The sequence below is a fragment of the Sinorhizobium sp. P24N7 genome (genome assembly GCF_042436655.1).
Classification (GTDB): domain Bacteria; phylum Pseudomonadota; class Alphaproteobacteria; order Rhizobiales; family Rhizobiaceae; genus Sinorhizobium; species Sinorhizobium meliloti_A.
The window spans coordinates 1-106,508 of sequence record NZ_JBHMIW010000023.1 but is presented as its reverse complement, the minus strand read 5'-3'; the positions used below and the strand labels follow the sequence as shown (position 1 = coordinate 106,508).

Sequence of the window (106,508 nt, the reverse complement as noted above, 5' to 3'; positions counted from 1 at the left end):
ACGTATCGCGGCAAACACCGTATCGACGGCAAAGCTCCGAAACGCTCCAGTTCCCGCTGTCATAATCCGAAAGCATCCGAACCCGCTCTTCCATCCGACAAGTCTCGTTAAACGGCATCAAAAGGTCTCCCTCAGATGCCAATCTAACCTGTCGACAATCATCCCGGTCTAATCTGTCGACAATCTACCCGGTCTGAACCAGGTCTGCCCCTCACCCTAGCCCTCTCCCCGCTTGCGGGGAGAGGAGACGAGTCCGTATTGACCCATCGAGGCTGAAGCGGAACACAGGGGTGTCCCCTCTCCCCGCGCGCGGAGAGGGCTAGGGTGAGGGGCAGATCAGGGTGGTTACCCTACTGGAGCAGACGCAAGGCCTCATTCACCGCGCAAGCGCGAGCAGCTTGCCGATCGCCTGCTGATCGAAGCCGCCGATGCCCTCGCGGATGTCGGCGGCGATGGCTTGCGCCACGGCGTCCTCGTCACGCCGTCTCAGGGCCTCGATGGCCTCACGGTGACGGTCGATGACATAGAATTCCGTGACGTGCTCCATGGCAATGCCGAGGATCGGCCCGAGCTGGAGCCAGAGGCTCTCTACGAACGGCATGACGACCTGATCGGGATTGGCCGTATAGATCCGCCGGTGAAATTCCTGATTGGCGATCAGCGCCTGCGCTTTCTGTCCGGCCAGGATCGCGGCCTCGATCGCGTCATCCAATGCGATGATGCGGTCTATCTGCCGGTCGGAGAGATGGGCGACGGCCCTGCGCGCGGCGTGGCTTTCAAGCGCGATACGAAGCGAGATCAGCTCCTCGAAACGCGCCGGCGTGATTCGCGGCACGACGATCCGCCGGTTCTCCAGAAATTGCAGGGCACCGATCGAGGTCAGCTGACGCAGTGCTTCGCGCACCGGCGTGGGGCTGCTCTCCAGCGCATTTGCGAGCCCGCGTATGGTGACGGAGGTTCCGGGCCGGAAGGCGCCCACCATGATCGCCTGCCTGAGACGCGCAAAGGCATAGTCGTGGGTCGTCATGCCTTCCGGCCGATCAAGGGCGGGCAGAGCAAGGGTCTTCAAGACGGCGATTCCTCCCGCACGCGGGCGTTGGAACGAGTCGATCCTACCGACCCGGGGCAGCTTGACTTCAAAACTGCAACTATGTCAATTTCCCGATAATGTGATCACAAAAAGAAATACGATATGTCAATCGATGCGGACGACCCGGAAGTGTTCCAGTCCTGGCTTGAGCAGAACGGCCCGATAGAAAGTATCCAGGCGGTGATTTGCGACCTGAACGGCATCATGCGCGGCAAGCGGGTGCCGGTGGAGCAGGCCAGGAAGGTGCTCGGCGGCGGCATCCGCATGCCGCTCTCGATCGTAGGCGTCGACGTCTGGGGTGAGGACATCATCGGCAGCGCGCAGGTCTTTGCGACCGGCGACCGCGACGGCATCTGCGGCGTCACGGGGCGAGGGGCCCTGCCGGTCAACTGGACGTCGCGGCCGAGCGCGCTGGTTCCGCTCTGGCTGTTCGTCGAGAACGGCAGGCCCTTTCTTGCCGATCCGCGCCAGGCGCTCGCGGCGATCATGCGCGAATATCGCGAACTGGGGCTGCGCCCGGTGGTGGCGACGGAGCTGGAATTCTATCTCATCGATCCCGAGCCGGACAGCGCCGTCCCGCCGATCTCGCCCTATACCGGCAAGCGGCTCGATTCCGACGCGATCCTTTCGATCGACGAGCTCGACGATTTCGGCGAGTTCTTCTCCGACGTCTACAGGGAGTGCGCGCGGCAGAACGTGCCGGCCGATGCGGCGATAGCCGAAAACGGCATCGGCCAGTTCGAGATCAATCTGCTGCACAGCGGCGATCCGCTGAAGGCGGCGGATGACGCGATCTTCTTCAAGCGCATCGTCAAGGGGGTCGCCCGCAAGCACGGGCTCGCGGCGACCTTCATGGCCAAACCCTACGGCACCCGTTCCGGCAACGGCATGCACATCCATTTCAGCCTGCTCGACGAGGAAGGCAACAACGTCTTCGACGACGGCAGCGACGAGGGATCGGCCGTGCTCAAGCATGCGGTGGCCGGCCTCCTGCGCGGCATGGCCGAGACGACGCTCATGTTCGCCCCGCACTTCAATTCCTACCGGCGGCTGCGGCCCGACACGCATGCGCCGACCTCGATTTCCTGGGGTTACGAGAACCGCACCTCGGCAATCCGCATTCCGGGCGGCAATCCGGCGGCGCGGCGGATCGAGCACCGCGTCGCGGGCGCCGACGCCAATCCCTATCTCGTCATCGCCGCGATCCTCGGCGCGGCGCTCGTAGGCATCCGCAACAAATGGAAGCCGCCGGCGCCCGTCGAGGGACGAGCCTATGCGACGGAGAAATTGCCCAAAATTCCTGCCGATTGGGGGCAGGCGGTCGACGCCTTCGAGGCCGGACCGATCGCCGCCGAGATCTTCGATCCCGTGCTTCGCTCCATGCTGATCGCCTGCAAGCGCCAGGAGATCGCCGGCTTCGCCGAGCAGGTCACGGATTACGAATTCAGCGCCTATCTGGAAATCGTCTGATGGCACGGAAGCAGAAATCCTACGCCGGGGACGGCAGCTACCCGACGAGCTATTACGCCGCCTCGCGCAACATCATCCGCAATCCGGTCATGCTGGAAGGCCGGATCGAAACCGACATCTGCATCGTCGGCGCGGGGTATTCGGGCCTGTCCACGGCCATTCATCTTGCCGAAAAGGGCTACAAGGTCACCGTGGTCGAGGGCGCGCAGGTGGGCTGGGGCGCCTCCGGACGCAACGGCGGCCAGATCGTCAACGGCCTCAATGCCGGCCTGGCGACGATCGAGCGCCGTTACGGCGAGGATGCCGCCCGCTTCATCGGCGGCCTTGTGCAGGAAGGCGGACGGATCATTCGCCGGCTCGTCAGCGAGTATCGGATCGAGTGCGATCTGAAGCCCGGCAATATCTATGCCGCCTATACCGGAGCCCACATGAAGGAGCTCGAGGCCAAGCAGGCGCTCTGGCGCAAACACGGAATGGACGATCATCAGCTTCTCGACCGCGAGGCGCTGCGCAAGCTCGTCGATTCCGAGGCCTATTGCGGCGGCATGCTCGACACCACCGGCGGCCATATGCATCCGCTCAATCTGGTGCTCGGCGAGGCACGCGCCCTGGAGAGCCTCGGCGGCGTGATCTACGAGATGTCACCGGTGACCCGTGTCGACCACGAATCGGCCCGGCCGACCGTCCATACCGAGAGGGGCGAGGTTTCCGCCCGGATCGTCGTGCTTTGCGGCAACGCCTATCTTGGCGATGCCGTGCCGAAGCTCGCCACCCGCGTCATGCCCGTTTCGACCCAGATGATCACCACCGCGCCGCTCGGCGAGGAGCTTGCCCATTCGCTGATCCCGAGCGACATGTGCGTGGAGGACGTTCGCTACATTCTCGACTATTTCCGGCTGTCCGCCGACAAGCGGATGATTTTCGGCGGCGGCACCGCCTATGGCGGTACCGACCCGGCGGATGTCGTGGCAAAGCTCAGGCCAAATCTCGAAAAGGTCTTTCCGCGGCTCAAGGGCGTGAAGATCGACTATGCCTGGAGCGGCAACTTCGCACTCTCCTTCACGCGCGTGCCGCAAATGGGGCGGATCGGCAGCAATACCTATTTCGCCCATGGCTATAGCGGTCATGGCGTGACGGGCTCCCACCTTTTCGGCCGCACTCTTGCCGAAGCGATCGACGGGGACGCGGCGCGCTTCGATGTCTTCGCGAAGCTGCCCTGGTATCCATTCCCCGGCGGACGGATGTTCCGCGCGCAGTATTCGACTGTCGGATCGTGGTGGTACATGCTCAAGGACGCCGTCGGCTGGTAGCCGGGGCGATCGCTTCTGGGCATCGGAGACCTCGAAAAAACCGTGTATTCCGCACTGCCCGGCAGGCCGGTTAAACGAATTTTTCATTTCTCGTTTGATCCGTGGGAAAAAATTATCTAGGAATTCGATCAAGAATATAGGAGAACAACGGCTACAGGCCACGCCCCAACAGCGGAGAGACATAATGAACGCGACCAAGGCGATGACCCAATCCCGCTATACCGTCTACCGGGCTCGACCAGCCCGTCGTCCGATTGCCAGACACTTTACCCAGGCCATCGCGGTGGCTGCAGCCTTCACTTTCATCTGCGCGCTCCTCATCGGCGCGTTCTGATTTCGCAACGGCTGCAGGTGCTCATGCATCTGCAGCCGTTCATCGGCCGGTGCCGTTTCCCGACACGCTCCCTTCCGCTTTTCCGCCCTTGTCCGCGTGCAGCCGCCGTCGTAGCCTTGCCGGCGGAAATCAGACGGGATGGAGGAGCGAATGCTCGACAAACGGAAATTCTACATCGACGGCAAATGGGTTGAGCCGGCCACGCAGAACGATCTTCTGGTGCTCAATCCGGCGACCGAGAAGCCGATAGCGGTTATCTCGCTCGGCACCGCTGCCGACGTCGACCGGGCGGTTGCAGCCGCCAAGAAGGCATTCGCAAGCTATAGCCGGACGAGCGTCGAGGAACGGCTGGCGCTGCTCGAAAAGCTGCTCGCGATCTACAAGCGGCGTTACGATGAAATGGCCGACACCATCACGGCCGAACTCGGTGCGCCGAGAACGATGAGCCGCGAGCAGCAGGCGGATGTGGGCGTCGGCCATCTTCAGGGCTTCATCGATGCCCTGAAGCGCCTGAAACTCAAGGAAAAGCTGCCGAACGGCGACACGCTCCTGCGTGAGCCGATCGGCGTCTGCGGTCTTATCACGCCGTGGAACTGGCCGGTCAACCAGATCGCGCTCAAGGTCGTCCCGGCGCTTGCGACCGGCTGCACCTGCGTCCTGAAACCCAGCGAATTCACGCCGCTGAACGCCATGCTCTACGCCGAGATGATCGAAGAGGCGGGCTTTCCGGCCGGCGTCTTCAACCTCGTCAATGGTGACGGCATTCATGCCGGGGCGGCGCTGTCGAAGCACAAGGACATCGACATGATGTCCTTCACCGGTTCGACGCGGGCGGGTATCGCCGTCAGCAAGGACGCCGCCGATACGGTCAAGCGCGTCACGCTCGAACTCGGCGGAAAGTCGCCGAACATCGTCTTTGCCGATGCCGATATCGAGGAGCGGGTGACCGCCAGCATTCTCGAATGCTTCAACAATTCCGGCCAGTCCTGTGATGCCCCGACACGTATGCTCGTCGAGCGCAGCGCCTATGACGAGGTCGTGGAAATCGCCAGGCGCGTCGGCATGGAGGCGAGGGTCGGCGATCCGACGAAGGATGGCTCCCATATCGGCCCGCTCGTCAGCCATATTCAGTTCGAGCGGGTGCAGGCGCTGATCGAAGCGGGCGTTGCCGAGGGCGCGACGCTCCTGGCCGGCGGCCCCGGCAAGCCGGAAGGCTTCGAGACCGGATATTTCGTCCAGCCGACGATCTTCGCCGATGTCGACAATTCCATGCGAATCGCGCGCGAGGAAGTGTTCGGACCGGTGCTTTCGATCATTCCCTTCGATACGGAAGAGGAGGCGATCGCGATCGCCAACGACACGAATTACGGCCTCGCGGCCTATGTCCAGACGCGCGACCGCGAAAGGGCGGAGCGGGTGGCATCGCGTCTCCGCGCCGGCATGGTGCACATCAACGGCGGTCCGCACCGCTACGGAAGCCCCTTCGGCGGCTACAAGCAGTCCGGCAACGGCCGGGAAGGCGGGATGTTCGGGCTCGAGGACTTCCTGGAGGTGAAAACGGTTCACCTGCCGGACGCAGCCTGACCGGTCGTTTCTCCCACGGCCGCACGTTTTCGCGTGTGGTCGTTTTTCGCCTATCGGGCGAATTCGGCTGTCGTTTGCGGCGGGATTCTGATAGCTGGCTTGCCGCGCGCCGGTTCTGCGCGCGCTTCCCAGCCATCGGACATCGCCGTGACCCAAGCCGCCAGTTCCGCCGCTCCCCGTAACAGACTTGCCATGGCCGCGCTCATCATCGGCGGTGCCGCCATCGGCGGATCGCCGATCTTCGTGCGGCTCTCGGAAGTGGGGCCGATGGCCACTGCCTTCTGGCGTGTCGCGCTGGCGCTGATTCCGCTGCTGGCCTGGTCACGGCTGCGCGGCGGCACAGCCGCGGACAAGCCCCCGCAGCGCCTGTCCGATTACGCTCAACTTGTCCTGCCGGGCGTATTTCTGGCCATCGATCTCGCAGCCTGGCACCTTGCGCTCACCATGACCTCGGTCGCCAATGCGACGCTGCTTGCCAATCTGGCGCCGGTCTTCGTGACGCTTGCCGGATGGGCTCTGTTCCGCTCGGCGGTCAGCGGCATCTTCCTGGGCGGCCTCGCCACGGCGATCGTCGGCGTGGTGGTCCTGAAAGGCGGTCCGGCGGCACTCGGCGGCGGCGATCTCGCCGGAGATGGGATCGCCATCGTCGCGGCCGCTTTCTATGCCGGCTACATTCTCGCGATCGGGCGTCTGCGAAGCCGCTTCAGCACCAACCGGATCATGATCTGGAGCACCGCATCGGCAGCCGTTTGCATGCTGCCGATGGCCCTGTTGGCCGAGCCGTCGCTTTTCCCGACGAGCGCCTTCGGCTGGGCCATGCTCTTCGGACTTGCCTTCGTGAGCCACGCCGGCGGACAGGTGGCGATCACCTATGCGCTCGCTTTTTTGCCGCCGGCCTTTTCTTCGCTGACGCTGCTCCTGCAGCCGGTCGTGGCTGCGCTGCTCGCCTGGGTTCTGCTGAGCGAGCCGGTGGGCGCCATGCAGGCGATCGGCGGCGCGATCGTGCTGATCGGCATCCTGATCGCCCGCCGCGGCTGAGCCACTCAGATACCCGGCAGCTCGAATCGCGCGAGGCGCTCTTCGAGCTTGAGGATCGTCGCCACGTCCGCATTGGCGAAGGCGAAGCGCAGGTAGTTCTCCTGACCCTCGCCGAAATAATCGCCGGGCAAGCAGAGGACGCCGGCGAGCTTCGCCAGCTTCTCGGCGACGAATTGCGACTCGATATCGGGGAAGGGGTGGCGGATATAGGCAAAATAGGCGCCCACTGCCTGAAGGTTCCATTGCGGCAGCCGGGTCATGATCGTCCTCAGCGCCTCGGCGCGGGCGGCGATTTCGGCGCGGTTGGCAAGCCGCCAGTCGGCAAGCGCCGGTATCGCTCTCGCGACGGCCGCCTGGGGGGAGCGCGGGGCGCAGATCTGGAGATTGTCCATGATCTTGGCGACCTGCTCGACCACCTGCGGCCCGGCGGTGATCGCGCCGAGACGATGGCCCGGAATGCAGAAGGACTTCGAGAAACTGTAAAGACCGATGAAACTGTCCTCCCAGCCCGGGGTTCGAAGCAGGCCGTGCGGCGCGGCGGCCGCATCCGGCAGGAAGTCGCGATAGGTTTCGTCCAGAATGAGCCAGGTTCCGTTCGCGCGGCAGAGCTCGTAGATCCGCTGCAGCAGTTCGGGCGGGTAGACCGCTCCCGTGGGATTGTTGGGCGAAACGAGCGCGAGTGCCCGGATGCCCGGCCGCAAGGCAGAGGCGATGGTCTCGACCTCGGGCAGGAACCCGGCGCCCGCATCGAGCGGCGCAAGCTCGACATCGATCCCCAGCATCGCCAGCGTCGTCTCCTGGTTGAAGTAATAGGGATTGGTCATCAGCACCGTATCGCCGGTCCCGGCAACGGCCATCGCGGCACAGATGAAGGCCTGGTTGCAGCCGGAGGTGATGTGGACGTTGCCGGCGGCGACCGCCGCGCCATAGAGCGATGCCACGTGCTCGGCATAGGCCTGGCGCAGTTCCGCTTCACCCTCGATCGCTCCGTAGCCCGTGTAGGCCGCCGACGCCGCGGCCTCGCCCAGCCATTTCAGCATGTCGGGATGAGCGGGATAGCCGGGCACGGCTTGGGAGAGGTCGATCAGGGGACCTTTTGCCCCGTCATAAGCCTTCGCCCACGCGAGCACCGAGGGTATCGGCGGCGGCGAGAGCTTTTCGACGAGGGGATTGAAATGCGGCATGGCGGATTTCCTGTTGTTGAAGCGGACGGGATTCTCAGCCCCGCATCATGATTTGATTTTGCGCCTCTGCGGACGTTCCGGACGCCGGTTGCGCGGCGGGGAACGGGGCTGAAGGCTCTTCGGTGTTGTCTTGCGGCCCGCATCTTCCGGCTTCGGCATGCGGCTGCGGATGATCGTGCGGGCGGACATCTGCAGTTCCGGCATCGGATCGCTTTCGAGAGCGGCAAACAGCCAGTCGATGAAAACGCGGACGATCGGCGCGGCGCGAACTTCATTACGGCAGGCGACGAAAAAGGCGTCGTTGGCCGGAACCGTCAGGTCGAAAGGGGCGATCAGCTCGCCGCGGGCGATCAGGCTGCCGGCGGTGATCGTATCGCCGAGCGCAACGCCCTGATTGTGCAGGGCCGCCTCGGTCGAAAGCCGCGCATCGCTCATGAAATGCTGGCGGCCGCGCTGGAAATCGATCGCGTCGGCTGCGGCGAGCCAGGTGTTCCACTCGCGGCCGTCGTCGCCATGCAGCATCACGTGGTCGCGGATGTCCCGGATGGAGCGCAGCGGCCGCATGTTGAGGAGCGTCGGGCTGACCACCGGGAAAAGCTCGAGCCGGCTCCAGAGCCTCGACCAGCAGTCCTGCCAGTTGCCGTCGCCATAGAGCAGGCAGACGTCGACGTCCGGGGAGTCGAGGTTCGCCTCGTCATTGGAGGCGATCAGCCGCAACTGGACATCGGGGAACTGCTCGGTAAAGAGGTGCAGGCGCGGAATCATCCAGAAGGAGAGCAATGCCGGGACGCAGGTGACGGTGAGTTCCCCGCTCGTCGCGGGGCGCGTCATCGCCGCCGTTGCCGCGGCGATCTCGGCGAAGGCATGCGTCACCGCAGGCAGGAGCAGCGCGCCCTGCGGCGTCAGCTTCAGCCGCTTGCCGCCCCGCTCGAAAAGGGGCGCGTTGAAGGAGAGTTCGAGCGCGCGGATCTGATGGCTTACTGCGCCGTGGGTGACGTTGAGCTCACGCGCCGCAGCGGAAACGGAGCCGCGCCGGGCGGTGGCCTCGAAGGCGCGCAGCGGATTCAGCGGAGGCAGGCGGCTCGACAAGAAGAAGCTCCGGAGAGGCGGCATCTATGTGAATTTTTCTCACATCAAACGCTATAACAATGTCAATTGCTTTTCCAGAAGAATTGTCTCCTAATATGCGCAACAAAGGCAAAAGCCGGGGAACCTGATTGCGCCGCTTCAGATCGGCACACCGCAAGTCGTGACTTGCGGTGCATCATGTGCCAGCCCCGGCCGAACGATACGGAGGTCCGGCGCATGGCTTGGGATGAACAGAAGCTCAACGCATTGAAGGCGAAATATGGCGAGAGCCATGGCGGCGAGCTCTTCGATCCGACCTTCCGCAAGGTCGCGGACAAGATTTTCACGAAGAGCGGCACGCGGCTGGCGCCCTATTCCGGCATTCCGACATTCCTGACCGCACCTCACATGCCGGTCGATGCCGATGAGCCCGATTTCGGCAATCTTCAGGTGGCGATGATCGGCGTTCCCATGGATCTCGGCGTCACCAATCGCCCGGGATCGCGCTTCGGGCCACGGGCGCTGCGCGCGATCGAGCGGATCGGGCCCTATAATCACGTGCTCGGCTGCGCACCGGTGCACGATCTCAGGGTCGCCGATATCGGCGATGTTCCCTTCCGCAGCCGCTATCGGCTCGAAATCAGCCACGAGGACATCGAGAAGCGGATCAACCAGATCGTCGATGCGGGCGTCGTGCCGCTCTCCGTCGGCGGCGACCATTCGATCACGCATCCGATCCTCAAGGCCGTGGGCAAGAAGCAGCCTGTCGGCATGATCCATATCGACGCGCATTGCGACACTGGCGGCGCCTTTGACCTGACCAAGTTCCACCATGGCGGCCCGTTCCGCAACGCCGTCCTCGACGGCGTGCTCGACCCGACCCGCGTCATCCAGATCGGCATCCGCGGCTCGGCAGAGTATCTGTGGGAGTTCTCCTACGAGTCCGGCATGACGGTCGTTCATGCGGAGGAGGTCACCGGACTGGGTATTCCGGCGATCATCGAAAAGGCGAAGAAGATCGTCGGCGACGGTCCGACCTATCTCTCCTTCGACGTCGACAGCCTCGACCCGAGCTTCGCGCCGGGCACCGGTACGCCGGAAGTCGGAGGCCTGACGACGCGTGAGGTGCTGGAGTTGATCCGCGGGCTGAAGGGCGTCAATCTCGTCGGCGGCGACGTCGTCGAGGTGGCGCCGCAATACGACACGACCACCAATACGGCCCATGCCGGCGCCCAGGTACTCTTCGAGATCCTGAGCCTGATGGTCTTCAGTCCGGCCGTTGCCGGCAAGGGCTGATGCGCGGATGAACGATCCGAAATCGATGCGCATGGCGGGCACGAGCGGATCACGATAATCTATTGCCAGATCATTTTCCTTGCTGAAGCGAAGCGGGGACAAAGGGCGCAGGGAATCAACTAGAACAAGGGAACGCGGCGCAATCCGCCAAAAACAAAGGAGACATGCGATGATCATCAATTCCATCAAGCGCCGCACGCTGCTCGGCGCGGGGCTTGCCGGCGCGTCGATGCTGGCAATGCCGGCGGTGCTGAGGGCGCAGGACAAGTCGCTGAAGGTCGGCGTCTACGGCGGCTACTTCAAGGACTCCTTCGACAAGAACATCTTCCCCGAATTCACCAAGGCGACCGGCATCGCGATCGAATCCGTCGCCGAGCCCACCGGCGAGGCATGGCTCGTCCAGCTCGAACAGGCCGCCCGCGCCGGCCAGGCGCCCGCCGACGTTTCCATGATGTCTCAGGTGGCGATGCTCAAAGGGCAGGCGACCGACCTCTGGACGCCGATCGACATGGCCAAGATCAAGAACGGCTCGAACCTGCTCGACCGCTTCGTCAACAAATATCCGGACGGCCGCATCGCCGGCATCGGCGCCGTCTCCTGGTACATCACGCTGGTGACCAACACCGACGTCTACAAGGAGGCGCCGACCTCGTGGCAGGCGTTCTGGGATCCGGCGAATGCCGACAAGCTCGGCCTTCTGGCGCTGGTCTCCAACTCCTTCCTGCTCGAAGTGACAGCCAAGACCTTCATGGGCGGCACCAATGCGCTCGACACGGAAGAGGGGATTCTCAAAGCGTTCGAAAAGCTCGCCGAAGTGAAGCCGAACGTCCGTCTCTGGTACCGCGACGAAGCGCAGTTCGAACAGGCGCTGAAGTCGGGCGAAATCCCGATGGGGCAATATTATCACGACGTGACGGGGCTTGCCGCGGCGGATGGTCATCCGGTGCGTTCCACCTTCCCCAAGGAGGGCGGCATCCAGGATTCCGGCTGCTGGGCGCTTTCGCGCGCGTCGCAGAAGGTCGAGGAAGCCCACATCTTCATCGACTACATGTGCCAGCCTGCGGTTCAGGCGACGCTCTCGCGCAAGGTCGGCACCTCGCCGACGGTCAAACGCGAGTCGACCGATCTGACGGATAAGGAATTCGCTGCCGTCTCCTCGGACATCGAGCCGATCGTTCCGCGCTACGATCTCTATCAGACGAAGTCGGATTGGCTGAACCAGAAGTGGACGGAACTGATCGTCGGCTGAGGCCGGCCATGAGCGGCCGCCTCGGTATCCCGGGGCGGCGCAGCGTATTGCGCGACCTTAAACCGGAAGCGGTTTGGGGATAAGCTGATTTGGAATTTTGAAAGTGTCACCGCGGCAGCGTCTGACGTGGCCGGTGACATCCGCGCATGAGGCGCGAAACGGGGAACATATGTCGGGACTTGCCCTTCAAAACGTCGTCAAGGAATTCGGGTCGTTCAGGGCCGTCAACGATGTCGACTTGATGGTGCCGCACGGCACATTCGTCTGCATGCTCGGGCCGTCGGGCTGCGGCAAGACCACGCTCTTGCGCATGATCGCAGGTCTGGACCTGCCGACCTCGGGCTCCATAGGGCTCGACGGCGAGGACATCACCCGGGTTCCGACGCATAAACGCAATCTCGGCATGGTGTTCCAGTCGCTGGCGCTGTTTCCCCACCTGACCGTCGGCGAGAATATCGCCTATCCGCTGCGCATCCGCGGCGCGCCCAAGGAAGACCAGAGGAAACGGGTCGACGAGCTGCTTTCGATGATTCACCTGTCGGGCTATGCCGACCGACCGGTCTCGAAGCTCTCCGGCGGCCAGCGCCAGCGCGTGGCGATAGCCCGGGCGCTGGCGATTTCGCCGAAGCTCTTTCTGCTCGACGAGCCCCTGTCGGCGCTCGACGCCAAGCTGCGCGAGGCGATGCAGGTCGAGCTCAGGCAGTTGCAGCAGAAGCTCGGCATCACCACCATCGTCGTCACCCACGACCAGCGCGAGGCGATGACCATGGCCGATACGGTCGTGGTCATGAACGGCGGCGAGATCCGGCAGGCTGCCTCGCCGATCGAGATCTACCGCCGGCCGGCCGACAGCTTCGTCGCCGATTTTATCGGGCAGACCAATCTGATCGAAGCGGAGGCGGACACTTCGGGCCGCGTGACGGTGCTCGGTCAGCCGGTGCCGGGCCTGCAGTTGCCGCCGGGCGCGGCGAAGGCGATGCTTTCGATCCGCCCGGAGGACGTGCACCTGACCGCGCCGGGTACCGGAGCGCTTTCCGGCACGGTGACCTTCGTGCGCGACCTCGGGGGCACGATCGAGACATTCGTCGATGTCGCCGGCCGGCAGATCGTCGCGGTCTCGACTCCGCGCGCCCGGCCGCAGGTGACGGTCGGCCAAGAGGTCGGCGTCGCTCTCACGCCCGATGTCTGTGTGGTGCTCGCCAGATGAGACGCGAACCGCCCCGAACCTTCGGTGATTACCTGCCGATCCTCTTCCCCGCGGGAATGCTGACGATCTTCTTCGTGGTGCCCTTCGGCACGATGATCGCAGTCAGTTTCTTTCAGCGCCAGCAGGGCGGCTTCTATACGCCGGCCTTCGTCTACGACAATTATGCCCGCTTCCTCTCGGCCTTCTTCGGCGGCGTGCTCGGCTTTTCCCTGATGCTGGCGATCGCGGTCGCCGCGTGCTGCGTGGTCTTGGCGCTGCCCTTCACCTATCTGCTCACGCGTATGGCGCGCCGGGTGCAGGTCGTGTGGCTCGTCGCTCTGCTCTCCGTGCTTTCTCTCTCCGAAGTCATCATCGGTTTTGCATGGTCCACCCTTTTCTCGCGCACGGCCGGCATTACCAACATCCTCGTGGCGCTCGGGCTCATGGGTGAGGCGAAGGCGCTCACGCCGAGTTTTGCCGCTGTGCTGACCGGCATGGTCTATCAGGCCTTTCCCTATACCGTGCTCGTGCTTTTCCCCGCGCTCGTGCGCCTCGACCCGACACTGACGGAAGCCGCCCGCACACTCGGTGCCTCGCCGCTCAGGGCCTTCTTCACCGTCGTCGTTCCGGCGCTGAGAAACACGATCACCGCGACGCTGATCATGGTCTTCATCTTCGCGCTCGGCTCCTATCTCCTGCCGCAACTCCTCGGCCGGCCGCAGCACTGGACGTTGTCGGTGCTCATCACCGATCAGGCGATCTATCAGTCCAACATGCCCTTCGCCGCGGCGATGGCGGTGTTTCTCGTCCTGGTGACGCTTGGGCTGGTGGCTCTAACGGTCATCGCGGGACGGAAGGGAGAGGCGGCATGAGCACCATTTTCCGCAAGGTCTACTTCTCCCTGATCGGGCTCTTTCTCGCTTTGCCGCTGATCGTCGTCGCCGGCGTCTCGGTCAACGCCAAGCAGACGCTCGCCTTTCCCCCCCAGGGTTTCTCCACATCCTGGTACGGGGAAATCTTCCTGAACCCCGAATGGCGCAGCGCGCTTTTTGCCTCGGTGACGCTGGCGCTCCTTTCCGCCGCCCTTGCGGTCGCGATCGCGCTGCCGCTTGCCTGGTTCCTCTGGCGGCGCGTCGCGCCATGGGCGAACGTCTTCCAGCTGCTGGGGGTCGCGCCCTTCACGCTGCCGCCGGTCATCACCGCGCTCGGCCTGCTCACTTTCTGGGCGACGGCCGGCTTTTACGGCCAGCCCTGGACCGCCGTCGTCAGCCACGCGATCTTCTTCGTGACGCTGCCGCTCGTCACGCTGTCTCTCGGCTTCACCTCGATCGACCGCTCGCTGATCGAGGCGGCCTCGACGATGGGCGCGGACGACCGCACGGTCTTCCGCACCGTCGTTCTGCCGTTGATCCTGCCCTATATCGTTTCCGGCTATGCCTTCGCCTTCGTGCTGTCGCTCAATGAGTATATCGTCGCCTACATGACCGTCGGCTTCACGATGGAGACGCTGCCGATCAAGATCTTCAACGCGCTTCGCTACGGCTATACGCCCACCATGGCTTCCGTGACGATCCTCTTCGTCACGACGGCCGCGGTCATCTTCAGCCTCGTCGCCCGCTTCGGAGACCTGCCGAAGCTGCTCGGCGCCATGTCGTCGGACGGAAAATGATGAAGTTCGCTGCCCTGCAGATGAAGAGCATTGGCGGCGACGTGGCCGCCAATCTCGCCCGCATCGAGCGGGCGGCGATCGCGGCTTGCGGGAAGGGGGCGAGCCTGCTCGTCGCCCCCGAGCTCGCAATCACCGGCTACGGCGCGGGGGAAGCCATCCGCAGGCTCGCGGAGCCGGCGGATGGGCCGATCGTTCGAGAATTGGGGCGCATCTCGCTGCAAACCGGCATCGCCATCGTTGCCGGATTCGCGGAGCAGGACGCGGGTGCCATCTACAACAGCGCCGTCCATGTCGACGGGGACGCCACCCCGATCGTCTATCGGAAGTCGCACCTCTATGGCGAATACGAGCGTTCACTCTTCACGCCGGCGGAGCCCTCGACGCGTCTGTTCAAACATCGCGGCGTCACTTGCGGCATGCTGATCTGCTACGACGTCGAATTCCCCGAAAACGTCCGTCGCCTGGCGCTTGCGGGTGCCGATGCGGTGCTGGTGCCGACGGCCCTCCCGGCCGGATGGTCCGGCACTTTCATCACCGACCATATGATCCGGACGCGGGCCTTCGAGAACCAGCTCTTCGTCGCCTATGTCAATCACTGCGGTTCGGATGACATGTTTTCCTTTGCGGGACTCTCGCTGATAGCGTCACCGGATGGCCAGGCACTGGCAAAGGCCGGTTCCGCGGATGAAACCCTGATCTTCGCCGAAATCGACCCGCAGGCATTTGCCATTTCCCGGGCGGAGAATACTTATCTCATGGACTTGAAACGCGGCTGATCTGCCAGATCGTTCTTACTCGGAGAACAATCTGTTCGCGTCGTCCCCCTTTTGGAAACGCTCGGTCGGATCGATATTGTGCTCAACCGAAATGCCCGCCCTGCAGCGCCGCGCAACTGACGCAAAAGGCGCTGCAGCATAGCGATAGGAGGCAATCATGAGCTTGCAACTGACTGGTATTCACCATCTGACCGCGATAACCGCCAATGCGCCGGAGAACCTGCGCTTCTACACGGGGACGCTGGGTCTCCGCCTGGTCAAGAAGACCGTCAACCAGGACGACACGACGGCCTATCATCTCTTCTATGCCGACGGGCAGGCGACCCCCGGCACGGATCTGACCTTCTTCGACTGGCCGGTCGGACCCGAAGGACGCGGCACGCACAGCATTTCGCGGACCGGGCTTCGGGTCGGCAGCGCAGAAACGGTGCGGTGGTGGAAGCGCCGTTTCGATGAGTTCGAGGTCGCTTCCGGCGAGGTCGCCGAAATCGACGGCCGTATCTCCCTCGATTTCGAGGACGGCGAGGGCCAGCGCTTCCGGCTCGTCGACGACGGTGGATTGGCGCGGTCCCACCCTTGGGAAAGGAGCCGGGTTCCGGCCGAGCACCAGATCAAGGGCCTTGGGCCGATCACCATCAGCGTGCCGGACCTCAGCAACACCACGCTCGTGCTGACGCGTGTCATGAACATGGCCGAACTGCGGAGCTATCCGTCGCCCGACGGTGTCGGAGAGGTGCATGTCTTCTCGATGGGCGAGGGTGGGCCGGCGGCGGAACTGCATGTAGCGGTCCAGCCCGATCTGCCGGCCGCTCGCCAGGGGGCGGGCGCCGTCCACCACGTCGCGTTCCGGGCACCGGATGTCGAAACGCTGCATCGATGGACGGAGCGGCTCGCCGAGTTCCGCCTGCCGTCGAGCGGCGAGGTCGAGCGCTTCTACTTCCGTTCGCTCTACTTCCGCGAGCCGAACGGCATCCTTTTCGAGATCGCCACAGACGGGCCCGGCTTTGCGGTCGACGAACCGATGGAAACCCTCGGCGAAAGCCTATCGCTGCCGCCGTTCCTCGAGCCGAAGAGGGCGCAGATCGAGGCGAGACTGAAGCCTCTGGAGTAACGGCTGCCGTTCTCGCCGGGCCGGGACATGAAGAGCCGGAAGCGATTCCGGCTTTCCTTTTGCCGCGAGCCCGCTAGTTTTTTGACTGACGCGGGATTTGCGCGGCATCGCGCCAGCGAAAGGAATTTGTCGTTCATGACCAAGCTTCTCGGCATATCGGGCAGTCTGCGGAAGGCCTCCTTCAACACTGCATTGCTCAAGGCCGCACAAGCGGTGGCGCCGGACGGGGTGGAATTCGAGACCGCGACCTTGCATGGCATTCCGCTGTATGACGGAGACGTGGAGGCCGAAAGCGGCGTTCCGGCCGCTGCGGAAGCGCTGAAGCAGAAGATCGTCGCGGCGGACGGCGTCATTTTCTTCACGCCGGAATACAACAATTCGGTCCCGGGTGTTTTCAAGAATGCGATCGACTGGCTGAGTCGCCCGCCAGCCGACATAAAGAAGGTCTTCGGCGGCCGGCCGTTCGCGCTCGCCGGCGCATCTTCGGGAAGCTTCGGGACCATTCTCAGCCAAAACGCCTGGCTGTCGGTGATGCGGACGCTCGGCGCCGAAATGTGGTCGGGCAAGCGGCTGATGGTGCCGAAAGCCGATACATTGTTCGACGGCGACGGACAGCTGAAGGACGATCAGACCCTGGAGAGGCTGCGCGGCTTCGTACAGGCCTTCGCCGATCACGTCGCCGGCAAGGCATGACGCTCAGAGGCCGGATTCCGCGAGCCAGGGCCGGATAACGGCGATGTCTTCGACGCCTATTCCGTGGCCGGTATCGAGGTCGACTTCCTCGAAATCGGCTCCGCTGGCCCTGAGCGCCCTCTTCAGTTCCGGCGCGTGCTTGCCGTAGGGGTCGTCCTTGCCGGTGAGCATCAGCACTTTGGTGCCGGCAAGGTCCGGTTCCGGCGCGCTTTCGAGCGCCGCCATCGCGCGCATCAGCACCGCGTTCCTGACAATGCCCGGGTGGAGATGCAGCACCGCGGCGAGCAGGTTGGCGCCGTTCGAGTAGCCGATGAACACGGTTTTCTCCGGGTCGAGGCCGTAGCTCTCGCGCGCGCCCTCGACGAAGGCGGCAAACGCTTCCGCTTCCGAGCGAATGTCCTGCTGGTCGAATTTCGTCATCGAAAAACGCCGGAACCAGCGCGGGAAGCCTTCCTCGGTGCTGCGGCCGCGCACGCCCAGGAGAGTCGCATGCGGATCGAGCTGACGGCCGAAGGGCAGCATATCGATTTCGTTGCCGCCGCTGCCGTGCAGCAGCACGAAGGTGCGATCGTTCGCGTTCTCCGGACGGTGGAACCGATGGATGAAGGGAAGCTCGCGCTGCGGCACCCTGGGTTCGCCGGGCAGCGCAAATTGCGGCAGCCTGACCAGCGTTGCCGTGGGATCGCTCGCCAGATGCGGGGGCAGGAACAGCGTCGTGCCGAGAGCATCCGGAGCTTCGTCGACGGTAAAGCCGGGCCCGTCCGTAGCGAGCTCGCAGAGCGCACCGCCGGGCTCGCGCACATAGAGCGAGAAGAAATATTTCCGGTCATGCGCATTGGTGGCGCCGGCGTGCTCCTGCTCGAGATCGGCTCTCACCGCAAGCACGGTCGCCTCATCGGGGGCGCGGAAGGCGATGTGGTCGATCGTGCCGGTACCAGGGGCGGCACTCCAGAAGCCGCCGGCATCGCGGACATCGATCACGTCCCCGGACGACGAGGTGAGGCGGCGGATGCTCTCCGTCGCTCCGGTCTCGGTGTAGCCGAAGTGGTTTTGAAGGAAGTGCGCCGTGTCTTTCGGTTTTTCCGTGAGCACCGTCGCGCCGCGTAAGCGGCGGATCGAGTCCGTTTCGGGGATGTCGCGTCCCGCCCAGGGCGCAGGCTCCGCAAGCGCGTTCGTTCCCACCAGCTTGACGATCACGCCGTCCGGGTCCTTCAGACGCAGGACCGGTTCGCCGAATTCCTGCGACGGGCCGGTTGCCTGGATGTTGAACTTCAGCGCTCGCGTCATCCAGTAGCCGATGCTGTCAGGCGGAATGGCGAAGGCGATCTCGCTCGGCTGGCCGTGACCGACCCGGCCCGGAGAGCCGTCCTCCCAGACCAGGAAACTCACGAGAGAGCCCGGCGAGCCCGCGGCGTCGCCATAGAAGAGATGCAACTGATTGGGATCTTCGTAGCCGCCGGTCCGCTTGACGAGGTGCAGCCCCAGGAAGCCGACATAGAAATCGACATTGGCCTGTACCTTGCGGGCGATCAGGGTGATGTGGTGAATGCCGCTCGTCACGGTTTTGTCCTCCCTGCCGTCGTCCCGGCGAGAAACGACTGGAAGGCTTCGCCATAATCCGGGTGCCAGCGTGAAAGCGGCGGCCGGTTTTCGACGATGTCTCCCGCTGCCCAAAGAATGCGCTTTTCATCCGTTGAACGCGCGACCTCGTTGTCGGGGCAAAGGATATAGAAGTCGCCGCGGGCAAGGCTCTCCATCATGAAGTCCACCGTCTGTTCCGGCGTCCAGGCGCCTGCCGGCTTCTCGGTGCGTCCCTGCGCGGTGAGGGACGTGTAGACGAAACCGGGGATCAGCAGATGCGCATTGACCTTGCAGTCCTCGGTATTGCGCAGTTCGTGCTGCAGGGCCTCGGTGAAGACCTTCACGCCCGCTTTCGAAAGGTTGTAGGCGGGATCGCCGGGCGGCGTGGTGATGCCTTGCTTGGACCCCGTGTTGATGATCAGCGCGGGTTCTCCATGGGCGACCATTGCCGGCGCGAAAATGCGCGAGCCGTTGATGACGCCCCAGAGATTTACGCCGATCACGGCCTCCCAGTTTTCCAGCGGGCCGAAGACAGAGCTGCCAGGCTGGATGCCGGCATTGTTCATCAGCACATGCACGTGTCCGAAGCGCTCTTGCGTGACACGCGCCAGAGCCACGAGGTCGTCCGCCCGCGACACGTCGGTTTCGACCGCGGCGACATCGCCGGAGCCGCCCGGAGCCGCCTTCGCTACCTCGGCTGCAGCTGCTTGCAGCTTTTCGCCGCCAAGATCCGCGAGCACGACTTTCATTCCGAGGCTCGCAAACCGCCGTGCCGAGGCAAGGCCGATGCCGGAGGCGGCGCCGGTCACGACGGCGACGTTGTTCTTGGCTATGGCGGAGTAGGACAACATGGGCTTCAATCCTGCTAGATGACGTTCATGAATTCGGGTCGGAGCGGGATAGGGGCGGAAACCGCGCCCATTTTCCTGCCCCGCTCCAGCGAAGGATAGAGGCAGACATAGGGTCTGGCCGCGGGCAAGTCCATGATCCGAGGCGGCGTTCACCAGCTTTCGTCTTCGGTCTTGTCGTTCTTTTGCGCCATGCTAGTGTGTCAAGTCTGCCCCATCCGCTCCGGTCCGCCGGGCCTCGAGATACCTCATGATAACCGAAGGCAAATTCAACAAAGGCACGCCCTGCAAAGAGTGTCCCTTGCGCCCGCTTCCGCTGTTTCGCCCCTTCAAGGCGGAAGAACTTGCATTCGTCTCCCACTTCAAGATCGGCGAGCTCGTCTTCGATGCGAGCGCGACGATACTCGCGGAGGGGGAGCAAAGCGAGCATCTGTTCACCGTGCTTTCCGGATGGGGCTTTCGCTACAAGATGCTCGATGACGGCCGGCGGCAGATCCTGAACTACGTGATGCCGGGCGATATCGTCGGGCTGCAAGGCACTCTCATGGGCGAGATGCAGCATTCGATCGAGGCGCTTTCGCCGGTCGTGCTCTGCGTCTTCCAGCGCGACAGGCTCGGCGAACTTTACAGGCAGCATCCCGACCTCGCCTACGACCTGACCTGGATCGCAGCGCGTGAGGAGCGGATGCTGGACGAGAATCTGCTGAGCATCGGCCGCCGTTCCGCTCTGGAGCGGGCAGCCTACCTCATCGCCTTTCTTTACCAGAGAGCCGCCACGCTGGAGCTCTTCCGCGGCGGCTGGACTGTTATTCCCGTCACGCAGCAACACGTTGCCGACACGCTCGGCCTCTCGATCGTCCACACCAACAAGACGCTGAAGAAGCTGGCTGCCAGGGGCCTCCTGCGCTGGGCCGAGAAGGGCTGCGCCGTCCACGATATCGACGGCTTGCTTGCGCTTGCGGGCTGGGACGGATTCAGCGAGCCGAAGCGGCCGCTGATTTGATGCGAATCGTTATGCGTCTAATTACGTACAACATGTCTTTTTTAAATGCGCCCGGCCTCCCGGGTGTTCTATTAGCCGCTTCTTTATGGTCTCGGAAAAACGAGAGGCCGAGGATGCAGATATAATGCCAGTCAGTCAGGTTCCGCCGGCCATCAAGTCAGTCCTCGTCCTCGAGGACAATTTCCTTATCGCTCTGGACATGGAAGAGATGCTCGTCGCTCTCGGGGTGACGAGCGTTCACGTCGCCACCACCAGAGCAAAGGCGATGGAACTCATCGCCGATCATACGTTCGATTTCGCAATTCTCGACATCAACCTGGGGGACGACACGAGCTTTGCCGTTGCCGATGCGCTGATGGCGCGGGGCATCAGCTTCGGCTTCACCAGTGGCTACGGGGAACTGTTGGCGCTGCCGAGCCATCTTCGCGATGTTCCGAGGATCGACAAACCCTTCAGCGAGGGAACGCTCAGCAGCCTCATCGCCACGGCCGCCTCTTCAAGAGACATGTGACTGCCGTTGCGGCCTACGCCCTGCCGCGCGAGATGAACCAGGGATTGGCGAAGTCGCTGTCATCCGGTTGATTGCGCTTGCCGTAGCCGAGCGGATTGCCCGCCATTGTCAGTGTCTGGCCACCTGCCGCCCTCAGGATCGCGTCGCCTGCCGCGGTGTCCCACTCCATCGTCCGGCTGAAGCGCGGATAGATGTCGGCAATGCCTTCCGCCAGCAGGCAAAACTTCAGCGACGAGCCGACGGCCTCATGGTCGCTGATGTCCTGATCGGTGAGGAAGGAGATCGTTTCGGGGCTGTTGTGCCAGCGGCTGGTCAGCGCCATCGGCCGGTCGCCGCAGCGGCGGCAGCCGATGGTGGTCCATTCGCCCGTTACCTGGCCATCCCCGACCACCGCCTTCTTCGCCATGCCCGCAGCCGCCGAATAGATGAGGCCGAGAGCCGGTGCATAGACGACGCCGGCGACGGGTGCGCCGCTTTCTATGAGGCCGATATTGACGGTGAAATGGCTGTTGCGCTCGACGAATTCCTTCGTGCCGTCCAGCGGGTCGACGAGGAAGAAGCGCGTTCCGGCGATATCGGCAACGTGGCCTGCGGCGACCTCCTCCTCCGCGACGACCGGTATATCCGGGAAGGCGGCCGCCAAATCGGCAAGGATGATCTGCTCGGCGCGGTGGTCCGCATCGGTCACGGGCGAGGCGTCAGCCTTGTAGGTGACGGCCGGCCCGGCCCGGTAAATTTCCAGGATTGCTTGTCCGGCGGCGAGCGCCGATGTCTCCAGTATGTCCAGCATTGCTTCCTGTTCTTGCGGTCGAGGCGATTCGCTTTGGAGCGCTTCGCCTCTTATCAGACGGGCAACGGCCACTGTAGCACTTGAATTGCTGCGCGGGTCATTTGCCGCGGCGGGATGGGGCTTCCGCCCACGGTAATGCGCCCCGCTTCATTGCCGCTTTCTGCCCTTTGCTGCCGAAGGAGGCTATTTCGCAAGCGAATGCTGCTGAAATTTTCATTTTTCCGGCTCGAAAAGTGTCAAATCGATTTTATCGCGGAACAATTTGGTGGTGGCGCATTTTTTAGCTTTCATTTTCAATTGAAAGCGGTATGAAATCGGGCCTAGCACATGCTCGAAAACGAGTATTAAAAAACAAGAGATCGGACCGACAGGATCCGGTCCAGGGGAAGATTGATGGAGTATTTTGTCCAGCAGCTCGTCAACGGGCTGACGCTTGGGTCTATTTATGGTATGATCGCGATCGGTTATACCATGGTCTACGGCATCATCGGCATGATCAACTTCGCCCACGGCGATATCTTCATGCTTGGCGGCTTTGCCGCATTGATCGTCTTCTTGCTTCTCACGACTTTCATTGCCGGCGTGCCGGTTGTACTGGCGCTTTTGATCATGATGGTCGTCGGTATGCTGACGGCTGCGCTTTGGAACTGGACCATCGAACGCGTGGCCTATCGCCCGCTTCGCGGTTCCTTCCGTCTGGCGCCGCTGATCACGGCGATCGGCATGTCGATCGTGCTGTCGAACTTCATCCAGGTGACGCAGGGCCCGCGGAACAAGCCTATCCCGCCTCTGGTCTCCTCGGTCTATGACCTGTTCGGCATCTCGGTTTCTCTGAAGCAGATCATCATCGTCGTCATCACGGCAATCCTGCTCTCGGTCTTCTGGTACATCGTCAACCGAACTCCGCTCGGCCGGGCCCAGCGTGCGACCGAACAGGACCGCAAGATGGCGGCGCTGCTCGGTGTCGATGTCGACCGCACGATCTCGGTGACCTTCATCATGGGCGCCGCCCTCGCCGCCGTCGCCGGGACCATGTATCTGATGTATTACGGCGTGGTCGTCTTCACCGACGGTTTCGCCCCGGGAGTCAAGGCGTTTACCGCTGCCGTTCTCGGTGGGATCGGGTCGCTGCCCGGCGCCGTGCTCGGCGGCTTGCTGATAGGCCTCATCGAGTCGCTGTGGTCCGCCTACTTCACCATCGACTACAAGGATGTCGCGACCTTCTCTATTCTCGCGATCGTCCTGATCTTCAAGCCGTCGGGTATTCTCGGACGACCGGAAGTCGAGAAGGTATAGTTCCATGGCAAATGTCGCATCCACAACCGCAAGCGCCGGCAGCGAGCTGACGGCGCGGGCGCTCCGCGAGGCTGTCTTTGCGGGCCTCATCACGCTCGGAATGTTCGTGCTCTTCGTCGGCCTCAAGACCGACCAGAACATCCGCAACGAGCTCATCCTCACGCCGCGATTTGGCCTGCTTGCGACCTTCGTGGCCATCGCCATGGTCGGCCGCTTTCTCATGGTCGCCTATGTCCAGCCGCGGCTGGCGCAGCGCAAGGCGGCAAAGGCGGCCGCGCCCGATGTGGTGAAGGAGGAGACCTTCTTCAGCCGCAACTGGTCGAAGATCGCGGTCATCCTGCTGCTGTTCTACCCACCGGTGATCGTCGCGCTCGTGGGCGTCCAGGGATCGCTGAAATGGGTCGACAATTTCGGCATTCAGATCCTCATCTACGTGATGCTTGCCTGGGGCCTCAACATCGTCGTCGGTCTCGCCGGGCTGCTCGATCTCGGCTATGTGGCCTTCTATGCCGTCGGTGCCTATTCCTACGCGCTGCTCTCCAGCTATTTCGGCCTGTCCTTCTGGGTGCTGCTGCCGATTGCCGGCCTTCTCGCCGCCTGCTGGGGCGTCGTTCTCGGCTTTCCGGTGCTGCGCCTCAGGGGTGATTACCTCGCGATCGTGACCCTCGCCTTCGGTGAGATCATCCGCCTCGTGCTGATCAATTGGACGGAAGTCACCAAAGGCACGTTCGGCGTTTCCGGCATCGCCAAGGCGACGCTCTTCGGTATCAAGTTCGATGCCACGAAGGACGGCTTCGCGGCAATGATGGGCCTGCCGATGTCTTCGGCCTATTACAAGATCTTCCTGTTCTATCTGATCCTCGGTCTTGCCCTGCTGACGGCGTTCGTCACGATCCGGCTGCGCCGGATGCCCATCGGCCGCGCCTGGGAGGCATTGCGTGAAGACGAGATCGCCTGCCGTTCCCTCGGCATCAACACCGTCACCACCAAGCTGACGGCGTTTGCGACGGGCGCGATGTTCGGCGGCTTTGCCGGTTCGTTCTTCGCGGTGCGCCAGGGATTCGTCTCGCCGGAATCCTTCGTCTTCCTGGAATCGGCCGTTATCCTCGCCATCGTGGTTCTCGGCGGCATGGGCTCGCTGACGGGTATCGCCATTGCCGCCGTCGTCATGATCGGCGGCACGGAAATCCTGCGTGAACTGACCTTCCTCAAGATGATCTTCGGACCGACCTTCACGCCGGAACTCTATCGCATGCTGATCTTCGGCCTCGCCATGGTCGTCGTCATGGTCTGGAAGCCGCGCGGCTTCGTCGGATCACGCGAGCCGACCGCGTTCCTGCGCGAACGCAGGGCAATCTCCGGCAGCTTCACCAAAGAGGGGCACGGCTGATGGCCTTTGGGACCGACACCATGACAAAAGATCCCATCCTCAAGGTTGAACGCCTGTCGATGCGCTTCGGCGGTCTCATGGCCATCAACGACTTCTCCTTCGAGGCGGAGCGTGGCGAGATCACAGCGCTGATCGGTCCGAACGGAGCGGGCAAGACGACGGTGTTCAACTGCATCACCGGTTTCTACAAACCGACGATGGGCATGATCACCATGCGGCAGAAGTCGGGTGCCGAATTCCTTCTGGAACGGCTGCCGGATTTTGAAATCACCAAAAAGGCCAAGGTGGCTCGGACCTTCCAGAACATCCGCATGTTCTCGGGTCTGACGGTGCTCGAAAACCTGCTCGTTGCCCAGCACAACAAGCTGATGCGGGCGTCCGGCTATACCATTCTCGGCCTGTTCGGCTTCCCGGCCTATCGCGAAGCATCCAGGGAATCGATCGAGCTCGCCAGGCACTGGCTCGAAAAGGCATCGCTGACCGAGCGAGCCGACGATCCGGCCGGCGACCTGCCCTATGGTGCCCAGCGGCGGCTCGAGATCGCCCGCGCAATGTGTACCGGGCCGGAGCTTCTCTGCCTGGACGAGCCCGCGGCGGGTCTCAATCCGCGCGAATCGCTCGCCCTCAATGAACTGCTCCAAGAGATCCGGCGCGATACCGGCACCTCCATCCTGTTGATCGAGCACGATATGTCCGTTGTGATGGAAATATCGGATCACGTCGTCGTGCTCGAATACGGTCAGAAGATTTCCGACGGCACCCCGGACTTCGTGAAGAACGATCCAAAGGTCATTGCGGCCTATCTGGGTGTCGAGGACGAAGAGGTTGAAGAGGTGATCGGAGAAATCGAGGAAATCGAAGGCGAGCGTGGGGGGCCCGGACAATGACTGCGCCCCTGCTGCATGTGAGAGGCGTCGAGACCTATTACGGCAATATCCGCGCGCTGAGCGGCGTGGACATGGAGGTCCATCGTGGCGAGATCGTCGCGCTGATCGGCGCCAACGGCGCCGGGAAATCGACGCTCATGATGACGATCTGCGGCAGCCCGCAGGCGCGCACCGGCTCGGTTCACTTCGACGGCCAGGACATCACGCGTCTGCCCACGCATGAGATCGCGCGTCTGAGGATTGCCCAGTCGCCGGAAGGGCGCCGGATTTTCCCACGCATGACGGTGCTCGAAAACCTCCAGATGGGTGCGAGCCTCGACAATCTGAAGCACTTCAAGGAAGACGTGGAGAAGGTCTTCACGCTTTTCCCGCGGCTCAAGGAGCGGCAGGCGCAGCGTGGGGGGACGCTTTCGGGAGGCGAGCAGCAGATGTTGTCGATCGGCCGTGCTCTGATGGCCCGTCCGAAGCTCCTGCTGCTCGACGAGCCGTCGCTCGGGCTTGCGCCATTGATCGTCAAAGGTATCTTCGAAGCGATCAAGGTGCTCAACAAGACCGAGGGCCTCACCGTGTTCCTCGTCGAACAGAACGCCTTCGGAGCGCTCAAGCTTTCCGATCGAGGCTATGTAATGGTCAACGGCCGTGTGACGATGAGCGGGTCAGGCAAGGACCTCCTCGCCAATCCGGAGGTTCGCGCGGCCTATCTCGAAGGCGGCCGCCATTGATCCGCCGGGTGTGGAGTTGAGTGAGATGCACGGAATTCTCTACGAAGAAGCCTCGATCTGGCAGTTTGTTTTCATCACCTGCGTTCTCGGGGGCTGGACCGCGTGGCGGACCGGCAAGAGCGTCGCGGAAAGCTGGGGTGACGTTCCGCGGCTCGTGATTTATGTCGCACTTTTGGGCTGGGGCATCCGGTTCATCCACCATGCGCTTTTCAACGGAACGATGTTCACCCTGCAATACTATGTAGTGGACACGGTCGTCCTTTTATTGTTTGCTGCCGCTGGTTTCCGTTACTATCGGACCAAGCAAATGGCCAGCATGTACTATTGGCTTTATGAAAAAACTTCGCCTTTCTCCTGGAAGGCAAAATAAGGGAACGGCGCGTGCCGGTCCGCGGCCGGTGCGAAAGAACACCGGCGCAATGATGGTGGGCATTGCGCAGGCTTATGAAACGAGACCCGCTCGAATATTTGGGAGTAACAAGATGAAAAAGTCTCTTCTGTCGGCCGTTGCGCTGACAGCAATGGTCGCCTTCAGCGGCACCGCGTGGGCTGACATCCTGGTCGGTGTCGGAGCTCCGTTGACTGGTCCGAACGCCGCCTTCGGCGCGCAGATCCAGAAAGGTGCAGAGCAGGCGGCCGAGGACATCAATGCTGCAGGCGGCATCAATGGGGAACAGATCAAGGTCGTACTCGGCGACGACGTTTCGGATCCCAAGCAGGGTGTTTCCGTCGCCCAGAAATTCGTGGCCGATGGCGTGAAATTCGTCGTTGGTCACTTCAACTCGGGCGTCTCGATTCCCGCATCGGAAATCTATGCGGAAAACGGCATCCTGCAGGTGACGCCGGCCTCGACCAACCCGCAATATACCGAACGTGGCCTGTGGAACACCTTCCGCACCTGTGGCCGTGACGACCAGCAGGGCGCCGTTGCGGGCGCTTATATCGCGGCCAATTTCAAGGACGCAAAAGTCGCCGTCATTCACGACAAGACCCCCTATGGTCAGGGCCTTGCCGACGAGACCAAGAAGTCGATGAACGAAGCCGGCGTCACCGAGGCGCTCTATGAAGGCATCAACACCGGCGACAAGGACTTCTCCGCACTTATCGCCAAGATGAAACAGGCTGGTGTCTCGATCGTCTATTACGGCGGTCTGCACACGGAAGCCGGCCTGATCATGCGCCAGATGAAGGACCAGGGCCTGAACGCGACGATGATGTCGGGCGACGGCATCGTCTCGAACGAACTGGCCTCGATTGCCGGCGATGCGGTCGACGGCACGCTGATGACCTTCGCACCGGACCCGCGCAAGAGCCCGGCTGCCAAGGACCTCGTCGAGAAGTTCCGCGCCGCCGGCTTCGAGCCTGAAGCCTACACGCTCTATGCCTATGCGGCCCTTCAGGTGATCGCAGAAGGCGCCAAGGCCGCCGGCAACACCGATCCGCAGGCGGTCGCCGAAGCCATCAAGGCCAAAGGCCCGTTCAAGACGGCAATCGGCGAGCTCGGCTTCGACGAAAAGGGCGACATCACCCGCCCGGACTACGTCATGTACACCTGGAAGAAGGGTGACGACGGAAAGTTCAGCTACTTCCAGAACGAATAGTTCTTCTTACAGGCGATCTGGAAGGCCCGGCGGCAAACGCCGGGCCTTCTGCCGTTGTGCGCCCGGCATGGGCGCACTCTTGTCGCGGCTGACGCGATCCAGCGCCTCGGCAAGCACCATATCGAAGCGGCCGCGCACGGAATCCATGACCAGCGCCTGGAGGCCGGGCCGCTGGATCATGCTGGAGCAGGAGATGGAATGGTCGGCCCGTAGCCGGCACTTGCGGAGCTGGTCGGCGATCGAGGCCTTGCGCTGCTGGTCCGAGGAATAGCGGGCGTAAACGGCAACCTTCACTGAGATTCGCTCCGAAGCATCAGGTAGTGCGCTTCCTCCGTCGCTTCGTCATCTGTATTCTTGAGCATAGCATTCCCTTGCCAACTGCCGTGCCAGGAAATCGACCACGCGCAGCCAGCGCGGGTCCGGATTGCCGCGGGGGGGGCGGCCACCGCGCTATCGCGCACTGTGGTATAGCACGATGACCTATGGGATTCCCGCCTTGGCATCGCCATATCCCGCTCCGTCCCGCCTCTCGCCGACAACTTCGGCCATTGAATTGACCATCTCGTATTGCAGTATGCGATACAAACCCCTATATTCCCCCGAAGGAGACGAATGATGGCCAGCACAGCGGAACGCAAGGAATATCCCATCTCGATGCGCCTGCCCGAAGCAGACGTGGCGATGATTGATCGCGCTGCCAGCCTGCGGGGACGCTCGCGCACCGAATTCGTGCGCGATGCGGCGGTGCGCGCGGCCGAGGAAGTGGTCATGGAGCAAAGCCCGATCCGGATGAGCCCCGACAGTTTTGCCGCCTTCATGGAGGCCCTGTCCGCTCCGGCCGAACCTGTTCCCGAGATGGTCGAGCTGGCCAAACGGCCTGCTCCATGGGAGCCTGGCTACGTTCCGAGACGGTAATACCCGGTGCTATCCGTTCCCGAGCCGCTCTCCGCAGCGCATGATGTCTCGCAATTCTCGTGTGGCAAGCCGTCGCTCGATCACTGGCTGAAAACGCGCGCCCTGACCAATCAGGAGAGGGGGTTCACTGCCGTTCTCGTGGTGCATGAGGAAGGCCGTGCCGTCGGCTACTACGGTCTGGCGCCCACGGCGGTCGTGCCGTCGGTCCTTCCGCGTTCGATCCGCACTGGCCAGCCACCTGATCCCGTTCCCTGCCTCCTTCTCGGCCAACTCGCCACCGACACTCAGTGGGCAGGCTTGGGTATCGGGACGGGTCTGGCGAAGCACGCGCTACAACGCTGCGTCCGGGCGGCCAGCCTTATCGGCGGCCGCGCTGTGATGGTTAATGCGATTGACGTCGAGGCTTCGCTGTTCTGGCAGAGGCGTGGTTTCACGCCCTCGAAGGAAGATCCCTTCGTCCTGTTCCGATCCATCAGCGCCATCGCCGCCTCCTTCGCCGAGCGGTGACTATTCGGTCTTGGTGTTATCGGCTTAGCGCTGGTGTTCGAGCGCCGACGCTTCCTGTTCAATGATGCACTTTATCGCAGCAGCGATGCCCGGAGAGCCGCGATCTCTTGTTTCAGCCGGGCGACCTCTGCCGGCTCCATCCCCGTCGCATCGGCAATGCCGATCGGGACGCGGCTTGCTTTTTCCCGGAGCGCGCGGCCCGTCTCGGCCAGGCGCACGCGCACTTGCCGCTCATCGGCCTTGTCGCGGGTGCGCAAAATGTAGCCCATGGCTTCCAGCCGCTTCAGCATGGGAGTGAGCGTGCTCGACTCCAGGAACAGCTTCTCGCCCAGACTGCCGACGGTCTGGTCGTCCTTTTCCCAAAGAGCCACCATCACGAGGTATTGCGGGTAGGTCAGGTCGAGCTCGTCGAGGAGCGGCTTGTAGACACGCGTGAAGGCGTGATTTGCGGAGTAGATCGCGAAGCACAGGAAGTTGTCGAGCTTCATGAGTTCCTCCGAAGGAGGGAGGTTTGCCTTTGCCATCGCTTCGGTCCCGATTGTCTTTCCGACTATAATAAATCGTTCGCGATATAATCGCAAGGTATTGACGTCTGCCGCAGTCCGCGATAAATATCGTGCACGATTTAATTGTTGCCTATTTAACGGCCGCGGCGATGATCGGATCGTGTGAATTTTGATCGGATTTCAGGGAAAGGAGCATTTCCAATGACCAAGGCTCAGGCGAAGACAACCACGAACGACGTCTCCCGCAGAGAAATTCTGGCAGGCGCAATCGGCGCCGCTACCGCCGCGGCCGCACTCTCGGCCACCAGCCCGGCCGTCGCCGGTGGCGCCGAGCCGCAAGCCGGTGCGGCGGCCACGAGAGTAACCGGCAGCAGGATCAACACGCGTGATGGCGTCGAGATCTACTACAAGGACTGGGGTCCGAAGGACGGACCGGTGGTCGTCCTCAGTCACGGCTGGCCGCTTTCGTCGGACAGCTGGGAGGCACAGGCCTTCTATCTCGCCAGTAACGGCTTTCGGGTCGTCACCCATGACCGCCGCGGCCACGGCCGCTCGAGCCAGCCATGGGACGGCAACGACATGGACCATTACGCCGACGATCTCGCCGATCTGATCGAAACGCTGGACCTCAAGGACATCTTCCTTGCCGGCTTCTCGACCGGCGGCGGCGAAGTCGCCCGCTATATCGGACGCCACGGGACCGCCCGCGTCGCCAAGGCAGGACTGATCTCGGCAGTGCCGCCCTTGATGGTCAAGACCGACGACAACCCCGGCGGTCTGCCGAAGGAGGTCTTCGATGGCCTGCAGGCCGCCAGCCTCGCCGATCGCTCGCAGCTTTACCGGGACATCGCCTCGGGCCCGTTCTTCGGCTTCAACCGGCCCGGCGCGAAACCTTCACAGGGCATGATCGACAGCTTCTGGCTGCAGGGCATGACGGCCGGTCACAAGAACGCCTATGACTCCATCGTCGCCTTTTCGCAGACGGATTTCACGGAAGACTTGAAGAAATTCGACGTGCCGACGCTCATCATACACGGCGACGACGACCAGGTCGTGCCGATCGATGCTGCCGCCCGTGCCTCCAAGAAGCTGGTGCCTCAAGCCGAGTTGAAGGTCTATCCGGGTGCGCCGCACGGCATCACGGATACCCACAAGGACCAGCTCAACAAGGACCTGCTCGACTTCGCAAGGTCCTGAGCCAGCGGGAATGCAAAGCAGCTGAAAAGGGCACCCTCGGGTGCCCTTTTTGTATCCGACCGGCTACCCATCGGCTCGATTTCATGCACTATCCGGAAGGATTCCGGGAGACATATGATGACCGCCAAGCCGCGCATTCTTATCACTCGCCGCTGGCCGCAGGCCGTGGAGCGGGTTTTAGACGTGTCGGCCTCCTCGCTTTTGCGAGGCTTCGGCTCTTCCTGTGAAACAATGGTTTGACTTCTGCAACGCGGTTCGGGCGAAAACCCGTCCCAAGGGGAGCTTCGGCGAACGTCCATGGAAACGGCAGCGATCATCGCACCGCAGCGGGCGAGAGGAGAGGGGCGGCTCGTCGCCAAGGCCGAAGGCGGACGCACGCGCATCGCCGAGCTCTACCAGGAAGGCTGTGCGAAGATCCGTCTGCCCAGAACCTTCGATGCCTCGATGGAGGCCGTGCTCATCAATTCGTCGGGCGGCGTGACGGGCGGTGACCGGCTTTCCTGGGAATTCAGGGCGGGAGAAGGCACGAAACTCACGCTGACGACGCAGGCCTGCGAGAAGATCTACAAGGCAAGCGCCGGCACGGCCGAGATTGCGACGCGCATAGCGGTCGCCGCCGGCGCTCACGTCGACTGGCTGCCGCAGGAGACGATTCTGTTCGATCGGTCGGCCCTGTCGCGGAGCCTGGAGGTCGACCTCGCCGCCGACGCATCCTTTCTCGCGGTGGAGGCAGTTCTGATCGGCCGCAAGGCCATGGGCGAGGAGGTGCGCGCCGGCCTCTTCCGCGACAATTGGCGAATTCGAAGCGGCGGCAGGCTGATTCACGCAGAGAACCTCGCCTTGGCCGGAGACGTCGCGGCGCTTGCGTCGCGGCGAGCGGTCCTCGACGGCGCTTCCGCCTTCGCGACCCTCGTCTATGCCGCGCCGGATTGCGAGTCGCAGCTTTCCAGAATGCGTCTGGCGCTCGCGGGACATGCCCTGTCCGGCGTCAGCCATTACCAAGTCGGCGGTCGGGACAAGATCGTCGCCCGCCTTGCTGCGGCCGATGGGTTCGCGCTCAGAAAAATCCTGATCCCGCTCATTTCGCACTTGCGTAAAGACGCGTCTGTGCCGAAAGTCTGGACTCTCTGATCCCTGCAATCGATCTGGACGGCGACGCATGAATCTCACTCCGCGCGAAAAAGACAAGCTGTTGATTTCCATGGCGGCGATGGTCGCGCGGCGGCGGCTCGAGCGGGGCGTGAAGCTCAATCATCCCGAGGCTATCGCCCTCATCACCGACTTCGTCGTGGAAGGCGCGAGAGACGGCCGTTCCGTCGCCGATCTGATGGAGGCAGGCGCCCATGTTCTTACCCGCGATCAGGTGATGGAGGGCATTGCGGAGATGATCCACGACATCCAGGTCGAGGCGACTTTTCCCGACGGGACGAAGCTCGTCACCGTCCACGAGCCTATCCGCTAGCGAGGAGGCACCATGCTCAGCCTGCGTCCAAACTGCGAATGCTGCAATCGAGACCTGCCACCCGATAGCGACCATGCGATGATCTGCACCTTCGAGTGTACTTTTTGCGCCGGCTGTGCGGAAACGAAGCTTGGCGGGACTTGCCCGAATTGCGGAGGCGAACTGGTCCGGCGCCCGGTGCGGCCTGTGGCAATGCTGAAGAAATATCCGGCATCGACGGAGCGCGTCCTGAAGCCCGAAGGCTGTGCGCCCGAACGAGCCGTCTGAGGGGAACGAGCATGATTCCAGGTGAGATTATCGCCGCCGCCGGTGAGATCGAGTTGAATGCGGGCCTCGAAACCGTCAGCATCGAGGTTGCCAACTCCGGGGACCGACCGGTGCAGGTCGGCAGCCATTATCATTTCGCCGAGACTAATCCGGGCCTGATCTTCGACCGTGACGCCGCGCGCGGCAAGCGGCTCGACATCCCTGCGGGTACGGCCGTCCGCTTCGAGCCTGGACAGACACGGCAGGTGACGCTCATCCCGCTTTCGGGAAAGCGCGAGGTTTTCGGCTTCCGCCAGCAGGTCATGGGGAAGCTATGAGAGGGGCCGCTCCTGCTTTGAGCCTGTTGTTGTGCTGCACGGCTTCCGCCTATGCGCAACAGCCCGAGCCGGATTGCGGGAAGGCCGTGACCCAGATGGATCTCAACATATGCGCCGATCAGGACTACCGGGCGGCGGATGCGGAGCTGAACAAGACCTACCGCCTTGCGGTCGCGGCCATGCAGGCGACCGACAAGGAGCTTGGCGGCATCGACGCGGCTTACGTCGGAGCGCTCGAGGCACTGAAAAAAGCCCAGCGCGCCTGGATCGGCTATCGCGACGGCCAATGCGAACTCGCCGGGTTCGAGGCGAGGGGGGGCTCGATGGAGCCCATGCTGGTCTCCGGTTGCCTCGCAGAGCTGACACGCAAGCGCACGGCCGAGCTCAAGAAACTCATGGAATCTTCGGAGAATTGATCATTGCAAAGCGGCCGCGTCATCATGATCGTTGGCAATGGTGACGTGCCCGAGGGCGCTGCCGCGACGATCGATGCAGCCGATCTGGTGATCCGTTTCAACGATTGCCGCTCGGTCGGGAAGGGCGGCAGCAGGACCGATATCATCGCCGTCTGCAACACCGGCCGCCCGGCACTGTCAATGCTTGCCGGCGGGCGCTGGAAGACGAGCGAGCCGGTCCGGCAGGCACGCGAGCTATGGAGCGTCCGCGCCGGAGCCAGGTTCGCCGCGATGCGGGCAGCACTTGCCGAGACACATCCGGATCTCGACGATTTCTGCGACGACTATACGGCCGGCTTCGAGAGCTTCGCGCGGGCTACGGCACGCAAGCACCGGGTCATCGCGGCCGAGACGCATGACCGGCTTGAGCGCGATCTCGCCCGCTTCGCGCCGTCGCCTTATGTCGCGCCGTCGAGCGGCTTGGTGGTCATTTCCGACATCGTGTCGAGCTTTGCCGCAGCCGGCGACGATGTGGTGCTTGCCGGCTTCGGCCATATCGGCTGGCAGTGGCACCCGTTTGCCGCCGAGCGCCGCTATGTCGATGCGCTCGCAGCGCAAGGGCGGCTTCGCAGGCTTCATCCATTTGTCTCTTCAGATTTGCCTCAGGGAGCCTGAACCATGTCCTACAGAATGTCGCGCGCGGCCTATGCCAACATGTTCGGTCCGACCGTAGGCGACAAGGTGCGCCTCGCCGACACCGAGCTCTTCATCGAGGTCGAAAAGGACTTCACCACGCATGGCGAGGAGGTGAAGTTCGGGGGCGGCAAGGTCATCCGCGACGGCATGGGCCAGAGCCAGGTGACGCGCGAAGGCGGCGCGGTCGACACGGTGATCACCAATGCGCTGATCCTCGATCATTGGGGAATCGTGAAGGCGGATATCGGGCTGAAGGACGGGCGGATCGCGGCAATCGGCAAGGCCGGCAATCCGGACACGCAGCCGGGCGTCACCATTATCGTCGGTCCGGGTACGGAGGTTATCGCCGGCGAGGGCAAGATCGTCACGGCCGGGGGCATGGATAGCCATATACACTTCATCTGCCCGCAGCAGATCGAAGAGGCGCTGATGAGCGGCCTGACATGCATGCTCGGCGGCGGGACGGGACCGGCGCACGGTACGCTCGCCACGACCTGCACGCCCGGACCCTGGCACATCGCCCGCATGATCGAAGCGGCCGATGCGTTTCCGATGAATCTCGCCTTTGCGGGCAAGGGCAACGCGTCGCTGCCTGGAGCGCTCGTTGAAATGGTACTCGGCGGCGCGACTTCGCTGAAGCTGCACGAGGATTGGGGCACGACGCCGGCCGCCATCGACTGCTGCCTCTCCGTGGCCGATGAATACGACGTGCAGGTTATGATCCACACCGACACCCTCAACGAAAGCGGATTCGTCGAGGATACGATTGCGGCGATCAAGGGCCGGACGATCCATGCCTATCACACGGAAGGCGCCGGCGGTGGGCATGCGCCCGATATCATCAGGATCTGCGGCCAGCCGAACGTCATCCCGTCCTCCACCAATCCGACGCGGCCCTATACGGTGAACACGCTTGCGGAACATCTCGACATGCTGATGGTCTGCCATCACCTGTCGCCCACCATTCCGGAAGACATCGCCTTCGCCGAAAGCCGTATCCGCAAGGAGACGATCGCAGCGGAGGATATCCTCCACGATATCGGCGCCTTCTCGATCATTTCCTCCGACAGCCAGGCGATGGGGCGCGTCGGCGAGGTGGCGATCCGCACCTGGCAGACCGCCGACAAGATGAAGCGCCAGCGCGGACGGCTCCAGGAGGAGACCGGCGACAACGACAATTTCCGCGTCAAGCGCTATATCGCCAAATACACGATCAACCCGGCGATCGCCCACGGTCTCAGCCACGAGATCGGCTCGCTCGAGGTCGGCAAGCGCGCCGATCTGGTCCTCTGGAATCCGGCCTTCTTCGGCGTGAAACCCGACATGGTGCTCCTCGGCGGCACGATCGCAGCAGCCCCCATGGGCGACCCGAACGCCTCCATCCCCACGCCGCAGCCGGTCCACTACCGGCCGATGTTCGGCGCCTATGGAAAGAGCCGGACCAACTCCTCGGTCACCTTCGTCTCGCAGGCGTCGCTCGATGCCGGGCTTGCCGGCAGGCTCGGCGTCGCCAAGGAGCTGGTCGCCGTCCAGAACACCCGCGGCGGCATCGGCAAGGCGTCGATGATCCACAACAGCCTGACGCCGCATATCGAGGTAGACCCGGAAACCTACGAGGTCCGCGCCGACGGCGAGCTCCTGACCTGCGAGCCGGCGACGGTGCTGCCGATGGCGCAGCGCTATTTCCTGTTCTGAGCCGAACAGCCATGCATCGGCCGCATGGCTGCCATGCGGGAGGCCTCGAACCGTCGCTTTGATGCTGCACTGCAGCGGAAATTTCGTTAGGAAGGGCACTCGATTTCGCCGGTGCGTCTGTCCTCCCAAGACTGCGCCGCCGGCAGCCAGTTCTTAGGAGATGATGATGCTCGGCAGAAAAGTTCCCGCTGTAACCTTCCGCACCCGCGTCCGCGACGAGTCCGTCGGCGGTTCCAATCCGTTCCGCTGGCAGGACGTTACCTCGGACGACTACTTCGCCGGCAAGCGCGTCGTGCTGTTTTCGCTGCCGGGTGCTTTCACCCCGACCTGCTCGACCTACCAGTTGCCGGACTTCGAAAAGCTCACCTCCGAATTCCGGGGTCTCGGGATCGACGAGATCTACTGCGTCTCCGTCAACGACGCCTTCGTGATGAACGCCTGGGGCAAATCGCAGGGCCTCGAGAACGTCAAGCTCATTCCGGACGGTTCGGGCGAGTTCACCCGCAAGATGGGCATGCTCGTCGCCAAGGACAATCTCGGCTTCGGAATGCGCTCCTGGCGCTATGCCGCCGTCGTCAACAACGGCGTTGTCGAGCAGTGGTTCGAAGAGGAAGGCTACTCCGACAATTGCGACAGCGATCCCTACGGTGTCTCCTCGCCGCAGAACATTCTCGCGGCGCTGAAATCCAAGAAGCTCGCCGCCTGATCCCGATTCTACCGAATCGATAAAGCCCCGGCTGCCGCAAGCAGGTTCCTGAAAATCCACGCGATTTTCTCCTTCTTGCTGGTGCCGGGGCTTTTTCTTGCTACAGTGAAGACTTCCAAGAGGAAGCGGATGTGGGGGCGAGAACCGTTCACGTTTCCTCTTTCACCGGCAACGGGAATGCAGAAATTCATGGTTTACATCATTGCATATCTGACGGCGCATGCGGGCAAGGGCGACGAGATCGTGGCGCTGACGAAGCCGCTGATCCAGGCGACGCTGAAAGAGGCCGGTTGCGTCAGCTATGAGCTCTATCGCAAGCCCACGGATCCCGATGCGCTGGTGTTCGTGGAAACATGGAAGGACAGGGCCGCTATCGATGCCCATTTCGCCGAACCACATCTGAAGGCCTTTCAGACGGCGGCGGCAAGCCTGCTGGCGAGCGCCCGCGTCGAGATCGTGCATCCGGAAAAGATCGAGGTGGTCTGACGTGCCCTATCGCTCGACCGAAGTTCGTTCGCCCGGTCCGGGCGAGAGGACGCCGCTCCATCGCCTGACCCTGACGCATGAGCAGCGCCATCTGCGCCGCAAGCTCCTGCACCTCGAAAACGACGATGTGGTGATGCTGGATCTCAAGGAGCCCGTGATGCTCGCCGATGGCGATCTCCTGGTGCTCGAGGGAGGCGGCCATATAGAGGTGAAGGCGGCAGCGGAGGCGCTTTACGACATCCGCGCGCGAAACGCGCTGCATCTGATAGAGCTTGCCTGGCATCTCGGCAACCGGCACCTGCCGGCGGCGGTGGAAGAGGGGCGGATTCTGATAGCCCGCGACCCGGTCATTCGCGCCATGCTTGAGGGCCTGGGCGCCACCGTCGATGACGTGATCGAACCGTTCCATCCCCTGCACGGCGCCTATCACCAGCACGGTCACGGCGATCACCACCGTCATGGCTGAGAATGCCGATACGCAGTCGCTCCTGCGTCTCGTCACCTGGCTCTCGCCCGCCTTTCCGGTCGGCTCCTTCTCCTATTCCGGCGGTCTGGAGCAAGCGATTCATGACGGGCTTGTCACCGGTGCGGACGATTTGCGGCTCTGGTGCGAAACGCTCCTGGATCACGGCACGACGTGGAACGACGCGCTGCTTCTGGCGGAAGGTTACCGTGCATTTGACGATGCCGCGCGGTTGATTGCGGCATCGGAACTGGCCGAGGCGCTTGCCGGATCGCGCGAGCGGCACATGGAAACCATGCTCCTCGGCGAGGCGTTCCTGGCCGCCGCCGGCCACTGGCCGCACGCGGCGCTTAAATTCCCCGGCGGGAGAGCCGCCTATCCGGTGGCGGTCGGCGCGGTCGCCGGAGCGCACTGTACCGGCCTCGAAGCGGCGCTCGCCGCCTTCCTCAACGCCATCATATCGAACGCGGTGTCGGTGGCCATCCGCTGCGGCGTTACCGGCCAGCGCGACGGGGTCGGCATGCTTGCGCGTATGGAGGAGACGATAGGGGCGGCGGCAGCGCGCGCCGCGCGCTCCTCGCTCGATGATCTTGGCGCCGCGACGATCATCGCCGACATTGCCTCGCTGCGACACGAGATCTTGCATTCACGATTGTTCCGCACTTAACGGAACGACGGACGGACTTCGAAAGGATAGAAGAGATGCCATCGAAAAACGGTCCTCTGCGCATCGGTATCGGCGGCCCGGTCGGGTCCGGAAAGACGGCACTAACCGACAAGCTCTGCAAGGCCATGCGGGAGAAATATTCCGTCGCGGTGGTCACTAACGACATCTACACCAAGGAAGATGCCGAAGCGCTGGTGCGTATGCAGGCCTTGCCTTCGGAGCGGATCGTCGGGGTCGAGACGGGCGGATGCCCCCATACGGCGATCCGCGAGGATGCGTCGATCAATCTTCAGGCGATTGCCGATCTCAACCGCCGCATTCCCGATCTCGATGTCGTCTTCATCGAGTCGGGAGGGGACAATCTGGCAGCGACCTTCTCGCCCGATCTCGCTGATCTTACGATCTATGTGATCTCGGTCTGCCAGGGCGAGGAAATTCCGCGCAAGGGCGGGCCGGGGATCACCAGGTCCGATCTGCTGGTGATCAACAAGAAGGATCTCGCCCCTTACGTCGGTGCCGACCTCAGGGTCATGGAACGCGATGCGGCACGGATGCGAGCCGAAAAGCCGTTCGTGTTTTCGGATATGAAACGCGGCGACGGGGTGGAGCGGATCGTCGAATTCCTGACGGTGCACGGGGGACTCTGAGGAGAGCACCCCCGCGCAGCTCTCGTCCTATTCCGCGGCCAGCGCCGGATGGCTGATGACCTTGCCGTCGGACTTGCGGCGCTTCTCGTCTTCCAGCGCCTTGATGCGCTCTTCGAGGCTCTCGATCGTGCTGCCCTGTTCGGCGGCAAGCTTGCTCAGCGCCTCCTGGTCGAGCGGCGGTTCTTCCTCGTCCTTCTTGCCGATGAAGCGGCCGAAAGCCCAGGCGAGGAGACGCGACAGGTCGTCCATGATCAGGAAGAAGGACGGAACCACGACGAGGCTCAGGACCGTCGAGACGATAATGCCGCCGATGACGGCGATCGCCATCGGTGCACGGAAGGAACCGCCTTCGCCGACGCCCAGCGCCGAGGGCAGCATGCCCGCGGACATGGCGATCGAGGTCATGACGATCGGACGGGCGCGCTTCCGTCCCGCCTCGATCATGGCAAGCGTCCGGTCCATGCCGTGATGCATCATCTCGATACCGAAGTCGACGAGCAGGATGGCGTTCTTGGTGACGATGCCCATCAGCATCAGGATACCGATCAGCACCGGCATGGACAGCGCGTTCTGGGTGAGGATCAAGGCGGCTGCCACGCCGCCGATCGCGAGCGGCAGCGAGAACAGGATGGTGAAAGGCTGTATCACATCCTTGAACAGGAGGATGAGCACGACCAGAACCATCATCAGACCCAGCAGCATGGCGTTGCCGAAGCTCTCCTGCATCTCGGCCTGCACCTCGGCGTCGCCGCTTTCGAGGAACTGGACCGTCGCAGGCAGATCGGCGTCGGCGGCGATTTCCCTGAAGCGGGCCGATGCCGTGTCGAGCGCCACGCCGGCGGGCAGATCGGCGCCGAGCTTGACGACGCGGTAGCGGTCGTAGCGCTTGATCGAACTCGGCCCTTCCGCATAGTTGATGTCCGCGACGCTCGACAGCGGCACGGTCGCTCCGGATGCCGTCTGGACCTTCAGGTTGCGGATCGCCGCCAGGTCTGTGCGAAAATCACGGTCGAGCTGCACCCGGATCGGGATCAGGCGCCCATCGAGCGCGATCTTCGCCAACTGCGCGTCGATATCGCCGATCGTGGCGATGCGGATCACCTCGGAGATCTGCGCCGTCGTAATGCCAAGGCGCGACATCTGGTCGTCGCGGGGCCGGATCTGCAGTTCCGGTCGGGGCAGCGCCCCCTCGGGGCTGACGTTGGCAAGCAGCGGGTCTCGGCGCAGATCCGCTTCCAGGGTGGCGACCGCCTTGTCGAGATCCTCCTCGTTGTTGGAAAGCAGGTTGAACGACAGGTCACGTTCGCCGCGATCGTTGAGCTTGGTGACGCGGACATCGGGAATCGATCGCAATCGGGCGAAGATTTCCCTCTCGATCTCGGATTGCGGCTTGATCCGCCCGGCCGGGGGCAGCTTCGGCAGGTATTCGCCGATCAGCGGAGTGCGGCCGATCACGTCGTTGACGACCTTGTTGATCAGCGAATGATCGAGCTTCTCGAGCAGCACCGTGACGGCAGCGCGTCGCAGCTCGAGGTCGCCCTTGGGCGAGGCGCCGCCGAGCACGAAGACGTTTTCCACGCCGTCGATATCCTTGACGCGATTGTAGATCTCGGTGGTGGTCCGGTCCGTATCCGCGAGCATTGCGTCCGGCGGCAGTTCGATCGACAGGCTTACGCGCGAGCTGTCTTCCGGCGGCAGGAAGCTGCCCGGGACGAAGACGAGCAGCGCGACCACCGAACCGACCGAGAGCAGGATGGCGACGAGCAGCGTGGAGTAGCGCGTGTACCAGCGTTTCGTGGTGAAGCGTACGAGGCGCGTGTACTGGCGCATCATGAAGCCTTCATCATCATGATGCCCGCCGGCATCCGAAGGCTTCATCAGATAGGCCGCCATGACCGGCGTAATCAGGCGGGCGACCAGGAGCGAGAAGAACACCGAGACGGCGACCGTCAGGCCGAACTGGATGAAGTACTGTCCCGGAATGCCCGGCATGAAGGATACGGGCACGAAGACGGCGATGATCGTGAAGGTGGTGGCGATCACCGCAAGGCCGATCTCGTCCGCAGCCTCGATCGCTGCCCGGTAAGGCGACTTGCCCATCCGGATATGACGCTCGATGTTCTCGATCTCCACGATCGCATCGTCGACGAGAATACCCGTCGCGAGCGTCATCGCCAGGAAGCTGACGAGGTTCAGCGAGAAACCGAGCAGTTCCATCACCCAGAAGGTGGGGATCGCCGAGAGCGGCAGTGCGACCGCTGAAATCAAGGTCGCTCGCCAATTGCGCAGGAACAGCATCACGACGATGACGGCGAGCAGCGCGCCCTCGATCAGCGTATGAATCGCCGCCTCGTAATTGCCGTAGGTGAAGTAGACCGAATCGTCCACCATCTCGATGGAGACGTCCGGGTGCTTTGCCCGGATTTCATCGAGCGTCTTGCCGACGGTTTCCGCGACCGAGACTTCGCTCGCCCCCTTGGCGCGGAACACGGCGAAGGTGACGCCCGGCTGCCCGTTGAAGCGGGAGAACGACTTCGGCTCCTCATAGGTGTCGATAACATTGCCGAGTTCCGACAGACGGACGAAGCGGCCGTTCGGCAGCGAGATCATCGTACTCGCCAGCGCCGTTACGTCGCGCGTGTCGCCCAATGTGCGGATCGCCTGTTCGCTGCCGCCCACCTGGCCGCGGCCGGAACCGAGGTCCATGTTCATCCGGCGAAGCTGGGCGTTGACGTCGGCGGCGCTGATGCCAAAGGAATTCAGGCGGTCCTCGTCGAGCTCGACCCGGACTTCGCGGTCGGAGCCGCCGTAACGGTCGACACGGCCGATGCCGGTCTGGCCCTGGATGGCGCGCTTGATCGTGTCGTCGACGAACCAGGAGAGCTCTTCCAGCGTCATGCCCGGCGACGAGACAGAAAATGTCTGGATCGCCTGGCCTTCCACGTCGACCTTGGAAACGATCGGCTCTTCGATCGAGGTCGGCAGATCGCTGCGGATGCGGTCGATGGCATCCTTGACATCCTGCACGGCCTGCGTCGTCGGGACTTCCATGCGGAAGATGACGGCGGTCGTCGAAATGCCGTCGGTGATCGTCGACTCGATATGGTCGACGCCGGAGACGCCGGCGACCGCGTCCTCGATCTCCTTGGTGACCTGGGTTTCCAGTTCGGCGGGCGCCGCACCGCTCTGCGTGACGGCGATCGAAACGATCGGCACGTCGATGTTCGGGAAGCGGGTGATGGGCAGCGAATTGAACGACTGCCACCCGAGCACCACGAGCACGAAAAACGCCAGGATGGGCGCGACCGGATTGCGGATAGACCAGGCGGAGAAATTCATGGTCTCATATTCCCGTCAGTTGGTTGCCGGCTCGGCGGATTCGACCGGATTGATGCGGTCGCCATCGCGCACATAGGCACCGGCCTTCGCCACCGCCTGTTCACCCGGTTCGATGCCGGAGAGTATCTCGATGAATTGTCCGTCCTGGATGCCCGTTTCGACAGGTACCAGGCGCACGACGCCGTCTGCTACCTTGCGGACGATGGACTTGCCGTCTTCCGATGTAACGGCCGTTTGCGGCAAAACCACCGTCTCCTTCTGCTCCGCCACGATCACGGCGCTGGCATACATGCCCGCGCGCGCCTTGGATGCGTCGGTCAGGCTGATACGCACCGTGCCGAGGCGCGTCTGCGGGTCGACCGTAGGGGCGATCAGGCGGATCTTCCCCTCGATCGTGGTGGTGCTGCCGGCAAGCTTGACTGTTGCGGTCTGCCCCACGGCAAGCTTGATCACATCGGACTCGGCGACATCGGCCCACATCTCGATTTCGCCGTCGCGAATGATCGCGAACAGCGGCTCGCCGCTGCCGCTGGCGATCGCACCGATCTTGGCGTTCTTTCGCGAGACGACGCCGCTGACCGGCGCCTTCACGGCGGTCCGTGCAAGACGCAGGTCGACGTCGTCTATCTGGGCCTGCACTACCTTGATATCTGCCGTTGCGACGCTCACCGACTGCTCCGCCGAGCGGACGCGTGCGCGGCCCGCTGCGGCAAGCGCTTTCAAGCGGTCGGCCTCGGCAGTCGAGACCGTACCGTTTTCCGACAGCTGCACAGCACGGTTCGCGACGCGCGTCGCCTCTTCCGAATTGGCCGTCACTTCGGCAAGCTGGGCGTGCAACTGGGCGAGCGATGCCTCGGTCTTTGCGAGGTTGGCTTCGAGCTGACTTCTTTGCAGAAGCAGGGCGTCCTCGTTGAGGGTGGCCAGCGTGCTGCCTTTTTCCACCCGGTCACCGACGTCGACATTGAGCGACCGTATGGCGAGGCCATCCACCAGGGGAGAGACATAGATCTCCTCCACCGCCTCGATGGAACCGGTGGCGATGACGCGGTCGGTGATCGCACGCTTCGTCGCTTCGGTCACGACGATGGATGGCGGCGCCTGTTTTTGCGGCGGCTTGACGGCCTCTTCGGCCGAAGCGCTCACAAGCGCGGACAGGAGCATCGCTGCACAAGCGCCGATGAGAGGCAGGAGTTTCTGAGCCATAGGCCTGTTTTCCCGAAGCTGAAGCACACATGCCCGATCACGCCCGCGCAGGGGCGAATATCCGGCCGCATTCACGCTATTTCACCTACAGCGCCGCGCGTCTCTTTTCGGACGCGCAAGGACCGCTGCAGCATTTTGAATCGCTGCCCGGGCAGCGGTTTCAAGCCACAGGCACCGGATGGGAAGAAAATTCCCTGATGGGCAATCCTAAAGAAATAAAGATTCCTCCATTCGCTTGCCCTCCAGTCAAACGTTCCGGCCTATGTAGTCGCCGGAGCAAATGCTTACAAGAGCGGCGAAGCAATGGTGCCTCACTATTTCTACTGTCATGCGTCTTCGGATGCAATACGGGTGCAACCTGAAGGTAGTCTTAACAACCACAGCGTGGTGAGCGATTTTCGCCGTTCGACAGCGGACCCGCCACGCTAAGCCATTGGAATCGAGCCTTTGTGGCGCGGGCGGGCGCTGGTCGGTGCGCTTCTCCGAGGAGTAACGCTGCGACCTTTGACCACGGGTGCGAGTTCGCGGCAAGCGGCACACCTCCGCATAAGGAGCGCGCGGTGAGACCCACGCGCTCCTGAACGTCATGCGGCGCCTTATTTCAGCGCCGCGTCCGTGATCTCGTGGGTCCAGGCGCCTTCCGGCTCTTTGGAAATGACCGGGTCGGAGCCGCCGGCCAGCAGCGACTGGACGGTGCGCTTGTAATCCGCCTCGTCGAGCGCCCCGCTGGATCCTGCAGTCAGCTTGGCGACTTCGCCCATCATGCGCTTCTGGTGCTTTTCCGTCTGCGCGCCGGTCGAGTCGTTCTCGAGCACGATATCGGCCGCCTCGTCCGGATTCTCCTCGGCATATTTCCAGCCCTTCATCGAGGCGCGGACGAACTTCACCATCTTGTCCTTGAAGGCCTCGTCCTTGAGCTTGTCCTCGAGCACGTAGAGGCCGTCTTCGAGCGTGGCGACGCCCTGGTCCTCGTATTTGAAGGTGACCAGATCCTCCGGCTTGATGCCGGCATCGATGACCTGCCAGTACTCGTTGTAGGTCATGGTGGAGATGCAGGCGGCCTGCTTCTGAATCAGCGGATCGACGTTGAACCCCTGCTTCAGCACGGTCACGCCGTCCGGCCCGCCATCCGTCGGGATCTTCAGATGCGACATCCAGGAGAGGAACGGATATTCGTTGCCGAAGAACCAAACGCCGAGGGTCTTGCCCTTGAAGTCTTCGGGACCCTTCACTCCGGATTCCTTCAGACAGGTGAGCATCATCCCCGATGTCTTGAAGGGCTGGGCGATATTGACGAGCGGCACGCCCTTTTCGCGCGTGGCGAGGGCGGATGGCATCCAGTCGACGATGACGTCGGCGCCGCCGCCGGCGATCACCTGCGCCGGAGCAATATCCGGTCCGCCGGGCTTGATTTCGACGTCGAGGCCCTCTTCCTCGTAAAAGCCCTTGTCCTTCGCCACGTAGTAGCCGGCGAACTGCGCCTGGGTCACCCACTTCAGCTGCAGCGTGACCTTTTCGGCGGCATTGGCGTGGAAAGCGGCAAGCGAAAAGACGCTCGCTGCCAGCAGAATTCCAAGTTTCTTGTTCATTTCAGTTCCCTCTTATCGTTGCCTTGTCGTTCTAACACTTTGAAACTACGCATTTCGGCCGGGAAGGCCATTACGCATTTTCCCGGAAGTGCCCTGGAGCATTTCAATGTTCATGAAACACTGAAATGCTCCAAACCTTTGGTCCAACGCACTTCCGGACGGAAAACCGTTACACACTTTTCCTGGAAGTGCTCTAGGCTCGCCCACTGCGGATGGACGGATGCCAGAACGTGACCGCGCGCTCGATGAGCGCGACCACCCCGTAGAAGACGGAGCCAGCCACCGCCGCTACGGCGATTTCGGCCCAGACCATGTCGACGTTCATGCGGCCCACTTCCGTGGAGATCCGGAAACCCATGCCGACAATGGGCGTTCCGAAGAATTCGGCCACGATCGCGCCGATCAGCGCCAGCGTGGAGTTAATCTTGAGAGCGTTGAAAATAAAAGGCCAGGCGGCCGGCAAGCGGAGCTTGACGAGTGTCTGCCACCAGGATGCGGCATAGGTGCGCATCAGATCGCGCTCCATGTGGCTGGCGGCTGCAAGGCCCGAAACCGTGTTCACCAGCATCGGGAAGAAGGTCATGATGACGACGACCGCCACTTTCGACTGCCAGTCGAAGCCGAACCACATGACCATGATCGGGGCCACGCCGATGACGGGGAGGGCGGAGACGAAATTGCCGAGCGGCAGCAGCCCTTTCTGCAGGAAGGGCGAACGGTCGATGAGGATTGCGACGACGAAGCCGAGGCCGCAGCCGAGCGCGTAGCCGGTCAGCACGGACTTCAGGAAGGTCTGCCGGAAATCGGCCGCGAGTGTCGGCAGCGAGTTGATCAGCCGCTGCCAGATCATCGACGGCGCCGGCAACAGCACCGATGGGACGGCGAAGCCGCGGACTATGCCTTCCCAGAGGACGAGTATGGTGATGCCGAAGAGGAGAGGCACGGCAAGTCGTGCCGCGTTGTTTGCGGCGTCGCTTGCGAACTGCTGCCGGACCAGCCATTCGTTGAAGGCCCAGGCGGCGAGCCAGAAGAGGACGGCGCCGGCGAGAGCGGCAATACTCATGGTTTTGCCCCCATGCGCTTCAGGACGGCCGTATGCGCCAGGCCGACGATCATGACGAGGACCGCGGCGAGGGCCGCAGCCATGAACAGCGCCGCCCAGATCTGCACGGTCTGTCCGTAATAGGACCCGGCGAGCAGGCGTGCGCCGAGCCCGGCAACTGCGCCGGTCGGCAGCTCGCCGACGATGGCGCCGACGAGCGAGATCGCGACGGCAACCTTCAGCGAGGTGAAGAGATAGGGCATGGACGAGGGCCAGCGCAGCTTCCAGAAGGTCTGGGCGGGCGAGGCGTTATAGGTGTGCATCAGGTCGAGCTGGATCGTTTCGGGGCTGCGCAGTCCCTTGACCATGCCGACGACCACCGGGAAGAACGAAAGATAGGTGGAAATCAGCGCCTTCGGAAGCAGGCCGGAAATCCCGATGGCGTTGAGCACGACGATGATCATCGGCGCGATCGCCAGGATCGGGATCGTCTGACTGGCGATCACCCAGGGCATGAGCGATCGGTCCATTGCGCGGTTGTGGACGATACCGACAGCCAGCAGCACGCCGAGCACCGTGCCGATGCCGAAGCCGAGCAAAGTGGCCGAAAGCGTGATCCAGGCATGATAGACGAGGCTGCGCTTCGAGGTGATGGCCTTATTGGCAGTCGTATCCCAGATTTCGGCGATCACCTGATGCGGAGCGGGCAGCACCGGGCGTTCCTGGGCCATGGTATTGCGGAGGATTTCGGAAAAGCCGATTTCGGTGCCGGCACGCGCGGCGGTATCTCTTTCGAAAGGTGCGTTCAGGAAAACCGCTGCGACGTACCAGCCGGCGATCAACAGGAAAACGACCGTGGAGACGGGAAGCAGTTTGTCCTTAAGGAAGCTCTCCTTGCGCATGGTCACGCCCTCCCGCCAGTCGTCGGACGCAGGTCGCGCAGCATGTTCCGCATCGCCGCTTCGGCTTTGGTCATTTCCGTGCGCAGCTTCTTCGCGCGTTGTCTGGTCTTCGGGTCGATGTTCGAATGTGCCGAAAACCCCTCCCGGTTCGCTTCGCTGACCACCCACCCCACAAGGGGGAAGGACGACCCTGCCGCACCGGTTGCGGCACACGCCGCTGAGCCTCTCCCCCTTGTGGGGAGGGGTTGGGGAGGGGTCATCTCCGCCCGGCGGCTACTCGTCATAGCTGTGCCCCGCTCTCAAGCCCTCGCGCACGCGATGCGCGATCTCGAGGAATTCCGGCGTTTCCCGAATGCCGAGCGGCCGTTCCCTCGGCAGCGTCGATTCGATCACGTCCGTGACGCGGCCCGGGCGGGGGCTCATGACGATGATCTTGGTCGAGAGGTAGACCGCCTCCGGAATGGAGTGGGTGACGAAACAGATGGTCTTGTTGGTGCGCGCCCAGAGTTTGAGGAGTTGTTCGTTCAAATGGTCGCGGACGATCTCGTCGAGCGCCCCGAAGGGCTCGTCCATCAGCAGGAGATCGGCATCGAAGGCCAGCGCCCGGGCAATCGACGCGCGCTGCTGCATGCCGCCGGAAAGCTGCCAGGGATATTTCTTTCCGAAGCCCGAGAGGTTGACGAGTTCCAGCGTCCGCTCGATCCGCGCCTTCCGGTCCTCGCTGGAGTAGCCCATGATCTCCAGCGGCAGCGCGATGTTTTTTTCGATCGTACGCCAGGGATAAAGGGCGGCCGCCTGGAAGACATAGCCATAGGCGCGCTGCCGGCGGGCCTCCTCCGGCGTCATGCCGTTGACGGAAATGGTGCCGGCCGTCGCCTTTTCGAGATCGGCGATGACGCGCAGAAACGTCGTCTTGCCGCAGCCGGATGGGCCGATGAAGGAGACGAAGTCGCCCTTGACCACGTCGAGATTCACGCCGGTGAGTGCATTGACCGGACCGTCGCTGGTCTCGAACGTCAAACCGAGGTTCCGGGCCGAGACCACGGAGGCGGGATTGGGTGTCATGGACGGATTCTCATTATCGACTGCCTGTGTCAGACTGCTATCCGGACCCGCAACATGCAATGGCGGATTTGCCGGCGAGGTCGCCTGCTGCTGGTTTTTCAGCGTATTCTGGAGGACGGTCATGTCTCGATCACCCAATCCTGGCTGTCGCGTGGTTCGCCCGGGCGGTGCCTTTGCCGGCAAGCAGGGGCTCGATTATTTCGAGGGTATCGCCGCGGAAACGGTCGGCTCCACCGGCATCTGCATGCATCTCGTGACCATGCCGCCCGGTGCGCGCGCCAAGGCGCATCTTCACGAGACCCATGAAACGGCGATCTACGTGCTCTCCGGCGAAGCGCATACCTGGTTCGGCGAGCGGCTCGAAGAACACGTGATCACCAGGGCCGGAGATATGCTCTACATTCCCGCCGGCGTGCCGCACCTGCCGGCGAACCTCTCGCACGCCCCTTGCACGGCGGTGATCGCCCGGACGGATCCGAAAGGAAACGAGAGCGTCGTGCTGCTGCCCGAGCTCGACGGGCTCGTGCCCGCCTAGATCAATTCCGGGAAAAGTCATCAGCGCGATCGCCGTTTCTCGCATGCGATAAGGTTGCGGCATCTCTCAGACGCCGCTTGCGGGAATGCCGCTGCGCTGCACCGCCCGTGGCGCCGTCACTTCCTTCCAGGTGGAAAGCGCGGTGCTGACCGCCGGGAAGGGATCACGCCGGACGAATTCGCCGTGGCCCTCCCGGGTCTTCACGGTTCCGTCCTCGATCGAAACCACGCCGCGCGTCAGCGTGAAACGCGGAAGACCGGTGACCGTCTTGCCCTCGAAGACGTTGTAATCGATCGCCGATTGCTGCGTCTTCGCCGAAATCGTCTTGGAGCGCTTGGGGTCCCAGACGACGAGGTCCGCATCGGCGCCGACGAGGATCGCGCCCTTCCTGGGATAGATATTCAGGATCTTGGCGATATTGGTGGAGGTTACCGCCACGAATTCGTTCATGGTGATGCGGCCGGTCGCAACACCATAGGTCCAGAGCATCGGCATGCGGTCTTCCAGTCCGCCGGTGCCGTTCGGGATTCTGGTGAAATCGCCGACGCCGAAGCGCTTCTGCTCGGTCGTGAAGGCGCAATGGTCGGTCGCGACCACCTGGAGCGAACCGGAGGCAAGCCCCGCCCAGAGGCTGTCCTGGTGAAGCTTGTTGCGGAAAGGCGGCGACATAACCCGGCGGGCGGCGTGGTCCCAGTCCTTGTCGAAATATTCGCTCTCATCGAGCGTCAGGTGCTGGATCAAGGGCTCGCCGAAGACACGCATGCCCTTGGCGCGGGCGCGCCGGATCGCTTCATGCGCCTGTTCGCACGAAGTATGAACGATGTAGACGGGACAGCCGGCCATGTCGGCGATCATGATCGCGCGGTTGGTGGCCTCTCCCTCGACCTCCGCCGGCCGCGAATAGGCATGTGCCTCCGGGCCGCTATTGCCTTCCGCCAGCAGCTTCGCCTGCAGTTGCGCCACCACGTCGCCGTTTTCGGCGTGGACCAGCGGCAGCGCGCCGAGCGCCGCACAGCGCTGGAAGGAGGAAAACATCTCGTCGTCGTCCACCATCAGCGCGCCCTTGTAGGCCATGAAGTGCTTGAAGGTGTTGATGCCCTTTTCCTTTACGATCGTCTCCATCTCGTCGAAGACCTGCTCGCCCCACCAGGTGATCGCCATGTGGAAGGAATAATCGCAGTTGGCGCGCGTCGACTTGTTGTCCCACATGGTGAGCGCCTCAAGCAGCGACTGGCCGGGCGAGGGGAGCGCGAAATCGACGACCATCGTGGTGCCGCCGGCGAGTGCCGCGCGGGTCCCGCTTTCGAAATCGTCGGAGGAATAGGTGCCCATGAAAGGCATTTCGAGATGCGTATGCGGGTCGATGCCGCCCGGCATCACGTAGCAGCCGGTGGCGTCGAGCGTCTCGGCGCCGGAGAGATTCGGTCCGATTTCGACGATCTTGCCGCCTTCCACCTTTAAATCGGCCTTGTAGGTCAGGTCGGCCGTGACGATGGTTCCACCCTTGATGACAGTGCTCATTGGTTCGTTTCCCTGGAAGGTGCCTTCGGCGGCTCAGGCCACCACGAAAAAGGGCGGAACCACCGTCCCGCCCGCAAAACTCATTCCACGATCTCCGCCGTCTCGAGCACGGCGTGGAACAGGACGTCCGCGCCGGCCGCGGCCCATTCCCTGGAGATGTCCTCCGCCTCGTTATGGCTGAGCCCGCCGACGCAGGGGCACATGATCATCGTGGTCGGCGCGACCTTTGCCGCCCAGCAGGCATCGTGTCCGGCGCCGGAAACGAGATTCATGTGGCTGTAGCCGAGCTTCTCGGCGGCGCCGCGTACTGCCTCGACCAGCTTGGGGTCGAAGGTGACGGGATCGAAATGCCCGACCGCCTCGATGGAACAGCCGACGCCGAGCCGCTCGCAGATTTTTGGCGCTTCGGCTTCGATCCGGGCGCGCATGCCGTCCAGTTTGGCCTGATCGGGCGAGCGGATGTCGACGGTGAACACCACTTGGCCCGGCAGGACGTTGCGCGAATTGGGCGAAAAGAACATCTGGCCGACGCCGCCGACGGCGCCCGGCTGGTTTTCCATGGCGACGGTCTGGACCATTTCGAGGATCCGCGCCATTGCGAGGCCCGCATTGACGCGCATGTCCATCGGCGTCGAGCCGGTATGTGCTTCCCTGCCGGTCAGCGTGAACTCCAGCCACCAAAGACCCTGACAGTGCGTGACGACGCCGATCTGCCTGTTCTCGGCCTCGAGGATAGGTCCCTGCTCGATGTGGTATTCGAAATAGGCGTGCATCTTGCGCGCGCCGACCTCTTCGTCGCCAAGCCAGCCGATGCGCTTCAGTTCGTCGCCGAAGCTCTTTCCTTCGGGATCCTTGCGGGCATAGGCGTATTCGAGGGTGTGGACCCCGGCAAAGACGCCGGATGCGAGCATGGCAGGCGCAAAGCGCGCGCCTTCCTCATTGGTCCAGTTGGTCACGACGATCGGGTGCTTCGTCTTGATGCCGAGATCGTTCATCGTACGTACGGCCTCGAGGCCGCTCAGGACGCCGAGGACCCCGTCGAACTTGCCGCCGGTCGGCTGTGTGTCGAGATGCGAGCCGATATGGACGGGCAGCGCATCCGGATCCGTACCGGCTCGGGTCAGGAACATGGTGCCCATCTTGTCGACACCCATGGAGAGCCCCGCCTCTTCGCACCAGGACTGGAAAAGCCGGCGACCTTCGCCGTCCGCATCCGTCAAGGTCTGGCGGTTGTTGCCGCCGGCAACGCCGGGGCCGATCTTCGCCATTTCCATCAACGAATCCCATAGACGGTCGGCATTGACGCGCCTATTCTCGCCAGGTGCTGCCATGGCGTTCTCCTCTATTGTCGGCCAGTCCCTCCCCGGGATAGCCCTCATGTTCCCGTCGGCCGAATCGGGGCCTTGTTGTGATGCCCTTCGATCAGGCGTTGCCTTTGTCGGCAATCTGACTGATAATTTGACCGGTTGGTAAACATTACAACTTCCGTGGCGGCACTCAAGCCGGAAAAAGAAAAAAACAGGAGTTACTGCTCAAGAAATCGGCGCGTCCGAATATTGGGCAAATTGTGCCGACGTCTTTCGCTGGGGGCTTAGACAGGGGACGAGATGGTACTTCCGAGAGCGGCTAGAACCCAGAGGCGCACGCGCATTCAGGAGGAGAAGGAGGAGCAGATCCTCGAGGCGGCGCTGGAGGTGTTTTCCGCAAACGGCTTTCGCGGGTCGACGATCGATCAGATCGCTGACGTGGCGGGCATGTCGAAGCCGAACCTGCTCTATTATTTCCGCACCAAAGAGGCGATGCATCGCGCGCTGATAGACCGCGTTCTCGACACCTGGCTCGATCCTCTGCGCGCGTTCGATGCCGAGGGCAACCCGGTCGCCGAGATCCGCAGCTATATCCGGCGCAAGCTCGAAATGGCGCGCGACTTCCCGCGCGAAAGCCGGCTGTTCGCCAACGAGGTCCTGCAGGGCGCCCCGCGTATCGTGGACGAGCTCAAGGGTCCTCTGAAGCAATTGGTGGACGAGAAGGCCGAGGTTATCCGCAGCTGGGCCAAGGCTGGCAAGATCGCAAAATGCGACCCTTATCACCTCATCTTCGCCATCTGGTCGACGACGCAGCATTATGCCGACTTCGACGTTCAGGTGCGCGCCGTGCTCGGCCAGGAGAATGCCGGCGAAGGGCGCTTCGAGGACGCCGCGCGCTTTCTCGAGCGGCTGTTCGTCGACGGGCTGCAGGTGCGGGAGTAGCCTACCCGGCTGTGGGCAGGGATCGGGAGAGCTGCGCGGCGTCACCGACGATCCAGGTTTCCAGCGTTGCCTTGCGGCCCCGCAGGCTGATTTCGAGCCGTCTGTGGCCCTCGAAGCTTAAACCCGCGCGCTCGACCAGTTCGGCCGAAACGGCAAGCTCGACGTCGTGCTCCTTCGCGAGGCCTTCCAGTCGGCTCGCGGTGTTGATCGTGTCGCCGACGACCGTGAGCGAGGTTGCCTGGCCGTAGCCCATTTCGCCGATGATCGCCGGCCCCGCGTGGAGGCCGATGGCGAGCCTCAGCGGCTGCTCGAGCTCCCCTTCGAAAGTCTGGTTGAGCGCCCGGATTCCTTGCGACAACCGGGCGGCGGCCGACAGTGCCTGGCGGCAGGCTTCCGGCAGAGGGGCCTTCAGTCCGAAGATCGCGAGCGCCCCGTCGCCGATGAACTTGTCGACGACGCCACCGGAACTTTCGACGGCTTCGCCGACGACCTCGAAGTAGCGGTTGAGCAGAAAGACCGTGTCGTAGGGCAGCCGGTGTTCGGCGATGCGGGTGAAATCACGCAGGTCGCAGAAGAGCACTGCGACGCGGCGCTCGCGTCCGCCGGCGTTCTGGCGGGCAAGCTGCGTCTTGATCCCGATGCTGTCGGTGTCGAGGATGGGCACGACGCTCACATTGTGCACGGGTCGGAACTGGCAGGCGAGGCGTACGTTCTCGGGAGCGCCGATGCGGGTCAGCGTCGCGAGTTCTGCGGCTTCCGGCGTCGGTTGGCCTTCGAGCCCCTGCGTTATCCGCACGCGACAGGTCGAGCAGCGGCCGCGTCCGCCGCAGACGGACACATGCGGGATTCCAGCCGCCCGACTCGCCTCCAGAACGCTGAAGCCGAGGCTGACGGCAGCGACCCGGCCGTCCGGATAACGAATGCGAATACGGCCGCGCGCCGGCAGGGCGCGCAGAACGAGGGTGCCGCCGATCAGGCTTGCGAAGCCGCCATAGAATGCCAGCCTGATCCTATCGAGGAGGGCAGGGTCGACGCGAGGTGCCTGGCTGGCATAGGCCCTGTCGCCATAACCGCCATGTTCGGCGTAGTCGCGCTCCAGCGATCGGGCGCCGTTGACGAAGCCGAGCAGTGCGAAGATCGGCACCAGCAGGGCGACGGTATAGAGCAGCGTTTCGTACTTCGGAAACCAGGCGCGGCCGCGCATCCAGAACCAGGCGCCAAGGCAGGCGTGACCCCAGACGACGATGAGTGCAAGCGACTGGCGATAGGTGTTGAACGAGCTTGACCAGAGCGTGCGCAGGATTGCGGGGTAGTCGGGGTAAACACCTGAAAGAAGCGGCTCCACGCGGGCGGCGACAACGTGAGGAATGAGCAGAAAGGGCAGGCTCAGGCCGAAGATGATCTTCAGGGCTTCGCCGACAGGCATCCTGAAGGTTTGCCGCCGGTAGAGACTGTCGAGCGCCATCAGAAAATGCAGCAACAACGCGCCGTAGAGGAGGGCCGTTCCGGGGATGCTCTGCCAGACCGAGGTGAAGATCCGCCGGCCCGTTTCCATGGCTCCGATCGACACCAGGCCGAGCGCATGGTTCGAGAAATGGAGGAGCACAAAGACGCCGAGCACAGCCCCTGAAATCAGGTGCATCTTCTTGCGCGTGCTGGCGGATAGGATCGTCAAACAAATCTTGCCTGGGTCTGGCGGCCTCGAAACAGGCTCGCGTCAATGTCCTCCTTATTAACCAGATCACCGATGCCGGCAACTTACGTTTTCTAAACGAATTGTTTCGCTTTTCGGGTCTTGCGCGGAGCGCATGTCCCATGCCGTGCTACTCCATGATGCGCGGCAATCCTGCGGCGAGCTTGTCGATCACCACCCGCAGTTTCGGCAGCATGTGCTGCGTTCGCGGCCAGACCGCATGCGCCTTGAAGATCAGCCCGGGACGGGCGGTGAGGACGCGGACAAGCTCGCCTTTCTGCACGCGCTCGCGCACAAGCCAGCAAGGCAGCCAGGCAAGGCCGTGGCCGGCGGAAGCCGCATCGGCGATCGCGGCGAGATCATCGAGCCTCAGCCGCGTTTGCGGCAGCACGATTTCCGCCGCTTTGCCGTCGGACGGAAAGGACCAGGATAGCGGCTCGCCTCCACGGGCGTAGACGATGCCTTCATGTGCTGCGAGTTCGGCCACCGTTCTCGGCGTGCCGTGCGTTTCAAGATAGGCAGGGGAGGCGCAGACGGTCATCCGCTGTTCCGCCACCGTTCGCATCATCAGGCCGGCGCCGTTGCCGAGCGGGCTGTTGCGGATGGCGAGATCGAAGCCGTCGTCGAGAAGGTCCACGACCCGGTCGTTGAAGGAGAGATCGAATTCCAGACGGGGATGCGCCCGCAACAGGTCGCGAAGCAGCGGCGCCACGCATTGGCGGCCGAAGAGGACCGGCATCGAGATGCGCAGGCGGCCGCGAATCTCCCGCTTCCCGGATTCGAGGAGGTCTTCGGCCGTTCTGATTTCGCCCAGCGCTTTTTGGCAGCTCTCGTAAAAGAGCTGCCCTTCTTCGGTAAGACTCTGCGTCCGTGTGGTGCGATGGAAGAGGCGCACGCCGAGCCGTCGTTCGAGCCGGGATACCGTCTTGCCCACGGCCGAGCGCGAAAGGTTGAGCCGCGCGGCGGCGGCGGAAAAGCCGCCGGCATCGGCAACTTCCACGAAAACTGAAATGCCGTTGAAGCGCTCCACGAATTGCGTCCTCCTGGGAACCAATGATGGGAAATCATATCGCAACCGAAGACGAATGTTCAACAGTATGCTCGCTTCACCGCAACGGATGAAAAGGAACGAGCATGTCCAAATGGATGCAGGAATGGAGCACGCAGACGGTGGGCCCCCACAATCTCAAGCGTGCCGAACGGCCGGTGCCGGAGGTCGGCGAGCACGATATACTCGTGCGAACGCTTGCCGTATCGCTCAACTATCGCGACAAGCTGGTACTGGAGACCGGCATGGGGCTCGATCTCGCTTTCCCCTTCGTGCCGGCCTCGGATATGAGCGGAGTGGTCGAGGCCGTCGGCAAGAGCGTGACGCGTTTCCAGCCGGGCGATCGCGTGATCTCCACCTTCGCCCCCGGTTGGCTTGACGGCTTACGACCCGGCACCGGCCGGACGCCTGCCTATCAGACGCTCGGGGGGGCGCATCCGGGCGTCCTGTCGGAATATGTGGTTTTCCCTGAAGGCTGGTTCGTCGCGGCGCCGAAGAGCCTCGACGCGGCGGAGGCGAGTACCTTGCCCTGTGCGGGGCTGACCGCCTGGTTCGCTCTTGTCGAAAAGGGTCATTTGCGGGCGGGCGACCGTGTCGTCGTGCAGGGCACCGGCGGCGTTGCGCTGTTCGGGCTGCAAATCGCCAAGGCGACCGGGGCCGAGGTCATCGTCACCTCGAGCAGTCGCGAAAAGCTCGATCGGGCTTTTGCGCTCGGTGCCGATCACGGCATAAATCGCCTGGAGGAGGACTGGGTGGAGCGCGTCTATGCGCTGACCGGGGACCATGGGGCCGACCACATTCTGGAGATCGCCGGCGGCGCCGGGCTCGGCCAGTCCCTGAAGGCAGTCGCGCCGGACGGGCGCATCTCGGTGATCGGCGTGCTCGAGGGCTTCGAGGTCTCAGGTCCGGTCGGGCCGCTTCTCCTGAAGTCTCCCGTCGTGCAGGGTGTCAGCGTCGGTCACCGCAGAGCACTCGAAGATCTGGTCGGGGCCGTCGATCGCCTTGGACTGAAGCCCGTCATCGACAGCCGTTACAAGTTCACCGAGGTCCCCGAGGCCCTCGCGCATCTCGACCGCGGCCCGTTCGGCAAGGTGGTGATAGAGTTTTGACGCGATAGAAACGCGGGAGGGCCGCCGGCGATGCCGGCGGCCCTCCGTCTCACTCGTATGTCTTCACTCGGCGGCCTGGCGGGCCATCGGGTTGTTCGGATGGGTCGTCCAGTTGGCGTAGTTCGGGTCGACCGGTTTCCCGGTGCGCCGGTCGAGCGTGCCGGCCGCGAGCGGCTCCATGGTGATGCAGTTCTCCACCGGGCAGACATTGACGCAGAGGTTGCAGCCGACGCATTCCTCCTCGATCACCTCGAAATGACGCACGCCATTGACGAATTGGGTGATCGCCTGATGCGAAGTGTCCTCGCAGGCGATATGACAGCGGCCGCATTTGATGCAGGCGTCCTGATCGATCTTCGCCTTGGCGATATAGTTGAGGTTGAGATATTGCCAGTCGGTGACGTTCGGGACGGCACGGCCGCTGATGTCGTCGAGCGAGCGATGGCCCTTGGCGTCCATCCAGTCGGAGAGGCCCGTAATCATCTCCTGGACGATCTTGAAGCCATAGGTCATCGCCGCCGTGCAGACCTGCACGTTGCCGGCCCCGAGCACCATGAATTCCGCCGCATCCCGCCAGGTGGTCACGCCACCGATGCCGGAAATCGGCAGGCCGTGGGTCTCCGGATCACGGGCGATCTCGGCCACCATGTTGAGCGCGATCGGCTTCACCGCCGGGCCGCAATAACCGCCATGGCTGCCGCGGCCGTCGATCGAGGGCTCCGGCGAGAAAGTGTCGAGGTTGACCCCGGTAATCGAGTTGATCGTGTTGATCAGCGATACCGCGTCGGTGCCGCCGGCCTTGGCAGCGCGGGCGGGCTTGCGGATGTCCGTGATGTTCGGCGTCAGCTTGGTGATGACCGGCATGCGCGTATATTGCTTGCACCAGCGCACCACCATCTCGATATATTCCGGCACCTGGCCGACCGCCGAGCCCATGCCGCGCTCGGACATGCCGTGCGGACAGCCGAAATTGAGCTCGATGCCGTCGGCGCCTGTCTCCTCGACCAGCGGCAGGATCGCCTTCCAGGCGTTCTCCTCGCAAGGCACCATGATCGAGGCGATCAGGGCGCGGTCCGGCCAGTTCATCTTCACCTGCTTCATTTCGCGCAGGTTCACATAGAGATCGCGGTCGGTAATGAGTTCGATATTGTTGAAACCCAGCAGCCGCCGGTCGGCGCCCCAGATCGCGCCGTAGCGCGGGCCGTTGACATTGACAACGGGCGGTCCTTCCTCACCCAGGGTCTTCCAGACGACGCCGCCCCAGCCTGCCTTGAAGGCGCGCTCGACGTTGTAGGCCTTGTCCGTCGGCGGCGCCGAGGCGAGCCAGAACGGGTTCGGGGATTTGATGCCGACAAAATTGTTGCGAAGATCAGCCATTGTTCTCGTCCTCTCGATCCTGTTCTGCTTTTCAAGCAACGGCGCTCGCCAGCGGCTGAGCCGCGGCGAAAGCCCGGTCGATCGATCCGGCGGCATCGCGTCCCATCGCGACGGCGGAAACGGTGAGGTCCTCGCCCCCGAGCACGCAGTCACCGCCGGCCCAGACCTTGTCGAGCGAGGTGCGCCCTTCCGCATCGACGACGATGCGTCCGCTTTCCATGCGTAGCGCACCGAGGCCGGAGGCCTCGAAGGTCTGGCCGATGGCCTTGAAGATCTGGTCGGCGGCAATGATTCCGGTCTCGCCGGTCGTCGTCAGCCTACCGTTCTCTAGCGTGGTGTAGTCGAGTTCGATGCCGGCGACCTTGCCGTCCTTGACGGCGATGCGCTTCGGCTGCAGCCAGTGGCGGATGGTGACGCCCTTGGAAGCCGCGAGATCCTGTTCGAATTCCGAGGCGTTCATGTGCTCCTTGCCGCGGCGGTAGCAGATCGTCACTTCCTCGGCGCCGAGCAGCTTCGCCTGGACGGCCGCGTCGATCGCAGTCATGCCGCCGCCGAGAACCACGACGCGCCGGCCGACCGGAATGTCGGCCTTTGTCTTCGACTGGCGAAGTGCGGCAATGAAGTCGACGGCATCCTCGACGCCTTCGGCATTCTCGCCTTCGATCCGCAGTGCATTGACACCGGCAAGACCGAGGCCGAGAAAGACGGCATCGAATTCTTCCGCCAGATCGGCAAGGGAGAAGTCGCGGCCGAGCGCCTTGCCGTGGCTGACCTCGATGCCGCCGACCGAAAGCACGTATTCGACCTCTTTCTGGGCGAAGTCGTCGACCGCCTTATAGGCGGCGATGCCGTATTCGTTGAGGCCGCCGGATTTTTCGCGCGCGTCGTAGATCACCACGTCGTGGCCTTTTATGGCCAGCCGATGCGCGCAGGCGAGCCCCGCCGGCCCGGCGCCGACGACGGCGACCCTGCGGCCGGAACGAGCGGCGCGCGTATAGAATTGCTTGTTCTCCCGCATTGCGATGTCGGTCGCGTAGCGCTGCAGGCGGCCGATTTCGACCGGCCGCTCCTCGGCCGTGTTGCGTACGCAGGCCTCTTCGCAGAGCGTTTCGGTGGGACAGACGCGGGCGCACATGCCACCAAGTATGTTCTGGTCGAAGATCGTTTTCGCCGAGCCGATCGGATTGCCCGTCGCGATCTGGCGAATGAAGAGCGGGATGTCGATGGAGGTGGGACAGGCAGTCATGCAGGGCGCGTCATGACAGAAATAACAGCGGTCCGCGGCGACCAGCGCCTCGTGCCTGTCGAGTGGCGCATGAAGGTCGGAGAAATTGGCTTCGTACTCGGCAAGCGGCAGCCGCCCGCCGAGAATCCCAGATTGCGTCGTTCCCATTTTTGGCTCCCAATGTTTTCTCAGGATGACGGAACGGTAACACGCTTTATTTTTTTATCAAACGGTAAAATTTGCTTCCAAACCGCTGCAAAAGCCTGGAAAAGCGGACCTTGCCGGTGCCAAGGCGCGCCGCATATCGCCCCCCGTTTGACAGCGCATGGAAAATAGTGGCAGCAAATCAAGGGGAAGGGAGGCAATCGATGGCACGCAAGGCGGAAAGCAGCAACAGGCTGGACGATGCAGCCCGCGCAGGCTGGCTCTATTATGTCGCCGGCCGGACGCAGGACGAGATTGCGTCGGTCATGGGAATTTCGCGGCAATCGGCGCAACGTCTCGTGTCGCTTGCCATGGCCGAGCGGCTGATCAAGGTGCGCCTAGACCATCCGATCGCCGCCTGCCTCGAAATGGCGGCGCGTCTCAAGGAGAAATACGACCTCAAGCATGTCGACGTCGTTCCGAGCGACCCCGGTTCCCAATCCACGACCGTCGGCATCGCCGAGGCCGGAGCGGCGGAAATCGAGCGCTGGCTGAAGTCGGCCGAGCCCGTGGTGCTCGCGATCGGCACGGGCCGGACGCTGAAGGCGACCATCGACCAGCTGCCGTCGATGGAATGCCCGCAGCACCGTATCGTTTCGCTCACCGGCAATATCCGGCTCGACGGGTCGGCTGCCTATTACAACGTCATCTTCAGCATGGCGGACACGATCAAGGCGCGGCATTTTCCCATGCCCTTGCCGGTTCTCGTCTCCTCGCCGGAAGAGCGCGAAGTCCTGCACAAGCAGAGCCTGGTGCAGATCGCCCTGGAACTCGGCGCCGAGGCCGACGCCGCCTTCGTGGGCGTCGGCGAACTGGGGCCCGACGCGCCGCTTTGCGAAGACGGGTTCCTGGCTCGCGATGAAATGGCACGGCTGATGGCCGCGGGCGCTGCCGGCGAGATCTGCGGTTGGATGTTCGACCATGAAGGCGTGCTCCTGCCCGACAGCATCAATGAGCGCGTCGCCTCGGTTCCGCTGCCGCCGCGCGACCGCGCGTCGGTCATCGGGATCGCCAAGGGCAGGCGCAAATACGAGGCGCTGCGCGCCGCACTCAAGGGCAGGATCATCAACGGTCTCGTCACCGATGAGGCTACGGCCGACTATCTGCTCCGCGTCTAGATCGGGCAGCCGGCCGCGGGGCCGCGGCATCGGCGTCGTTCTCGTGAAATCCCTGTAAAAAATCCAAAGCTAAAACATCTTCTTAGCTGCTCTGCCGCACCGGAACGACAAATGCGGATTGACATTTCGTCTCAATCGGTGAGTAATTGCTCACGAGCAAGGCAAATGCTCAATTTCTTCTGGGAGGAAGTCGATGAATTTGAGAACTTTCCTGCTGGGCACGTGCTCGGCAGTCGCTCTGGCGGGTCTGGCCCAAGCGGAGACGCTGACCATTGCCACCGTGAACAATGGCGACATGATCCGGATGCAGAAGCTGACGGACGATTTCACGTCGAAAAATCCCGACATCCAGCTTGAGTGGGTCACTCTCGAGGAAAACGTGCTGCGCCAGCGGGTCACGACCGACATCGCGACCAAGGGCGGTCAGTACGACATCATGACGATCGGCACGTATGAAGTGCCGATCTGGGCGAAGCAGGGCTGGCTCCTGCCGCTCGACAATCTCGGTCCCGAATACGACGTCGACGACCTTCTGCCGGCGATCCGCAGCGGCCTGACGATCGACGGTAAGCTCTATGCAGCACCGTTCTACGGCGAGAGCTCGATGGTCATGTACCGCAAGGACCTGTTCGAGAAGGCCGGGCTTAGCATGCCCGATGCGCCGACCTGGGATTTCATCGCCGATGCGGCCCGCAAGATCACCGACAAGGGCAACGAGATCTACGGTATCTGCCTGCGCGGCAAGGCCGGCTGGGGCGAGAACATGGCTTTCCTGACGGCCACGGCAAACGCCTTCGGCGCCCGCTGGTTCGACGAGAACTGGAAGCCGCAGTTCGACCAGCCGGAATGGAAGAACACACTCGACTTCTACGTCAAGCTGATGAATGACGCTGGCCCGCCCGGCGCCTCGTCCAACGGCTTCAACGAGAACCTGTCGCTGTTCCAGACCGGCAAGTGCGGCATGTGGATCGACGCGACCGTCGCCGCCTCCTTCGTGACCAATCCGAAGGAGTCGACCGTTGCCGACAAGGTCGGTTTCGCGCTCGCTCCCGACACCGGCCTCGGCAAGCGCGGCAACTGGCTCTGGGCCTGGAACCTCGCCATTCCGGCGGGATCGCAGAAGGCCGAGTCGGCGCAGAAGTTCATCGCCTGGGCCACGGGCAAGGATTATCTGAAGCTCGTTGCCGAAAAGGAAGGCTGGGCGAACGTTCCTCCCGGTACCCGCACCTCCCTCTATGAGAACCCGGAGTACCAGAAGGCGGCCCCCTTCGCGAAGATGACCCTGGACTCGATCAATGCCGCCGACCCGAAGAACCCGGCGGTGAAGCCGGTGCCATATGTCGGCGTCCAGTTCGTCGCGATCCCGGAATTCCAGGGTCTCGGCACGGCGGTCGGGCAGGTGTTCTCGGCGGCGCTGGCCGGTCAGATGAGCGTGGATCAGGCGCTTGCCAGCGCGCAGCAGCTGTCGACCCGCGAAATGACCAAAGCCGGCTACATCAAGTGAGCTCCCAAGGAGCCGGAGCGTCTGCTGGAAACAGCGAACGCCCCGGCTACCTCCAGAGCGGGACGGGGAAAGGGGCAACCCGCCTTCGATCCGCGTTCCGCTCTGACTTTTCCAATTCATGGCGCGCGTTCGGATGGCGATACGCTTGCCGTTTTTGAAGAACCGCGTCGACTTCACACGGGGGACGCCATGGCGACCTTGCACACCCGCTCCGCCGCGCGATTGATGATCGCGCCCTCGGTGCTCCTGCTTCTGGCCTGGATGATCGTGCCGCTGGCCATGACGGTCTATTTCTCGCTGCTGCGCTACAACCTGCTGATGCCGGGGATGGAGGAGTTCGCCGGGCTTACGAATTACACCTATTTCCTCACCGACCCGGCCTTCTTCCAGGCGATATTCAACACGCTCGCCATCGTTCTCGGCGTGCTCTTCATCACCGTAGTCGGCGGCATCGGGCTGGCGCTTCTTCTCGACCAGCCGATGTTCGGGCAGGGGATCGTGCGCATCCTGGTGATCGCGCCCTTCCTCATCATGCCGACGGTGGCGGCGCTGGTCTGGAAGAACATGTTCATGAATCCCGTGAACGGACTTTTCGCCTGGCTTGCCAAGCTGCTCGGATTGCAGCCGTTCGACTTTCTCGCCAACGCGCCGCTTCTCTCGATCATTCTGATCGTCGCCTGGCAGTGGCTGCCCTTCGCCACGCTCATCCTGCTGACGGCGCTGCAGTCGCTCGACGAGGAGCAGAAGGAAGCCGCACAGATGGACGGCGCAGGCGCGGTAAGCCGCTTCATCTATCTCGTCCTGCCGCATCTCTCGCGTGCGATCACGGTGGTCATCCTGATCCAGACGATCTTCCTGCTGTCGGTCTTCGCCGAGATCCTCGTCACCACCAATGGCGGTCCGGGTACGCAGAGCACGAACCTCACATTCCTCGTCTACGCCCAAGCCCTTCTGCAGTTCGATGTGGGCGGCGCCTCGGCGGGCGGGATCATCGCGGTCATCCTCGCCAATATCGTCGCATTCTTCCTGATGCGCATGATCGGCAAGACGCTGGAGGCTTGAGACCATGGCACGCAATGTCTCTACCGGGCGCAAGCTCATCACGACCGTGGTGGCCTGGACGATCGGAATCCTGATCTTCTTTCCGATCCTCTGGACCTTCCTGACGAGCTTCAAGACGGAAGCCCAGGCGATCGCCTCTCCGCCGGTCTTCCTCTTCTTCGACTGGACGACAGAAAACTATTCCGAGGTGCAGAGCCGGTCGGATTACCTGAAGCACTTCATGAATTCGGTGGTCGTTTCCTTCGGCTCGACCCTGCTCGGCCTGTTGATCGCGATCCCGTCAGCCTGGGCGATGGCGTTTTCGCCGACGAAGCGCACCAAGGACGTGCTGATGTGGATGCTTTCCACCAAGATGATGCCGCCGGTCGGCGTGCTGGTGCCGATGTATCTGATATTCCGCAACTGGGGACTGCTCGACACGCGCACAGGGCTCGTGATCGTGCTGACGCTGATCAACCTGCCGATCATCATCTGGATGCTCTACACCTATTTCAAGGAGATCCCCGGCGAGATCCTCGAAGCGGCGCGCATGGACGGCGCCTCGCTCTCCAAGGAAATCATCTATGTGCTGACGCCGATGGCGATCCCCGGCATCGCCTCGACGCTGCTGCTCAACATCATCCTTGCCTGGAACGAAGCGTTCTGGACCTTGAACCTGAGCGCCGCGAAGGCCGCGCCGCTCACCGCGTTCATCGCCTCCTATTCGAGCCCGGAGGGCCTCTTCTACGCCAAGCTGTCGGCGGCCTCGACGATGGCGATCGCCCCTATCCTCATCCTCGGCTGGTTCTCGCAAAAACAGCTCGTGCGCGGCCTCACTTTCGGCGCAGTCAAGTAAGGGCGACGCGGTTCAAACAAGGGTAAAACCATGGGAAGCATCACTCTCAAGAACGTATCGAAGGTCTTCGGCGCCCACGCCGTCATTCCCTCGATAGACCTCGATATCACCGACGGCGAATTCGTCGTCTTCGTCGGCCCCTCGGGTTGCGGCAAGTCGACGCTTCTGAGGCTGATCGCCGGACTGGAGGACGTCAGCGACGGCGAGATCGTCATCGACGGTCGCAACGCCACCGAGCTGCCGCCGGCAAAGCGCGGCCTTTCGATGGTGTTCCAGTCCTACGCTCTCTATCCGCATATGAGCGTGCGCTCCAACATCGCCTTTCCGCTGAAGATGGCAGGCGAGGACAAGGCCACGATCGACAAGAAGGTCGAGGACGCGGCCCGCGTCCTCAACCTCACCGACTATCTCGACCGCAAGCCCCGCCAGCTTTCCGGCGGCCAGCGCCAGCGCGTCGCGATCGGCCGGGCGATCGTCCGCCAGCCGGAAGCCTTTCTTTTCGACGAGCCGCTGTCGAATCTCGACGCCGCGCTGCGGGTCAACATGCGACTGGAGATCAGCCAGCTTCACCAGCAACTGAAGACGACGATGGTCTACGTGACGCACGACCAGGTGGAGGCCATGACCATGGCCGACAAGATCGTCGTGCTCAACCGCGGCCGCATCGAGCAGGTGGGCTCGCCCCTCGACCTCTACCGCAGGCCGGACAATCTATTCGTCGCCGGTTTCATCGGGTCGCCGAAGATGAACTTCGTCACCGGTGCGCCTGCCGCGGCCCATCAGGCCCACACGATCGGCATCCGCCCGGAGCATATTGCCCTTTCGAAGGAACAGGGCACGTGGCGGGGCACGGTGGGAGTGGCCGAGCATCTAGGCTCGGACACCTTCCTGCACGTGCATGCAGACGGCATCGGCACTTTGACGGCGCGCGTCGGCGGCGACTTCGCGGTGACCCATGGCGATCAGGTCTATTTGACGCCGGATCCCGAGCGCCTTCACAGGTTCGATGAAAAGGGAATGGCAATTCGATGAAACGTCTTGAAGGAAAGAGCGCGTTGATCACCGGATCGGCGCGGGGTATCGGCCGCGCTTTCGCCGAAGCCTACGTGCGCGAGGGCGCCACGGTCGCCATCGCCGACATCGATATCGAGGGGGCGAGACGGGCGGCGGCGGAGATCGGGTCCGCGGCCTATGCGGTCGAAATGGACGTGACCCGGCAGGACTCGATCGACGCTGCGATCGCCGCGACCGTCGAACATGCCGGCGGGCTCGACATCCTCGTCAACAATGCCGCGCTCTTCGACCTCGCGCCGATCGTCGAGATCACCCGCGAGAGCTATGAGAAACTGTTTGCGATCAACGTCGCCGGCACGCTCTTCACCTTGCAGGCGGCCGCCAGGCAGATGATCGCGCAGGGCAGGGGCGGCAAGATCATCAACATGGCGAGCCAGGCGGGCAGGCGTGGGGAAGCTCTGGTGGCGATCTATTGCGCCACCAAGGCTGCGGTCATCAGCCTTACCCAGTCGGCCGGTCTCGACCTCATCAAACACCGCATCAACGTCAACGCCATCGCTCCCGGCGTCGTCGACGGTGAGCACTGGGAGGGCGTCGACGCGCTTTTCGCCAAATACGAGAACCGTCCGCGCGGCGAGAAAAAACGGTTGGTCGGGGAGGCCGTTCCCTTCGGACGCATGGGCACCGCAGAGGACCTGACCGGCATGGCGATCTTCCTCGCCTCGGCGGAAAGCGACTACATCGTCTCGCAGACCTATAACGTCGATGGCGGCAACTGGATGAGCTGAGGCTCGTTCGCGAAAGGATTGAAAGGATGGCGACCAAACTCTCCCTTGCCACGCTCGACGCGGTCAAAGCCAGGGCCGGCGTCCCGAACTACGGCCGGCATGACCTTCGGGCCGGCATCGTGCATTTCGGCGTCGGCAATTTCCACCGTGCGCATCAGGCGGTCTATCTCGATGACCTTTTCAACCTGGGGCGCGATCGCGATTGGGCGATTATCGGCGCGGGTGTCCTGCCATCGGACAAGGTCATGCGCGACAAGCTCGAAGCGCAGGATTTCCTGACGACGGTGGTCGAGCAGGACAACAACCGCACGGGCGCGCATGTCACGGGCGCCATGATCGCCTATCTCGAGCCTGGCGACACGCCCGCGATCGTGGCGCAGCTCGCAAGCCCGCTCATCCGCATCGTTTCCCTGACGATCACCGAAGGCGGCTATTTCATCGATCCGGCATCCGGCGTCTTCGACCCGGCGCATCCGGCGATCGTCGAGGATGCGCGCGATCCGACGGCTCCAAAAACCGTCTTCGGCCTCATCCTGGCGGGGCTCGCCGAACGCCGCGCCAAGGGCATTCCGCCGTTCACGATCATGTCCTGCGACAATATTCCTGGAAACGGAGAGGTCACCCACGCTGCCGTCTCCGGTCTGGCGCGCCTTTCCGATCCGGGCTTTGCGGACTGGATCGATGCCAATGTCGCCTTTCCGAACGGCATGGTCGACCGCATCACGCCGGCAACCGGTGCCCGCGAGATCGGCATCGTCGCCTCGCAATACGGAATCGACGATGCCTGGCCGGTCTTTTGCGAGGAATTCAAGCAATGGGTGCTGGAGGACCGTTTCCCGCAAGGCCGCCCGGCGCTCGAAGAGGTGGGCGTGCAGTTCGTGCCGGACGTCGCGCCATACGAGCATATGAAGATCCGTATCCTCAACGGCGGCCATGCGGCGATCGCCTATCCGGCGGCACTGCTCGACATCCATTTCGTTCATGAGGCGATGGAGGAGCCGTTGATCCGCGCCTTCCTGTCAAAGCTGGAGCACGACGAGATCATCCCGGTGATACCGCCGGTTCCGGACACGGATCTGAAGGATTATTACAAGCTCATCGAGACGCGTTTCTCCAATCCGAAGATCGGCGACACGGTCGCGCGGCTGGCGCAGGACGGCTCCAACCGACAGCCGAAATTCATCCTGCCGTCGACGGCCGACCGCCTGCGCCGCGGCGAAGACGTCGTCGGGTTGTCGCTCGTTTCGGCGCTGTGGTGCCGCTATTTCGCCGGCAAGTCGGACAGCGGCAAGGAGATCGTTTTCAACGACGCCAACGCCGACCGGCTGCAGGCCGCCGCAGTTGCAGCGAAGGACGATCCAATGGCGTTCCTTGCGCTTGCCGACATCTTCGGCGATGTCGCGCAATCCGATCTCTTCCGCCGCCGTTTCGCTCACGCGTTGAAAGTGCTTTGGGAAAAGGGTACGCGTGCCACGCTCCAGCTTTATCTGGACGGAAACCTCGGGGAATGACGATGGTGGGGCACGCCTCCAGGCTGGTGATTTTCGATTGTGACGGCGTATTGGTGGACAGCGAACCGATTTCGCTCGGGGTCCTCGTCGACGCGCTCGCGGCTGCCGGCGTTTCGATGACGACCGAGGAGGCGAGCGAGCGCTTCCTCGGCCGCAGCTTGAAGACGATGTCGACGATCCTGCACGAAGAACACGGACTTGCGACCGACGAGGTTTTTCTCGAAGGCATGCGGACACGGCTCTATGCACGATTTCGCGAGGAACTGAGGCCAATCGCCGGCATACGCGAGGCGGTGGAAGGGCTGGGCACCGCCCATTGCGTGGCTTCGTCGAGCCAGCCGGAGCGCATCCGCCTCTCGCTGGCCGTGACGGGGCTCATCGATCTCTTCGAGCCGAACATCTTCAGCGCCAGCATGGTGGCGCGCGGCAAGCCGGCGCCTGACCTTTTCCTGCATGCAAGCGCTAAGATGGGCTATCACCCGTCCGATTGCATCGTCATCGAGGACAGCCCGGCCGGCATCGAGGCGGCAAAGTCCGCCGGCATGCGCGTCTTCGCCTTCGCGGGGGGCAGCCACGCACGAAACGACCGCCACCGGCGGACGCTCGCCAGCCTCGAACCCGACGTGCTGTTTGACGACATGGGCGAATTGATACAGTTTGTCCGTCAATAGGGAGAGCAGGACGGGGCGGTTTTGCTGCCGCGTCGTCCGGCTCGGCGAACATCCATCATTTTTTCGGGACGGGGGCATCCATTGATGCGCGAATATGTCGTGGCGGTCGATATTGGAACCGGCAGCGCCCGTGCCGGCGTCTTCGACCGGCAAGGTAGGCTCCTGGCGCGGGCCGATCGGACGATTGCGATGAACCGTCCGGAGGAAAACCACGCCGAACACGATTCCGAGGACATCTGGGCTGCGGTCTGCGGGGCGGTCGGATCGGCGCGCGAGAAGGCGGCTGTGCCGGCGGAAAGCATTGCGGCGATCGGCTTCGACGCCACCTGTTCGCTCGTCGTGCGCGATCGCGACGGCCTCCCGCTCTCGGTCAATCGTCAGGGGGAGGCACGCTGGGACACCATCGTCTGGCTGGACCACCGGGCGTTGGCGGAAGCGGATTTCTGTACGGCGACGAAACATCCCGTTCTCGATCATTCGGGGCGGGTGATGTCGCCCGAGATGGAAATGCCGAAGCTGATGTGGCTGAAGCGCAACCTCCCGCAGCAATGGGAACGGGCGGGGTATTTCTTCGACCTCGCGGACTACATGTCCTGGCGGGCGACCGGAAGTCCGGCCCGCTCGCGCTGTACGCTGACGGCAAAATGGAACTATCTCGCCCACGAGAAACGCGGGTGGCAGCAGGACTATCTGGACCAGATCGGTCTTGAGGACCTCCTCGAACGTGGTGGCTTGCCCGAGGAGACGCTGCCGGTGGAGCGAGCCGTCGGGCGTCTGAGCGCGAGCGCGGCGGAGGAGCTCGGGCTCGACACCGCATGCCAGGTCGCGCCGGGGCTGATCGATGCCTATGCCGGGGCGCTCGGCGTGCTCGGCGGCTTCGCGGACGCGCCGGCGAAGCTGGAGCGCCAGCTGGCACTGATCGGCGGAACCTCGAGCTGCATTGTTGCCTTTTCCAAGGACATGAAGCCGGGTTTCGGCATGTGGGGGCCTTATTTCGAAGCGGTCTTGCCCGGGCTCTGGCTCATCGAGGGCGGTCAGTCGGCGACCGGAGCGCTGCTCGATCATATCGTGCGGCTGCACGGAGGCGGACTGCCGCCGACGACCGAAACCCATGCGAGGATCATCGAGCGGGTGCAGGAAATGCGCGCGCTTCATGGCGCGGACTTTGCCCAGCGCCTTCACGTGCTTCCGGATTTCCACGGCAACCGGTCGCCGCTTGCCGATCCGCATGCGCTCGGCGTCATCAGCGGACTGCCGCTCGACTCCTCCTTCGATGCGCTGTGCCGGCTCTATTGGCGGACCTGCGTCGCGATAGCGCTCGGGATTCGCCACATCCTGGAGATGATGAAGGAAGCGGGCTACGAACTCGACACGCTGCACGTGACCGGCGGGCATGTGCGCAACCCCCTGCTAATGGAGCTTTATTGCGACGTCACCGGCTGCCGGGTCGTCGCACCGCAGGCGCCCGACGCCGTTCTCCTCGGCACGGCAATGACGGCGGCCGTCGCGGGCGAGCTCTATCCGGACCTCGCCAGCGCCGGACCGGCGATGTCGTCGGCTGGAACGGAACGGCTCCCCGACCCGGCGCTGCGCCGCATCTACGACCGGGATTATCGGCGCTTCCTCGCGCTCTATCGGCATCGCGAGGAGCTGGAGTCGATGGAGTGAATCGACATGCGAGGGGTGCAGATTTTCATCTGCAGATCTTGCCGATTATCCGCGGAACCTTTTTTCGCCTCGTGCATTATGGCGATAACCGGACGGTGACGCACATCGCCCCCAATGTGACGTCGGAGGCATACCGCCGGTTGCCAACTCACATCCCCCCTCAGTGAGTTGCCAAAGCTCAGCCAGTGCCCTTCCCTCGGCACTGGCTGTTTTGCTTCGGGAGCATCGGGGCGATCCGACCGAGTTCCTTATGGGCGTTTGCTATGGTGATCATCTTAGGCGCGGCGTTCCTGTGCTTGTCACAGGAATCCAGTCAGCCCAAGTTTTCGGGCTGAAAGAAACGTCTGCGCCGCCGACGCGGCGCCCTCATCTTGTGACGAGCATTGGGATGGGGGGCACCGATACTGTAAAAGCAATGCCGCCGGGGCCCCTGTGGTGAGGGCAAATCTCGACTCAGGCCGCAGCCTTCGTCGTCTCGTTGAAGAACAGCGCCTGGCTGATCAGGGCCTTCACCATTTCCGGATTGAAAGGCTTGGTGACGAGGAACGTGGGTTCGGGACGTTCACCGGTCAGGAGACGCTCCGGGAACGCCGTGATGAAAATCACCGGAACGGCAGCCGTTTTCAGGATTTCGTTGACGGCATCGATTCCCGAGCTGCCGTCGGCGAGCTGGATGTCTGCGAGCACCATGTTCGGCTTCGTCGTCTCATAGAGGGCGATCGCTTCATCCTTGGTGCGTGCAATCCCGGTCACGCTGTGGCCGAGGCTTTCGACCATCTGCTCGATGTCGATCGCGATCAGCGGCTCGTCCTCGATAATCATGATCTCGGTTGCAACCTGACGGGAAATTTCCTGGGATGCGCGGTCGAGAAGTGCGGCCAGCTTGGCGGCGTCTACATCGAGTACTTCGGCGGCTTCCTGTGGGGTGAAGGCTTCGACCGATACGAGCAGGAACGCCTGGCGTGCGAGCGGCGAGACGGCCGCAAGGTTGACGGATGCGCGCTGTTCCCAGGCAAAGGGCGACACCGGCTCCGGCACGAGGACGGAAGACGATCCGAACATGGACGTGAAAAGACGGAACAACGCTACCCTGTCGCTGCTTGCTTCCGGAAAGATCGACGTATCCGCGATAAGTGCCTCAAGCACGGCCGCGACATAGGCATCTCCAGAGGTCTGCGACCCGGTCAGGGCACGCGAATAGCGGCGCAGATAAGGAAGAAATGGAGCAATACGGGTGGACAATGTCATTCAGGGACTCCCTCAATCCATGGGCGTAATATCGTTGCGAAAACGTTTCGCCGAAAAAATGGTTCCGCTTCGGAACATTTCATTTTTCCGCTGCGTTATGGAGCAGGCGAACTTTCAAGGGCGAAATTGCAACAATGAGATATACGACAGGGGCAGGGCGGATGAGCGGTAAAAGTCCGTCCTCCGACGATCCGAATGCGCAGATTGCGGTGAAGCTGAAGGCCCTCTATCAGTCGGTGCAGGAGGAAGCGATACCGGCACGCTTTCTCGATCTACTGGAAAAGCTGGAAGCTGCGGAACAGCAATCGGCTCTGCAGGGCAAGGAGTAAGCGCCGGATGTCATCCGAAAATCAAGAGTTCAAGCGTGAGATGCTTGCCGCGCTGCCGAGCCTGCGCGCCTTCGCGATGTCACTGATCGGGCGACATGACCGGGCCGACGATCTCGTGCAGGACACGATCATGAAGGCCTGGGCCAAGCAGGATCATTTCGAGATCGGTACCAATATGAAGGCCTGGCTTTTCACGATCCTGCGCAACGAGCTTTACAGTCAGATGCGCAAGCGTGGGCGCGAGGTGCAGGACAGCGACGGCCATTTGACGGAGACGCTCGCCCATCACCCGGAACAATACGGCTCGCTCGATCTGCAGGATTTCCGCCGGGCGCTCGAACAGTTGCCGCCCGATCAACGCGAAGCGATCATCCTTGTGGGGGCCTCCGGCTTTTCCTACGAGGAGGCCGCCACGATTTGCGGCTGTGCGCTCGGAACGATCAAGAGCCGTGTCAACAGAGCGCGTCAACGGCTGCAGGAAATTCTCCAGGTTAGGGGAGAAAACGACTACGGGCCCGACGAGACCTCCGCACCCATCACCTCGCGTGCCTTCGTTTCCTGATGCGATCCCGCAGCGTCCTGTCGGCCGCGCGAAGTCGCTGTAGCACCTCGATCTGCTGCATGTTTTGTCCTTGAATCGATAGCGGTTCAAGGACATATGCATACACCGGTGCCGGATTGAAGTTCGTGCGGCGCTCGAAAGAGGGCATTCGGAGGGCTGCGTTCGACCGAGGGAGCGTGGTCGCCATATTGCTCCAATTTGCTGTATGTTTTCCTCCCTAGACCGGCTCCGGTCGAAGGCAACATTCAGCGGAGCTGAAATTCAGGTGCCTGCGCGAGTTTGGAGTTCAGGCCGAATGCGTGAAAAGACAGAGGCGATGCTTCCAGCGGTAGCGCAGGTGCTCGACGCGCCGGAGCGGCTCGGCGTCCTTCAGGCCGCCGTGCCGGACATGTCGATTCCCGACGAGGATTTCGACGGGCTGGCGCGGCTTGCCGCGAGCCTTTTCGACGCGCCTATCGCTCTCGTCAGCCTGGTCGACCGCGAGTGGCAATGGTTCAAGGCGTGCATAGGCACGGCTGAAACGCGGTCGCACGTTCGCGAGTCCTTCTGCGTCCATACGATTGCGGCAGGCGACGGCGGCCCCTTCCTCGTGCTTGATGCCTCCCGTCATCCGGCGTTCCGCCACCGCCGGGCGGTCGCCAGCCCGCCATTCCTGCGCTTTTATGCGGGCGCGCCGATTATTCTGGACGGTCAGGCGATCGGAACCGTCGCGGTTCTCGATGTCGAGCCCCGGTCCGAGGTCTCGGCCAAACGGCAAAGCGAGCTGCAGCGCATCGCAGGTGTCGCCGCCTCGCTGTTCAAGCTCAAGGACGAGACGCGCCGGCGTGCGCTCAAGGAGGCCGCGCTTTCCCGCGAGGAGCAGCGGCTCGCCATGGCGCTCGACGCCGCCAATGTCGGCAGCTGGCTCTGGGACATTCGCGCCGGCACGGTCTCCGGCAATGGCGCGATGATGCGCATGTTCGGTCTTCCGCCGGAGCGCACCGTCGGCGCCAAGGCGATCTTTTCCGCCATTCATCCCGAGGATCGCATCCCGACCTTCTCGAAGCTCCGTCAGGCGATGGCTGCCAACGAGGAATATGACGGCATGTTTCGCATCGGCACGAACGGGCGATGGCTTCTGGGCCGCGGCCGCGTGCACGACCGCGACAGCAAGGGCGCGCCCCTGAGCTTTCTCGGCATGACGATCGACGTCTCGGACCAGCAGGCGTCGGTGAACCGCACGCGGCTGTTGCTGAAAGAGCTGAACCATCGGGTCAAGAACACGCTTGCAATGCTCCAGTCGCTCGCCCGCCAGACGCTCCGGCAAACGAGTGACCCGGCCGAGTTCATGACCGCCTTTGCCGGCCGCCTTCAGGCGATTTCCGAGGCGCACGGGCTCCTTTCCGACTACGAATGGGGCACGATCCACCTGTCCGAACTGATTTCGAAACAGTTGCTGCCCTATGTCAGCGATTATTCCCAACAGGTCGAGCTGCACAAGGACGAGATCCTGCTGGGTCCCGACCAGGCCGTTGGGCTTGGACTGGTGCTGCACGAATTGGCGACCAATGCGGTAAAATACGGCGCGCTCTCTGTTCCGACGGGGAAAATCGTGCTGACGGCGCGCCGCGTGGTCGAGGACGGCGAGACCGTCCTGCATCTGACCTGGACCGAAGTGGGCGGACCGCCTATTCGCGAGCCGCGTCGCCGCGGTTTCGGCTCGATCCTGATCGAGCGCAGCCTGGACAAGATCATCGGGAGCTCGGTGAAGGTGGAATATCTGCCTGCGGGGGTCACGGCATTGATCCGACTGCCGCTTTGAGTGCAGTCTGAGGGACCGCGCCTCGGCGCACGGAAAAGGCCCCGCCGGCGCCTTTTCCGTGCGATATCAACTATCGATCGTCGCTGCGTTTGCGGCCCCGGCTCAGTCCGAGCAGCGCCGCAACGGCAATCCCGGTCGCGGCCCCCAGAAGCGGCTGTTTGCGCAGGATGCTTGTGACCGCAACGAGCGCAAGATTCGTCCGCATCGCCGAGCGGCGACGGCGTTCGTCGGCAAGCCGGCGGTCGCGGGCGTTCAGCCCGGCCATGACGCCGATGACCACCAGCGCGGTCACGATCAGGGCGGCGGTGACCGTCAGCGCTGCGGCGACCGGCGAATAGCGCGCCGAGAGAAGCAGGGCGATTGCTATCAGGGCGAAGACGTAGGCGCTGCCGAGAAGCACGGCGATGATGGCCCAGAGGACCACATTGCGCTTATAGCGCGACGCCGCAGCGGCGGCGTCGAACGCAAGCAGGGCCGACAGGACAGTTCCGAGTGTCCCCATAAGGTAGCTCCCCTTCATACTCGGTCAACGCGATGCCTGACAGGTCCTCATCGGCGCAGCAAAGCGGCTGCGATGAGGCCGATCACGGCTGCGGTGCCGAGCGTCGCAAGAGGATGCTCGCGTATCGTTCGACGAACCTCCCTTTCCGTATCCGCATAGCGGCCGCGCAAGTCGGAAAGCATCTGCTCGCCGCTCTCCAACAAGGCGTGCAGATCGGTTTCGGCCTGGTCACGGGCGCCGCGCGCCTTGGCCTTTGCATCACGCGAAGCCGCAGCCCCGCGGTCGGCAATCAGCGTCATGAGCTGCGCGATGTCTTCGCGTATTTCGTTGAGCTGATCCTCCATCGACGGGTCGATCGCGCTACCGTTGCGCTTGCGGCTGCCCGAGCCCGAGAACATGCCTGTCGCCATTGTCTTTTCCCTCGCTGCTGTGCCGGCGCGAAAACGGCCGGCATGTGGTCGGTTCATGCGAATCGGCCGGCGAAGGCACGCTTCCCGGCTCTTTGTGCGCCCGATAGGACACGCGGCACTCCAAGCGGGCGCGCGGTCTACACGCCGGCATTGTAGATCAACGCATGAGGGAGGAATTTGTTTCGGTAATCCTGACGTTGCCGGTGTGAGCCCGGCTTCACATCGTGGCGGACTGCGGCAATACGAACGGGATATCCTGTGCCGGAGCGACGCTGACCCGCATGCGGCAGCCGAAGACCGCTTCCATGGTCTCGTCGGTCAGCACGTCTTTCGGCGCTCCGCGCGCCCGGATGCGGCCGGCTTTCATCATCACGATCTGATCGGCAAACATCGATGTAAGGTTGAGATCGTGCATGACTGCGACGACACCGCCGCCGTCGGCACAGAATTGGCGCGCAAGCCGCATGATCGTGAGCTGGTGGCGGATGTCGAGGCTCGATACCGGCTCATCGAGCAGGAGATAGCGCGGTTCGCCGTCTGCGACCGGCGCCGAGATCTGGCAGAGGACGCGTGCGAGCTGGACCCGCTGCTGTTCGCCGCCCGAAAGTTCCTGGTAGAAGCGGCCGGAGAAGCCGGCGAGATCGACGGCCTCCAGAGCTTCATCGGCTGTCCGGTCGCCGGCGGCCGATTTGCCGGTTCCGTTTGCCTCGAGGCCGAGGCGAACGATTTCCCTGACGGTGAAGGGAAAGGAGATGACCGTCGATTGCGGCAACACGCCGCGCTTCAGTGCGAGCTCCCATGGTTTCAGGCTTGCGATGTCGCGACCGTTGATGGTGACCTTACCGGCCGAAGGCGTGAGCTCGCCCGAGATCGCCTTCAAGGTCGTGGTCTTGCCCGATCCGTTCGGGCCGACGATTGCAGTCATCGCACCGGGAGCGGCGTCGAGGGAGATGCCGTGCAGCACCTGTCTTCCGGCAAGGCGGACGGAAATGTCGGATGCTCTGATCATGTTCGCAATCAAAGTCCCAAGTTCGACCGGCCCCTGAGCAGGACCCAGAGAAAGAAGGGCGCACCAACGAAGGCGGTGATGATGCCGATCGGCAGTTCGGCCGGCGACACGATGGTGCGGGCCAGCATGTCGGCGAAGATCAGCAGCGTGCCGCCAAGGAGGGCGGAGGCGGGCAGCAGGTAGCGGTGATCCGGGCCTATGATCAGCCGCAGGAGATGCGGAACGACGATGCCGACGAATCCGATGCCGCCGCTGACGGCCACCGACGCGCCGGTGGCGCCGGCGACGCTGAAGATAGCGATGTTTTTCAACCGCTGAACCGGGACGCCCATGTGATAGGCGGCGGCTTCGCCGAGCGTGATGGCGTTGAGCCCGCGCGCCAGGAAGGGGACGACTGCAAGTGACAGGAGGATGATCGGTCCGGCGGCGGCGATCTTGGTCCAGTTGGCGCCGGCGAGCGATCCGAGGCCCCAGAAAGTGAGATCGCGAAGTTGTTTGTCGTCCGCGATGAAGACGAGTACGCCCGTCACTGCACCGGCAAGCGCGCCCAGCGCAATGCCCGCCAGCAGCATCGTCGCGACCGAGGTCTGGCCGCCGCGGGTAGCGATCCGGTAGAGCAGCAGCGTGGTGGCGAGGCCGCCGAGAAAGGCGCCGAAGGGGAGGGCATAGAAGCCGAAGACCGCGAACAGCGGGCCAAAGGCAACGTCACCGAGCACGATCAGCAGCACCGCGCCGAGGCTTGCGCCGGAGGAAACTCCGACAAGGCCGGGATCGGCCAACGGATTGCGGAAGAGGCCCTGCATCACGACGCCGGAAACGGCAAGCGACGCGCCGACGAGCATGCCGAGCACGGCACGCGGCAGACGGATATCGAGGATGATGATTCGGTCGCGGGCGCTCATGGCCTGATCGGCCTCGCCGAAAAACCACCGAAGGATATTGCCGAGCGAAGCGTCGGCCGCGCCGGTGGTGATGGAGGTCATGAACGTCACGGCCACCAGTATCGCTAGAACGAGGATCAGGCCACGCGCCAGGCCCGCCCGGTCTCCGTTGCGCCAGTCGCGGACGATCCGGGCGGCAAGTGCCGGCCTGCGCATCGTGCCTTCCATGGCCTCACTGCGAGGCATTGGTCTTCTTTCCGTAAATTGCGGCGTTAAGTTCGCGGATAGCGCTTGCCGTGCGAGGACCGAAGCCGAGCAGATGCAGCCCGTCCATGCGGATCAGCGCCTTGGTCTTTGCCGCCGGGGTGAGGCTGAGGGCCGGAAGCGCGAAGAGTTCGTCGGGGCCTGCAGCATGGTTATCGCCGCGGTTCATCATCAGGACCACATCGGGCTTGGCCTCGATGATCGCCTCCTCCGTCAATGCCTTGTAACCGGGCGAGGTGCCGACGGCGTTGACCGCGCCGGCAAGCTCGATGATGCCGGCGGCGGCGGTGCCGGTACCGGAGGCGAGGATTCTGCCGCCCTGGGTGCTCAGAACGAAGAGGACACGCTTGCGCTCGGCTTGCGGGCGAGCGGCACTGTCGGCCACGGCGGCGGCGAGATCTCTCTCCACGGATTGCGCGAGCGTTTCGGCCTTTTCCTTCACGCCGAGGAAAGCTCCGACCGCGCGGATCTTGTTGACGATGCCGTCCTTGTCATAGGTCTCGGGGATGCTGGTGAAGGGAATGTTCGCCTCTTGGAGCACGGCGAGCGTTTCCGGCGGGCCGCTGCCCTCGACGGCCACGATCGCCGTCGGGTTGACGGCAAGAACGCCTTCGGGCGCCAATCGCCGCATGTAGCCGACATCCGGCAGCTTGGTCGCCCCCTCCGGGTAAATGCTGGTGGAATCGCGGCCGACGAGGCGGTTCTCCTCGCCGAGCGCATAGATGATTTCGGTGATCGCGCCGCCCACCGAGACGACGCGGGAGGTGTCCGGCTGCTCGAGCACCTCGGCCATCGCCGGGCGCAGGAACGGAGGAGTTCCCGGCGCAAGCAGGGGCAGAACGAAAGGCGCCGACAGCGCGAAGGCCGCGAGGGCCATTTCCCAACGCCGAAGACGGCGGATACCGAAGCCGTTCATCATCACTTCCTTTGATCTGTGCGTGTCGTCCCAAATCGCCGCCCGGTTGGGCGGCGCCATCAGGCCGCGACGACGGCTTCCAGGCGGGGCAGCGCCTCGACCAGGCTGCGCCATTCGGCCCTCTCCGAGGAACCTTCCTTCCGCTTTCCGAAAAACTGGATGATCATCTCGCCCTTGGCGTCGAGCGCTTCGAGGGAGGTCACGTGTCCGTCGGCGGTCGGCTTACGCACGGCCCAGAGTTCGGCGATGTGATCGGTGCGCAGATGCAGATGGAAGGTTTCGTCCATCACGTTCAGCCACGGCCCCATGGTACCGATCTTGACGACCGGACCGGAATGAATCTGGATGACGCCGCGGTTGCCGACGAAGCACATGATCGGCAGGGCCGTCTCTGCAGCATTGCGCATCATCATCTCGATGCAGGCCGTGTCGAGCCGCCAGGCAAAGTCGTCGCCGATCGCGTGCAGCGCCCGGCGCCGTCCGATATTGAGCTTGCGCAACATGCCGGGGAACTGATGCGTGTCCGTGAGCTTCGACCAGCGGTCGCGCAGCTCCGCCGTATCGACTGCAGCATCGGCCGAATCGTCGTCCGTGGGCGCGCCGGGATCGGCGATGAAGTCCTGCGACTGATCGTCCAGGCGAAGGTCTTCGACGATCGTCTCATAGGCGGCCAGGTTCGAGAGAGGACGCAGGTGAACCTTGTGGACGGCATTGCCCCACTTGTCGAAGAACTGCAGGCTGCGGCGAACCTCCCCTGTCGCATCCGTCTTGGTCACGGCGAAACCATGTGCCCAGGCGCCGGGAAAGATACGCAGGTCGATTTCGGGACCAAGCACCAGAGCCGCGCCGTGCCCTTGCTTGATGTTCTCGTAGACGCCGACCTTTTCGTGGACGGCGCTTTCGTTGCGGGTAAGCGCAAGGACTTCGCCTAGCTCCTCGACGCGCTCGAGGAAGCGGCTGGCGCTGCAGTCGATCCGGACGGCGGTGAGGCCGCATTCGGCAGCGACGAGCGCTGCCTCGGAAATGCCGAGCTTCGCGGCGATGTCGCGTTCGCGCAGCTTCGGATTCTCGGTGCGATAGGCCCGGATATCGGATGGGGTGGGGTGAGCGCTCTCAGTCATCGTCATCTCGCTACTTGTTCAAAATCAGCTTGCCCTGGCGGGTGATCTTCATCCGGTAGATCGCCCCGTCGTGGGAAATGAGAATCTCGTTGTGGCCGCGGAATAGGTCGTGGCTCTCCACGATCGGTTGCGGCCGGTTAAGCGGCGTCCCGGTCTGCGGGGATCGTGGATTATCGTTGTCGTTCGGTGTCACGGTTTTGCCGGTTCGCGAGTAGGAGACGAGACGAGTGCGTCATCCATTGATCCCGCCCATTCCAGTTAGTATCTTGACTTCACTACTCATATTTCATTAAGGACGCAATACCGGAATGTTGCGGTCAAGTTAAAAGGAACGCGTGCGGGAACCGAAAGGACCGCCGCGGACAGCGAGTGGTGCCAGGATGACTTATTTTTCCCGTTTTGCCTTTGCGGCCTTTGCAGCTCTCTTCACGGCAGGGGCAGCCGGAGCGCAGGATGCTGCCGCGCCAGCCGGCCTTTCGATCGAGCTCAACGAGATCGCGTCGTCGGAAAAGGGATGCAAGTTGACCTTCGTCGCCAGTAGCGCGCTCGCTCTTTCGAAGGTCTCGTTCGAATTCGTGCTCTTCGATCAGAAAGGTCTGGTCGAGCGCATGGCCGTGCTCGATTTCAGGGATCTTCCCGCGGGCAAGACGAAAGTCAGGCAATTCGATCTGCCGGGTACGAAGTGCGAGGCGGTGAAAAGCCTGCTGATCAACGATGCGCCGACCTGCGTCGGCGAAGGCATCGACAAGGGTGCATGTATGACGGGCCTGAAGACCGGCTCGAAATCGGCCGTGGAGCTCAAGGGCTGAGGTTCGCGTTCGCGAAATTGCCGGCGGAAGGCAAGACAGAATGAAACACATGGTGAAATGGGCGGCGGCGATCGGCCTTTCCCTGCTGGCGCACGCCGGCGGGGCGATGTTGCTTGCTCCTGATGAGGAAAAGGAGCTGGCGCTCATCGCCGGCGGCTCCACCGTGGAAGTGTCGCTGATGGGCAACGCCTTCGAAGATGCCGTTCAGGCGGGAGACCCATCCGAAGTGGTGGAGCCGACGGAAGAGACGCCCGAGGAACTGAAGCCGACCGAGATCGAACCGACGGAAGAGGTGGTCGAAGCCGTAGAGCCGGTGCCGACCGAACCCGTTGCCCAGGAGCCGTCCGAGATGACGCCGACGGAGGCGGACGTCATACTTCCCGCGGAAGAAATGCCGGCGAGCCAGGTCGAAGAAGCAGACGTGATCGCAAGCATCGCTCCGGCCGAGACCGTCATTCCGCAGGAGAGACCGGACCCTGAGGAAGTCTTGAAGCCCGAGGTCGAGAAGGTCGAGCCGAAGAAGGAGCCGGCGAAGAAAAAGAAGGTCGTCCGAAAAAAGGCAGGTGAGGGCGGCGCCCAGGCGAAATCGCAGAAAAAGGGCAAGACCGACGGCGTGGAGAATGCCACGGCGGCTGCCGCCACCGGAGAAAGCCGCGGTGCATCGCGGGAAATCGGCAATGCCGCGGTGTCGAACTATCCCGGCAAGGTCAGAAGAAAGCTGACCCGCGCTATTCGCTACCCGGCCGAGGCCAGACGGCAGGGGCTGCGCGGTGTTGCCCATGTCAGCTTTACCGTAACTTCCGGTGGTGGGGTGGCAAGGGTCGGCATAACGAAAAGCGCCGGTTCACCCGTCCTCGATCAGGCGGCGTTGGAAACCGTGCGCCGGGCGGCACCTTTCCCGGCCATTCCCGCCGGTGCGGGCCGCGACAGATGGGAATTCAACATACCGGTGTCCTTCACCCGGTGAATTCAGGCTGTGGAATCTGCTTCCGCGAGCGAGGAAAATGTCGCGAAGGCGAGCATCGAATATATGATAAAAACACTCATGTTTATACTTTACTCCTGCTATCAAGTTTTATAGGTTGCCTCCGTCACGCAACCGATCGGTGTGTGCGAAATCTGATTGGCGATGGGTCGCAGGGCCGGCGTCGCGGAGCAAGACGGAGACGACGGATGGGTGGCAAGCGGCACCAGAATGCAGGCAAGGGCGGCAAAGGCAGGGCAAAGGATGCGCAGAGCGAGCCGCAATCCAATGCCGGAAAGGCGACGCTCGAGGGCCGCAGCTTCCTCTATGTCGGCGGACGCGACTGCCAGGTTGCACATCTGCGCCAGATCGCCAGTTCCTACGGCGCGGAACTCATCCACCATGACGGCGGTTTACGGGAGGCGGTATCGCGCATCGATCGCGTCCTGCCCTCGGTCGACTGCGTCTTCTGCCCGATCGACTGCATCAGCCACGATGCGTGTCTTCGCGTGAAGACCGGCTGCAAGAAGTGGGGCAAGGCCTTCGTGCCGTTGCGCAACGGCTCGAAGTCGAGTCTCGAGCGAGCGCTTCAGGATCTGACCGGAAACGGCAGCGAGAACTGAATCTTTTACGAGCGGTCAGACGAGATTCGCCGGCCGCATGGAGCTTCCAATGCATGACGAACGTCCCGATCAGATGACGATGATCGGTCTCCACAAACTCGCTTCGCAATTCGGTGACGGACTGGTTCCCGAGCTCTACGAGCTTCTCACGCGCCGAGCACGGATGCTCGAGGAAAACGAAAACGTGACCGAGTTTCCGACCTGGCAAGCGCGCCCGCCGGCGAGGGATCCTCTCGGCCTTGCGCCGCCGAGCGGGGGAGCTGTCCTGCCGTTTCCGTCAACGATCGCGCAGCCCGTCTCGCAAAAGAAGGCCTAGATCGCTTCCAGGAAACGTGTGTAACCGCTTCCGTCCGGAAGTGCGTTGGACCAAGGGTTAGGGCATTCCAGTGTTTCCATGAAACATTGGGATGCGCTAATAGTTGAGGCGCGGGATGCGGGCGAAAAACCGCACACACTTTCCTCATCCCGCTACAGGAGAGCTAGCCATGTTTTTCGCCATGAACCGTTTCCGTGTCGCAGCCGGCCAGGAGGAGGCCTTCGAGGCGGTCTGGAAGGCGCGGGACTCTTCTCTCTCGGAGATGCCGGGTTTCATCGAATTCCATCTGCTGCGCGGCGACAGCGTGCCGGAGGAAGGCTACACGCCTTTTATTTCGAAATCGGCCTGGGAGACCAAGGACGCCTTCATCGCCTGGACCAAGTCCGATAATTTCCGGGCGGCGCACCGAAGCGCCGGCGAAAACAAGGCAATGTATCTCGGTCCCCCGAAGTTCGAGGGCTTTACCGTCGTCGAGGGTGCCTGATCTGCCGCGCCGTCATGCTTGGCGAACCCGCGGCGGCTTGTTTGATTTCCTCATTCCTGTGCTTGTCACAGGAATCCAGCCAGACCAAGTCCTTGGGCTGAAAAAACGCTTTCCGCGCCGCAGACGCGGCGCTGCTGGATCCCTGTGACAAGCACAGGGATGAGGATGAGAGAGATTGCGGTCCTCCGATAAGTTACCTACGACGTCGCGCGTCTTATGAGACGCGCAAAGGTCGCTGTAGCACTTTGAGCTGCTGCATGTTTTTGTCCTTTGATCGGCTACGATCAATGGACAAACAGGCAGTGGCGCACGGTCGGTACTCAAGGAATTCAAGCGTATCACCATGCGTGCCGACCGAACCGACCAGAGCTTCAACCTCGCAGAAGCCCTCATAAACTCAAAATGAATCTCAACAGGTTCGGTTCACTTTCATCCGGAAGGCCAGTCTGCCTCCGAAAATGTGCGACTGCATACTGAAACTCCCCTCTTACTGGAATTCCTGTACTTCGGGCTTGTCCTCCTCACGCTTCCGGGCGCAGGAATGCCCCGATCGCGACGGCAAGCCAGCCGGCCATCATCGTCAGGCCCCCGAGCGGCGCCGACATTGGGAAGAGGCCGTGGCCCGAGAAATGGCGCATGGTGAGGTCTCCGGCAAAGAGTGCCGTGCCTGCCGCCAGCAGCAAGGCGGCGAGGGCGGCGGTGCGGAAGTGCGCCCATCCGGCATGAAGCGCGACGAGCGCCGGTGCGTGGGCGAGGCACATGGCCGATGCGCCGCCGAGAAGACGCGGGTCGCCATGCGAAGCGGCGGCGGCACTCGCGACGCCGAAGAGGCCCATGAGGCCGGCGACGAAAAGCATGGTCGAGCGCAGTCCGCTGTTCGGCATCCTGGCTATTCCTTGTTCTGCATATGATGGGCGAGCCGGGTGATCGGCTCCAGAATGATCTCCCTCAGCTTCGGGTGGGAGACGGTTTCTTCGAGTGCGCGCGTGAAGCAGAGAAGCCATTCGTCGCGCTCGACAGGCCCGATCCCGGCAATGAAGTGCCGGCGGCGCAGCATGGGGTGGCCGCGTTTCTGCACATAGATCGGCGGTCCACCGAGCCATCCGGTCAGATATTCGTAGAACTTTTCCTCGCTGCCGGTCAGATCCGGCGGGTGGATGGCGCGGCAGTTCGCCGCCTCGGGCAGGCTGTCCATCAGTTCGTAGAAGCGCCGCGTCAGGGCGCGCACGGTGGCGTCGCCACCGATCGCCTCGTAAAGCGTCGTCGTTTGCGGTTCCGTCATCGTCACATTCCTCGCCGGGATTGGTACAGCGCGCGACCCGTGCGGGCAATGGCTTGCCATTCCTTCGCTTGCGGCTTTTCGGCGCGGCAGACATCGTCGACTGCCTTCCCGCGCGACGAACATCGCCCCGAGGAAAGCCACTTGACAAACCGTCCAGACGGTATGTTTATGAGCTATGACAAACGCGCCTTCAAGAAAGAAGCAGCCGCAACGCGTCCGCCGGCAATTGCTGGAGGTCGCGGGACGCCTGTCGCTGGAGCAGGGCATCGCCGCGGTCACCCTCGACGCCGTATCGCAGGCGGCGGGTGTCAGCAAAGGCGGGCTGTTGCACCATTTCCCGAACAAGCTGGCTCTGCTCGACGCCCTCTTCGATGACCTCGTCGTGCGTTTCGACAGCGCCCTCGACGAGGCGATGGCCGGAGATGACGTCGAGAAGGGACGCTTTACGCGTGCTTATCTCGGCGTCTGTTTCGCGCTCGATGCGGAGGCGCAAGGTTGGCAGATGCTGACCATTGCGCTCCTGGCCGAGCCGCACCTCAAGGAGCGTTGGCGCGAATGGGTGGCGCGCCGGTCCGCGCAATTCGCCGCGACGGACAGTTCGCCAAATTGCCTGCTCGCCCGCTTCGCCGCCGATGGCGTCTGGCTGTCGGATCTGATGCGCAGCCACGACATCGAAGCGTCGACCAGGGCGATCCTGCTTCAGAAGCTCAACGCGCTTTCGCTGGAATAGAGGGCAGACCCGTGCCGCTTTCCCATACTTCGATCGGAGACGTTCCGTGAATCCCGCCACGCTCTACACCGTTCTGGTGATCGCCATCGTCTTCGAAGTGCTCGGCACGTCCGCCATGCAGGCGGCGCAGCACTTCACGCGGCTGACGCCCACCGTGCTCATGGTTCTGTGCTACGCGGTCGCCTTCTTCTTCCTCTCCTATGCGCTCCGCTACATCCCGGTCGGCATCGCCTATGCGCTCTGGAGCGGCCTCGGCATCGTGCTGATCTCGATCGCCGGCTACGTGGTTTTCGGTCAGAAGCTCGATCTGCCGGCCATTCTCGGGCTGGGGCTCATCATCGCCGGCGTGCTGGTTCTCAACCTCTTCTCGAAATCCACCTTCCATTGATCGCGGGGACGATCGCGGCCGGCTTCCTGCAAGTTTTCGCTACAGCCTATCCACTGAAATTCCCGGATATTCATTGAAATGCGCAATCCGTTTCAATAGCATCGCCTTTCGTCTCCGTCCGGACGCGCGGTGGCGATGTCCCATCCGATCCCCCTGATATAACGAAGGAAATTTGGGAATGCAGGCGGTTTTCGACGGCCATAACGATGTGCTTTTGCGCCTTTGGCAACATGCACGCGGCGGTGCCGACCCGGTGGCCGAGTTTTCGGAAGGCACCGATAAGGGCCACATCGATGCGGCGCGCGCCAAGGCAGGCGGTCTCGCAGGCGGCCTCTGTGCGATTTACGTCCCGTCCGGCGATCTGGTGCTCAAGACGCCGGATGAGAATGGCCATTACGCGACGCCCATGGCGGCGCCGCTCGACCACTTGCCGTCGCTCGCGACCGCCATGGAGCTCGCAGACATCGCGTTCAAGCTCGACCGCGCGGGCGCCTGGCGGCTTTGCCGTTCGGTTGAAGAGATACGCGCGGCAATGGCTGACGAAGTGTTTGCTGCCGTCCTGCATATGGAGGGCTGCGAGGCGATCGGGCCCGACCTCGCGGCGCTGGAGACCTTCCACGCCGCCGGACTTCGCTCGCTCGGCCCCGTATGGAGCCGCCATAACGTGTTCGGTCATGGCGTTCCCTTCGCCTACCCCATGTCGCCCGATACGGGGGCCGGCCTTACCGAAGCCGGCTTCGAACTCGTGCGCGCCTGCAACCGGCTCGGCATTCTGATCGACCTCGCGCACATCACGGAAAAGGGTTTCTGGGACGTGGCCAAGACGACCGACCAGCCGCTCGTCGCCAGCCATTCCAATGTTCATGCGCTGACGCCGGTCGCCCGTAACCTGACCGACCGGCAGCTCGACGCCATCCGCGAGAGCCGCGGCATCGTCGGCCTCAACTATGCGACGACGATGCTGCGCCCCGATGGGCAGGAGAACGCCGCGACGCCGCTTTCCGACATGGTCCGCCACGTCGACTATCTGGTCGAACGTATCGGTATCGATTGCGTGGCGCTCGGATCGGACTTCGACGGCGCGACCATCCCCGAGGAAATCGCCGACGCGGCGGGAAATCAGAAGCTCGTTGCCGCGCTGGAAGACGCCGGATATGGTGACGCCGACCTGGCGAAAATATGCCGGGAGAACTGGCTGAGAGTTCTGGGTCAGGCGTGGCACAACTCTGCCTGATCATCATGAAGAAAAGCCCGAGAAGGGTTAAAAGAGGGAAGCGCGATATGATGCACAAGCTCAACGGACGTTTTCGAGTTCTTGCCGCCTCGGCGGCACTCGCCATGGCAATGGGTGCGGCCCAGCCGTCCTTCGCGGAAACGCCGAAGGATACGCTGGTCGAGGGATTCGCGTTCGACGACATCATCACCATGGATCCGGGCGAAGCTTTCGAGCTGTCGACCGCCGAGATGACCAGCAATACCTACAGCCTGCTCGTTCGGCTCGATCTCAACGACACGTCCAAGGTCATCGGCGACCTCGCCGAAAGCTGGACGGTCTCCGATGACGGCCTGACCTATACGTTCAAGCTCAAGTCCGGCATGAAATTCGCCTCCGGCAATCCGATCACCGCCGAGGACGTCGCCTATTCGTTCGAACGCGCCGTCAAGCTCGACAAGAGCCCGGCCTTCATTCTTACGCAGTTCGGCCTCACCGGCGACAACGTCACGGAAAAGGCGAAGGCCGCCGACGCCGAGACCTTCGTCTTCACCGTCGACCAGCCCTACGCGCCGAGCTTCGTGCTCAACTGTCTCACGGCGACCGTCGCCTCCGTCGTGGACAAGAAGCTCGTGCTCGAGCACGTGAAATCCGTTACGCCGAGCGACGAATACAAATACGACAACGACTTCGGCAATGAATGGCTGAAGACCGGTTATGCCGGATCCGGCCCGTTCAAGCTGCGCGAATGGCGCGCAAACGAAGTCGTGGTTCTGGAGCGCAACGAAAACTTCTACGGCGAACCGGCGAAACTCGCCCGCGTCATCTACCGTCACATGAAGGAAAGCTCCGGCCAGCGGCTGGCGCTCGAAGCCGGCGACATCGACGTGGCGCGAAACCTCGAGCCGGGCGACTACGAGGCGGTCGGCAAGAATGCCGATCTGGCGATGGCGAGCGCGCCGAAGGGCACGGTCTACTACATCAGTCTCAACCAGAAGAACGAGACGCTGGCAAAACCCGAGGTGCAGCAGGCCTTCAAGTATCTGGTCGACTATGACGCGATCGGCTCGACGCTGATCAAGGGCATAGGCGAGATTCACCAGAGCTTCCTGCCGAAGGGCGTGCTTGGTGCTCTCAACGAGAACCCCTACACGTTCGACGTTGCCAAGGCGAAGGAACTGCTGGCGAAGGCGGGTTATCCCGACGGCTTCACGGTCACGATGGATGTGCGCAACACCCAGCCGGTGACCGGCATTGCCGAATCTTTCCAGCAGACGCTGGCCGAGGCGGGCGTGAAGCTCGAAATCATTCCCGGTGACGGCAAGCAGACGCTGACCAAGTACCGCGCCCGCAACCACGATATGTATATCGGTCAGTGGGGCATGGATTATTTCGATCCGCACTCCAATGCCGATACCTTCACCAACAATCCGGACAATTCCGACGAAGGCACGAACAAGACGCTCGCCTGGCGCAACGCCTGGGACGTTCCGGAACTCAGCAAGAAGACCAAGGACGCGCTCCTCGAACGCGACAGCGCCAAGCGCGCCGATATCTACAAGGAGCTGCAGAAGACGGTTCTCGAGAATAGTCCTTTCATCCTGATCTTTCAGCAGACGGAGGTCGCCGGCCTCCGCGGCAACGTCGAGGGCTTCAAGCTCGGACCGAGCTTCGACACCAACTACGTCTGGAACGTATCCAAGGAATAGTCGAAAGGACCGTTCCCTTGAGCATGAGCGGAATTGAACCCATGAGCGGGCGCCGGCGCGCCCGTTCCCGGAAGGCGTTTGTCGCGGTACTGCAGTTTCTCGTCGTCGTGGCAACCACCTATCTCGGCCTTCTCGCCGTCACCTTCTTCATCGGCCGCGTCATCCCGATCGATCCGGTGCTCGCCGTTCTCGGCGATAGGGCGCCGAATCACGTCGTGGAACGCACGCGCGAGGCGATGGGGCTCAACCTGCCGCTTTACCAGCAGTTCTTCATCTACTGCCGGCAAGCATTCACCGGCGACTTCGGGACCTCGGTGCTGACCACCAATCCGGTCATGGCGGATATCCGCCGCGTCTTTCCGGCCACCATGGAACTCGCGACGCTCGGAACCCTGATCGGCGCATTCATCGGCGTGCCGCTGGGCGTTCTCGCCGCCGTCAAGCGCGGCAGCATCGCCGACCAGGTTGTTCGCGTCATCGGCCTCGTCGGCTATTCCGTGCCGATCTTCTGGCTGGCATTGCTCGCGCTGCTCGTCTTCTATGCGCGGCTGCAATGGGTCGCCTATCCCGGCCGCATCGATATCGTCTACGAATACAGCTTCACGCCGGCCACCGGTTTCTACCTCCTGGACTCGGCCTGGCAGGGCCAATGGGACGTCTTCCGCGACGTCTTCCGGCACATCATCCTGCCGGCTTCGCTGCTCGGCTATTTCTCGCTCGCCTATATCAGCCGCATGACCCGCAGCTTCATGCTGAACGAGCTGCAGCAGGAATATATCGTTGCGGCGCGAGCCAAGGGCCTTTCGGAGGCGCGGATCATATGGACGCACGCGCTGCGCAATGCGGCGGTGCCGCTGGTGACGGTGATCGCGCTCTCCTATGCCGGCCTGCTCGAAGGGTCGGTCCTGACGGAGACCGTATTCGCCTGGCCGGGGCTCGGCCTCTACATCACCAATTCACTGCAGAATGCCGACATGAATGCCGTTCTCGGCGGCACGATCATCATCGGATCGGTCTTCATCGCCATCAATCTCCTGTCCGATCTTCTCTACCGGACGCTTGACCCGAGGACGCGCGCCCGATGAGCCTTGCCACCGAAACACGCCCGATGACACGCCGCGAGTGGCTGCTTTCAGATCGCCCGCAGTCGCGGACCCAGGCTCGGCTCGGCCGTGCCTATATGACCTGGCGGCGCTTCTCCGCCAACCGGCTTGCGGTGCTCGGCCTTTGCATTCTGCTGGCACTCGTTTTCGTTGCGATCTTCGCCGATGCGCTCGCGCCTCACTCTCCGGTCATCGGAAACCTCGCCGGCGCGCGGCTTCTGCCGCCCGGCAGCGAAGGCTACCTGCTCGGCACGGACGACCAGGGCCGCGATATTCTCTCCCGGCTGATACACGGTTCGCGGCTGACGCTCCTCGTCGTCCTTCTCGTCGCAGTCATCGCGGCACCGGTCGGCCTGATCGTCGGCGCCGTCGCCGGCTATGCCGGCGGGTGGGTCGACGCGGTCCTCATGCGCATCACCGACATCTTCCTCGCCTTTCCGAAGCTCGTGCTCGCGCTCGCCTTCGTCGCGGCGCTCGGCCCGGGGATCGAAAATGCGGTGATCGCGATCGCCATCACCTCCTGGCCGCCCTATGCGCGCATCGCCCGCGCCGAAACGCTGACGGTGCGCAACTCCGATTACATCGCCGCTGTGCGGCTGATGGGCGCCTCGCCCCTGCGCATCGTCTTCCGCCATGTCATGCCCATGTGCATGTCGTCGCTGATCGTCCGCGTGACGCTCGACATGGCCGGCATCATCCTGACGGCCGCGGGCCTCGGCTTCCTCGGCCTCGGCGCGCAACCGCCGCTGCCGGAATGGGGCGCCATGATCGCCTCCGGCCGGCGCTTCATCCTCGACCAGTGGTGGGTGGCGACCATGCCCGGCATCGCCATCCTGATCGTCAGCCTCGGCTTCAACCTTCTCGGTGACGGGCTGCGCGATGCGCTCGATCCTCGGGAGAGCGGCCAATGAGCGCGCTTCTGACAGTCGAGGACCTCCGGGTCCGGTTCCCGACGCGCACCGGGGTTGTCGAGGCCGTTCGCGGGGTTTCCTTTACCCTCGGGCGCGAGCGCCTCGGCATCGTCGGCGAAAGCGGCTCCGGCAAGTCGCAGACGGGCCGTGCCATCATGGGGCTGACGCCGCCGCACGCGGAAGTGACGGCGAAACGGCTTGCCTTCGAAGGGATCGATCTTCTTTCGGCCTCCCCAAAACTCCGGCGGGACCTGCGTGGCAAGCGCATCGCCATGATCCTGCAGGATCCGAAATATTCGCTGAACCCGGTGATGAGCATTGGACGGCAGATCGTCGAGACCTTGCGGCGGCATGAGAAGGTCGGCCGCGCGGAAGCGCGGGAGAGGGCGCTCGACATGCTCGCGGCCGTGCAGATCCGCGATGCTTCCCGCGTCTTCGACCTCTATCCGCACGAGGTCTCGGGCGGCATGGGACAACGGGCGATGATCGCCATGATGCTGGTTGCCGGGCCGGAACTCCTGATCGCAGACGAGCCGACCTCGGCGCTCGACGTGACGGTTCAGCTCGAAGTCCTCGCGATCCTCGACAAGCTGGTGGCGGAACGCGGCATGGGGCTGATCTTCGTCTCGCACGACCTGCGCCTCGTCTCCTCCTTCTGCGACCGCGTTCTGGTGATGTATGCGGGCAGGATCGTCGAGGAGATCGCCGCTTCGGAACTCGGCAATGCCAAGCATCCCTATACACGAGGTCTCCTGAACTGCATGCCGGTGATCGGGTCGGATCGCCATCCGTTGCCGGTGCTCGACCGCAAACCGGAGTGGGCGCTATGACCGAGGCCGTATCCGTCGAAAATCTGAGCGTCGTCTTCGACGAGTTCAAGGCGCTCGATGCCGTCCGCGTGGATGTCGCGAAGGGCGAGTCCTTCGGCCTCGTCGGCGAATCCGGCTCGGGCAAGTCCACCCTGCTGCGCGCCGTCGCCGGCCTCACCGCGGCAAGTGAAGGAACGATCCGGGTTTCAGGCCGCGAGGTTCGTGGCACGCGTCGTGACAAGGCCTTTTATCGGGCGGTGCAGATGGTGTTCCAGGATCCTTACGGGTCGCTGCATCCGCGCCAGACGGTCGACCGGCAGCTGATGGAGCCTCTGGCGATCCACGGCATCGGCGACGGCGAGCGCCGCATCCTGAAGGCCCTGGACGAGGTGGGCCTCGGATCCGGTTTCCGCTTCCGCTATCCGCACCAGCTCTCCGGTGGCCAGCGCCAGCGCGTCGCGATCGCACGCGCCCTCATCTTGGAACCCTCGATCCTGCTCCTGGACGAGCCGACCTCGGCGCTCGACGCGTCCGTGCAGGCGGAAGTGCTGAACCTCCTCGAAGAGGTGCGGCGCGACCGCGGCCTGACCTTCATCATGGTGAGCCACGATCTCGGCGTCGTCACTCATATGTGCGAACGGCTGGCGGTGATGCAGAACGGCCGCGTTGTGGAGCGGCTGACCTCGGCCGACCTCGTCGCCGGCCGCATTGCGGAGGAATATACGCGCAATCTCATGGTCGCGAGCAAGGGGTTCCGGCGGGAAGCGGTGGCACGAAGCGCATAGTGTACCCCTCCGCCCGGCAGGGGGCTTGCTGCCACCTTCACCCGGATCGCGCTTTAACCCCGCGGCAGCTTGTCCCGTCCGATCAGCGCGCCATGGTGACCGATCACGGCGGCTGCAACGCGGGCGGCGAAGGCCGCGGCATCGGCGGGACTGTCGCCGCTGGCAAGGCGGGCGAGGAAGGAGCCGTTGAAGCTGTCGCCGGCGCTGGTCGTATCGACGACGGCGGAAACCTGCGAGGCGGGAACGTGAACCCGGTCTTCACCCGTAAAATCGAGCGTGACGCCGTTTTCACCATCCTTGACCACAACGTTTTCGGCGCCGAGTGCCCGATAGCGCTCGATCGACGCTTCCACGGATGCATCGCCGAAATGCGTGGCCTCGTCGTCGAAGCTCGGCATCACCATCGTTGCCGCCCGCGCACCGGCTTCGATCGTCGCGCGCATCCGTGCGGCGTCGTCCCAAAGGCGTGGCCGGATGTTCGGATCGAAGACGACCTGCCGCCCGCCCGCCTTTGCCCGCCGAAGCTCCGCAAGCAATGTTTCTGCCGCCTCCGGCGACAGGATCGCCAGGGTGATTCCCGAGAAGAACACCACATTCGCCGCCTCGATCGCCGTCCGGAGCCGATCGGGATCGTCCGCGAGCAGTTTCGCAGCGGAAGTCGAGCGCCAGTAGGAAAAGCTGCGCTCGCCGTTCTTGAGGTGGATCATATAGAGGCCGGGCGTTCGCCCTTCGATCCTGCGGATGTGCGCCGCGCCGACGCCGGTGCTCTCGATGAAGGCCAGCAGCTCGTCCGAAACCGTGTCGGTTCCGACGGCCGTGAAATAATCGACCGTCCAGTCCGCCGGCAGGAAGAGCCGGGCGTAATAGGCGGTATTGAAGGTGTCGCCGGCATAGCCCTTGCGCAGCATGTCGCCTTCCGCCTGCATGAGCTCCACCATGCATTCGCCGATCGAAAGCAGTTTGCCCGTCATTCAGTCCTCCCTTTCCGCTGATCCGAATTAAGCGCATGTCACTGCGCGAGCAAGCGAATGTTGACGGCGGCGTTTACTCGAAGAAGCGGTGAAGATAAATCTGGGTTGCTGAACCAACCATGGAGAGCTGCGCATGCCGGCGGCATCTGGATCGAACGAAAACTGGTGGCGCGGAGCGGTGATCTATCAGGTCTATCCGCGCTCCTTCCAGGATACGGACGGCGACGGAATGGGCGACCTTCGCGGTGTCACCCGGCGGCTTCCCCATATCGCCTCGCTCGGGGTCGACGCCATCTGGCTTTCGCCCTTCTTCACGTCGCCCCAGGCCGACATGGGCTATGACGTTTCGGATTATTGCGACGTCGATCCCATGTTCGGGACGCTCGCCGATTTCGACGAGATGCTGGCGGAGGCCCATCGGCTGGGGCTCAAGGTGATCATCGACCAGGTGATCTCGCATACATCCGACCGCCACCCCTGGTTCGTCGAAAGCCGCTCGAGCCGGAGCAATGCCATGGCGGATTGGTATGTGTGGGCCGACCCGAAGCCGGACGGAACGGCGCCGAACAACTGGCTTTCGATCTTCGGCGGTCCGGGCTGGGAATGGGACGGGGTGCGCCGGCAATATTACCTGCATAACTTCCTGTCGTCGCAGCCGGACCTCAACTTCCACAACCCGGAGGTTCAGGAGGCGGTGCTCGCGACGGTCCGCTTCTGGCTCGACCGCGGGGTCGACGGTTTCAGGCTCGATACGGCGAATTTCTATTTCCACGACAAGCTTCTGCGGGACAATCCGCCGCTGGTGCCGGATCCGGATGCAACGAGCCGCGATGCTCCGGAGGTCAATCCCTACGGCATGCAGGATCACCTCTATGACAAGACGCAGCCGGAAAACCTCGGTTTCCTGCGCCGGTTTCGAGCGCTGCTCGATGAATATGGCGGCCGTGCGACGGTGGGGGAGGTCGGCGACGGGTCACGCTCGCTGCAGACGGTTGCCGCCTATACGAGCGGCGGCGACAAGCTGCACATGTGCTATACCTTCGACCTGCTCGGGCCGGAATTCACCGCGCGCCACTTCCGCCGCTGCGTCGAGAATTTCCAGTCAACGGTGACGGACGGCTGGGTCTGCTGGGCCTTCTCCAATCACGACGTCATGCGTCATGTCAGCCGCTTCGCGCCGCGCGAGGCCGACCGGGAGCGCGTGGCGAAGCTTGCGATCTCGCTGCTTGCCAGCCTGCGGGGCACCATCTGCCTTTATCAGGGAGAGGAACTCGGCCTGCCGGAGGCGGAGCTTGCCTTCGAAGAATTGCGCGACCCCTACGGCATCCGCTTCTGGCCGGCCTTCGCCGGACGCGACGGGTGCCGGACCCCGATGGTCTGGGAACGAGAGCTGACGAATGCCGGCTTTTCGGAAGGGGCTCCCTGGTTGCCGGTGCGCGACGGGCACCGAAGGCTGGCGGTGGATGCACAGGAGGGCGTCGAAGGATCGGTGCTCGAGCATTATCGCCAGACCCTTGCGTTCCGTCGGGCGCAGTCCGCGCTGGTCGACGCAGACATGACCTTCCTGGGCACCAACCAGGACCTTCTGGTCTTCACCAGAGAAAAGGAAGGCGAGCGGCTGCTGTTCGTCTTCAACCTGACCCAGGAGCCGCAGACGTTTCACCTTCCGACGACGCTCGTCGCCGAGCCGCATCCCATGCCCGGTTTTGCACCGGTTTTCGCTGATAATGCGATCAGTCTCGCCGCGCTCGACGTTTTCTGCGGAAGGTTGCGCTAGTGGAGTCGAGGTGCGGCTGCGTCAGCGAATGCCGCGCCTCGACCCTCACCCGATCAGCATGAACCTGTCCACATCGACAAGCCCGCGGTCGGAAATCTTCAAATGCGGGATCACCGGCAGCGGCAGGAAGGCGAGTTGCAGGAAGGGCTCTTCCAGCGTGGCGCCCAGCGCAAAGGCGGCCTGACGCAGATGGTGTAGCGTATCGCGCACGCGCTCGTGCGGTTCTAGGCTCATCAGGCCGGCGACGGGCAGGGCGATCTCGCCGGTGACCTTGCCGTCCTCGACGACGACGAAGCCGCCTTTGATCTCGCCGAGCCGGTTGGCGGCGACAGCCATGTCCTCCTCGCTCACGCCGACGACACAGATATTGTGGCTGTCGTGGCCGACCGTGGAGGCGATCGCGCCCTTTTTCAGGCCGAAGCCCTGGACGAAGCCATTGGCATGATTGCCATTGACCCCGTGGCGCTCGATCACGGCGACCTTGATGATGTCGCGGTCGAGATCGACGCCGGTCCGGTTGCCTTCGGCGGGCAGGCGATATCGGCGGTGTTCGGTGATGATCTTGCCGGGCAGAACGCCGAGCACCGAAGTCTCGCCTTCATTGTAGGGGAGGCCGAAGTCCGCAGCCTTGACCTCGCGTGCCTTGACGCTGTCGAGCCCCACCGGCTCGACCGGCTTGCGCCCGGCGAAGAGAGCATCCGTAACGCGCCGGCCGGCGGAGAGGACGAGTTCGGCCTTGCAATTTTCCAGGCTGTCGACGACGACGAGGTCGGCGCGCCAGCCAGGTGCCACGAGGCCGCGATCGCGCAGGCCGAAGGCGCGCGCGGCGGAAATCGAAGCGGCGCGATAGATGGCGAGCGGCTCGACGCCGGCGGCGATGGCCGTGCGGATCATGTGGTCGAGATGGCCCTGCTCGGCGATATCGAGCGGATTGCGGTCGTCGGTGCAGAGGGCCAGATAGGGCGACAGCCGCTCGGTGAGAATAGGCATGAGGGCCTGCAGGTCCTTGGAAACGGAACCTTCGCGAACGAGGATGTGCATGCCCTTGCGTATTTTTTCGAGCGCTTCCTCCGCGCTCGTGCATTCGTGATCGGTGCGGATCCCCGTGGCGAGATAGCCGTTCAGTTCCTTGCCGCGGAGAAGGGGGGCATGGCCGTCGATATGACCGTCCTGGAAGGCATCGAGCTTGGCGAGGCAAACCGGATCCTTGTTGACCACCCCGGGAAAGTTCATGAACTCGGCAAGGCCGATCACCTTCGGGTGGTGGCGGAAGGGCGTGAGGCGCTCGATCGGCAGGTCGGCACCGGACGTTTCCAGATGGGTCGCCGGCACGCAGGAGGAGAGCTGGACGCGGATGTCCATGATCGTCTCTGTCGCCGAATCCAGGAAATATTGTATGCCTTCGGTGCCGAGCACATTGGCGATCTCGTGCGGATCGCAGATAACAGTGGTGACGCCGAGCGGCAGCACGCAGCGGTCGAATTCGTGCGGGGTGACGAGCGACGATTCGATGTGGAGATGCGTGTCGATGAAGCCGGGAACGACGATGCGGCCGGTAACGTCGATCTCCTCACGGCCCTGGTAGTCGCCGCAGGTGCCGACGATCCGCTCGCCCGAAACGGCGATGTCGGAGGCGACCAGCTCGCCGGTGACCAGATCGAAGAACCGCCCGCCCTTGAGCACGATGTCCGCCGGCTCGCGGCCGACGCCCTGATCGATGAGACGCTCCAGCGCTTCGGACATGCGTGCACCTCGTCCTTGATATTGATTTCATGACAATAACCCTCTCCCCGTATCCGGGGAAAGGATTTTGCCTTTGGCAGGAATGCCTCAGATATTGTTCTTCAGAACGTCGCGCAGCTTGTCGAAAAGCTCGTCGATCTGTTGCTTTTCGATGATCAGCGGCGGCGACAATGCGATGATGTCGCCCGTAGTGCGGATCAGCAGACCTTTCTCGTAAGCCTTGAGGAAGGCGGAGAAGGCGCGCTTTGTCGGCTCGCCGGCGATCGGCTCGAGTTCGACCGCGCCGATCAGCCCGATATTGCGGATGTCGATGACATGCGGGCAGTCCTTCAGCGAGTGCAGCGCCTCCTCCCAGTAGGGCGCAAGTTCGGCCGCGCGCGTCAGCAGCCCTTCTTCCTTGTAGGTATCCAGCGTTCCAAGCGCCGCGGCCGAGGCGATCGGATTGCCCGAATAGGTGTAGCCGTGGAAGAACTCGATCAGGTGTTCCGGCCCGGTCATGAAGGCGTCGTGGATTTCCGATGTCACGAAGACCGCGCCCATCGGAATGACGCCGTTGGTAAGCCCCTTGGCCGTGGTGATGATGTCCGGCTTCACGTCGAAATATTGAGCGGCAAAGGGCGTGCCGAGGCGGCCGTAGCCGGTGATGACCTCGTCGAAGATCAACAGGATCCCGTGCTTGGTGCAAATTTCGCGCAGCTTCTGGAGATAGCCCTTCGGCGGGATGAGAACACCGGTCGAGCCGGCGACGGGCTCGACGATGACTGCGGCGACCGTCGAGGCGTCATGCAGGGTGACGATGCGCTCGAGTTCGGCCGCGAGATCGGCGCCGTGCTCGGGCTCGCCGCGGGTAAAGGCGTTCTTGGCAGGCAGATGCGTGTGCGGAAGGTGATCGACGCCCGTCAGCAGCGTGCCGAACATCTTTCGGTTCGCGACGATGCCGCCGACCGAAATACCGCCGAAATTGACGCCGTGATAGCCGCGCTCGCGGCCGATGAGGCGGAAGCGCGAGCCATTGCCCTTGGCGCGGTGGTAGGCGAGAGCCACCTTCAAGGCGGTATCGACCGATTCCGATCCTGAGTTGGTGTAGAGGACGTGGTTCATGCCCTCGGGCGCGATGTCGACCAGCCGGTTTGCGAGCTCGAAGGCTTTCGGATGGCCGAGCTGGAAGGCCGGCGCGTAGTCGAGTTCGCCCGCCTGTTCGCGAATCGCCTCGGTGATCTTCGGACGACAGTGACCTGCATTGACGCACCAGAGCCCTGCAGTTCCATCGAGAACCGTCCGCCCGTCATGGGTGGTGTAGTACATGTCCTTGGCGCCGACGAACAGCCGCGGTTCCTTCTTGAACTGCCGGTTGGCGGTGAAGGGCATCCAGAAGGCTCTGAGGTCGTTGGGCGTGGTGTTCAGGCGGTTGGACATGTCTTTCCTCCTCGTCGAGTCCCCGGCAATCTGGATTTGCCGGGGCGGATTCTTTACCCGTTGGTCAAACTATCAGCCCGCCGATGGGCGTCAAGCCAGGCGAAACGATCCGCTTTCCACGGCCTGGATCACGGCACTCAGCGTGTCCTCCCGAGTGTGTCCTTCGGTCGGGAGAACATGCCGCTCGAGGGAGCCGAGCGATGAGAGCTGCTGATGAAGCGCCGCGATGGGCACCGGGTCTGTCAATGTGTCCCCGCCGCGCTGTTGGCAACGCCGGATGGCGACATCGAGCGGCGGACGCAGAACGACGTAGTGGAGCGGTGCCGTGATTTTCCTGAATGGTTCCAGGAACCACGGTCCGACGATGCCGTCCACAATGACGAAATAGCCGCCATGTGCGTAGGTTGCGGCCACTTTCGTCAACACGTCGACAACGACGGCGTTTTGTTCGTGAGCTTCGGGCAGATAGGGCGGTATCGCCCCGTTTTTGATGAAATGCCAGAAGTCGTCGCAGTGAAGATGGACCTTCGATGATCCTGGCTCTGCCGCGAGCGCCTGCGCTGTCGTGGTCTTTCCGGAGCCGGGTGGCCCGGTGAGAATGAGAATTTCGCTTTCAAGGTTCATGGCACGATCATGTAGCACGATGCTGCGGGCCAGTCTGCGACAGGACGGAGAAGGCCTGCTCGCCCGCCAAAAATGAAGCCCCGCGATCGGATCGGCGGGGCTTGATGAGGCATGCTGTTCGGTCGACGGACGTGCTGGGAGGTTACGCCGATTTGCGAACGAGAGGCTTTTCGTCCACGGCATCGGTGTCTTCGCCGTAGATGTCGGATAGTGCGCCCAGAATCTTCAACACGGCGCCGGACGAGCTCGAATAGTAGATCGTCTGTGCGTCACGACGGGTGCTGACCAGATTCTGCGCACGAAGCTTCGAGAGGTGCTGAGAAAGAGCCGATTGGCTCAGCCCGACCTTATGGGCCAGGGCGCCAACCGCCATTTCCTCCTTGACGAGAGAGTCCAGGATGAGCAGGCGTTTCGGATTTGCCATGGCCGAAAGGAAACCGGCTGCTATTTCGGCGTCCTCGTGTTTTTCAGGCGGAAGAGGCTGCATCGTGTGCTCCATGCGAGAATTCATCACACGTAGTTATGATTGATGAAGCACGATAATTAGCCGTGATGCATAAAAGGGCAACCACCCCCTGCAAGAAATGGGGGTAGCTAAGATGCGATTAACGGTAAAGTTTTTTTAGAATTGGCCGTAATTCGGCCGCGTCGGCAAGGGGCGTCTCGAACTCCAGGCGGCGCAGACGGTCGCCGTCCGACAGGTCGAGCCCTGCCGAATCGATGCCGACGATCTTCCAGTCGCCTTCCGGTGCGCGGCAATGAGTGGTTGCATAATATCGCACGGCTTCGGCGTGATCGGCGTTCATGTGCTCGATCGCGCCGCCTTCCATTTCCGCGATGGCGGCAGCGGCCGGCGAAGCGATGGCGAGATCCTCCGCCGTCAGCACATAGGCGCGGCCGAAGCCGCCATTGAGGCTTGCCCGAAGCGGGTTGAGACGGAAGAAGCCGAAGTCCGGAAAATCGGCATAGAGCTTGGACTTGGGGTGCCGGCGAAGGAATCGTTCGCGAAGACGCAGGTGGAGCGCGCAATCGCGCGGGACGGCCTCCGCCTCGCACTGGACCGTCAGGCGCGGATGGGCGAGCGGGTCGCCTTTGCCCGGCTCACCGGTCAGCAGCGAAGCGCGCCGGTCCGCCGTGAGCGCTTGAGTATGCGTCGACAGCCGCGACACGAGGATGACAGGCGTTCCGTCGATATCGATGCCGACGAGTACACGGCTGACGAAGGGAAAACCGTCGCTCCCCGGCTCGATCCCGGCAAGCGCGCCGCTTCTCGCCGAACGAAGAAGCACCCGGGCGAGCTTGCGTGCTTCCTCGTCCGTCTCGCGCAGCACACTGGGTTTCTCGCTCATGATCGACTCCTTCCGGCGGGCCAGCGTGCCGCTTCAACTTTTGTTGCGGTGGCGCGTCAATCCTTCGACGATGTTCTGGGCGTCGATGGTCCCGACGACGGAGCCGTTGTCGACCACACCTATGCTGCCCGGCTGACGCGACATGGCGTCGAGAATATCGACGAGCGGCGTAGTGGGCCTGGCCGTTGCCGAAACGCCGGTACTGGCGGCGGCTCGCCCGACGCCGGTCTGCATCACATCCTTCGCCGTCAGCATGGTGATCGGGTTCATGTGCTGGACGAAATCGGCCACGTACTGATTTGCCGGCTCCTTCACGATCTCCTGTGGCGTCCCGCACTGGATGATTCTTCCGCCTTCCATGATGGCGATGCGGTTGCCGATACGGAAGGCCTCGTCGAGATCGTGGCTGACGAAGAGAATCGTCTTTTTCAGCCGCCGCTGGAATTCGAGCAGTTCGTCCTGGAGGCGCGTGCGGATCAGCGGATCGAGAGCCGAGAACGGCTCGTCCATCAGCAGGATCGGGGCGCCGGTCGCGAAGGCTCTTGCGAGGCCGACCCGCTGCTGCATGCCGCCCGAGAGCTCGTTGACCTTGCGGTCCGCCCACTTGGCCAGGTTGACGAGTTCAAGCTGCTCGCCGACGCGCTTTCTTCGTTCGGCATCGGCAACGCCGGCCAGTTCGAGCCCGAAGCCGACATTGTCCGCCACCGTTCGCCACGGCAGAAGCGCAAACTGCTGGAACACCATCGAGACCGTATGCATGCGGAAGTCGCGCAGAGACTTGGCGTTGCAGCGATAGGGGTTCAGCGATCCGTTCGCGGTCTTGACCTCGACCTCGCCGCGCACCACCGGCGCGAGGCCGTTGACGGCCCTGAGCAGCGTCGATTTGCCGGAGCCGGACAGCCCCATCAGAACGAGGATCTCGCCTTCATTGATGGTCAGCGAAGCGCCGGCGACGCCCAGTACTAGGCCTGTGGCGGCACCGATCTCGTCGCGCGTCTTGCCCTGGTCGACCATCTGCACCGCAATCTGCGGGTTTTTGCCGAAGATGATGTCGACATTCTTGAAAATGACGGCGTCGGTCATGCGCCTTCTCCTTCATCGGACGAGCGGAAAAGACGGTCGAGAACGATCGCGAGAATGACGATACAGAGACCGGACTCGAATCCCCTTGCGATGTTCACCGTGTTCAGCGCCCTGAGGACGGGCACGCCAAGACCGTCGGCACCGACGAGCGCTGCGATCACCACCATCGAGAGCGACAGCATGATGGTCTGGGTCAGGCCTGCCATGATCTGCGGCATGGCGAAGGGCAGTTCGACCTTGCGCAGCACCTGCCAGGGCGTCGCGCCGAAGGATTCGGCGGCCTCGACCAGCGCCGGCGGCGTCGAGATGATGCCGAGCCGCGTCAGCCGGATCGGCGCGGGAATGGCGAAAATGACGGTGGCGATCAGCCCCGGTACCATTCCGAGTCCGAAAAGGATCAGCGCCGGAATGAGGTAAACGAAGGTGGGGATCGTCTGCATCAGGTCCAGAATCGGCCGCATGATCGAGTAGATCCAGGCACGGCGCGCCGCAGCTATGCCGAGGGGCACGCCGACGGCCATGCTGACAAAGGTTGCCGCAAGAACCAGCGCCAGCGTTTCCGTGGTCTCCTGCCAATAGCCCTGATTGACGATCAGGAGTAGCCCGAGACAGGTGAAGGCGGCAATGCCGAGGGAGCGGCGGAACCACCATGCGAGCGCCGTCACGACGGCGATGATGATAAGCGGGTGCGGCGTCTGGAGGATGTAGAGCAGGACCGAAATGATCGCCGAAAGCACGTTGGCGAGCTGGTCGAAGAACAGGTTGAAATTCGTCGTCAGCCAGTCGACGAAAGACTTCGCCCAGGCGCCGATCGGGATGGGGTTTTCAGTCAGGAATTCCACGAAACAGGGTCCCTCTTGCCAGGGTCAACACTCAGGTCAAAAGACCGGTGGAAAAAAGGCGGGGTGTTTCCCCGCCTCACTGCATTTCCCATATCGAGCCGATTTGAGCACGGAACATGCAGCAATTCAAAATGCCACGCGTGATCTGCCGCCGGTCAGAGGCCGAGGGCGGTCTTGACCGCGGCCAGTCCGTCGCCGCCATCCTTGGTCGTGACCCCCGCAAGCCAGGGTTCGATGCTCTGCGGATTGTCCTTCAACCACGCGGCCGCAGCTTTCTCCGGGTCTTCGCCGTCGTTGAGGATCTTGCCCATGATCTCGTTCTCCATCTGGAGGGAGAACGAAAGGTTCTGGAGAAGCTTGCCGACGTTCGGGCATTCGGTCGTGTATCCGGCGCGCACATTGGTGTGCACCGTCGCGCCGCCGTAATTCGGGCCGAATACGTCATCGCCACCGGAAAGATAGGTGAGCTTGAAATTGGCGTTCATCGGATGCGGTTCCCATCCGAGGAAGACGATCGGGTCGCCGGACTTCTCGGCGCGGGCGACCTGCGCCAGCATCCCCTGCTCGGAGGATTCGACGACTTCGAAGCCCTTGAGATCGAAGGTGCCCTTTTCGACCATGTCGATGATCAGGCGGTTGCCGTCATTGCCCGGCTCGATACCGTAGATCTTGCCGTCGAGTTCGTCCTTGTGGGCTGCGATATCCTTGAAGTCCTTGATGCCCAGTTCCACGCCCTTGGCATTGGTCGCAAGCGTGTATTTCGCGCCTGCGAGGTTTTCGCGCACCGTCTCGACGGATTTATCCTCGCGGTAGGGGGCGATATCCGCTTCCATGGTCGGCATCCAGTTGCCGAGGAAGACGTCGATGTCCTTGTTCTTCAGCGATGTGTAGGTAACCGGCACAGACAGGACCTTCACGTCCGTTTCGTAGCCGAGCGCCTCGAGGATGGTCGTCGCGGTCGCCGTGGTCGCTGTGATATCGGTCCAGCCGACGTCGGAGAAGCGGACCGTGCCGCAGCTTTCCGGTTCGGCTGCAAAAGCGCTTCCGGCGGTCAGGGTTGCCATGCAAACGGCTCCCGCCAGCGTGAATTTGAGAGAAAGCGTCCTTATCATCGTCGTCGTTCCCCTGCCTTGTGTTCTTTTTTTAGCCAAACACCAATGAAGCGTTAGCCAAACACCAATGAAGCGCGAATTCAAGCGCCCCGGCGTTTAAAGAAGTGTATTGCCTCAGTACATTAACGGGATGCACAAAGCGACGCCTGATGTCGCAATGCCCGCGAAATACCGCCCCCCCCCCCGATGCGAGCAGGACTTGCGGGCCATCGCATGTGCGCCCTCTCGGAAATCTGTGAGTCGCTGCGGGATGCTCTGGTCATCGGACGCGTGCCCCGTCATGTAGCGGGCACGATGTCCGGAGATGGGACCATGTCCAAACTTTATTTCAGCTATGCGACGATGAATGCGGGCAAGAGCACGCTGCTCCTGCAGGCCGCCTACAACTATCAGGAGCGCGGCATGCGCGTCGTGATGCTGATCGCAGCTTTCGACGACCGCGCCGGCCAGGGTCGCATCGCGTCTCGCATCGGGCTGGAATCGGGGGCGATCCCCTTCCGCAGCGAGGACGATCTCCATGCGCTGATCGAGCGCCTGAACGGCGACGGCTCCGGTGAAATCGCCTGCGTCTTCGTGGACGAGGCGCAGTTCCTCGGTGAAGATCAGGTCTGGCAGTTGGCGCGTGTGGCGGATCGCCTCGGCATTCCGGTCATGGCCTATGGCCTGAGGACGGACTTCCAGGGCAAGCTCTTCTCCGGCTCCATGGCTCTGCTCGCTATCGCGGATGAGCTGCGCGAAGTCAGGACCATCTGCCATTGCGGGCGCAAGGCAACGATGGTCGTTCGCCTCGACGGCCGCGGCAAGGTCATGCGGGAGGGCGCTCAGGTGGATGTCGGCGGCAATGAGAAATACGTCTCCTATTGTCGTCGCCATTGGGAAGACCGGATGCACGAAGGGTGACGCGCAAGCCGGCCGGCGGCGATGCACCGGCCCTACTGTCGTGCGCTCGAAAAAGCGGCCACCGCCCTTGTCGATCCGTGCTAAACATCCTTTATATAAGTGCAATCAAGGGCTGAAATAGTCCGCTCGCACTGCTGGCTGGCTTAGGGGAGAAGGCAATGGCGACGCTTCAGAATTTTGACACCGAGATCGAGAAGACCAGAACCGTCGTCAAGGAGATGCGCAGCAAGCTCGAGCAGTCCGGCGTCGTTCTCGAGCAATTCGCCAAGGCGGACACCAAGCTCGGCGACGTCAATTTCGATATCGAGAACGCCCGCATTCAGGACGTCGTCAACCAGCAGAAGGTGATGGAAGCCAACATCGCCGATCTGATCATCGGACTGGAGGACGCCACCAACGTCTTCGGTGCCGAGTTCGAAAGCATGAAGAGCTACACCGGCTACGAGAAGTTCATCGGAATCTTCTCGAAGCAGAAGATGCAGAGGCTGCGGACCGATCGCGTGCGCAACATGTCGCTTGCCGGCAACCTGCAGGAACTGCTGTCGAAATCGGATACCATCGTCGGCATCCTCAAGGACCAGAAGGCGATTCTCGACCAGCGCTACAAGACCTCCGAGCAGAGCCTCATCCAGGTGATCGAGCGCCGCAAGGGCACGATGGCTGCGCTGGAACAGACTCAGAAGCGGATCGAAGAGCTCAACCCGCTGCTGCTCGATATCGAGAACAGGATCGCCGCCTCGACAGACCAGAAGACCCGAACCGACCTCGAAGGCGAACGCTCGCAGCTTGCGACCGAATACAATGAAAAGCAGGCGAAGGAACAGGAGCTTCTGGCCGAGAGCCAGACGCTCGAGCGCTACACGGCCATGTTCCAGACCTTCGTCGATTCTTTGAACAACCAGATCGCCGCCCAGAACACGCTGATCAACAAGCTTACCATCGACACGGAACAGCGCATCGTTCTCTACAAGGCACTGGAAGATTCGTTGAAGACGGCTGCGCAGCAGGACGTGGCGCACAAGATCAACACGCTCGGCAGTCGGGTGGACACGGCCGCCGAGGAGACCATGGCCGGGATCGGCGCGGCCGCACAGCGCCACATCGGCGATTTGCTCGAGATGCATGAAAAGAACATGCTCGCGACGCAGGATATCCAGCGGCGCAAGAAACTCGCCGACGACGCCTTCGCGCGCCGCTTCCAGACGGTGATGGACAAGCATAATGCAGCAAATTATGTGAAGCAGTGATCGGCAAGGCGGCAATGATCCGATCTGCGACCGCCTTTCGGCATTTGCCGGGAGAGCTGCCATGAATACCGCCATTCCTTCGGCCGTCAGGCAATATTTCGGCTCCGTCCGGGCGGCGCTCGCAGGGCTCGAGCTCTTCCTCGGAGACCGCAATTCGCCGCTTTACCGCGACAGCGTCGTCGGCGAAGTCATCGGTCCCTATCTTGCCCGGCTGAAAGCCTCGATCGCCTGCTGGGAAAACCGGATCGGTTTCGTCGAACAGTTTCGCATCTCGCGCGCCGAAAGCGGCTTTCCGGTTTTCCAGAACGTGCTGGAACTCGAAAACGACCGGCAGAATGCGGAGAAGCGGCTTGCGAGCATTCCTTCCGCCGATGCGCTGCGCGAGGAAATGGTCGATTTCATCCTGAGGCAGAGGGCGTTCCCCGAGGCGCTTCAGGTTCGCATGGCCGAAAGGCTCTATCTGGAGCAGATCGGCAAGGGGGATATCTTTTCGCCGTTCATCCTGCCGGAGACGATCCGGGTCGCGGTCAATCCGAAGACGATGCGGCCCTATTACGTCGTTTCCTGGGGCGCGTTCGACGGCAGTCAGACGCTGCCGATGATCTATATGGCGACGATCGAGGATTCCTCGGAGAATATCGTCGAGATGCTGGTGACCGAGGATGGCAAGCTCAATCCTGGAGTCGAGATTCCGCTGCCGGTCGGTGGCCTGCTCAATCCGGAGCTCGCAAGCCGTTTCGACGATTTCGCCTCCAAGAACAGCGCCTATTCGCTGACGCCGGCGACGATCGCCACAAATCTCGACAGGGACTTCCCCGAACTGCATCCGAAGCAGCTTCGCCGGATCGTGCTCGGCCCCTTCTATTCGGCGGGCATCACCGAGAACAATGCGAGGGTCAACGACATTCTCTCCAGGGTGCGCAAGACCGAGAATGCGTGGCTGCTCACCTGGACGGTGCAGGAGGTCTTCTCGAAGGCGGAGCGGCCGGCAACGCGTGGCTTCTGGTCCTCCACCCAGGCGCAGGAGGAGTTCCACATCGACACCACGGATCTGGAGGCGGCGCGCATGGGGGTAAGCGCGTATGAGAAGCATGCACTGGTGCCGCACGACGCGTACCAGGCGCTCTATGCCTCCGGCGAGGCCGCCCAGGTCTTCGGCGATTACAAGGTGCATGTCATATCCGGCAACCAGGTGGTGAGCGAGGTCTGAGCCATGGCATTGAACACAGGGCTGACGACGCTGCATGAGGACGAGATCGCCAGACATCAGGCGGTGGCGCAGAGCCTGGTCACCAAGCTTGCCGTTATCGAGCGGGACGATGGCGCGGCCGCCACGCCGCTGGCAGGGACGGGGCGCCGTTTCGTCTCGACGGTATCGACCGGCGGTCAGCGCCGCAGCCGCGAGGTCGAACTCGCGCGCACCATCCAGGCGGTTCGCAGCGCCGACCCGCTCCTGTCGCCGGCGCAGCATTCGGTGCTCTATCGCACCCGTCGCGGCATCCAGGTGGCGCTGGCTGTTGCCGATGTCTTCGCGCGGCAGACGAACCTTGAACAATTGCAGGCGCGTAACGCCACCGCGCCGCTTACCGGCGAGGATGCGGCTCATTTCAAAGCGCTGCTCTCCGCTTCGGCCTATATCGCCGCCTTCACGCTTGCCGCCTATCTCGGCGCGACGCTGCAGGAAGAGGGCGAGCCGGTGGACGATGCCGCGGAGCCGCATTTCCTTTTCGACACGCCGCAGGATGCGCTGAAAACCATGGTCGCCGGTCTCGACCGCAGCATCGCCGGTGCGCCGGACGAGCTCGCGCTGGTCGCACGAGCCCGGGCCTTTTCCCGCATCGCGATCGAGGGTCTGATTGCGCGCAAGGCGCGTTTCACCGGTCTGCAGAATTTCGAGAGCGTGCATATCCGGCTCGACCAGGACGATTTTACGCTCAACGGTTTCGACGTCGCGCCGGGGCAGAAGCGCAAGCCGCTGGTGATGACCTTCAAGAAGCCCGAGGAGATCATCGGCAATCACATCGCCAAGTACCAGGCGCTGAAGCTCGCCAAGATGCTGATGGCCTACGACTTCGACCGGCAGATGAACCCTTTCGTCGAACTCGGCGGCTTTCTCTTCACCTTCATCGGCGACGGCATGCCCGGTACCGGCAAGACGATCCTGATCCAGATGCTAGCCGGCATGCTGCACGAATATTGCGGCATCGCCGGTTATCCCTTCCATTACGAGAATTTCGGCGTCGACCAGATTTCCTCCTATCAGGGCAAATCGGGCCAGAACTGCAAGGAATTCGTCAACAACGTCGTGAACCCGCGGGTGATCGGCTTCGGCACGATCGACGATGTCGACCAAGTGGCGGCAAAGCGCTCCGACGACCGTGCCTCGGCCGGTCAGCACGAGGTGACGGCAGTGCTGATGGAGAGCTTCGCCGGCGCCTCGACGGTGGTGCGCGGCAACTGCACCTTCGGCATGTTCTCCAACTATCCCGAGAATGTCGACGACGCGCTGCGCCAGCGGGCCGGTGCGCGCTGGCTGGTCGACGGGCCGCAGACGGAGGACGACTACATCGACATCTTCGCGCTGCTCGTCGGCAAGAACCACAAGATCCCGCTCGGCGAGCACGATCTCTACGCCGGTCAGGAGATCAAGCGCGCCGTCTCGCAATCCTATGCCGCGCATGCGCGACCGCAGGAGGAGGGGCTTGCCGCCGTCTGGGAGCGGTATCAGAAGGAGAAGGGCAAGATCGCCACGCTCGCCGATGTGGGCGCGTATCTGCACATGATCAAGGAGGCGGAACCCCGCTTCACCGGGCGCGCCATCAGGAACATCACCGATGCCGTCAAGCTGAGGGCCATGGACGTCGAACTGCCCGACGACTGGTTCCGGGACGCCGGCTCGTTCATGCATAGGTCCTACGACGAGAAGAAGGCGATGATCGAGCAACTGCGAGGCCCGATCACCATCGACATGGTGCTGCAGGAAATCAACCGCTATGCGGATAGCGAGTTCCGCTACACCGACAAATCCGACGATGCGGCCGTCGGCGAGATCATCCGCCGGGAGCGTCAGCGCGAGAGGGCGATCCGAGAGATCGAGACGATGAAGCGCGAGGGCAGGTGGCAGGGATGAAGGTTGTGTTCGCGGCATTTGCCCCTCACCCTAACCCTCTCCCCGCGCGCGGGGAGAGGGCTAGGGTGAGGGGCAACCCGCAGGTTCAGACCGGGTAGATTGTCGACAGATTAGACCGGGATGATTGTCGACAGTTAGATTGGCATCTGAGGGGGACCTTTTGATGCCGTTTAACGAGACTTGTCGGATGGAAGAGCGGGTTCGGATGCTTTCGGATTATGACAGCGGGAACTGGAGCGTTTCGGAGCTTTGCCGTCGAT

At 63.0% G+C, this 106,508-nt stretch carries 109 protein-coding genes; 70 read left to right on the top strand and 39 right to left on the bottom strand.

Going from position 1 to position 106,508, the window contains the following annotated elements; genetic code table 11:
• Window positions 1–376 precede the first annotated feature (376 nt).
• A complete protein-coding gene (locus ACFHWW_RS30565) occupies window positions 377–1,069 on the bottom strand; it encodes a GntR family transcriptional regulator (protein WP_275597473.1) in 693 nt (230 codons plus the stop codon).
• Between the two features lie 123 nt (window positions 1,070–1,192).
• On the opposite strand from ACFHWW_RS30565, the gene ACFHWW_RS30560 reads away from it, so the two are divergent.
• The 5 genes from ACFHWW_RS30560 to ACFHWW_RS30540 all read left to right on the top strand — a co-directional run bounded on the left by ACFHWW_RS30560 (window position 1,193) and on the right by ACFHWW_RS30540 (window position 6,826).
• Window positions 1,193–2,560 (top strand): glutamine synthetase family protein, encoded by a 1,368-nt coding sequence (locus ACFHWW_RS30560; RefSeq protein ID WP_379942989.1) that lies wholly within the window; start codon window positions 1,193–1,195, stop codon window positions 2,558–2,560.
• Entirely contained in the window at window positions 2,557–3,870 is a 1,314-nt protein-coding gene (locus ACFHWW_RS30555) for an NAD(P)/FAD-dependent oxidoreductase (protein ID WP_379942993.1), read from the top strand. The genes ACFHWW_RS30560 and ACFHWW_RS30555 overlap by 4 nt, the downstream gene beginning before the upstream one ends.
• A 184-nt stretch (window positions 3,871–4,054) precedes the next feature.
• Window positions 4,055–4,204 (top strand): hypothetical protein, encoded by a 150-nt coding sequence (locus ACFHWW_RS30550; RefSeq protein ID WP_379942987.1) that lies wholly within the window; start codon window positions 4,055–4,057, stop codon window positions 4,202–4,204.
• Between the two features lie 150 nt (window positions 4,205–4,354).
• Entirely contained in the window at window positions 4,355–5,788 is a 1,434-nt protein-coding gene (locus ACFHWW_RS30545; RefSeq protein WP_324762192.1) for an aldehyde dehydrogenase family protein, read from the top strand.
• Window positions 5,789–5,935: 147 nt separating this feature from the next.
• Window positions 5,936–6,826 carry a DMT family transporter gene (locus ACFHWW_RS30540; protein WP_379942985.1) on the top strand — a complete coding sequence of 297 codons (891 nt, stop codon included), beginning with the start codon at window positions 5,936–5,938 and terminating at the stop codon, window positions 6,824–6,826.
• Window positions 6,827–6,831: 5 nt separating this feature from the next.
• On the opposite strand, the gene ACFHWW_RS30535 is transcribed toward ACFHWW_RS30540, so the two are convergent.
• Both ACFHWW_RS30535 and ACFHWW_RS30530 read right to left on the bottom strand, forming a co-directional pair.
• Complete coding sequence (locus tag ACFHWW_RS30535; RefSeq protein ID WP_379942983.1) at window positions 6,832–8,010, bottom strand: aminotransferase; 1,179 nt, start codon at window positions 8,008–8,010, stop codon at window positions 6,832–6,834.
• A gap of 45 nt (window positions 8,011–8,055) precedes the next feature.
• On the bottom strand, window positions 8,056–9,123 hold the full coding sequence (locus tag ACFHWW_RS30530; protein ID WP_018095781.1) for a LysR substrate-binding domain-containing protein: 1,068 nt from the start codon (window positions 9,121–9,123) through the stop codon (window positions 8,056–8,058).
• Window positions 9,124–9,315: 192 nt separating this feature from the next.
• Between ACFHWW_RS30530 and speB the strand changes: the two genes are divergently transcribed.
• From speB to ACFHWW_RS30490, 8 genes are all read left to right on the top strand, one after another.
• Window positions 9,316–10,374, top strand: coding sequence for an agmatinase (speB, locus tag ACFHWW_RS30525; protein ID WP_379942981.1), 1,059 nt, complete (start codon window positions 9,316–9,318; stop codon window positions 10,372–10,374).
• A 169-nt stretch (window positions 10,375–10,543) separates the two neighbouring features.
• Window positions 10,544–11,623: a PotD/PotF family extracellular solute-binding protein gene (locus ACFHWW_RS30520; protein ID WP_018095779.1), complete on the top strand. Its 1,080-nt coding sequence runs from the start codon at window positions 10,544–10,546 to the stop codon at window positions 11,621–11,623.
• 169 nt (window positions 11,624–11,792) lie between these two features.
• Window positions 11,793–12,830: an ABC transporter ATP-binding protein gene (locus ACFHWW_RS30515; RefSeq protein ID WP_100671922.1), complete on the top strand. Its 1,038-nt coding sequence runs from the start codon at window positions 11,793–11,795 to the stop codon at window positions 12,828–12,830.
• Window positions 12,827–13,681, top strand: a complete 855-nt coding sequence (locus ACFHWW_RS30510; protein ID WP_018095777.1) for an ABC transporter permease — start codon at window positions 12,827–12,829, stop codon at window positions 13,679–13,681. The genes ACFHWW_RS30515 and ACFHWW_RS30510 overlap by 4 nt, the downstream gene beginning before the upstream one ends.
• Window positions 13,678–14,478: an ABC transporter permease gene (locus tag ACFHWW_RS30505; protein ID WP_379942978.1), complete on the top strand. Its 801-nt coding sequence runs from the start codon at window positions 13,678–13,680 to the stop codon at window positions 14,476–14,478. Before ACFHWW_RS30510 ends, ACFHWW_RS30505 begins: the two co-directional genes overlap by 4 nt.
• Window positions 14,475–15,254, top strand: a complete 780-nt coding sequence (locus tag ACFHWW_RS30500; RefSeq protein ID WP_379942976.1) for a carbon-nitrogen hydrolase family protein — start codon at window positions 14,475–14,477, stop codon at window positions 15,252–15,254. The genes ACFHWW_RS30505 and ACFHWW_RS30500 overlap by 4 nt, the downstream gene beginning before the upstream one ends.
• A 157-nt stretch (window positions 15,255–15,411) precedes the next feature.
• Window positions 15,412–16,365 (top strand): ring-cleaving dioxygenase, encoded by a 954-nt coding sequence (locus ACFHWW_RS30495; protein ID WP_379942974.1) that lies wholly within the window; start codon window positions 15,412–15,414, stop codon window positions 16,363–16,365.
• Between the two features lie 135 nt (window positions 16,366–16,500).
• Window positions 16,501–17,058 carry an NADPH-dependent FMN reductase gene (locus ACFHWW_RS30490; protein ID WP_100671918.1) on the top strand — a complete coding sequence of 186 codons (558 nt, stop codon included), beginning with the start codon at window positions 16,501–16,503 and terminating at the stop codon, window positions 17,056–17,058.
• A gap of 3 nt (window positions 17,059–17,061) precedes the next feature.
• Here ACFHWW_RS30490 and ACFHWW_RS30485 read toward each other — a convergent pair whose 3' ends face one another.
• Window positions 17,062–18,618 carry a VOC family protein gene (locus ACFHWW_RS30485; protein WP_379942972.1) on the bottom strand — a complete coding sequence of 519 codons (1,557 nt, stop codon included), beginning with the start codon at window positions 18,616–18,618 and terminating at the stop codon, window positions 17,062–17,064.
• The gene (locus ACFHWW_RS30480) at window positions 18,615–19,490 is read right to left on the bottom strand and encodes an SDR family NAD(P)-dependent oxidoreductase (protein ID WP_379942970.1); all 876 of its coding nucleotides are present in this window, start codon (window positions 19,488–19,490) and stop codon (window positions 18,615–18,617) included. The genes ACFHWW_RS30485 and ACFHWW_RS30480 overlap by 4 nt, the downstream gene beginning before the upstream one ends.
• Before the next feature lie 247 nt (window positions 19,491–19,737).
• Between ACFHWW_RS30480 and ACFHWW_RS30475 the strand changes: the two genes are divergently transcribed.
• Entirely contained in the window at window positions 19,738–20,490 is a 753-nt protein-coding gene (locus ACFHWW_RS30475; protein ID WP_100671915.1) for a Crp/Fnr family transcriptional regulator, read from the top strand.
• A gap of 124 nt (window positions 20,491–20,614) precedes the next feature.
• Entirely contained in the window at window positions 20,615–21,001 is a 387-nt protein-coding gene (locus tag ACFHWW_RS30470; RefSeq protein ID WP_100671914.1) for a response regulator, read from the top strand.
• 13 nt (window positions 21,002–21,014) lie between these two features.
• Here the strand turns inward: ACFHWW_RS30470 and cysQ are convergent, their stop codons facing one another.
• Window positions 21,015–21,791, bottom strand: a complete 777-nt coding sequence (gene cysQ / locus ACFHWW_RS30465; RefSeq protein ID WP_379942968.1) for a 3'(2'),5'-bisphosphate nucleotidase CysQ — start codon at window positions 21,789–21,791, stop codon at window positions 21,015–21,017.
• Between the two features lie 393 nt (window positions 21,792–22,184).
• Between cysQ and ACFHWW_RS30460 the strand changes: the two genes are divergently transcribed.
• From ACFHWW_RS30460 to ACFHWW_RS30435, 6 genes are all read left to right on the top strand, one after another.
• Window positions 22,185–23,087: a branched-chain amino acid ABC transporter permease gene (locus ACFHWW_RS30460; protein WP_003525638.1), complete on the top strand. Its 903-nt coding sequence runs from the start codon at window positions 22,185–22,187 to the stop codon at window positions 23,085–23,087.
• Between the two features lie 4 nt (window positions 23,088–23,091).
• Window positions 23,092–24,477 carry a high-affinity branched-chain amino acid ABC transporter permease LivM gene (gene livM, locus ACFHWW_RS30455; RefSeq protein WP_275597486.1) on the top strand — a complete coding sequence of 462 codons (1,386 nt, stop codon included), beginning with the start codon at window positions 23,092–23,094 and terminating at the stop codon, window positions 24,475–24,477.
• Complete coding sequence (locus ACFHWW_RS30450) at window positions 24,477–25,364, top strand: ABC transporter ATP-binding protein (protein WP_018095766.1); 888 nt, start codon at window positions 24,477–24,479, stop codon at window positions 25,362–25,364. The genes livM and ACFHWW_RS30450 overlap by 1 nt, the downstream gene beginning before the upstream one ends.
• Window positions 25,361–26,086: an ABC transporter ATP-binding protein gene (locus tag ACFHWW_RS30445; protein ID WP_100671911.1), complete on the top strand. Its 726-nt coding sequence runs from the start codon at window positions 25,361–25,363 to the stop codon at window positions 26,084–26,086. The genes ACFHWW_RS30450 and ACFHWW_RS30445 overlap by 4 nt, the downstream gene beginning before the upstream one ends.
• Before the next feature lie 25 nt (window positions 26,087–26,111).
• Window positions 26,112–26,456 (top strand): DUF6867 family protein, encoded by a 345-nt coding sequence (locus tag ACFHWW_RS30440; RefSeq protein WP_100671910.1) that lies wholly within the window; start codon window positions 26,112–26,114, stop codon window positions 26,454–26,456.
• 112 nt (window positions 26,457–26,568) lie between these two features.
• Complete coding sequence (locus tag ACFHWW_RS30435) at window positions 26,569–27,687, top strand: branched-chain amino acid ABC transporter substrate-binding protein (RefSeq protein WP_018095763.1); 1,119 nt, start codon at window positions 26,569–26,571, stop codon at window positions 27,685–27,687.
• 6 nt (window positions 27,688–27,693) lie between these two features.
• Here the strand turns inward: ACFHWW_RS30435 and ACFHWW_RS30430 are convergent, their stop codons facing one another.
• Window positions 27,694–27,981 carry a recombinase family protein gene (locus ACFHWW_RS30430; protein ID WP_379942964.1) on the bottom strand — a complete coding sequence of 96 codons (288 nt, stop codon included), beginning with the start codon at window positions 27,979–27,981 and terminating at the stop codon, window positions 27,694–27,696.
• A 321-nt stretch (window positions 27,982–28,302) separates the two neighbouring features.
• On the opposite strand from ACFHWW_RS30430, the gene ACFHWW_RS30425 reads away from it, so the two are divergent.
• Window positions 28,303–28,602, top strand: a complete 300-nt coding sequence (locus ACFHWW_RS30425; RefSeq protein WP_018095760.1) for a DUF1778 domain-containing protein — start codon at window positions 28,303–28,305, stop codon at window positions 28,600–28,602.
• Window positions 28,603–28,608: 6 nt separating this feature from the next.
• Window positions 28,609–29,109, top strand: a complete 501-nt coding sequence (locus tag ACFHWW_RS30420) for a GNAT family N-acetyltransferase (protein WP_100671909.1) — start codon at window positions 28,609–28,611, stop codon at window positions 29,107–29,109.
• Window positions 29,110–29,180: 71 nt separating this feature from the next.
• On the opposite strand, the gene ACFHWW_RS30415 is transcribed toward ACFHWW_RS30420, so the two are convergent.
• Window positions 29,181–29,633 (bottom strand): MarR family winged helix-turn-helix transcriptional regulator, encoded by a 453-nt coding sequence (locus ACFHWW_RS30415; protein WP_275597491.1) that lies wholly within the window; start codon window positions 29,631–29,633, stop codon window positions 29,181–29,183.
• Between the two features lie 183 nt (window positions 29,634–29,816).
• Between ACFHWW_RS30415 and ACFHWW_RS30410 the strand changes: the two genes are divergently transcribed.
• From ACFHWW_RS30410 to ureG, 14 genes are all read left to right on the top strand, one after another.
• Window positions 29,817–30,812: an alpha/beta fold hydrolase gene (locus ACFHWW_RS30410; protein WP_275597492.1), complete on the top strand. Its 996-nt coding sequence runs from the start codon at window positions 29,817–29,819 to the stop codon at window positions 30,810–30,812.
• Between the two features lie 117 nt (window positions 30,813–30,929).
• On the top strand, window positions 30,930–31,052 hold the full coding sequence (locus tag ACFHWW_RS30405) for a hypothetical protein (RefSeq protein WP_272939031.1): 123 nt from the start codon (window positions 30,930–30,932) through the stop codon (window positions 31,050–31,052).
• A 57-nt stretch (window positions 31,053–31,109) separates the two neighbouring features.
• Complete coding sequence (locus tag ACFHWW_RS30400) at window positions 31,110–31,943, top strand: urease accessory protein UreD (RefSeq protein WP_275597493.1); 834 nt, start codon at window positions 31,110–31,112, stop codon at window positions 31,941–31,943.
• Between the two features lie 28 nt (window positions 31,944–31,971).
• Entirely contained in the window at window positions 31,972–32,274 is a 303-nt protein-coding gene (locus tag ACFHWW_RS30395; RefSeq protein WP_100671906.1) for an urease subunit gamma, read from the top strand.
• Between the two features lie 12 nt (window positions 32,275–32,286).
• On the top strand, window positions 32,287–32,541 hold the full coding sequence (locus tag ACFHWW_RS30390) for a DUF1272 domain-containing protein (RefSeq protein WP_100671905.1): 255 nt from the start codon (window positions 32,287–32,289) through the stop codon (window positions 32,539–32,541).
• A gap of 11 nt (window positions 32,542–32,552) precedes the next feature.
• Window positions 32,553–32,858 carry an urease subunit beta gene (locus ACFHWW_RS30385; RefSeq protein ID WP_003525615.1) on the top strand — a complete coding sequence of 102 codons (306 nt, stop codon included), beginning with the start codon at window positions 32,553–32,555 and terminating at the stop codon, window positions 32,856–32,858.
• On the top strand, window positions 32,855–33,274 hold the full coding sequence (locus ACFHWW_RS30380; protein ID WP_379942960.1) for a lysozyme inhibitor LprI family protein: 420 nt from the start codon (window positions 32,855–32,857) through the stop codon (window positions 33,272–33,274). Before ACFHWW_RS30385 ends, ACFHWW_RS30380 begins: the two co-directional genes overlap by 4 nt.
• A 3-nt stretch (window positions 33,275–33,277) precedes the next feature.
• On the top strand, window positions 33,278–33,928 hold the full coding sequence (locus ACFHWW_RS30375; RefSeq protein WP_018095753.1) for a hypothetical protein: 651 nt from the start codon (window positions 33,278–33,280) through the stop codon (window positions 33,926–33,928).
• 3 nt (window positions 33,929–33,931) lie between these two features.
• Entirely contained in the window at window positions 33,932–35,644 is a 1,713-nt protein-coding gene (gene ureC, locus ACFHWW_RS30370) for an urease subunit alpha (RefSeq protein WP_324762179.1), read from the top strand.
• 166 nt (window positions 35,645–35,810) lie between these two features.
• Window positions 35,811–36,350, top strand: a complete 540-nt coding sequence (locus ACFHWW_RS30365; RefSeq protein WP_100671901.1) for a peroxiredoxin — start codon at window positions 35,811–35,813, stop codon at window positions 36,348–36,350.
• 129 nt (window positions 36,351–36,479) lie between these two features.
• The gene (locus ACFHWW_RS30360; protein ID WP_379942957.1) at window positions 36,480–36,836 is read left to right on the top strand and encodes a putative quinol monooxygenase; all 357 of its coding nucleotides are present in this window, start codon (window positions 36,480–36,482) and stop codon (window positions 36,834–36,836) included.
• A 1-nt stretch (window position 36,837) separates the two neighbouring features.
• The gene (ureE, locus tag ACFHWW_RS30355) at window positions 36,838–37,302 is read left to right on the top strand and encodes an urease accessory protein UreE (RefSeq protein WP_379942955.1); all 465 of its coding nucleotides are present in this window, start codon (window positions 36,838–36,840) and stop codon (window positions 37,300–37,302) included.
• The gene (locus ACFHWW_RS30350) at window positions 37,295–37,966 is read left to right on the top strand and encodes an urease accessory protein UreF (protein WP_379942953.1); all 672 of its coding nucleotides are present in this window, start codon (window positions 37,295–37,297) and stop codon (window positions 37,964–37,966) included. Before ureE ends, ACFHWW_RS30350 begins: the two co-directional genes overlap by 8 nt.
• Window positions 37,967–38,001: 35 nt before the next feature.
• The gene (gene ureG, locus ACFHWW_RS30345; RefSeq protein WP_379942951.1) at window positions 38,002–38,613 is read left to right on the top strand and encodes an urease accessory protein UreG; all 612 of its coding nucleotides are present in this window, start codon (window positions 38,002–38,004) and stop codon (window positions 38,611–38,613) included.
• A 27-nt stretch (window positions 38,614–38,640) separates the two neighbouring features.
• Here ureG and ACFHWW_RS30340 read toward each other — a convergent pair whose 3' ends face one another.
• The 6 genes from ACFHWW_RS30340 to ACFHWW_RS30315 all read right to left on the bottom strand — a co-directional run bounded on the left by ACFHWW_RS30340 (window position 38,641) and on the right by ACFHWW_RS30315 (window position 47,753).
• Window positions 38,641–41,952 carry an efflux RND transporter permease subunit gene (locus ACFHWW_RS30340; protein ID WP_275597501.1) on the bottom strand — a complete coding sequence of 1,104 codons (3,312 nt, stop codon included), beginning with the start codon at window positions 41,950–41,952 and terminating at the stop codon, window positions 38,641–38,643.
• 15 nt (window positions 41,953–41,967) lie between these two features.
• Window positions 41,968–43,155, bottom strand: coding sequence for an efflux RND transporter periplasmic adaptor subunit (locus ACFHWW_RS30335; protein ID WP_379942948.1), 1,188 nt, complete (start codon window positions 43,153–43,155; stop codon window positions 41,968–41,970).
• Window positions 43,156–43,751: 596 nt separating this feature from the next.
• On the bottom strand, window positions 43,752–44,744 hold the full coding sequence (locus ACFHWW_RS30330; RefSeq protein WP_100671896.1) for an ABC transporter substrate-binding protein: 993 nt from the start codon (window positions 44,742–44,744) through the stop codon (window positions 43,752–43,754).
• Window positions 44,745–44,937: 193 nt separating this feature from the next.
• Window positions 44,938–45,807: an ABC transporter permease gene (locus tag ACFHWW_RS30325; protein WP_379942946.1), complete on the bottom strand. Its 870-nt coding sequence runs from the start codon at window positions 45,805–45,807 to the stop codon at window positions 44,938–44,940.
• The gene (locus ACFHWW_RS30320; RefSeq protein WP_379942944.1) at window positions 45,804–46,688 is read right to left on the bottom strand and encodes an ABC transporter permease; all 885 of its coding nucleotides are present in this window, start codon (window positions 46,686–46,688) and stop codon (window positions 45,804–45,806) included. Before ACFHWW_RS30320 ends, ACFHWW_RS30325 begins: the two co-directional genes overlap by 4 nt.
• 273 nt (window positions 46,689–46,961) lie before the next feature.
• Window positions 46,962–47,753 (bottom strand): ABC transporter ATP-binding protein, encoded by a 792-nt coding sequence (locus tag ACFHWW_RS30315; protein ID WP_379942991.1) that lies wholly within the window; start codon window positions 47,751–47,753, stop codon window positions 46,962–46,964.
• Window positions 47,754–47,874: 121 nt separating this feature from the next.
• Here ACFHWW_RS30315 and ACFHWW_RS30310 point away from each other — a divergent pair, with 121 nt between their 5' ends.
• Window positions 47,875–48,288: a cupin domain-containing protein gene (locus tag ACFHWW_RS30310; protein WP_018095740.1), complete on the top strand. Its 414-nt coding sequence runs from the start codon at window positions 47,875–47,877 to the stop codon at window positions 48,286–48,288.
• A 66-nt stretch (window positions 48,289–48,354) separates the two neighbouring features.
• Here ACFHWW_RS30310 and hydA read toward each other — a convergent pair whose 3' ends face one another.
• Both hydA and ACFHWW_RS30300 read right to left on the bottom strand, forming a co-directional pair.
• A complete protein-coding gene (gene hydA, locus ACFHWW_RS30305; protein WP_018095739.1) occupies window positions 48,355–49,809 on the bottom strand; it encodes a dihydropyrimidinase in 1,455 nt (484 codons plus the stop codon).
• 80 nt (window positions 49,810–49,889) lie between these two features.
• Window positions 49,890–51,140, bottom strand: coding sequence for a Zn-dependent hydrolase (locus tag ACFHWW_RS30300; protein ID WP_379942942.1), 1,251 nt, complete (start codon window positions 51,138–51,140; stop codon window positions 49,890–49,892).
• A gap of 276 nt (window positions 51,141–51,416) precedes the next feature.
• Here ACFHWW_RS30300 and rutR point away from each other — a divergent pair, with 276 nt between their 5' ends.
• On the top strand, window positions 51,417–52,058 hold the full coding sequence (gene rutR, locus ACFHWW_RS30295; RefSeq protein ID WP_003525590.1) for an HTH-type transcriptional regulator RutR: 642 nt from the start codon (window positions 51,417–51,419) through the stop codon (window positions 52,056–52,058).
• A gap of 1 nt (window position 52,059) precedes the next feature.
• Here the strand turns inward: rutR and cyaC are convergent, their stop codons facing one another.
• On the bottom strand, window positions 52,060–53,733 hold the full coding sequence (gene cyaC, locus ACFHWW_RS30290; protein ID WP_379942940.1) for an adenylate cyclase CyaC: 1,674 nt from the start codon (window positions 53,731–53,733) through the stop codon (window positions 52,060–52,062).
• 148 nt (window positions 53,734–53,881) lie between these two features.
• On the bottom strand, window positions 53,882–54,781 hold the full coding sequence (locus ACFHWW_RS30285; RefSeq protein WP_379942938.1) for a LysR substrate-binding domain-containing protein: 900 nt from the start codon (window positions 54,779–54,781) through the stop codon (window positions 53,882–53,884).
• A 104-nt stretch (window positions 54,782–54,885) separates the two neighbouring features.
• On the opposite strand from ACFHWW_RS30285, the gene ACFHWW_RS30280 reads away from it, so the two are divergent.
• Window positions 54,886–55,908, top strand: a complete 1,023-nt coding sequence (locus ACFHWW_RS30280; protein ID WP_379942936.1) for an NAD(P)-dependent alcohol dehydrogenase — start codon at window positions 54,886–54,888, stop codon at window positions 55,906–55,908.
• 63 nt (window positions 55,909–55,971) lie between these two features.
• Here the strand turns inward: ACFHWW_RS30280 and preA are convergent, their stop codons facing one another.
• Together preA and ACFHWW_RS30270 are read right to left on the bottom strand one after the other, a co-directional pair.
• Window positions 55,972–57,285 (bottom strand): NAD-dependent dihydropyrimidine dehydrogenase subunit PreA, encoded by a 1,314-nt coding sequence (preA, locus tag ACFHWW_RS30275; protein ID WP_026168674.1) that lies wholly within the window; start codon window positions 57,283–57,285, stop codon window positions 55,972–55,974.
• Between the two features lie 31 nt (window positions 57,286–57,316).
• Window positions 57,317–58,678 (bottom strand): NAD(P)-dependent oxidoreductase, encoded by a 1,362-nt coding sequence (locus tag ACFHWW_RS30270; protein WP_379942934.1) that lies wholly within the window; start codon window positions 58,676–58,678, stop codon window positions 57,317–57,319.
• A gap of 200 nt (window positions 58,679–58,878) precedes the next feature.
• Between ACFHWW_RS30270 and ACFHWW_RS30265 the strand changes: the two genes are divergently transcribed.
• The 9 genes from ACFHWW_RS30265 to ACFHWW_RS30225 all read left to right on the top strand — a co-directional run bounded on the left by ACFHWW_RS30265 (window position 58,879) and on the right by ACFHWW_RS30225 (window position 68,885).
• Window positions 58,879–59,832, top strand: a complete 954-nt coding sequence (locus tag ACFHWW_RS30265) for a sugar-binding transcriptional regulator (RefSeq protein WP_018095731.1) — start codon at window positions 58,879–58,881, stop codon at window positions 59,830–59,832.
• Between the two features lie 193 nt (window positions 59,833–60,025).
• Window positions 60,026–61,336, top strand: coding sequence for a sugar ABC transporter substrate-binding protein (locus ACFHWW_RS30260; RefSeq protein WP_275597506.1), 1,311 nt, complete (start codon window positions 60,026–60,028; stop codon window positions 61,334–61,336).
• A gap of 189 nt (window positions 61,337–61,525) precedes the next feature.
• Window positions 61,526–62,398: a carbohydrate ABC transporter permease gene (locus ACFHWW_RS30255; RefSeq protein WP_018095729.1), complete on the top strand. Its 873-nt coding sequence runs from the start codon at window positions 61,526–61,528 to the stop codon at window positions 62,396–62,398.
• A 4-nt stretch (window positions 62,399–62,402) separates the two neighbouring features.
• Window positions 62,403–63,233 carry a carbohydrate ABC transporter permease gene (locus ACFHWW_RS30250; RefSeq protein ID WP_018095728.1) on the top strand — a complete coding sequence of 277 codons (831 nt, stop codon included), beginning with the start codon at window positions 62,403–62,405 and terminating at the stop codon, window positions 63,231–63,233.
• Between the two features lie 30 nt (window positions 63,234–63,263).
• Complete coding sequence (locus tag ACFHWW_RS30245; protein WP_275597507.1) at window positions 63,264–64,265, top strand: ABC transporter ATP-binding protein; 1,002 nt, start codon at window positions 63,264–63,266, stop codon at window positions 64,263–64,265.
• Window positions 64,262–65,035 carry an L-iditol 2-dehydrogenase gene (locus tag ACFHWW_RS30240; protein WP_379942931.1) on the top strand — a complete coding sequence of 258 codons (774 nt, stop codon included), beginning with the start codon at window positions 64,262–64,264 and terminating at the stop codon, window positions 65,033–65,035. Before ACFHWW_RS30245 ends, ACFHWW_RS30240 begins: the two co-directional genes overlap by 4 nt.
• A 26-nt stretch (window positions 65,036–65,061) precedes the next feature.
• On the top strand, window positions 65,062–66,546 hold the full coding sequence (locus ACFHWW_RS30235; protein ID WP_100671884.1) for a mannitol dehydrogenase family protein: 1,485 nt from the start codon (window positions 65,062–65,064) through the stop codon (window positions 66,544–66,546).
• Window positions 66,543–67,217 carry an HAD family phosphatase gene (locus tag ACFHWW_RS30230; RefSeq protein WP_198516699.1) on the top strand — a complete coding sequence of 225 codons (675 nt, stop codon included), beginning with the start codon at window positions 66,543–66,545 and terminating at the stop codon, window positions 67,215–67,217. Before ACFHWW_RS30235 ends, ACFHWW_RS30230 begins: the two co-directional genes overlap by 4 nt.
• An 84-nt stretch (window positions 67,218–67,301) precedes the next feature.
• The gene (locus ACFHWW_RS30225) at window positions 67,302–68,885 is read left to right on the top strand and encodes an FGGY-family carbohydrate kinase (protein WP_100671883.1); all 1,584 of its coding nucleotides are present in this window, start codon (window positions 67,302–67,304) and stop codon (window positions 68,883–68,885) included.
• A 453-nt stretch (window positions 68,886–69,338) separates the two neighbouring features.
• Here the strand turns inward: ACFHWW_RS30225 and rsiB1 are convergent, their stop codons facing one another.
• A complete protein-coding gene (gene rsiB1 / locus ACFHWW_RS30220; RefSeq protein WP_003525566.1) occupies window positions 69,339–70,133 on the bottom strand; it encodes a PhyR-type response regulator RsiB1 in 795 nt (264 codons plus the stop codon).
• A gap of 161 nt (window positions 70,134–70,294) precedes the next feature.
• On the opposite strand from rsiB1, the gene rsiA1 reads away from it, so the two are divergent.
• The 3 genes from rsiA1 (at window position 70,295) to ACFHWW_RS30205 (ending at window position 72,825) form a co-directional block, all read left to right on the top strand.
• Window positions 70,295–70,462, top strand: coding sequence for an anti-sigma factor RsiA1 (gene rsiA1, locus ACFHWW_RS30215; RefSeq protein WP_018095722.1), 168 nt, complete (start codon window positions 70,295–70,297; stop codon window positions 70,460–70,462).
• 7 nt (window positions 70,463–70,469) lie between these two features.
• Window positions 70,470–71,024 carry an RNA polymerase sigma factor gene (locus tag ACFHWW_RS30210; protein ID WP_003525557.1) on the top strand — a complete coding sequence of 185 codons (555 nt, stop codon included), beginning with the start codon at window positions 70,470–70,472 and terminating at the stop codon, window positions 71,022–71,024.
• A gap of 295 nt (window positions 71,025–71,319) precedes the next feature.
• Window positions 71,320–72,825: an HWE histidine kinase domain-containing protein gene (locus ACFHWW_RS30205; protein ID WP_338282778.1), complete on the top strand. Its 1,506-nt coding sequence runs from the start codon at window positions 71,320–71,322 to the stop codon at window positions 72,823–72,825.
• A gap of 70 nt (window positions 72,826–72,895) precedes the next feature.
• Here the strand turns inward: ACFHWW_RS30205 and ACFHWW_RS30200 are convergent, their stop codons facing one another.
• From ACFHWW_RS30200 to hemP, 7 genes are all read right to left on the bottom strand, one after another.
• Complete coding sequence (locus ACFHWW_RS30200) at window positions 72,896–73,327, bottom strand: hypothetical protein (protein ID WP_100671881.1); 432 nt, start codon at window positions 73,325–73,327, stop codon at window positions 72,896–72,898.
• A gap of 47 nt (window positions 73,328–73,374) precedes the next feature.
• Complete coding sequence (locus ACFHWW_RS30195; RefSeq protein WP_324762161.1) at window positions 73,375–73,737, bottom strand: glycine zipper domain-containing protein; 363 nt, start codon at window positions 73,735–73,737, stop codon at window positions 73,375–73,377.
• Window positions 73,738–73,954: 217 nt separating this feature from the next.
• Entirely contained in the window at window positions 73,955–74,746 is a 792-nt protein-coding gene (locus ACFHWW_RS30190) for a heme ABC transporter ATP-binding protein (protein ID WP_100671988.1), read from the bottom strand.
• A gap of 8 nt (window positions 74,747–74,754) precedes the next feature.
• Entirely contained in the window at window positions 74,755–75,873 is a 1,119-nt protein-coding gene (locus ACFHWW_RS30185) for a FecCD family ABC transporter permease (RefSeq protein WP_379942926.1), read from the bottom strand.
• Complete coding sequence (locus ACFHWW_RS30180; protein ID WP_100671987.1) at window positions 75,860–76,810, bottom strand: hemin ABC transporter substrate-binding protein; 951 nt, start codon at window positions 76,808–76,810, stop codon at window positions 75,860–75,862. The genes ACFHWW_RS30185 and ACFHWW_RS30180 overlap by 14 nt, the downstream gene beginning before the upstream one ends.
• Window positions 76,811–76,866: 56 nt before the next feature.
• Window positions 76,867–77,928, bottom strand: a complete 1,062-nt coding sequence (locus tag ACFHWW_RS30175) for a hemin-degrading factor (protein ID WP_237674187.1) — start codon at window positions 77,926–77,928, stop codon at window positions 76,867–76,869.
• A 10-nt stretch (window positions 77,929–77,938) separates the two neighbouring features.
• Window positions 77,939–78,121: a hemin uptake protein HemP gene (gene hemP / locus ACFHWW_RS30170; RefSeq protein WP_100671877.1), complete on the bottom strand. Its 183-nt coding sequence runs from the start codon at window positions 78,119–78,121 to the stop codon at window positions 77,939–77,941.
• A gap of 187 nt (window positions 78,122–78,308) precedes the next feature.
• Here hemP and ACFHWW_RS30165 point away from each other — a divergent pair, with 187 nt between their 5' ends.
• The 5 genes from ACFHWW_RS30165 (at window position 78,309) to ACFHWW_RS30145 (ending at window position 81,124) form a co-directional block, all read left to right on the top strand.
• Window positions 78,309–78,737: a hypothetical protein gene (locus ACFHWW_RS30165; protein ID WP_100671876.1), complete on the top strand. Its 429-nt coding sequence runs from the start codon at window positions 78,309–78,311 to the stop codon at window positions 78,735–78,737.
• Between the two features lie 40 nt (window positions 78,738–78,777).
• Window positions 78,778–79,704, top strand: a complete 927-nt coding sequence (locus ACFHWW_RS30160) for an energy transducer TonB (RefSeq protein WP_100671875.1) — start codon at window positions 78,778–78,780, stop codon at window positions 79,702–79,704.
• A 206-nt stretch (window positions 79,705–79,910) separates the two neighbouring features.
• Complete coding sequence (locus ACFHWW_RS30155; RefSeq protein ID WP_275597515.1) at window positions 79,911–80,324, top strand: DUF2325 domain-containing protein; 414 nt, start codon at window positions 79,911–79,913, stop codon at window positions 80,322–80,324.
• Between the two features lie 49 nt (window positions 80,325–80,373).
• On the top strand, window positions 80,374–80,640 hold the full coding sequence (locus tag ACFHWW_RS30150; RefSeq protein WP_100671873.1) for a hypothetical protein: 267 nt from the start codon (window positions 80,374–80,376) through the stop codon (window positions 80,638–80,640).
• Window positions 80,641–80,809: 169 nt separating this feature from the next.
• Window positions 80,810–81,124, top strand: a complete 315-nt coding sequence (locus ACFHWW_RS30145; RefSeq protein WP_100671872.1) for an antibiotic biosynthesis monooxygenase — start codon at window positions 80,810–80,812, stop codon at window positions 81,122–81,124.
• A 521-nt stretch (window positions 81,125–81,645) separates the two neighbouring features.
• Here ACFHWW_RS30145 and ACFHWW_RS30140 read toward each other — a convergent pair.
• A complete protein-coding gene (locus ACFHWW_RS30140; RefSeq protein ID WP_018095708.1) occupies window positions 81,646–82,008 on the bottom strand; it encodes a DUF423 domain-containing protein in 363 nt (120 codons plus the stop codon).
• 5 nt (window positions 82,009–82,013) lie between these two features.
• Window positions 82,014–82,406: a globin gene (locus ACFHWW_RS30135; protein WP_018095707.1), complete on the bottom strand. Its 393-nt coding sequence runs from the start codon at window positions 82,404–82,406 to the stop codon at window positions 82,014–82,016.
• Between the two features lie 175 nt (window positions 82,407–82,581).
• On the opposite strand from ACFHWW_RS30135, the gene ACFHWW_RS30130 reads away from it, so the two are divergent.
• The 8 genes from ACFHWW_RS30130 (at window position 82,582) to ACFHWW_RS30095 (ending at window position 90,054) form a co-directional block, all read left to right on the top strand.
• Window positions 82,582–83,136: a TetR/AcrR family transcriptional regulator gene (locus tag ACFHWW_RS30130; RefSeq protein WP_018095706.1), complete on the top strand. Its 555-nt coding sequence runs from the start codon at window positions 82,582–82,584 to the stop codon at window positions 83,134–83,136.
• Window positions 83,137–83,182: 46 nt separating this feature from the next.
• Window positions 83,183–83,524 (top strand): multidrug efflux SMR transporter, encoded by a 342-nt coding sequence (locus ACFHWW_RS30125; protein WP_018095705.1) that lies wholly within the window; start codon window positions 83,183–83,185, stop codon window positions 83,522–83,524.
• A gap of 178 nt (window positions 83,525–83,702) precedes the next feature.
• Complete coding sequence (locus ACFHWW_RS30120; RefSeq protein ID WP_379942921.1) at window positions 83,703–84,758, top strand: dipeptidase; 1,056 nt, start codon at window positions 83,703–83,705, stop codon at window positions 84,756–84,758.
• A gap of 47 nt (window positions 84,759–84,805) precedes the next feature.
• Complete coding sequence (locus ACFHWW_RS30115; protein WP_100671868.1) at window positions 84,806–86,446, top strand: ABC transporter substrate-binding protein; 1,641 nt, start codon at window positions 84,806–84,808, stop codon at window positions 86,444–86,446.
• Window positions 86,447–86,469: 23 nt separating this feature from the next.
• Window positions 86,470–87,531, top strand: a complete 1,062-nt coding sequence (locus ACFHWW_RS30110) for an ABC transporter permease (RefSeq protein WP_033047285.1) — start codon at window positions 86,470–86,472, stop codon at window positions 87,529–87,531.
• Window positions 87,528–88,460: an ABC transporter permease gene (locus tag ACFHWW_RS30105; RefSeq protein ID WP_100671867.1), complete on the top strand. Its 933-nt coding sequence runs from the start codon at window positions 87,528–87,530 to the stop codon at window positions 88,458–88,460. The genes ACFHWW_RS30110 and ACFHWW_RS30105 overlap by 4 nt, the downstream gene beginning before the upstream one ends.
• Window positions 88,457–89,290 carry an ABC transporter ATP-binding protein gene (locus ACFHWW_RS30100; protein ID WP_100671866.1) on the top strand — a complete coding sequence of 278 codons (834 nt, stop codon included), beginning with the start codon at window positions 88,457–88,459 and terminating at the stop codon, window positions 89,288–89,290. Before ACFHWW_RS30105 ends, ACFHWW_RS30100 begins: the two co-directional genes overlap by 4 nt.
• Window positions 89,287–90,054, top strand: coding sequence for an ABC transporter ATP-binding protein (locus ACFHWW_RS30095; RefSeq protein WP_275597521.1), 768 nt, complete (start codon window positions 89,287–89,289; stop codon window positions 90,052–90,054). The genes ACFHWW_RS30100 and ACFHWW_RS30095 overlap by 4 nt, the downstream gene beginning before the upstream one ends.
• A 53-nt stretch (window positions 90,055–90,107) precedes the next feature.
• On the opposite strand, the gene ACFHWW_RS30090 is transcribed toward ACFHWW_RS30095, so the two are convergent.
• A complete protein-coding gene (locus ACFHWW_RS30090) occupies window positions 90,108–91,025 on the bottom strand; it encodes a sugar kinase (protein ID WP_379942917.1) in 918 nt (305 codons plus the stop codon).
• 133 nt (window positions 91,026–91,158) lie between these two features.
• Here ACFHWW_RS30090 and ACFHWW_RS30085 point away from each other — a divergent pair, with 133 nt between their 5' ends.
• Window positions 91,159–92,802 (top strand): alpha-glucosidase, encoded by a 1,644-nt coding sequence (locus tag ACFHWW_RS30085; RefSeq protein WP_379942915.1) that lies wholly within the window; start codon window positions 91,159–91,161, stop codon window positions 92,800–92,802.
• 45 nt (window positions 92,803–92,847) lie between these two features.
• Here ACFHWW_RS30085 and ade read toward each other — a convergent pair whose 3' ends face one another.
• The 8 genes from ade to ACFHWW_RS30045 form a co-directional block, all read right to left on the bottom strand.
• Window positions 92,848–94,545, bottom strand: coding sequence for an adenine deaminase (gene ade / locus ACFHWW_RS30080; RefSeq protein WP_379942913.1), 1,698 nt, complete (start codon window positions 94,543–94,545; stop codon window positions 92,848–92,850).
• Window positions 94,546–94,632: 87 nt separating this feature from the next.
• Complete coding sequence (locus tag ACFHWW_RS30075; protein WP_018095695.1) at window positions 94,633–95,961, bottom strand: aspartate aminotransferase family protein; 1,329 nt, start codon at window positions 95,959–95,961, stop codon at window positions 94,633–94,635.
• A 90-nt stretch (window positions 95,962–96,051) separates the two neighbouring features.
• Complete coding sequence (locus tag ACFHWW_RS30070; protein ID WP_379942911.1) at window positions 96,052–96,585, bottom strand: AAA family ATPase; 534 nt, start codon at window positions 96,583–96,585, stop codon at window positions 96,052–96,054.
• Between the two features lie 142 nt (window positions 96,586–96,727).
• Complete coding sequence (locus ACFHWW_RS30065; protein ID WP_020487479.1) at window positions 96,728–97,072, bottom strand: helix-turn-helix transcriptional regulator; 345 nt, start codon at window positions 97,070–97,072, stop codon at window positions 96,728–96,730.
• A gap of 118 nt (window positions 97,073–97,190) precedes the next feature.
• Entirely contained in the window at window positions 97,191–97,934 is a 744-nt protein-coding gene (locus ACFHWW_RS30060) for a HugZ family protein (RefSeq protein WP_018095692.1), read from the bottom strand.
• Between the two features lie 33 nt (window positions 97,935–97,967).
• Window positions 97,968–99,017, bottom strand: coding sequence for a choline ABC transporter ATP-binding protein (gene choV, locus ACFHWW_RS30055; RefSeq protein ID WP_338282750.1), 1,050 nt, complete (start codon window positions 99,015–99,017; stop codon window positions 97,968–97,970).
• Entirely contained in the window at window positions 99,014–99,859 is an 846-nt protein-coding gene (gene choW / locus ACFHWW_RS30050) for a choline ABC transporter permease subunit (RefSeq protein WP_003535852.1), read from the bottom strand. The genes choV and choW overlap by 4 nt, the downstream gene beginning before the upstream one ends.
• Window positions 99,860–100,014: 155 nt before the next feature.
• On the bottom strand, window positions 100,015–100,971 hold the full coding sequence (locus tag ACFHWW_RS30045) for a choline ABC transporter substrate-binding protein (protein ID WP_100671859.1): 957 nt from the start codon (window positions 100,969–100,971) through the stop codon (window positions 100,015–100,017).
• Window positions 100,972–101,283: 312 nt separating this feature from the next.
• Here ACFHWW_RS30045 and ACFHWW_RS30040 point away from each other — a divergent pair, with 312 nt between their 5' ends.
• The 4 genes from ACFHWW_RS30040 to ACFHWW_RS30025 all read left to right on the top strand — a co-directional run bounded on the left by ACFHWW_RS30040 (window position 101,284) and on the right by ACFHWW_RS30025 (window position 106,248).
• Complete coding sequence (locus tag ACFHWW_RS30040; RefSeq protein WP_379942908.1) at window positions 101,284–101,871, top strand: thymidine kinase; 588 nt, start codon at window positions 101,284–101,286, stop codon at window positions 101,869–101,871.
• A gap of 158 nt (window positions 101,872–102,029) precedes the next feature.
• Window positions 102,030–103,118 (top strand): hypothetical protein, encoded by a 1,089-nt coding sequence (locus ACFHWW_RS30035; protein ID WP_379942906.1) that lies wholly within the window; start codon window positions 102,030–102,032, stop codon window positions 103,116–103,118.
• A gap of 61 nt (window positions 103,119–103,179) precedes the next feature.
• Entirely contained in the window at window positions 103,180–104,328 is a 1,149-nt protein-coding gene (locus ACFHWW_RS30030) for a hypothetical protein (RefSeq protein WP_275597527.1), read from the top strand.
• 3 nt (window positions 104,329–104,331) lie between these two features.
• The gene (locus tag ACFHWW_RS30025; protein ID WP_379942903.1) at window positions 104,332–106,248 is read left to right on the top strand and encodes an AAA family ATPase; all 1,917 of its coding nucleotides are present in this window, start codon (window positions 104,332–104,334) and stop codon (window positions 106,246–106,248) included.
• Window positions 106,249–106,508 lie beyond the last annotated feature (260 nt).

Bases quoted from the DNA above. Each gene is read 5' to 3' on its own strand.
- ACFHWW_RS30560 (WP_379942989.1), top strand. From the start codon at position 1,193: ATGTCAATCGATGCGGACGACCCGGAAGTGTTCCAGTCCTGGCTTGAG.
- ACFHWW_RS30550 (WP_379942987.1), top strand. From the start codon at position 4,055: ATGAACGCGACCAAGGCGATGACCCAATCCCGCTATACCGTCTACCGG.
- ACFHWW_RS30545 (WP_324762192.1), top strand. From the start codon at position 4,355: ATGCTCGACAAACGGAAATTCTACATCGACGGCAAATGGGTTGAGCCG.
- ACFHWW_RS30535 (WP_379942983.1), bottom strand. From the start codon at position 8,010: ATGCCGCATTTCAATCCCCTCGTCGAAAAGCTCTCGCCGCCGCCGATA.
- ACFHWW_RS30530 (WP_018095781.1), bottom strand. From the start codon at position 9,123: ATGCCGCCTCTCCGGAGCTTCTTCTTGTCGAGCCGCCTGCCTCCGCTG.
- speB (WP_379942981.1), top strand. From the start codon at position 9,316: ATGGCTTGGGATGAACAGAAGCTCAACGCATTGAAGGCGAAATATGGC.
- ACFHWW_RS30520 (WP_018095779.1), top strand. From the start codon at position 10,544: ATGATCATCAATTCCATCAAGCGCCGCACGCTGCTCGGCGCGGGGCTT.
- ACFHWW_RS30515 (WP_100671922.1), top strand. From the start codon at position 11,793: ATGTCGGGACTTGCCCTTCAAAACGTCGTCAAGGAATTCGGGTCGTTC.
- ACFHWW_RS30510 (WP_018095777.1), top strand. From the start codon at position 12,827: ATGAGACGCGAACCGCCCCGAACCTTCGGTGATTACCTGCCGATCCTC.
- ACFHWW_RS30505 (WP_379942978.1), top strand. From the start codon at position 13,678: ATGAGCACCATTTTCCGCAAGGTCTACTTCTCCCTGATCGGGCTCTTT.
- ACFHWW_RS30500 (WP_379942976.1), top strand. From the start codon at position 14,475: ATGATGAAGTTCGCTGCCCTGCAGATGAAGAGCATTGGCGGCGACGTG.
- ACFHWW_RS30495 (WP_379942974.1), top strand. From the start codon at position 15,412: ATGAGCTTGCAACTGACTGGTATTCACCATCTGACCGCGATAACCGCC.
- ACFHWW_RS30490 (WP_100671918.1), top strand. From the start codon at position 16,501: ATGACCAAGCTTCTCGGCATATCGGGCAGTCTGCGGAAGGCCTCCTTC.
- ACFHWW_RS30480 (WP_379942970.1), bottom strand. From the start codon at position 19,490: ATGTTGTCCTACTCCGCCATAGCCAAGAACAACGTCGCCGTCGTGACC.
- ACFHWW_RS30475 (WP_100671915.1), top strand. From the start codon at position 19,738: ATGATAACCGAAGGCAAATTCAACAAAGGCACGCCCTGCAAAGAGTGT.
- ACFHWW_RS30470 (WP_100671914.1), top strand. From the start codon at position 20,615: ATGCCAGTCAGTCAGGTTCCGCCGGCCATCAAGTCAGTCCTCGTCCTC.
- cysQ (WP_379942968.1), bottom strand. From the start codon at position 21,791: ATGCTGGACATACTGGAGACATCGGCGCTCGCCGCCGGACAAGCAATC.
- ACFHWW_RS30460 (WP_003525638.1), top strand. From the start codon at position 22,185: ATGGAGTATTTTGTCCAGCAGCTCGTCAACGGGCTGACGCTTGGGTCT.
- livM (WP_275597486.1), top strand. From the start codon at position 23,092: ATGGCAAATGTCGCATCCACAACCGCAAGCGCCGGCAGCGAGCTGACG.
- ACFHWW_RS30450 (WP_018095766.1), top strand. From the start codon at position 24,477: ATGGCCTTTGGGACCGACACCATGACAAAAGATCCCATCCTCAAGGTT.
- ACFHWW_RS30445 (WP_100671911.1), top strand. From the start codon at position 25,361: ATGACTGCGCCCCTGCTGCATGTGAGAGGCGTCGAGACCTATTACGGC.
- ACFHWW_RS30440 (WP_100671910.1), top strand. From the start codon at position 26,112: ATGCACGGAATTCTCTACGAAGAAGCCTCGATCTGGCAGTTTGTTTTC.
- ACFHWW_RS30435 (WP_018095763.1), top strand. From the start codon at position 26,569: ATGAAAAAGTCTCTTCTGTCGGCCGTTGCGCTGACAGCAATGGTCGCC.
- ACFHWW_RS30425 (WP_018095760.1), top strand. From the start codon at position 28,303: ATGGCCAGCACAGCGGAACGCAAGGAATATCCCATCTCGATGCGCCTG.
- ACFHWW_RS30415 (WP_275597491.1), bottom strand. From the start codon at position 29,633: ATGGCAAAGGCAAACCTCCCTCCTTCGGAGGAACTCATGAAGCTCGAC.
- ACFHWW_RS30410 (WP_275597492.1), top strand. From the start codon at position 29,817: ATGACCAAGGCTCAGGCGAAGACAACCACGAACGACGTCTCCCGCAGA.
- ACFHWW_RS30405 (WP_272939031.1), top strand. From the start codon at position 30,930: ATGACCGCCAAGCCGCGCATTCTTATCACTCGCCGCTGGCCGCAGGCC.
- ACFHWW_RS30400 (WP_275597493.1), top strand. From the start codon at position 31,110: ATGGAAACGGCAGCGATCATCGCACCGCAGCGGGCGAGAGGAGAGGGG.
- ACFHWW_RS30395 (WP_100671906.1), top strand. From the start codon at position 31,972: ATGAATCTCACTCCGCGCGAAAAAGACAAGCTGTTGATTTCCATGGCG.
- ACFHWW_RS30390 (WP_100671905.1), top strand. From the start codon at position 32,287: ATGCTCAGCCTGCGTCCAAACTGCGAATGCTGCAATCGAGACCTGCCA.
- ACFHWW_RS30385 (WP_003525615.1), top strand. From the start codon at position 32,553: ATGATTCCAGGTGAGATTATCGCCGCCGCCGGTGAGATCGAGTTGAAT.
- ACFHWW_RS30380 (WP_379942960.1), top strand. From the start codon at position 32,855: ATGAGAGGGGCCGCTCCTGCTTTGAGCCTGTTGTTGTGCTGCACGGCT.
- ureC (WP_324762179.1), top strand. From the start codon at position 33,932: ATGTCCTACAGAATGTCGCGCGCGGCCTATGCCAACATGTTCGGTCCG.
- ACFHWW_RS30365 (WP_100671901.1), top strand. From the start codon at position 35,811: ATGCTCGGCAGAAAAGTTCCCGCTGTAACCTTCCGCACCCGCGTCCGC.
- ACFHWW_RS30360 (WP_379942957.1), top strand. From the start codon at position 36,480: ATGTGGGGGCGAGAACCGTTCACGTTTCCTCTTTCACCGGCAACGGGA.
- ACFHWW_RS30350 (WP_379942953.1), top strand. From the start codon at position 37,295: ATGGCTGAGAATGCCGATACGCAGTCGCTCCTGCGTCTCGTCACCTGG.
- ureG (WP_379942951.1), top strand. From the start codon at position 38,002: ATGCCATCGAAAAACGGTCCTCTGCGCATCGGTATCGGCGGCCCGGTC.
- ACFHWW_RS30340 (WP_275597501.1), bottom strand. From the start codon at position 41,952: ATGAATTTCTCCGCCTGGTCTATCCGCAATCCGGTCGCGCCCATCCTG.
- ACFHWW_RS30335 (WP_379942948.1), bottom strand. From the start codon at position 43,155: ATGGCTCAGAAACTCCTGCCTCTCATCGGCGCTTGTGCAGCGATGCTC.
- ACFHWW_RS30330 (WP_100671896.1), bottom strand. From the start codon at position 44,744: ATGAACAAGAAACTTGGAATTCTGCTGGCAGCGAGCGTCTTTTCGCTT.
- ACFHWW_RS30325 (WP_379942946.1), bottom strand. From the start codon at position 45,807: ATGAGTATTGCCGCTCTCGCCGGCGCCGTCCTCTTCTGGCTCGCCGCC.
- ACFHWW_RS30320 (WP_379942944.1), bottom strand. From the start codon at position 46,688: ATGCGCAAGGAGAGCTTCCTTAAGGACAAACTGCTTCCCGTCTCCACG.
- ACFHWW_RS30315 (WP_379942991.1), bottom strand. From the start codon at position 47,753: ATGACACCCAATCCCGCCTCCGTGGTCTCGGCCCGGAACCTCGGTTTG.
- ACFHWW_RS30310 (WP_018095740.1), top strand. From the start codon at position 47,875: ATGTCTCGATCACCCAATCCTGGCTGTCGCGTGGTTCGCCCGGGCGGT.
- hydA (WP_018095739.1), bottom strand. From the start codon at position 49,809: ATGAGCACTGTCATCAAGGGTGGAACCATCGTCACGGCCGACCTGACC.
- ACFHWW_RS30300 (WP_379942942.1), bottom strand. From the start codon at position 51,140: ATGGCAGCACCTGGCGAGAATAGGCGCGTCAATGCCGACCGTCTATGG.
- rutR (WP_003525590.1), top strand. From the start codon at position 51,417: ATGGTACTTCCGAGAGCGGCTAGAACCCAGAGGCGCACGCGCATTCAG.
- ACFHWW_RS30280 (WP_379942936.1), top strand. From the start codon at position 54,886: ATGTCCAAATGGATGCAGGAATGGAGCACGCAGACGGTGGGCCCCCAC.
- preA (WP_026168674.1), bottom strand. From the start codon at position 57,285: ATGGCTGATCTTCGCAACAATTTTGTCGGCATCAAATCCCCGAACCCG.
- ACFHWW_RS30270 (WP_379942934.1), bottom strand. From the start codon at position 58,678: ATGGGAACGACGCAATCTGGGATTCTCGGCGGGCGGCTGCCGCTTGCC.
- ACFHWW_RS30265 (WP_018095731.1), top strand. From the start codon at position 58,879: ATGGCACGCAAGGCGGAAAGCAGCAACAGGCTGGACGATGCAGCCCGC.
- ACFHWW_RS30260 (WP_275597506.1), top strand. From the start codon at position 60,026: ATGAATTTGAGAACTTTCCTGCTGGGCACGTGCTCGGCAGTCGCTCTG.
- ACFHWW_RS30255 (WP_018095729.1), top strand. From the start codon at position 61,526: ATGGCGACCTTGCACACCCGCTCCGCCGCGCGATTGATGATCGCGCCC.
- ACFHWW_RS30250 (WP_018095728.1), top strand. From the start codon at position 62,403: ATGGCACGCAATGTCTCTACCGGGCGCAAGCTCATCACGACCGTGGTG.
- ACFHWW_RS30245 (WP_275597507.1), top strand. From the start codon at position 63,264: ATGGGAAGCATCACTCTCAAGAACGTATCGAAGGTCTTCGGCGCCCAC.
- ACFHWW_RS30240 (WP_379942931.1), top strand. From the start codon at position 64,262: ATGAAACGTCTTGAAGGAAAGAGCGCGTTGATCACCGGATCGGCGCGG.
- ACFHWW_RS30235 (WP_100671884.1), top strand. From the start codon at position 65,062: ATGGCGACCAAACTCTCCCTTGCCACGCTCGACGCGGTCAAAGCCAGG.
- ACFHWW_RS30230 (WP_198516699.1), top strand. From the start codon at position 66,543: ATGACGATGGTGGGGCACGCCTCCAGGCTGGTGATTTTCGATTGTGAC.
- ACFHWW_RS30225 (WP_100671883.1), top strand. From the start codon at position 67,302: ATGCGCGAATATGTCGTGGCGGTCGATATTGGAACCGGCAGCGCCCGT.
- rsiB1 (WP_003525566.1), bottom strand. From the start codon at position 70,133: ATGACATTGTCCACCCGTATTGCTCCATTTCTTCCTTATCTGCGCCGC.
- rsiA1 (WP_018095722.1), top strand. From the start codon at position 70,295: ATGAGCGGTAAAAGTCCGTCCTCCGACGATCCGAATGCGCAGATTGCG.
- ACFHWW_RS30210 (WP_003525557.1), top strand. From the start codon at position 70,470: ATGTCATCCGAAAATCAAGAGTTCAAGCGTGAGATGCTTGCCGCGCTG.
- ACFHWW_RS30205 (WP_338282778.1), top strand. From the start codon at position 71,320: ATGCGTGAAAAGACAGAGGCGATGCTTCCAGCGGTAGCGCAGGTGCTC.
- ACFHWW_RS30200 (WP_100671881.1), bottom strand. From the start codon at position 73,327: ATGGGGACACTCGGAACTGTCCTGTCGGCCCTGCTTGCGTTCGACGCC.
- ACFHWW_RS30195 (WP_324762161.1), bottom strand. From the start codon at position 73,737: ATGGCGACAGGCATGTTCTCGGGCTCGGGCAGCCGCAAGCGCAACGGT.
- ACFHWW_RS30190 (WP_100671988.1), bottom strand. From the start codon at position 74,746: ATGATCAGAGCATCCGACATTTCCGTCCGCCTTGCCGGAAGACAGGTG.
- ACFHWW_RS30185 (WP_379942926.1), bottom strand. From the start codon at position 75,873: ATGCCTCGCAGTGAGGCCATGGAAGGCACGATGCGCAGGCCGGCACTT.
- ACFHWW_RS30180 (WP_100671987.1), bottom strand. From the start codon at position 76,810: ATGATGAACGGCTTCGGTATCCGCCGTCTTCGGCGTTGGGAAATGGCC.
- ACFHWW_RS30175 (WP_237674187.1), bottom strand. From the start codon at position 77,928: ATGACTGAGAGCGCTCACCCCACCCCATCCGATATCCGGGCCTATCGC.
- ACFHWW_RS30165 (WP_100671876.1), top strand. From the start codon at position 78,309: ATGACTTATTTTTCCCGTTTTGCCTTTGCGGCCTTTGCAGCTCTCTTC.
- ACFHWW_RS30160 (WP_100671875.1), top strand. From the start codon at position 78,778: ATGAAACACATGGTGAAATGGGCGGCGGCGATCGGCCTTTCCCTGCTG.
- ACFHWW_RS30155 (WP_275597515.1), top strand. From the start codon at position 79,911: ATGGGTGGCAAGCGGCACCAGAATGCAGGCAAGGGCGGCAAAGGCAGG.
- ACFHWW_RS30150 (WP_100671873.1), top strand. From the start codon at position 80,374: ATGCATGACGAACGTCCCGATCAGATGACGATGATCGGTCTCCACAAA.
- ACFHWW_RS30145 (WP_100671872.1), top strand. From the start codon at position 80,810: ATGTTTTTCGCCATGAACCGTTTCCGTGTCGCAGCCGGCCAGGAGGAG.
- ACFHWW_RS30140 (WP_018095708.1), bottom strand. From the start codon at position 82,008: ATGCCGAACAGCGGACTGCGCTCGACCATGCTTTTCGTCGCCGGCCTC.
- ACFHWW_RS30135 (WP_018095707.1), bottom strand. From the start codon at position 82,406: ATGACGGAACCGCAAACGACGACGCTTTACGAGGCGATCGGTGGCGAC.
- ACFHWW_RS30130 (WP_018095706.1), top strand. From the start codon at position 82,582: ATGACAAACGCGCCTTCAAGAAAGAAGCAGCCGCAACGCGTCCGCCGG.
- ACFHWW_RS30120 (WP_379942921.1), top strand. From the start codon at position 83,703: ATGCAGGCGGTTTTCGACGGCCATAACGATGTGCTTTTGCGCCTTTGG.
- ACFHWW_RS30115 (WP_100671868.1), top strand. From the start codon at position 84,806: ATGATGCACAAGCTCAACGGACGTTTTCGAGTTCTTGCCGCCTCGGCG.
- ACFHWW_RS30110 (WP_033047285.1), top strand. From the start codon at position 86,470: ATGAGCGGAATTGAACCCATGAGCGGGCGCCGGCGCGCCCGTTCCCGG.
- ACFHWW_RS30105 (WP_100671867.1), top strand. From the start codon at position 87,528: ATGAGCCTTGCCACCGAAACACGCCCGATGACACGCCGCGAGTGGCTG.
- ACFHWW_RS30100 (WP_100671866.1), top strand. From the start codon at position 88,457: ATGAGCGCGCTTCTGACAGTCGAGGACCTCCGGGTCCGGTTCCCGACG.
- ACFHWW_RS30095 (WP_275597521.1), top strand. From the start codon at position 89,287: ATGACCGAGGCCGTATCCGTCGAAAATCTGAGCGTCGTCTTCGACGAG.
- ACFHWW_RS30090 (WP_379942917.1), bottom strand. From the start codon at position 91,025: ATGACGGGCAAACTGCTTTCGATCGGCGAATGCATGGTGGAGCTCATG.
- ACFHWW_RS30085 (WP_379942915.1), top strand. From the start codon at position 91,159: ATGCCGGCGGCATCTGGATCGAACGAAAACTGGTGGCGCGGAGCGGTG.
- ade (WP_379942913.1), bottom strand. From the start codon at position 94,545: ATGTCCGAAGCGCTGGAGCGTCTCATCGATCAGGGCGTCGGCCGCGAG.
- ACFHWW_RS30075 (WP_018095695.1), bottom strand. From the start codon at position 95,961: ATGTCCAACCGCCTGAACACCACGCCCAACGACCTCAGAGCCTTCTGG.
- ACFHWW_RS30070 (WP_379942911.1), bottom strand. From the start codon at position 96,585: ATGAACCTTGAAAGCGAAATTCTCATTCTCACCGGGCCACCCGGCTCC.
- ACFHWW_RS30065 (WP_020487479.1), bottom strand. From the start codon at position 97,072: ATGCAGCCTCTTCCGCCTGAAAAACACGAGGACGCCGAAATAGCAGCC.
- ACFHWW_RS30060 (WP_018095692.1), bottom strand. From the start codon at position 97,934: ATGAGCGAGAAACCCAGTGTGCTGCGCGAGACGGACGAGGAAGCACGC.
- choV (WP_338282750.1), bottom strand. From the start codon at position 99,017: ATGACCGACGCCGTCATTTTCAAGAATGTCGACATCATCTTCGGCAAA.
- ACFHWW_RS30045 (WP_100671859.1), bottom strand. From the start codon at position 100,971: ATGATAAGGACGCTTTCTCTCAAATTCACGCTGGCGGGAGCCGTTTGC.
- ACFHWW_RS30040 (WP_379942908.1), top strand. From the start codon at position 101,284: ATGTCCAAACTTTATTTCAGCTATGCGACGATGAATGCGGGCAAGAGC.
- ACFHWW_RS30035 (WP_379942906.1), top strand. From the start codon at position 102,030: ATGGCGACGCTTCAGAATTTTGACACCGAGATCGAGAAGACCAGAACC.
- ACFHWW_RS30030 (WP_275597527.1), top strand. From the start codon at position 103,180: ATGAATACCGCCATTCCTTCGGCCGTCAGGCAATATTTCGGCTCCGTC.
- ACFHWW_RS30025 (WP_379942903.1), top strand. From the start codon at position 104,332: ATGGCATTGAACACAGGGCTGACGACGCTGCATGAGGACGAGATCGCC.